The organism is Kribbella swartbergensis, assembly GCF_054784135.1.
Genome location: NZ_BAAGPM010000003.1, coordinates 1 through 112,120, shown reverse-complemented (window position 1 = coordinate 112,120; position 112,120 = coordinate 1). Strand labels below are relative to the sequence as shown.

87 protein-coding genes are annotated in these 112,120 nt (G+C 69.1%); 36 read left to right on the top strand and 51 right to left on the bottom strand.

Annotated elements, in window-relative coordinates; translation table 11 throughout:
- A partial coding sequence (locus ACYVOK_RS00525; protein ID WP_460660193.1) for an aminotransferase-like domain-containing protein occupies positions 1-1,421 on the top strand: 1,421 nt, incomplete at its 5' end.
- Here the strand turns inward: ACYVOK_RS00525 and ACYVOK_RS00520 are convergent.
- The gene (locus tag ACYVOK_RS00520) at positions 1,384-3,519 is read right to left on the bottom strand and encodes an MMPL family transporter (protein ID WP_460660192.1); all 2,136 of its coding nucleotides are present in this window, start codon (positions 3,517-3,519) and stop codon (positions 1,384-1,386) included. The two genes, ACYVOK_RS00525 and ACYVOK_RS00520, sit on opposite strands and share 38 nt — an antisense overlap.
- Positions 3,520-3,626: 107 nt before the next feature.
- On the opposite strand from ACYVOK_RS00520, the gene ACYVOK_RS00515 reads away from it, so the two are divergent.
- On the top strand, positions 3,627-4,241 hold the full coding sequence (locus tag ACYVOK_RS00515; protein WP_460660191.1) for a TetR/AcrR family transcriptional regulator: 615 nt from the start codon (positions 3,627-3,629) through the stop codon (positions 4,239-4,241).
- Here ACYVOK_RS00515 and ACYVOK_RS00510 read toward each other — a convergent pair.
- The 3 genes from ACYVOK_RS00510 to ACYVOK_RS00500 all read right to left on the bottom strand — a co-directional run bounded on the left by ACYVOK_RS00510 (position 4,229) and on the right by ACYVOK_RS00500 (position 6,968).
- Positions 4,229-5,191 carry a hypothetical protein gene (locus tag ACYVOK_RS00510; RefSeq protein WP_460660190.1) on the bottom strand — a complete coding sequence of 321 codons (963 nt, stop codon included), beginning with the start codon at positions 5,189-5,191 and terminating at the stop codon, positions 4,229-4,231. The two genes, ACYVOK_RS00515 and ACYVOK_RS00510, sit on opposite strands and share 13 nt — an antisense overlap.
- 54 nt (positions 5,192-5,245) lie before the next feature.
- Positions 5,246-6,541, bottom strand: coding sequence for an MFS transporter (locus tag ACYVOK_RS00505; protein ID WP_460660189.1), 1,296 nt, complete (start codon positions 6,539-6,541; stop codon positions 5,246-5,248).
- A 91-nt stretch (positions 6,542-6,632) separates the two neighbouring features.
- Positions 6,633-6,968, bottom strand: coding sequence for a sterol carrier family protein (locus ACYVOK_RS00500; RefSeq protein ID WP_460660188.1), 336 nt, complete (start codon positions 6,966-6,968; stop codon positions 6,633-6,635).
- Between the two features lie 83 nt (positions 6,969-7,051).
- Between ACYVOK_RS00500 and ACYVOK_RS00495 the strand changes: the two genes are divergently transcribed.
- A complete protein-coding gene (locus ACYVOK_RS00495) occupies positions 7,052-7,678 on the top strand; it encodes a hypothetical protein (protein WP_460660187.1) in 627 nt (208 codons plus the stop codon).
- Between the two features lie 75 nt (positions 7,679-7,753).
- On the opposite strand, the gene ACYVOK_RS00490 is transcribed toward ACYVOK_RS00495, so the two are convergent.
- From ACYVOK_RS00490 to ACYVOK_RS00460, 7 genes are all read right to left on the bottom strand, one after another.
- Positions 7,754-9,277 carry an alpha/beta hydrolase gene (locus ACYVOK_RS00490; RefSeq protein ID WP_460660186.1) on the bottom strand — a complete coding sequence of 508 codons (1,524 nt, stop codon included), beginning with the start codon at positions 9,275-9,277 and terminating at the stop codon, positions 7,754-7,756.
- 107 nt (positions 9,278-9,384) lie between these two features.
- Positions 9,385-10,518: a PSP1 domain-containing protein gene (locus ACYVOK_RS00485; protein ID WP_460660195.1), complete on the bottom strand. Its 1,134-nt coding sequence runs from the start codon at positions 10,516-10,518 to the stop codon at positions 9,385-9,387.
- A gap of 199 nt (positions 10,519-10,717) precedes the next feature.
- Positions 10,718-11,743, bottom strand: a complete 1,026-nt coding sequence (locus ACYVOK_RS00480) for a DUF4190 domain-containing protein (RefSeq protein WP_460660185.1) — start codon at positions 11,741-11,743, stop codon at positions 10,718-10,720.
- 27 nt (positions 11,744-11,770) lie between these two features.
- Complete coding sequence (locus ACYVOK_RS00475; protein WP_460660184.1) at positions 11,771-12,436, bottom strand: DUF4190 domain-containing protein; 666 nt, start codon at positions 12,434-12,436, stop codon at positions 11,771-11,773.
- 118 nt (positions 12,437-12,554) lie between these two features.
- Complete coding sequence (locus ACYVOK_RS00470; RefSeq protein WP_460660183.1) at positions 12,555-13,724, bottom strand: DNA polymerase III subunit delta'; 1,170 nt, start codon at positions 13,722-13,724, stop codon at positions 12,555-12,557.
- Positions 13,721-15,706: a dTMP kinase gene (gene tmk / locus ACYVOK_RS00465; RefSeq protein WP_460660182.1), complete on the bottom strand. Its 1,986-nt coding sequence runs from the start codon at positions 15,704-15,706 to the stop codon at positions 13,721-13,723. Before tmk ends, ACYVOK_RS00470 begins: the two co-directional genes overlap by 4 nt.
- Positions 15,707-15,715: 9 nt before the next feature.
- A complete protein-coding gene (locus ACYVOK_RS00460; RefSeq protein WP_460660181.1) occupies positions 15,716-16,828 on the bottom strand; it encodes a pyridoxal phosphate-dependent aminotransferase in 1,113 nt (370 codons plus the stop codon).
- Between the two features lie 63 nt (positions 16,829-16,891).
- On the opposite strand from ACYVOK_RS00460, the gene ACYVOK_RS00455 reads away from it, so the two are divergent.
- Complete coding sequence (locus ACYVOK_RS00455; RefSeq protein ID WP_460660180.1) at positions 16,892-18,316, top strand: aminotransferase-like domain-containing protein; 1,425 nt, start codon at positions 16,892-16,894, stop codon at positions 18,314-18,316.
- A gap of 3 nt (positions 18,317-18,319) precedes the next feature.
- On the opposite strand, the gene ACYVOK_RS00450 is transcribed toward ACYVOK_RS00455, so the two are convergent.
- The 4 genes from ACYVOK_RS00450 to ACYVOK_RS00435 form a co-directional block, all read right to left on the bottom strand.
- Positions 18,320-21,115 (bottom strand): glycoside hydrolase family 2 TIM barrel-domain containing protein, encoded by a 2,796-nt coding sequence (locus ACYVOK_RS00450; protein WP_460660179.1) that lies wholly within the window; start codon positions 21,113-21,115, stop codon positions 18,320-18,322.
- Positions 21,116-21,182: 67 nt separating this feature from the next.
- Positions 21,183-21,620: a Fur family transcriptional regulator gene (locus ACYVOK_RS00445; RefSeq protein ID WP_460660178.1), complete on the bottom strand. Its 438-nt coding sequence runs from the start codon at positions 21,618-21,620 to the stop codon at positions 21,183-21,185.
- A 48-nt stretch (positions 21,621-21,668) separates the two neighbouring features.
- Positions 21,669-24,425 carry a type I DNA topoisomerase gene (gene topA, locus ACYVOK_RS00440; RefSeq protein WP_460660177.1) on the bottom strand — a complete coding sequence of 919 codons (2,757 nt, stop codon included), beginning with the start codon at positions 24,423-24,425 and terminating at the stop codon, positions 21,669-21,671.
- Between the two features lie 319 nt (positions 24,426-24,744).
- A complete protein-coding gene (locus ACYVOK_RS00435; protein ID WP_460660176.1) occupies positions 24,745-26,052 on the bottom strand; it encodes an alpha/beta hydrolase in 1,308 nt (435 codons plus the stop codon).
- 176 nt (positions 26,053-26,228) lie between these two features.
- Between ACYVOK_RS00435 and ACYVOK_RS00430 the strand changes: the two genes are divergently transcribed.
- The gene (locus ACYVOK_RS00430; RefSeq protein WP_460660175.1) at positions 26,229-29,927 is read left to right on the top strand and encodes an NPCBM/NEW2 domain-containing protein; all 3,699 of its coding nucleotides are present in this window, start codon (positions 26,229-26,231) and stop codon (positions 29,925-29,927) included.
- A gap of 7 nt (positions 29,928-29,934) precedes the next feature.
- A complete protein-coding gene (locus ACYVOK_RS00425) occupies positions 29,935-31,377 on the top strand; it encodes a DUF7059 domain-containing protein (RefSeq protein ID WP_460660174.1) in 1,443 nt (480 codons plus the stop codon).
- Here the strand turns inward: ACYVOK_RS00425 and ACYVOK_RS00420 are convergent.
- The 3 genes from ACYVOK_RS00420 to ACYVOK_RS00410 all read right to left on the bottom strand — a co-directional run bounded on the left by ACYVOK_RS00420 (position 31,371) and on the right by ACYVOK_RS00410 (position 35,299).
- The gene (locus tag ACYVOK_RS00420; RefSeq protein WP_460660173.1) at positions 31,371-32,933 is read right to left on the bottom strand and encodes a GGDEF domain-containing protein; all 1,563 of its coding nucleotides are present in this window, start codon (positions 32,931-32,933) and stop codon (positions 31,371-31,373) included. The genes ACYVOK_RS00425 and ACYVOK_RS00420 overlap by 7 nt on opposite strands.
- A gap of 18 nt (positions 32,934-32,951) precedes the next feature.
- On the bottom strand, positions 32,952-34,508 hold the full coding sequence (locus ACYVOK_RS00415) for a GGDEF domain-containing protein (protein ID WP_460660172.1): 1,557 nt from the start codon (positions 34,506-34,508) through the stop codon (positions 32,952-32,954).
- 107 nt (positions 34,509-34,615) lie between these two features.
- Positions 34,616-35,299 carry a class I SAM-dependent DNA methyltransferase gene (locus tag ACYVOK_RS00410; RefSeq protein WP_460660171.1) on the bottom strand — a complete coding sequence of 228 codons (684 nt, stop codon included), beginning with the start codon at positions 35,297-35,299 and terminating at the stop codon, positions 34,616-34,618.
- A gap of 143 nt (positions 35,300-35,442) precedes the next feature.
- On the opposite strand from ACYVOK_RS00410, the gene ACYVOK_RS00405 reads away from it, so the two are divergent.
- Genes ACYVOK_RS00405 through ACYVOK_RS00390 form a run of 4 tightly spaced genes read left to right on the top strand, consistent with a single transcriptional unit; the run spans position 35,443 to position 40,548 of the window.
- Complete coding sequence (locus ACYVOK_RS00405; protein ID WP_460660170.1) at positions 35,443-36,738, top strand: CHAT domain-containing protein; 1,296 nt, start codon at positions 35,443-35,445, stop codon at positions 36,736-36,738.
- The gene (locus ACYVOK_RS00400) at positions 36,735-37,085 is read left to right on the top strand and encodes a hypothetical protein (RefSeq protein WP_460660169.1); all 351 of its coding nucleotides are present in this window, start codon (positions 36,735-36,737) and stop codon (positions 37,083-37,085) included. Before ACYVOK_RS00405 ends, ACYVOK_RS00400 begins: the two co-directional genes overlap by 4 nt.
- On the top strand, positions 37,082-37,705 hold the full coding sequence (locus ACYVOK_RS00395) for a hypothetical protein (RefSeq protein ID WP_460660168.1): 624 nt from the start codon (positions 37,082-37,084) through the stop codon (positions 37,703-37,705). The genes ACYVOK_RS00400 and ACYVOK_RS00395 overlap by 4 nt, the downstream gene beginning before the upstream one ends.
- On the top strand, positions 37,690-40,548 hold the full coding sequence (locus ACYVOK_RS00390) for a hypothetical protein (protein ID WP_460660167.1): 2,859 nt from the start codon (positions 37,690-37,692) through the stop codon (positions 40,546-40,548). Before ACYVOK_RS00395 ends, ACYVOK_RS00390 begins: the two co-directional genes overlap by 16 nt.
- Here the strand turns inward: ACYVOK_RS00390 and ACYVOK_RS00385 are convergent, their stop codons facing one another.
- From ACYVOK_RS00385 to ACYVOK_RS00355, 7 genes are all read right to left on the bottom strand, one after another.
- On the bottom strand, positions 40,549-41,850 hold the full coding sequence (locus tag ACYVOK_RS00385; protein ID WP_460660166.1) for a cytochrome P450: 1,302 nt from the start codon (positions 41,848-41,850) through the stop codon (positions 40,549-40,551).
- Positions 41,851-42,153: 303 nt separating this feature from the next.
- Positions 42,154-42,948 (bottom strand): DUF2785 domain-containing protein, encoded by a 795-nt coding sequence (locus tag ACYVOK_RS00380; protein WP_460660165.1) that lies wholly within the window; start codon positions 42,946-42,948, stop codon positions 42,154-42,156.
- A 216-nt stretch (positions 42,949-43,164) separates the two neighbouring features.
- Positions 43,165-43,923, bottom strand: a complete 759-nt coding sequence (locus ACYVOK_RS00375; protein ID WP_460660164.1) for an ABC transporter permease — start codon at positions 43,921-43,923, stop codon at positions 43,165-43,167.
- Position 43,924: 1 nt separating this feature from the next.
- Positions 43,925-44,923, bottom strand: coding sequence for an ABC transporter ATP-binding protein (locus ACYVOK_RS00370; protein WP_460660163.1), 999 nt, complete (start codon positions 44,921-44,923; stop codon positions 43,925-43,927).
- 292 nt (positions 44,924-45,215) lie between these two features.
- Positions 45,216-46,430: a DUF4142 domain-containing protein gene (locus tag ACYVOK_RS00365; protein ID WP_460660162.1), complete on the bottom strand. Its 1,215-nt coding sequence runs from the start codon at positions 46,428-46,430 to the stop codon at positions 45,216-45,218.
- Between the two features lie 172 nt (positions 46,431-46,602).
- Positions 46,603-48,906: a sodium-translocating pyrophosphatase gene (locus ACYVOK_RS00360; RefSeq protein ID WP_460660161.1), complete on the bottom strand. Its 2,304-nt coding sequence runs from the start codon at positions 48,904-48,906 to the stop codon at positions 46,603-46,605.
- 238 nt (positions 48,907-49,144) lie between these two features.
- The gene (locus ACYVOK_RS00355; RefSeq protein WP_460660160.1) at positions 49,145-49,504 is read right to left on the bottom strand and encodes an STAS domain-containing protein; all 360 of its coding nucleotides are present in this window, start codon (positions 49,502-49,504) and stop codon (positions 49,145-49,147) included.
- Between the two features lie 183 nt (positions 49,505-49,687).
- Between ACYVOK_RS00355 and ACYVOK_RS00350 the strand changes: the two genes are divergently transcribed.
- The 10 genes from ACYVOK_RS00350 to ACYVOK_RS00305 all read left to right on the top strand — a co-directional run bounded on the left by ACYVOK_RS00350 (position 49,688) and on the right by ACYVOK_RS00305 (position 61,692).
- On the top strand, positions 49,688-51,997 hold the full coding sequence (locus tag ACYVOK_RS00350; protein ID WP_460660159.1) for a DEAD/DEAH box helicase: 2,310 nt from the start codon (positions 49,688-49,690) through the stop codon (positions 51,995-51,997).
- Between the two features lie 35 nt (positions 51,998-52,032).
- A complete protein-coding gene (locus ACYVOK_RS00345; protein WP_460660158.1) occupies positions 52,033-52,413 on the top strand; it encodes a hypothetical protein in 381 nt (126 codons plus the stop codon).
- Between the two features lie 412 nt (positions 52,414-52,825).
- Positions 52,826-53,593 (top strand): RICIN domain-containing protein, encoded by a 768-nt coding sequence (locus ACYVOK_RS00340; RefSeq protein ID WP_460660157.1) that lies wholly within the window; start codon positions 52,826-52,828, stop codon positions 53,591-53,593.
- A gap of 697 nt (positions 53,594-54,290) precedes the next feature.
- On the top strand, positions 54,291-55,715 hold the full coding sequence (locus ACYVOK_RS00335) for an extracellular solute-binding protein (protein ID WP_460660156.1): 1,425 nt from the start codon (positions 54,291-54,293) through the stop codon (positions 55,713-55,715).
- On the top strand, positions 55,715-56,638 hold the full coding sequence (locus ACYVOK_RS00330) for a carbohydrate ABC transporter permease (RefSeq protein WP_460660155.1): 924 nt from the start codon (positions 55,715-55,717) through the stop codon (positions 56,636-56,638). The genes ACYVOK_RS00335 and ACYVOK_RS00330 overlap by 1 nt, the downstream gene beginning before the upstream one ends.
- A complete protein-coding gene (locus ACYVOK_RS00325; RefSeq protein ID WP_460660154.1) occupies positions 56,635-57,477 on the top strand; it encodes a carbohydrate ABC transporter permease in 843 nt (280 codons plus the stop codon). The genes ACYVOK_RS00330 and ACYVOK_RS00325 overlap by 4 nt, the downstream gene beginning before the upstream one ends.
- The gene (locus ACYVOK_RS00320) at positions 57,477-58,628 is read left to right on the top strand and encodes an ABC transporter ATP-binding protein (RefSeq protein WP_460660153.1); all 1,152 of its coding nucleotides are present in this window, start codon (positions 57,477-57,479) and stop codon (positions 58,626-58,628) included. Before ACYVOK_RS00325 ends, ACYVOK_RS00320 begins: the two co-directional genes overlap by 1 nt.
- On the top strand, positions 58,628-59,875 hold the full coding sequence (locus ACYVOK_RS00315) for a CehA/McbA family metallohydrolase (RefSeq protein ID WP_460660152.1): 1,248 nt from the start codon (positions 58,628-58,630) through the stop codon (positions 59,873-59,875). The genes ACYVOK_RS00320 and ACYVOK_RS00315 overlap by 1 nt, the downstream gene beginning before the upstream one ends.
- A 476-nt stretch (positions 59,876-60,351) precedes the next feature.
- A complete protein-coding gene (locus ACYVOK_RS00310; RefSeq protein WP_460660151.1) occupies positions 60,352-60,759 on the top strand; it encodes a hypothetical protein in 408 nt (135 codons plus the stop codon).
- Between the two features lie 132 nt (positions 60,760-60,891).
- A complete protein-coding gene (locus tag ACYVOK_RS00305) occupies positions 60,892-61,692 on the top strand; it encodes a hypothetical protein (RefSeq protein WP_460660150.1) in 801 nt (266 codons plus the stop codon).
- A 111-nt stretch (positions 61,693-61,803) separates the two neighbouring features.
- On the opposite strand, the gene ACYVOK_RS00300 is transcribed toward ACYVOK_RS00305, so the two are convergent.
- From ACYVOK_RS00300 to ssd, 8 genes are all read right to left on the bottom strand, one after another.
- Positions 61,804-62,424 carry a response regulator gene (locus ACYVOK_RS00300; protein WP_460660149.1) on the bottom strand — a complete coding sequence of 207 codons (621 nt, stop codon included), beginning with the start codon at positions 62,422-62,424 and terminating at the stop codon, positions 61,804-61,806.
- Positions 62,425-62,652: 228 nt separating this feature from the next.
- Positions 62,653-63,165 (bottom strand): Rv3654c family TadE-like protein, encoded by a 513-nt coding sequence (locus ACYVOK_RS00295; RefSeq protein WP_460660148.1) that lies wholly within the window; start codon positions 63,163-63,165, stop codon positions 62,653-62,655.
- Between the two features lie 736 nt (positions 63,166-63,901).
- Positions 63,902-64,309, bottom strand: coding sequence for a TadE family type IV pilus minor pilin (locus tag ACYVOK_RS00290; protein ID WP_460660147.1), 408 nt, complete (start codon positions 64,307-64,309; stop codon positions 63,902-63,904).
- A gap of 585 nt (positions 64,310-64,894) precedes the next feature.
- Positions 64,895-65,161, bottom strand: coding sequence for a DUF4244 domain-containing protein (locus ACYVOK_RS00285; protein ID WP_460660146.1), 267 nt, complete (start codon positions 65,159-65,161; stop codon positions 64,895-64,897).
- A 136-nt stretch (positions 65,162-65,297) separates the two neighbouring features.
- A complete protein-coding gene (locus ACYVOK_RS00280) occupies positions 65,298-66,008 on the bottom strand; it encodes a type II secretion system F family protein (RefSeq protein WP_460660145.1) in 711 nt (236 codons plus the stop codon).
- A gap of 22 nt (positions 66,009-66,030) precedes the next feature.
- A complete protein-coding gene (locus tag ACYVOK_RS00275) occupies positions 66,031-66,630 on the bottom strand; it encodes a type II secretion system F family protein (protein ID WP_460660144.1) in 600 nt (199 codons plus the stop codon).
- Positions 66,631-66,899: 269 nt separating this feature from the next.
- Positions 66,900-68,057, bottom strand: coding sequence for a TadA family conjugal transfer-associated ATPase (locus ACYVOK_RS00270; protein WP_460660143.1), 1,158 nt, complete (start codon positions 68,055-68,057; stop codon positions 66,900-66,902).
- Positions 68,058-68,106: 49 nt separating this feature from the next.
- On the bottom strand, positions 68,107-69,177 hold the full coding sequence (gene ssd, locus ACYVOK_RS00265) for a septum site-determining protein Ssd (protein WP_460660142.1): 1,071 nt from the start codon (positions 69,175-69,177) through the stop codon (positions 68,107-68,109).
- Between the two features lie 203 nt (positions 69,178-69,380).
- Between ssd and ACYVOK_RS00260 the strand changes: the two genes are divergently transcribed.
- Both ACYVOK_RS00260 and ACYVOK_RS00255 read left to right on the top strand, forming a co-directional pair.
- Positions 69,381-71,123 carry a glycosyl hydrolase family 18 protein gene (locus tag ACYVOK_RS00260; protein ID WP_460660141.1) on the top strand — a complete coding sequence of 581 codons (1,743 nt, stop codon included), beginning with the start codon at positions 69,381-69,383 and terminating at the stop codon, positions 71,121-71,123.
- Positions 71,124-71,151: 28 nt separating this feature from the next.
- On the top strand, positions 71,152-72,693 hold the full coding sequence (locus tag ACYVOK_RS00255; protein ID WP_460660140.1) for a cellulose binding domain-containing protein: 1,542 nt from the start codon (positions 71,152-71,154) through the stop codon (positions 72,691-72,693).
- Between the two features lie 56 nt (positions 72,694-72,749).
- Here the strand turns inward: ACYVOK_RS00255 and ACYVOK_RS00250 are convergent, their stop codons facing one another.
- Together ACYVOK_RS00250 and ACYVOK_RS00245 are read right to left on the bottom strand one after the other, a co-directional pair.
- Entirely contained in the window at positions 72,750-73,508 is a 759-nt protein-coding gene (locus ACYVOK_RS00250) for an SGNH/GDSL hydrolase family protein (protein WP_460660139.1), read from the bottom strand.
- 67 nt (positions 73,509-73,575) lie between these two features.
- Complete coding sequence (locus tag ACYVOK_RS00245; protein ID WP_460660138.1) at positions 73,576-74,463, bottom strand: LysR family transcriptional regulator; 888 nt, start codon at positions 74,461-74,463, stop codon at positions 73,576-73,578.
- A 71-nt stretch (positions 74,464-74,534) separates the two neighbouring features.
- Here ACYVOK_RS00245 and ACYVOK_RS00240 point away from each other — a divergent pair, with 71 nt between their 5' ends.
- Together ACYVOK_RS00240 and ACYVOK_RS00235 are read left to right on the top strand one after the other, a co-directional pair.
- Entirely contained in the window at positions 74,535-75,758 is a 1,224-nt protein-coding gene (locus tag ACYVOK_RS00240) for an MFS transporter (protein ID WP_460660137.1), read from the top strand.
- A 4-nt stretch (positions 75,759-75,762) separates the two neighbouring features.
- Positions 75,763-76,212, top strand: a complete 450-nt coding sequence (locus ACYVOK_RS00235) for an aminoacyl-tRNA deacylase (RefSeq protein WP_460660136.1) — start codon at positions 75,763-75,765, stop codon at positions 76,210-76,212.
- Here ACYVOK_RS00235 and ACYVOK_RS00230 read toward each other — a convergent pair.
- Both ACYVOK_RS00230 and ACYVOK_RS00225 read right to left on the bottom strand, forming a co-directional pair.
- Positions 76,209-77,129 (bottom strand): TrmB family transcriptional regulator, encoded by a 921-nt coding sequence (locus ACYVOK_RS00230; RefSeq protein WP_460660135.1) that lies wholly within the window; start codon positions 77,127-77,129, stop codon positions 76,209-76,211. The genes ACYVOK_RS00235 and ACYVOK_RS00230 overlap by 4 nt on opposite strands.
- A 13-nt stretch (positions 77,130-77,142) precedes the next feature.
- Positions 77,143-78,612 carry a chitinase gene (locus ACYVOK_RS00225; RefSeq protein ID WP_460660134.1) on the bottom strand — a complete coding sequence of 490 codons (1,470 nt, stop codon included), beginning with the start codon at positions 78,610-78,612 and terminating at the stop codon, positions 77,143-77,145.
- Positions 78,613-79,023: 411 nt separating this feature from the next.
- Between ACYVOK_RS00225 and ACYVOK_RS00220 the strand changes: the two genes are divergently transcribed.
- Complete coding sequence (locus ACYVOK_RS00220) at positions 79,024-79,848, top strand: HAD family hydrolase (protein ID WP_460660133.1); 825 nt, start codon at positions 79,024-79,026, stop codon at positions 79,846-79,848.
- Positions 79,849-80,130: 282 nt separating this feature from the next.
- On the opposite strand, the gene ACYVOK_RS00215 is transcribed toward ACYVOK_RS00220, so the two are convergent.
- Positions 80,131-80,910, bottom strand: a complete 780-nt coding sequence (locus tag ACYVOK_RS00215; RefSeq protein WP_460660132.1) for a Fic family protein — start codon at positions 80,908-80,910, stop codon at positions 80,131-80,133.
- A 24-nt stretch (positions 80,911-80,934) separates the two neighbouring features.
- Between ACYVOK_RS00215 and ACYVOK_RS00210 the strand changes: the two genes are divergently transcribed.
- The 4 genes from ACYVOK_RS00210 (at position 80,935) to ACYVOK_RS00195 (ending at position 87,029) form a co-directional block, all read left to right on the top strand.
- A complete protein-coding gene (locus tag ACYVOK_RS00210) occupies positions 80,935-83,157 on the top strand; it encodes a bifunctional glycosyltransferase/CDP-glycerol:glycerophosphate glycerophosphotransferase (RefSeq protein ID WP_460660131.1) in 2,223 nt (740 codons plus the stop codon).
- Between the two features lie 126 nt (positions 83,158-83,283).
- Positions 83,284-84,966, top strand: a complete 1,683-nt coding sequence (argS, locus tag ACYVOK_RS00205; protein WP_460660194.1) for an arginine--tRNA ligase — start codon at positions 83,284-83,286, stop codon at positions 84,964-84,966.
- Between the two features lie 18 nt (positions 84,967-84,984).
- Positions 84,985-86,019 carry an alpha/beta hydrolase gene (locus tag ACYVOK_RS00200; protein ID WP_460660130.1) on the top strand — a complete coding sequence of 345 codons (1,035 nt, stop codon included), beginning with the start codon at positions 84,985-84,987 and terminating at the stop codon, positions 86,017-86,019.
- A 41-nt stretch (positions 86,020-86,060) separates the two neighbouring features.
- Entirely contained in the window at positions 86,061-87,029 is a 969-nt protein-coding gene (locus ACYVOK_RS00195; RefSeq protein ID WP_460660129.1) for a GNAT family N-acetyltransferase, read from the top strand.
- Between the two features lie 46 nt (positions 87,030-87,075).
- Here ACYVOK_RS00195 and ACYVOK_RS00190 read toward each other — a convergent pair whose 3' ends face one another.
- Positions 87,076-88,560, bottom strand: a complete 1,485-nt coding sequence (locus ACYVOK_RS00190) for a DHA2 family efflux MFS transporter permease subunit (protein ID WP_460660128.1) — start codon at positions 88,558-88,560, stop codon at positions 87,076-87,078.
- A gap of 176 nt (positions 88,561-88,736) precedes the next feature.
- On the opposite strand from ACYVOK_RS00190, the gene ACYVOK_RS00185 reads away from it, so the two are divergent.
- A complete protein-coding gene (locus ACYVOK_RS00185; RefSeq protein ID WP_460660127.1) occupies positions 88,737-89,315 on the top strand; it encodes a TetR/AcrR family transcriptional regulator in 579 nt (192 codons plus the stop codon).
- Here ACYVOK_RS00185 and ACYVOK_RS00180 read toward each other — a convergent pair.
- Both ACYVOK_RS00180 and ACYVOK_RS00175 read right to left on the bottom strand, forming a co-directional pair.
- The gene (locus ACYVOK_RS00180) at positions 89,296-89,814 is read right to left on the bottom strand and encodes a dTDP-4-dehydrorhamnose 3,5-epimerase family protein (RefSeq protein WP_460660126.1); all 519 of its coding nucleotides are present in this window, start codon (positions 89,812-89,814) and stop codon (positions 89,296-89,298) included. The genes ACYVOK_RS00185 and ACYVOK_RS00180 overlap by 20 nt on opposite strands.
- The gene (locus ACYVOK_RS00175; RefSeq protein ID WP_460660125.1) at positions 89,811-91,025 is read right to left on the bottom strand and encodes a DUF2786 domain-containing protein; all 1,215 of its coding nucleotides are present in this window, start codon (positions 91,023-91,025) and stop codon (positions 89,811-89,813) included. Before ACYVOK_RS00175 ends, ACYVOK_RS00180 begins: the two co-directional genes overlap by 4 nt.
- A gap of 176 nt (positions 91,026-91,201) precedes the next feature.
- Between ACYVOK_RS00175 and ACYVOK_RS00170 the strand changes: the two genes are divergently transcribed.
- Complete coding sequence (locus ACYVOK_RS00170) at positions 91,202-92,593, top strand: FAD-binding oxidoreductase (RefSeq protein ID WP_460660124.1); 1,392 nt, start codon at positions 91,202-91,204, stop codon at positions 92,591-92,593.
- Between the two features lie 99 nt (positions 92,594-92,692).
- On the top strand, positions 92,693-94,087 hold the full coding sequence (locus ACYVOK_RS00165) for an FAD-binding oxidoreductase (protein WP_460660123.1): 1,395 nt from the start codon (positions 92,693-92,695) through the stop codon (positions 94,085-94,087).
- Between the two features lie 44 nt (positions 94,088-94,131).
- Here the strand turns inward: ACYVOK_RS00165 and ACYVOK_RS00160 are convergent, their stop codons facing one another.
- The 3 genes from ACYVOK_RS00160 to ACYVOK_RS00150 are packed head-to-tail and all read right to left on the bottom strand — an operon-like array spanning position 94,132 to position 96,372.
- The gene (locus ACYVOK_RS00160; protein ID WP_460660122.1) at positions 94,132-94,893 is read right to left on the bottom strand and encodes an SDR family NAD(P)-dependent oxidoreductase; all 762 of its coding nucleotides are present in this window, start codon (positions 94,891-94,893) and stop codon (positions 94,132-94,134) included.
- Positions 94,883-96,124 (bottom strand): AMP-binding protein, encoded by a 1,242-nt coding sequence (locus ACYVOK_RS00155; RefSeq protein ID WP_460660121.1) that lies wholly within the window; start codon positions 96,122-96,124, stop codon positions 94,883-94,885. The genes ACYVOK_RS00160 and ACYVOK_RS00155 overlap by 11 nt, the downstream gene beginning before the upstream one ends.
- On the bottom strand, positions 96,121-96,372 hold the full coding sequence (locus ACYVOK_RS00150; protein WP_460660120.1) for a phosphopantetheine-binding protein: 252 nt from the start codon (positions 96,370-96,372) through the stop codon (positions 96,121-96,123). The genes ACYVOK_RS00155 and ACYVOK_RS00150 overlap by 4 nt, the downstream gene beginning before the upstream one ends.
- Positions 96,373-96,550: 178 nt before the next feature.
- Between ACYVOK_RS00150 and ACYVOK_RS00145 the strand changes: the two genes are divergently transcribed.
- The gene (locus ACYVOK_RS00145; RefSeq protein ID WP_460660119.1) at positions 96,551-99,007 is read left to right on the top strand and encodes a hypothetical protein; all 2,457 of its coding nucleotides are present in this window, start codon (positions 96,551-96,553) and stop codon (positions 99,005-99,007) included.
- A 3-nt stretch (positions 99,008-99,010) separates the two neighbouring features.
- On the opposite strand, the gene ACYVOK_RS00140 is transcribed toward ACYVOK_RS00145, so the two are convergent.
- Complete coding sequence (locus tag ACYVOK_RS00140; RefSeq protein ID WP_460660118.1) at positions 99,011-100,579, bottom strand: glycoside hydrolase family 10 protein; 1,569 nt, start codon at positions 100,577-100,579, stop codon at positions 99,011-99,013.
- Positions 100,580-100,662: 83 nt separating this feature from the next.
- On the opposite strand from ACYVOK_RS00140, the gene ACYVOK_RS00135 reads away from it, so the two are divergent.
- The 3 genes from ACYVOK_RS00135 (at position 100,663) to ACYVOK_RS00125 (ending at position 103,711) form a co-directional block, all read left to right on the top strand.
- Entirely contained in the window at positions 100,663-101,166 is a 504-nt protein-coding gene (locus tag ACYVOK_RS00135) for a GNAT family N-acetyltransferase (RefSeq protein ID WP_460660117.1), read from the top strand.
- Positions 101,167-102,216, top strand: a complete 1,050-nt coding sequence (gene pseI / locus ACYVOK_RS00130; protein ID WP_460660116.1) for a pseudaminic acid synthase — start codon at positions 101,167-101,169, stop codon at positions 102,214-102,216.
- A 124-nt stretch (positions 102,217-102,340) separates the two neighbouring features.
- The gene (locus ACYVOK_RS00125; protein WP_460660115.1) at positions 102,341-103,711 is read left to right on the top strand and encodes a class I SAM-dependent methyltransferase; all 1,371 of its coding nucleotides are present in this window, start codon (positions 102,341-102,343) and stop codon (positions 103,709-103,711) included.
- Here ACYVOK_RS00125 and ACYVOK_RS00120 read toward each other — a convergent pair whose 3' ends face one another.
- From ACYVOK_RS00120 to ACYVOK_RS00095, 6 genes are all read right to left on the bottom strand, one after another.
- Complete coding sequence (locus tag ACYVOK_RS00120; RefSeq protein ID WP_460660114.1) at positions 103,712-105,952, bottom strand: glycosyltransferase family 2 protein; 2,241 nt, start codon at positions 105,950-105,952, stop codon at positions 103,712-103,714.
- Positions 105,952-107,619: a hypothetical protein gene (locus ACYVOK_RS00115; protein WP_460660113.1), complete on the bottom strand. Its 1,668-nt coding sequence runs from the start codon at positions 107,617-107,619 to the stop codon at positions 105,952-105,954. The genes ACYVOK_RS00120 and ACYVOK_RS00115 overlap by 1 nt, the downstream gene beginning before the upstream one ends.
- The gene (locus ACYVOK_RS00110) at positions 107,612-108,433 is read right to left on the bottom strand and encodes a hypothetical protein (RefSeq protein ID WP_460660112.1); all 822 of its coding nucleotides are present in this window, start codon (positions 108,431-108,433) and stop codon (positions 107,612-107,614) included. Before ACYVOK_RS00110 ends, ACYVOK_RS00115 begins: the two co-directional genes overlap by 8 nt.
- Positions 108,433-110,715 (bottom strand): glycosyltransferase family 2 protein, encoded by a 2,283-nt coding sequence (locus ACYVOK_RS00105; protein WP_460660111.1) that lies wholly within the window; start codon positions 110,713-110,715, stop codon positions 108,433-108,435. The genes ACYVOK_RS00110 and ACYVOK_RS00105 overlap by 1 nt, the downstream gene beginning before the upstream one ends.
- 62 nt (positions 110,716-110,777) lie before the next feature.
- On the bottom strand, positions 110,778-111,530 hold the full coding sequence (locus ACYVOK_RS00100) for an N-acetyltransferase (protein WP_460660110.1): 753 nt from the start codon (positions 111,528-111,530) through the stop codon (positions 110,778-110,780).
- Positions 111,531-111,542: 12 nt separating this feature from the next.
- Positions 111,543-112,106 (bottom strand): hypothetical protein, encoded by a 564-nt coding sequence (locus tag ACYVOK_RS00095; protein ID WP_460660109.1) that lies wholly within the window; start codon positions 112,104-112,106, stop codon positions 111,543-111,545.
- Positions 112,107-112,120 lie beyond the last annotated feature (14 nt).

The window sequence follows — 112,120 nt, the reverse complement described above, 5'->3', positions numbered from 1 at the left end:
CCGCTCAGCACCCCGGCACCCAGGACCCCGGCACGCAGCACTCCGGCATGCAGCACCCCTCCGCTCAGCACTCCGGCATGCATCACCCCTCCGCTCAGCACCCCGGCATGCAGCACCCCTCCGCGCAGCACTCCCGCACCCAGGACCCCGGCACGCAGTACCCCGCCGCGCAGCACCCGGTCTCGCGGGGGGCGAGGGCGACCGACGCCACCGCTGGGCGGTCAGGCGACGACGAGCGCACGGCGCGGGTCGGCCGCGGCCGGGGTGGCTCACCCCCGGTTGCTACCCCGGCGGAGCCGGTGGTCTCCGAGCCTGGGCTCGACATCTTCGACGCGTTGCGGGCGGCGCCGGCGCGGATCGACCTGACGCCTGGGGTGCCGGATCTCGCCGCGTTCCCGCGCGCCGCCTGGCTCAAGGCCGAGCGGGCGGTACTGAACGATCTGGAGTCCGCGGAGTTCGGGTACGGCGATCCGTCCGGAACGCCGGCCTTGCGCCGCGCCGTCGCCAACTGGCTGGCCCGCAACCGCGGCGTCACCGCCCACCCCGACGACCTCGTGATCGTGGCCGGTGTGTCCCAGGCGATCGGCCTGGTCGCCCAGGTCCTCAAGTCCCGCGGTGTCACCGAGCTGGCCGTCGAGGATCCCGGCTCACTCGGCGCCCGCCAGCACCTGCAGAACTGGGGTCTCCGCACGCCCCCGGTCCCGGTCGACGAAGGCGGTCTCCAGGTCGACCTCCTCCGCGAATCCGGTGCGCGGGTGGTGCTGGCGACCCCGGCTCACCACTTCCCGACAGGCGTCGTACTGGACGGTGAACGGCGGCGAGAACTGATCCAGTGGGCGGCCGAGGGCGGGCTGATCCTGGAGGACGACTACGACGCCGAGCACCGGTACGACCGTCCGCCGGTTCCGGCGCTGCGGGCGATGCTGGCCGATCAGGTGATCTACACAGGCAGCGTGTCGAAGCTGCTCGCGCCGTCGCTGCGGATCGGGTGGATGCTGCCGCCCCCGCAGTACAAGGACGACCTGATCAGCATGAAGCGCCTGGCCGACCTCGGCAACGCCGCGCTCCCGCAGTTGACCCTCGCCCACCTGATGGAGTCCGGCGAGCTCGAACGCCAACTTCGCTTCCTCCGCCGACGGCACCGCACCCGCCGCGACGCGATGGTCCGGGCCATCACCAACTACTTGCCCTCAGCAACCGTACACGGCGCCGCGGCCGGCCTCCATCTGACCATCACGTTCGAGGACGGCACCGTGAACGACGTCGACCTGGCCGCGGCAGCACTGCAGAAAGGCGTGAAGACCCACCCCCTGTCCTGGCACTGCCAACTCCCCCACGCCCCCGGGCTGGTCCTCGGCTACGCCGCCCGCACCCCCACCGAACTCACCGAGGCGATAGCGACCATCGCGGACGTCTGGTGAGGACCGTTCGGGTGGGCCGCCACCAGTTGGCGCGGCCGGCGAGTTTCATGAACGCGGGGAGCAGGACACCCCGGATCGCGGTCGCGTCCACGAGGACCGCCACCGCCATGCCGATCCCGATCATCTTCAGGTAGACCACACCACCCGTGGCGTAGACCGCGAACGACAGCGCGAGTACGGCGGCCGCGGTCGTCACCAACGGCGCTGACTGTTGCAACCCGGTCGCCACCGCGTTCACCGTGTCACCTGTCCGCAGATACTCCTCGCGGATCCGCGACACGATGAACACCTCGTAGTCCATCGACAGTCCGTACACGATGCAGAACATCAGCATCGGCATACTCGCCTCCAGTACGCCGGTCGCAGTGAACCCGAGTGGACCGGACAGATTGCCGCGCTGGAAGATCCACACCATCACACCGAACATCACCGCCAAGCTGAGCAAGTTCAGGACGGTCGCCTTCAGCGGCAACAGCACACTGCCGGTGGCGCGGTAGAGCACCGCGAAACTCAGCAGCAGAATCAGCCCCAGCACCAGTGGGATCCGCTCGGTCAGCGCCGATCGCCAGTCCATCATCTCGGCCGGAGTTCCCCCGACGATCGTTTCGTACGGCGCCTCGACCGCCCGCACCCGCTCGGCCCACCCGGCCACGTCACCGTCCAGCGTGGCCTGCGTCGGGGTCACCGTCAGGTACGCGCCGCCGTTCCGTGTGGAGGTCTCGACCTGCGCGACACCGTCGAGCTTCGCCAGAGTTTCGGCGTACGGCGGAAGCCCGGTGACGTCAGGTGTCGTCGGCATGACGACGTAGAGGGCGTCGGACTCTTCCTGTCCGAAGTTGGCCCGAACCTGGTCGGCCATGATCCGGCTGCTCGCGTCGGCCGGCAGGATGCGCGCATCCGGCAGGCCGAGCCGCAGGCCCAAGGCAGGGGCCGAGAGCAACAACACGACCGCCAGCATCGCGCCACCGGTCAACAACGGCCGCCGCATCACGAACCGGGCCAGCCGGAACCATCGACCATCTTCGTTGCGTTGAGCAACCGGTCCGGCCGCGCGACGGCCCAGCAGCGCGAGCGCGGCCGGGAGAATCACCAGGGCGCCGACGAGGGCCGAGGCCACGACCAGCACACCGGCGTACCCGAACGAGCGCAGGAAGGACAACGGGAACATGAGCAGAGCGAGCAAGGACATGGCGACGGTGAGGCCGCTGTAGAACACTGTCCGCCCCGCCGTGCGGACCGCGGCCACCACAGCGTCGCCGACGTCCGCGCCACCCGCCAGCTCCTCGCGAAAGCGCGCGATGACGAACAGGCAGTAGTCGACGCCAAGGGCGAGGCCCATGACGAGCGATAGGTTCGCGGCGAAGGTGGAGACTTCGGTGAACGCGGCGATCACCCGTAGACCGGCGAGTGCGCCGCCGACCGCGAACACGCCGACCGCCAAGGTGAGCAGAGCCAGCGAGACCCGCCTGTAGATGAGCATCAGCAGGACCAGGACCATCGGCAGCACGATCAGCTCCGCGCGCAGGAAGTCCTCGCGGGCCTGCGCACCGATCTCCCGGAACACCTCGTCCTGACCTCCGGACTGCACCGAGATCCCGTCGCGCTGACCGGCGAACTCCTTCGCGAGCTCGCCGACCCGGGCCCGGGCCTCGTTGACCTCTCCCGGCACGCGGACGAGCACCAGCGCCTGGCGGGAGTCCTCGCTGCGGAGGGCAGGGCTGTCACCACGCGACCAGTACGACGCCGCTTCGGCGACGCCGGCGCGGCCGGCGATCTCCTCGGTGAGTTTCAGGCCGGCCACCCGTACGGCGGGATCGTCGACGGTTCCCGCGTCGGCGGTCACCAGGAACGCGAGGTTCGGCGGGCCGGTCTCGAACTGACTCGCGAGGACCCGCCGGGCTCGATCCGACTCCGAGGCCGGATCCGCGATCCGGGACAACGACAACGCGTTCAGCGCGCCGGCCGCCACGGCCAGCACGAGCGCGGTGAGCACAGCCGAGAGGACGGCAACGAGCCGGCGGCGCCGCACCAGGAGGCGACCGAGCCGGTCGAGCAGAGGCGGCCGGGTCGGGGCGTGGGGTGTCAGGCGTTCGGGCACGGGCAGACCTCCGGAGCGGATGGCGGTAGGATCTCGAAACACGAGCAGTTGCTCACATACGAGAAAATACGAGCATTTACTCGTGTTTGTCAACGAAGGGGTCACCCATGCCCGAGGTTCCGCGGCGGCAGGCGCGCGGGCAGCGACGGATGGAGCAGTTGACGGACGCGGCCGCGGTGGTGTTCGCCGAGGTCGGGTACGCGAAGGCGACCACCAACGCGATCGCCCGGCAGGCCGGAGTCTCGCCCGGCACGCTGTACCAGTTCTTCGCCAACAAGGAGGCGCTCGCCGAGGCGCTGGCCGAGCGTTACCGGGCCGAACTCAAGGCCGCCCACGAGCAGGCGTTCGACCCGAGCATGGTGAAACTGCCGCTCCCGGAGATGGTCGACCGGATGATCCGCCCGATGGTCGAGGTCAACCTCGCCAACCCCGGCTTCAAGGCGCTGTTCAGCAGCGGCGACCTACCGGACCGCTTGACCGCGCCCACCCGGGCCCTCCAGCAGGCCGTCACCGGCCGGGTCGCCGAGATCATCGCGGCCCGCATACCCGGCCTGCCCGCCGAGCAACGCGACACCGCCGCGGCCGTCGCCACGCAGATCTTCGCCGCGCTGCTCGGCACGATCGTCTCCGTCCCGGGCGCCGACCGCGAACGCTGGATCGCCGAACTCAACCGAGCCCTGGTCGGCTACCTCGGTCCGTTGGAGGCAGGTCAGCGGGTGTAGAGCGGGGACATCGCGAGGGCGAAGGCGGTCATCGTGTCCGGGTCGATCGCGCGGGCCGGGAGGGGGACCAGGTCGACGAGTTTGCCGTCGCCGACCCGGATGGTGGTCCGGCCGGTCGCGGTGTCGACGTACGCCTCGTCGCCGAGCGGGATCGACTGCGCCGTGGCGGCCTTGCGGATCGGCGCCATCAACGCCTCCGCGTTCGGCGTACGCCGTACCGAGGTGTAGAGCACGCCGTTCGGGTTGACCCAACCGCAGACGAGATCGCCGAGCGCGGTCTGGCCGTCGCGGCGGACCATCGCGGGCGCGCCCATCACCTTCTCCGCCTCGGACGATCCGCGTTCGCAATCGGGCCGCGCGATCAGTGGCTGGGCCTCCGGCAGTCCGGGCACCTGCCGGACCACTTCCTGTCCGAGGACGACGTACTTCGCGAGCGTCGCGGGCGGACCGCTGACCTTGTACAGCCGCCCGTCCAGCAGGAACACCACGAACGTGCTGGTGCCGAACCCGCCTTCGCCGACCGCGGCGGGCTTGGCCGGCTCACCCTTCGACGCCGCATAGGCCTTCTGCGCGCCCGTCAGTGTCGCCTTTGTTGCCGGCAGCACCGAGACGCCGACCCGCAGCACCGGGCCGCTCGGGCTGGTGCTCAGTCCGAACTGGCACACGTCGTACGTCGGCAGGCCGAAGTCTGCAGGCGCCGGCTTCGTCTGCAGCGTCACCACCGGCGTCCCGAGCGTCGCCTGCACCAGCGGCTGATCCATCCGTACGCACAGGGTCTCCGCAACCTTTGCGGTGGGCGGCGTACTCGGGGACGGCGTCTCCGACGGCGTCTGGGTCGGCGTCGTACTCACGGAGACCAGCGGGGGCACATTGGGCGCGGTCTCGTTACCGGGACCACCGCAGCCGGCGACGGCAAGCAGAACGACCAGCACAGCAGGACGGATACGCATGGTGATCCAGACTGTATTGAATTCCTTCCCCGCCCCACCACCCCGGTCACAGAATCACACCGACTCGGCGGCCGCTCTGAGTTCCCGCTCCCGTACGGCGTGCTCGTCGGTACGGGCGTCGTACCGCCAGAAGTCACGCAACCAGGCAGCGGTCACGACCACACCGGCGACACAGAGAACGCCACCGCTGACGATGGACGTCCGGACGCTGGTCAGGTCCGCGACCAGGCCGGAGCGCGACTGGCCGCCGAGCGGGCCGAGTGAGTACGACAGCATCTCGATGCCGGCCAGCCGGCCGCGCATCTCGTCCGGGATGGTCTGGTTCCAGATCACCGCGCGGAACAACCCGGAGATCATGTCCGCGCCGCCGGCCAGAGCGAAGAACCCGATCGCGAACCAGATGTTCGGCGCCAGCCCGGCGACACCGACCGATGCGCCCCAGATGATCGTCGCCAGCACGACGGCCCGGCCGTGGTGGTGGACCCGGGCGGCCCAGCCGCTGGTCAGCGTCGCGACCATCGCCCCGATCGCCTCCGCGCTGTAGAGGAGACCGAGTAGTTTCGGCTCCTTCAGCACCTCGGTCGCGAACGCCGGGAACAGCACGATCGGCATCGCCAGGAACATCCCGACCATGTCGACGGCGTACGTCCCGAGCAGATCGCGGCGGCGGAACGCGTAGGTGATGCCCTCCCCGATCGCCCGCAGGCTGGGCGGCGTGCTGTGCTCTCTCGTCTTGTACGGCCTCAGCAGCAGGTAGAGCAGGGTCGCGGCGGTCAGTGCGGCGAGCTCGACCGTGAAGGCCCAGGCGACACCCGCGGTCGCCACCAGGACGCCACCCAGCGCGGGTCCGGCGAGTTGGCCGACCTGGAGGGTGAGCGCGTTCAGCGTCACCGCGGCCGGCATTTCCTCGTGCTTCACCACCCGTGGGAGAAGGGCGTCCCGGCTCGGCCGCTGCAATGACGAGGCGACCGCGTTCAGGCCGCCGCAGACATAGATCAGCCAGACCTGCGGATTGGTGAGCAGGGTGTTCGCGAGCAGCAGGGCACAAATGACCACCTGGGCGATACCGGTGCCGACCAGCAGTTTCCGCCGGTCGACGTGGTCCGCGAGCGCTCCGCCGTACAGGCCGAACACGACGAGTGGCGCGATCGTCACCAGTCCCATCGCGCCGACGGCGAAGTTCGAATGCGTCAACTGGTACAGCTGGTACGGCAGAGCGACGTACCCGACCATGCCGCCGAGAAAGAACACCGACCCCGAGATCACCAGAATCCGGAAGTCGCGGGAACCGCGCCAGGGGGTCAGATCGACGCGCAGCCGGGAAAGCCGTCGGCGGACACTTGATGCCACGGGCACATGGTGCCATCTGACCCCGGCCCGCGAAGAACCCTTTTCCGCCGTTGGTTGCCCACGGCGTCGACCTCCCGGCCGCCCCGACCGGTCAGACCAGCGGAAGCAGGGTGCTCAGGTCGGTGCGTTCGCCGCTGGCGCGGAGTTTCCCGGTGGCGCGGGCGTCCGTCCAGGTGACGCGGCCGAGGGCGACGTCGATCCACAGCTCGGGCGGCAGTTCGATCACGGCTCCCGGGGTGCCGCGGGTGTGCCGGGGCCCCTCGATGCACTGCACCGCGCCGTACGGCGGGACGCGGACCTCGACCGCGTGTCCGGGGGCCTTCGCGACCAGGAGTTTCAGCAGGTGTTTGGTGAGCAGCTTGAGGTCGGCGCGTTCCGCCGTACCGGTGTCGTACCGCCGCAGGGCCTGGTCGAAAGCGGGTTCCACGACGTGCCAGCGTACGCGGAAATTGTGGGGTCGCCCCCTTCGTGGTCGATAATCAGGCGGGAGAGACGGGAAGCGAGGTCGGGATGCTCACGCCCAGGCACCAGGCGCTGCTGATGACGCTGGCGGGAATGACCGTCGGCGTTGCCGTGTTCGGCGCCGTGCTGGCGTTCAACGGAAACCTGACGGCGAACGACGCGCCCACCGGGATCGTCAACAGCCAACCCGTGCCCAGTACACCGGCCTGCACCGACTGCCTGCAGGCGGACTCGCTGCAGTACACGCTGCGCACCTTCGGCACGAAGAACGACCCAGTGGCCGCCGAGGTCCCGGCAGGCTGGACCAGCGAGGATGACGGCACCCGGCCGCGGTTCATGGACCCGACCGGGGTCTGGCAGGTCCGCTTCGACACCCGGGGCAGCTCGCGGTCCCCGGACGAAATGGTGGACAGCCGCGCCCGCAGCATCGACGAGCGGGACCTCAAGGTGATCAGCCGCGACAACGGCACCCTGATCTACACGTACGTCGACGAGACCCGCGGACCGCGGATGGGCCTGTCCCGCTGGATTTCCATCGACGGCGGCGAGGACACCGCGGTCGAGATCACCGTCGGCGGCCGCCCGAAGGACGAGGCAGCGCTGCGCGCCGTCCTCGAGCACGCCACGGAGACCCTGCAGCTCCCGACGTCCGAGGGCGACACCCGCCCGAGCTAGTCATCGGCTGACGTTCGGCCGAGCTGGTTAGCACTTGACGTCGGCTGAGCTAACGCTCGATGTCGGTCGAGCCGGCTAGCAGTTGATATCGGCGGTGGGCGCCGTACCTTGCAGCAAGTAGCTCTCAACCGCGTTGTCGACACACGCGTTGCCGGCCTTGTAGCCGGTGTGGCCGTCGCCGTCGCGGGTGATCAGCACACCGCTCTCCAGTTGGCTCGCCAGCCCGACGGCCCACTCGTACGGCGTCGCCGGGTCACGGGTGGTGCCGACGACCACGATCGGCTTCGCGCCGGCCGCCTTGATCGGGTGCGGAGTGTTCTCGGGCTTCACCGGCCAGTTGGCGCACGCCAGCGAACCCCAGAGCAGGAACGCCCCGAACCGCGGTGAGGCGGCCTTGTACTCCGCCTCCTCCGCCTTCGCCTGCGCGATCGAGCTGATGTCCGGGCGGTCCAGGCAGTTCACCGCGTAGATCGCCTCGTTGCTGTTGTTCGCGTAGCCGCCCGGCTCACGGTCGGTGTACTCGTCGGCGAGCGCCAGCAGGCGCGCGCCGTTGCCGGCCAACCCGTCCAGCACGGCGTCCTCGAGCCGCGGCCAGAAGTCCTTCACGTACAGCGGGTAGATGACCCCCAGCACCACCAGGGCCTGCGTGACCTGGCGTTTTCCGTCACCCGGCAGCGGGGTCGCGTCGCTGTCGTTGATCAACTTGTCGACCTTCGCGAGCACCTCGTCCTTGGTGCTGCCGAGTCGGCAGGACCGCTGCGCGCAGTCCGCCGCGAACGCCTCGAGCGCGGTGTCGAAGCCCTTCGCCTGGGCGATGTTGTTCTCCTTCGAGGACTTCGCCGGGTCCACCGCGCCGTCCAGCACGAGCCGGCCGACGTTCTTCGGGAAGAGTTCGGCGTACGTCGCGCCGAGGTAGGTGCCGTACGACATGCCGAGGTAGTACAGCTCCGAGTCGCCGACGATTCCGCGCAGTACGTCGATGTCGCGGGCCGCGTCCTTGGTCGAGACGTGCGGCAGCAGTTCACCGGAGCGCTGCCGGCAGCCGTTCGCGAGGATCTTCGCCTCGTTGTCCAGCTCGGTGATCTCGGCCTCGTTGTCCGGGCTGCCGTCGGCCGCGATGAACTTGTCCATCGCCGCGGTGTCCAGGCAACGCACCGGGGTCGACTGCGCCACACCGCGCGGATCCCAGCCGATCACGTCGAACTTCCGCAGCAACTGCGCACCGAGCACGAACCCGGCCGAGGCGGCGAACTGCTCCCCGGAGGCGCCGGGGCCGCCCGGGTTGATGAACAGCGTGCCGATCTTGCCGGCCCGGTCGCGGGCCAGCACCTTGCGCGCCCGCAACTCGATCGTCTCGCCGTTCGGCTTGGAGTAGTCCAGCGGCACGGTGATGGTCGCGCACTGCTGGTTGGAGCCGCAGCGCTCCCAGTCAGGCTGCTGCTGGTAGAACTTCTCCAACCCTGCCGGAATCGGCCCGGCCGGACCCTTGGTCGGATTGCCACCACTGGCCCCACCCGTGCTGCCGTCCCCCGCATCCTGCGCCCGGCTGGCCACCCCACACCCGCTCGCCACCACTGCCAGCACCGCGAGTACCGCCACCGCGCCCTTCACTCCCCGGCCGGACCCTGGCGTCGTCTTGGGGCTGAGGGGTGAGGCGAGTCTGGGCTTCGGCGGCGGGGTGGGGAGAGCGGTCGTCCTGCGGTGATTCACTGCGAAGCGTCTCCCTCGTCGTCGTGGTGCAAGCGCCTGCGCCGCCGCGGCTTCCGTCGCCGTCGCTGCTCCGCGGTCTCGGCGCCCGTGGTCTCCCCGGCCGAGGACTCCACAGGCTCGGCAGCGTTCGCCACCTCGGGCGTCTCCACCGCCGCGTTCTCCGCAGCTGCCGTGGTCTCCTCGACCGCCGCAGCCTTCGCGGCCGCCTCGGGTCCCGCGGCTGCCTTGGGTTCCGCGGCTGCCGTGGGGTCTGCAGTTTTGGGTCGCGGCGGTTCGTCGACGGTCGGCGGGGCGTCCGGCGTCGTCGTACTGGAGGCCTCGTACTGCTGGCGCGGCGAGCAGACGTCCGCACGACTGCACGCACAGCGCCGGCCCGATGCCGCCAGCCGTACGACGACGGTGTCGCTCGGCACGTTGTGTCCGACCACCACTCCATCACCCGCGGGGGTCTCCACGCGGGTCCCGGTGGCCGGCGCCTTCGCGTTGAACTCCTGGTAGAGCGGGTGCTCGTACTTCAGGCAGCACATCAGCCGCCCGCACGCACCGGAGATCTTCAACGGGTTGAGCGGAAGATCCTGGTCCTTCGCCATCCGTACGCTGACCGGCTCGAAGTCCTTCAGGAACGTCGCACAGCACAGGTCCCGCCCGCACGGCCCGATCCCGCCCTGCAACCGGGCCTCGTCGCGGGCACCGACCTGGCGCAGCTCGATCCGCGCACGCAGCCCGCGGGCCAGGTCGCGGACCAGCTCACGGAAGTCGACCCGGTGCGGCGCGGAGAAGTACACGATGACCAGCTGATCCACGTCCGGCCGCCGGTCGACGAAGTCGATGCCGACCACCTTCATCGGCAGGCCGTGCTGGCGGATCAGCCGTTTCGCGATCACCCGGGCGTCGGCGCGGCGCTGCCGGTTCTGATCGTCCCGATCCAGGTCAGCGGCCGTCGCGATGCCCTCACACAGCGGCAGCCCGCCGATCTCCTCCGTGACGTACTGCGGCGCCCACACGCACTCCGCCACCTCCGGACCGTCGTCGGTCGGAACCAGCACCTTGTCCCCGACACGCGGACGATGCGGGCCGGGGTCCAGGTAGTAGAGCCGCCCGTACCGCTCGAACGACACCGCCATCACCATGCCCACGCCGCCAGCGTACTTGCCACCCCGCACACCACCCCACGCGTGCTCCGCCTGATCCCCGGCATGTCCTCTCCGGCTACTGGCGTCAACGCGGGCGATAGCCCCACGCACCGCGGCGGCGATAAGCCGCACAGGCGGGCGGAGCGGGCGTGACGGAGGTGTGGCTGCGTAGGGCGCGTGGGGGAGATCCAGGGACCTAGCGGCGGGTGCCCTTGACGGTTCCGGTGAGTTGGTCGTAGTCGGGGCCGTAGGCTGCGCAGACGACGAGGCGGTCGTTGGCGTTCCAGAGTTGCTTGGTGGGGGTCCAGTACTCCCACTCGAGTTCGGTGGACTTCACCGTCGAGCCGACGTACTCGCCGAACTCGGTGGCGCAGGTCTGCTCGCCGGCCTTGTCGATCTCCTTGTCGCCCGGGTACGGGCCGTCGGGGAGGGTGACACCGGCGATGATCTCGCCGTCGTGCGGTTCGCTGCAGGGCTGCCGGACGACCTCGTCCTCCTCTTCGCCGTCGTCGAAGCACTCACCGACCGAGAGGTCGTCGACGTAGGTGGCGGGCGCCGAGTACGACGAACTGGGCTCGGGAGCGCCGTAGTACTCGTCGTCGGCTTCGCTGAACCCGATCGCGAACATGACCGCGAGATAGATCCCCCAGCCGAGGGTGCACAGGCCGCCGAGCACCAGGCCGGCGATCGCCATCCCCTTGCCGTCGTCCTGCCGCTTCTTGATCTGGACCAACGCGCCGATGCCGAGGCCCACCGCCACCGGCGCGGCGAAGCCGATGCAGAGACTGCCGATGCCGGTCACCAGCGAGGCGATCGCCAGGCCGTTGGTGCCCTTGCTCCCGCCCGGATAGCCGTACCCATACGGCGTCGGCCAACTCCCTGCCGGCGGATACCCCGGCTGCCCGTACCCCGCGCCGTACTGCTGACCCGAGCCATACTGCTGCCCCGCGCCGTGCTGCTGACCCGCGCCGTACTGCGCCTGCCCGTGCTGCCCCTGCCCATAAGGCTGCCCGTACTGCGACTGCCCCTGCTGCGACTGCCCGTACTGGGACTGCCCGTACGACGTCTGCCCGTGCGGCTGCTGCTGGGGTTGTCCGGGCGCCGCCCACTGGGACGCACCGGACTGCTGGGCGTGCTGCTGATCAGGACGGCCGTAGGTCGGGAACGGCCTGGGCACGTCCTGCGGCCGTTCCGGCTCCGGTCCGTACGGTGGTTGGCTCACGTTGTCCCCCAGTTTCCCCCGCAGCTGCTACCGCTGCGACCCGCGCATGCTACCTGTCAGCCGGGTCCCCGGCATGCCGACCAGGCACAGTACGTTGCCGTCAGCAACAGGGCGATCCTCCAGTACGACGTAGTACATGTCCAGTTCCGACTGCTCGTACGGCTTGCCGACGAAGGCCCTGAAGGCGGTCGCGCACTGCTGGGTGGCGACGGTCCCCTTGTCCTCGGCCGACAGCCCGGCCAGGTCGGCCCGGACCTTCGCGTACGCCTCTCCGGTGTGCCCGGCCGCACAGTCGGCGATCCGCACCACCCGCAGCGTCTCCGCCTCCAGGTCGGCGTCGAAACACTGCTGTACGGCGACCTCCGAGATGGCGACCGTACGGCCGATGCCCGCCTTCCGTTCGCCGTACAGGCCGAGGGCGACCGCGACACCGATCGCGATCATCCAGCACAGGCTGATCACCAGCGCGCCGTACGTCAGCCGCTTGCCGCGGCTCCCGGTCCGCTTGATCCGGCGCAGCGCGATCCCGGCCAGTACGACGGCGACCGGCACCAGCCCGGGCAGGCTCGTCACCAGCGCCGCCACGGCGTAGCCGTCCTGCCGCCGTTGCGCGGGGGTCGGAACACCCGAGAGCCAGGACTCGGCCGGCGGCAGGGAAGGCCGGGCAGGCTGGATCGGGGGCGGCTGGGTCATTCAGGTCCGTTCGGGCAGGTACGGCCGAGCGTTCTGCCCGGACACCCAGTCATCGGACCGGCCGGTCTCGGTGTTACAGCCGCCGCCCGCTCACCGGACGCGGATGCCGAACGGTGATTCAGCCTTCGAAGAGCGCGATGGTCATCGCCTCGAGCGCGAGCAGGGGCGCGACGTTGGTTTCGATCGCCTCTCGGCAGGCGGCCAGGGCGTCGATCCTTCGAATCGTCTGTTCCGGAGTGCTCCGGCCCGCGAGTTGCTCGATGTTCGGCCGGAGCTCGGCGTTGATCAGCTCGGCCCCGGCCCTGGTCTGGACCATCAGGACGTCGCGGTAGAGCGCCATCAGGTCGACCAGTGACCGGTCGAGCACATCGCGTTCCCAACGCTTGGCCCGGGCCTTCTGCTGCTCCTCGAGCTCCTTCAGCGCGGCGTTCGCCTCCCGCGGCTTGGCGCCCTTGGTGCCGACGCCGAGCGCCTGCTCGAGCTCGGCGCGTTCCTTCTCGTCGACCTTCTCGGCGCTGGCCTTGGCCTCCTCCTTCGCCGCCTCGACCAGTTGCTGCGCGGCCTTCAGGCAGGCCCCGAGGTCGCGCAGCGAGAACGGGACTTCGAGCACCTTGGTCCGGCGGTCCCGCACCGCCTCGTCCCGGGCCAGCGCCCGGGCCCGGCCGATGTGCCCCTGGGCCGCCCGGGCCGCGAACCCGGCGAGCTCCGGATCCACGCCGAGTTTGCCGATCAGCATGTTCGCGACCGCGTCCACCGGCGGCGTCCGCAGCACCAGCAGCCGGCAGCGCGACCGGATCGTCGGTACGACGTCCTCGACGGTCGGCGCGCAGAGCACCCAGACCGTCCGCGGCGCCGGCTCCTCGATGCTCTTCAGCAACGCGTCGGCGGCCTGTTCGGTGAGCCGGTCCGCGTCCTCGACGACCATCACCTGCCAGCGGCCCTGGGTCGGGCTCATCGCGGCGCGGCGGACCAGTTCGCGGATCTCGCTGACCCGGATCGACAGCAACTCGGTGCGGATCAGCGACACGTCCGGGTGGGCGCCGCTGAGCGCCGTACGGCACTCGTTGCACTCGCCGCAGCCCTGGTTCGCGCACTGCAGGGCGGCCGCGAACGCCCGGCCCGCGTTCGACCGGCCGGACCCGGGCGGCCCGGTGATCAGCCAGGCATGCGTCATCCCGGCCACCGCGGCACCGCGCTCACCCCGCATCCCCGCTTCCGCACCGCTCACCGCCTTCCGCAGTACGGCGACCGCCGGCTCCTGCCCAACCAAGTCGTCCCACACGCTCATAGATCCACCTTCGGGAGCATCGGCTGGAGTCGGGCGCGGATCTGGGCGGCGATCTCTTCGCGGTCCTGGGTCGCGTCGATGACCAGGTAGTGCTGCGGTTCGGCGGCGGCCAACTCGAGGAACGCGTTCCGCACCCGCACGTGGAAGTCGTGCGACTGGGCCTCGATCCGGTCCCGTTCGGTGAACCGGTCGAGGCCGCTCTTCGGCGGCAGGTCGAGCAGGATGGTCAGGTTCGGCCGCAGGTCGTCCGTCGCCCAGCGGTTCACCCGCTCCACGTCGGCCAGGTCCAGGTCCCGCCCGGATCCCTGGTAGGCCAGCGCGGAGTCGACGTACCGGTCGGTGATGACCACCGCGCCCGCCTTCAGCGCGGGCTTGATCACCGAGTCCACGTGCTCGGCCTTGTCGGCGGCGTACAGCAGCGCCTCGGCGCGGTGCGAGATGTCACCGGTGGCCGGGTCGAGCACGATCTGCCGCAGCGTCTTGCCGAGGTCGGTCGCCCCCGGCTCGCGGGTCAGCACGACCTGCTGACCCTGCTCCTTCAGCCACTCGACCAGCAGGGCGGACTGCGTCGACTTGCCGGCGCCCTCACCGCCTTCCATCGCGATGAACAGCCCGGTGGTCGGGTAGACGCCGGGGGTCTTGCCGAAGCTACGCCGTACGTCGCGCCAGAACGGGACGCCCGGACGGTCGTCCATCTGCCGCCAGGCGATCAGGCCGATCACCCCGGCCAACACCGCGGCGATCAGCATGGTCATCGCGGCGCCGTTGTAGGTGACCGACCGGCCGCCGACGGTCCAGGTGTTGCGTCCGAGCGCACCGGCGGCGAACGGCGCGATCGCCAAGGTGACGGCGAGCACGGTCCGTACGGCGGACTGGACGAAGGCGAAGGTCCGGCCGCGGACCGCGTCCGGGACTTCGAGCCCGAGCAGCGTGTACCCGGAGACCCAGGACGCGCCGGCGCAGAACCCGAGCAGGACGGCGATCATGGTGGCGATCTCGATCTGCTGGATCAGCGCCAGCCCGGCCAGGCAGACCCCCGAGCCGACCAGCCCGGCCGCGAACAGCCGCCGCCGGGACAGGCCGGAGAACAGCCGCGGCGCGAACCCCATGCCGAGCGCGAGACCGCCGAAGACCGCACCGAACAGCACGCCGTACCCCGGGTCGCCGGCCTTCAGGTCCTCGACGTACGTCCGGCCGAGCCCGATAACCACCGCACCGGCCGCGAACGCGCCGGAGATGCCGACCACGAGACCGCGGACGACCGGCGTACCGGTGACGTAGGACCAGCCCTCGACCATGGTCCGCCACAGCGTCGGGTGCTGCTCGTGCTCGTGGACCGCCCGGCCGATCTCGGCGACCGACACGATCGCGATCGCGGACACCACGAAGGTGGCGGCGTTGACGTAGACGGCCAGGTCGATGGAGAGCTCGCCCAGGCCGCGGGTGATCAGGGCGATCGCGGTGAAGATGACGGCGGCGGGCAGGGCCGAGCCGTAGGTGGTGATCAGGCTGAGCTGGTTGGCCGCCTCGAGCCGGTGCCGGGGCACCAGGTTCGGCACGCTGGCGTCCTTGGCCGGGCCCCAGACCAGGCTGACGATCTCGATCAGCACGGTCGCGACCAGCAGCCAGGTGAGCGTGCCGACGATCGGGATGGTGACGAAGAACGCGGCCCGGATCAGGTCGCCGAGGATCATCGTCCAGCGCCGGTCCAGCCGGTCCGCGACCCAGCCGGCCACCGGCCCCATCACCAGCGCGGGCAGCACCCGGAGGAACAGCACGCCGCCGATGGCGAAGTTCGCGGCCTGGTAGTCGTCCCCGGCCAGCGACTTCGCCATCGCGGTCAGTGCCAGCAGGCCGATCCAGTCACCCAGGCTGGACAGCCCGAACGCGATCCAGAGCCGCCGGAACGCCCGGATCCGCAACACCGCGCGCAGGTCGTGCGCCGGTGCGGGATCAGTCAACGGGTCGTATACCTCCGGCACACGGCAAGACTAGTCGGCGGCATGGACAGCCTGACGGAGTGCCGCTGCCAGGGCGTCGAGGGCGGCTTTCAGCTCGACCGGCGGCGGGAAACCGAACCCGAGCCGGAACACCCGCGGCTCGTCCCCGAACCAGTCGCCGTCGGCCACCCGGACGCTCAGCTCGGCGGCCGCCCGCCGGAACCGCTCGACCGAGACCACCGGCTTCACGCGGACACAGCACAGGGCGCCGGCGTCGGGCCGGATCCACTCGACCAGGTCGTCGTGCGCCCGGACCCACTCCTCGGTCATCGCCAGCGAGTCGCCCAGCCAGCGCCGCCGTACGCCGAGGATCTCGTCCTCCTGCTCGAAGAGCCGGACGGCCAGCGCCTCGGTCAGCGGTGCCGCGGTCACGACCGTGTTGAACTTCGCGGTGACCATCCGGTCGACGAGGTCCGCGTCGGTGCTGACCAGCCAGCCGATCCGCAGTCCGGCAGCGCCGTGGCACTTCGACAGCGAGGCGACCGACACCACCTTCGGCCCCAGGTGTACGGCGGTCTCCGCGACCGGATCGTCGCCGTACGCCGCTGATCGGTAGGTCTCGTCGACCATCAGATACGCGTCGGGGCAGATCTCAGCCATCGCTTCGACGACTTCTCGCAAGGTTTCGGGTGGTACGGCGACGCCAGAAGGGTTCTGCGGTGTGGCGAGGCTGACCAGCTTGGTCTCAGGTGTGAGGTACGCACGGACGTCGTCGGCGCTCACCTGGTAGCCGCTGTCGAAGGACAAGGGGATCACCTGGACCTCCGCGCCCACGGACTCGTAGCAGTTGCGGGCCAGCGGGAACAGCGGTGCGGTCGTGACGACCTGGCCGCCGCGGTCCGCGACCAGATAGGCGAGCAGGAAGATCGCGTGCATCCCGCCCACAGTGATGACGACCTGGTCGGGCTGTACGCCGTGCCGCTCCGCGATCGCGGTCCGCAGCCGGAGGTCGCCGGACGCAGTGCCGTACCCGAGGTCGAGGTCGGCCAGTTCCGGGGTCAGCAGGTCTGCCAGCTTCAGGTCGGGCCCGTAGCTCTCGCCCAGCTCGTGCGTGGGCTGTACGTCGGTCAGGGACACGATGTCGTTGCGAGGAAAGGTGGCCATACCGGCAGTCTCCGAGCCGGGGCCTGGTGTCCCCAGAGCCAATCCGGCACAATTGGTTCGCGAATGAGACCAATCGAGCTGAGCGAGCGGTTGGGCCGCTGGTCATCGGGCCGCGGCCCCCTGTACGTGCTGCTCGCGGCCCGGATGCGCCGGCTGATCGACGACGGTGAACTGCCACCGGGCGCGCTGCTGCCGCCGGACCGCGCGCTGGCGGCCGCTCTCGCGGTAGGCCGGACCACTGTGGTCGCCGCGTACGAGTTGCTGCGGTCGGAGGGCCGGATCACTCGCCGTCAGGGCAGCGGGACGCGTGTGGCCGGTACGGCGTCGTCAGGCCCGGTGGAGGACGCGCCGGTCGACCCGATCTTCCTGGACTCACTGGAGTCGCGGGACGACGACGTACTGCTGGCGATCTGTGCCGCACCCGGCGATCCGCCGCCGCAACTGGCCGAGGCGTACGCGCGGATCCTGCCGTCGCTGCACACGATCAGCGGCGACATCGGCTACTACCCATACGGTCACCCCACGCTGCGACAGGCCATAGCCGAGAGGTACGACGGGCACGGCGTGCCGACGTCGCCTGACCAGATCCTGGTGACGAACGGCGGCCAGCAGGCCCTGTCACTACTGGCCCATGCGCTGCTGTCCCCAGGAGACCAGGTGCTGGTCGAGGCGCCGACGTACCCGGGCGCGTTGGAGGCGTTCCGGGAGAAGGCTGCGGTACTGCGCGGGCTGCCGATCGGACTGGAAGGGTTCGAGGCGGCGGTGCGTGAGCGGCGTCCAGGGCTGGCTTACGTGATCCCGACGTACCAGAACCCAACCGGCTCGGTGCTGCCGTCGTTGGTGCGGCAGCGGCTGGCACGGGCGGCCGCGGCGGCCGACGTACCGCTGATCGAGGACGAGGTGCCGGCGGATCTCGGGTTCCCGGGTACGGCGCGACCGGTGCCGATGGCGGCGTTCAGCGATGCGGTGATCTCGATCGGGTCGCTGAGCAAGAGCGTCTGGGGCGGCCTGCGGATCGGCTGGATCCGCGCGTCCGCACCCCTGATCAACCGCCTGGCCCGGCTACGCGCCGTCCACGACCTCGGCGGCAACGTCCCGGCCCAACTGGCCGCCGCTCACCTGGTGGCCGAGTTGGACGACCTGGACCTCGCTTCCGAGCTCCAGACCCGGCACGACCACCTACGAGCCCTCCTGGCCGAGCACCTACCGACCTGGGACGTGCCGGCCATCCAAGGCGGCCAAACCCTCTGGGTCCGCGTCCCCCACGGCGACGGCAACTCCTTCGCCCAAGCCGCCCTCCGCCACGGCATCGCCATCCTCCCAGGCGCAGGCCTCGACGTCACCGGCAACAGCGACTCGTACGTCCGCCTCCACTTCCGAGCCCGCCCGGACGACCTCACCGAAGCCGTCACCCGCCTGACCACCGCCTGGCACACCTACAACCCCCCGGCCGACCGAGTCCATCCCCGGCCGGCCATCGCCATCTGATCCTCAGACGGTGAACTTGAGGGTGAGGCTTGCTGGTGTGGTCTTGAGTTTGTCGCGGTCGGGGAGGGCGGGGCCGCAGGCGGCGGTGCCTACTCCGGTTTGAGCCAGGTCGAGGGTGACGTAGGTGGTGTCACCCGGGGTGAGTTCGGCGGTGTGCTTGGCGGTCTCCAGGTCGTGGCTGGTCCAGTCGCGGACCGTCAGACCGAAGAGAGTGCCGAGCGCCTCGACGCGAAGGGTCCCGGTGGAGGTGGTGAGCGCGGCCCAGCGGGTGTCGATGCGGTGGCCGTTCTCCTGCGGACGGACGTACGGCGTCTGTAGTTCGGCGACCGTGGCCGAGTACTTGCCGACCGCGGCGGCCTCGCGCGTGTCGACGTACGCCTCGTTCGGACCGGTGCCGAACCACTCCACCCGCTCGACCTTCGGCAGTTCGAAGGTGATGCCGAGCCGCGGGAGCACCTCGGGGAACAGCCCTTCCGGCACGACGTTCAGGTCCAGGACGACCCCGTCGTCGACGGCGGTCCAGCGCCAGGTGCCGACCAGACCCCACTGCAGCTGCGGCGGCGCGGTCCGGGTGACGACCTCCCAGGCACCGTCGCGCTCGCCCTGGGAGACGATCCGGTGCTGCACCCGGTGCAGACCCTGCTCGCGCCAGGTGTTCGCGACCCCGGGGATCGCGTCGTTGTCGATCGGCGCGCGCCACACATCCAGCCGGGCGTTCTGCACACCCGCGACGCTGATGCCGTCGACACCCGCGACTCCATCGGCCGGCCTGCCACCGGTGACAGGCTCCACCGCGGCAGGCTCGTCCAGCCGGATCTGGCCCCAGGCGACGCGGTGCCCCGCCTCGGCCCACGCCGTCGCCTCGGTCAGCGTTGCATTCACCGTGACCCAGGTCTCCGGCTTCGACGCGTCCACGGCCGGGAGCGGCACCGTCGCGGTCTCACCGGCCGCGATCGCCGGCACCGAAAGCTCGCCGGCGTCGACCTGCTCACCCTCGACCTCGACGACGTACGTGAAGGTCAGGTGGCTGGTGTCCAGCACCTCGTACCGGTTCGTGACCGACACCCCACCGTTGCCGTCGGCAACGATGCGCAGCGGCTCGATCACCTTGACGTACTCGAGCATGCCCGGTGACGGCGTACGGTCCGGGAACAGCAGTCCGTCGCAGACGAAGTTGCCGTCGTGGATCGTCTCGCCGAAGTCACCGCCGTACGCGTAGACCTCGCGGCCGTCGATCGTGGTGCGGATGCCGTGGTCGATCCACTCCCAGATGAAACCGCCCTGCAGCCGCGGGTACTTCTCGAACAGCTCGCGGTAGTCGAGCAGGCCACCCGGCCCGTTGCCCATCGCGTGGCCGTACTCGCAGAGGATGAACGGCAGGTTCTTGTACAGCGACGGGTCGGCGCCGATCTCCGCGACCCGCTCCGGCGCGGTGTACATCTGCGAGGCGATGTCGACGAACTCGACCTCGGTGTCGCGCTCGTAGTGCACCGGCCGGGACGGGTCGAGCTCCTTGGCCAGGTCGTACATGGCCTTCAGGTTCTCGCCCATCCCGCACTCGTTGCCGAGCGACCAGATGATGATGGAGGGGTGGTTCTTGTCCCGGTGGACGGTGCGCGCCATCCGCGACACCAGGTCGTCGCGGAACCGCGGGTCCATCACCGGGTTCGGCAGCTTCGGCGGCTCCGGCTCGTACCCGAAGCCGTGCGTCTCCAGGTCGCACTCGTCGATCACGTACAGGCCGTACTCGTCGCACAGCGACAGGAAGTACGGGTGCGGCGGGTAGTGGCTGGTCCGGACCGCGTTGATCCCGGCCCGCTTCATCAGCAGCACGTCGTCGAGCATGTCCTGCTCGGTCAGCGCGCGACCGCGGTCGGGGTGGAACTCGTGCCGGTTGACCCCGTTGAACAGCACGCGGTTCCCGTTCACGGTCAGTACGCCGTCGGCGATCGCGACCGTCCGGAACCCGATCCGCAGCCGCACCTCACCGCCGTCGGTCCGCAGCACACCGTCGTACAGGCGCGGCACCTCGGCGCTCCACGGCTCCACCCGGTCGATCCGGGTGTGCTCCCCGGTCGCCAGTTCGAGACCCAGCTCGGGCACGGTCACGGTGCCCGGTACGTCGGACTCCACGATCAGCGTGCCGGCGCCGTCGACGTGGTCGTACGCCGCCCGGACGAAGACGTCGGTGGGCGCACCCGGCTTCAGCGCCAGCAGGTTGACCTCGCGGAAGATCCCGGACAGCCACCACATGTCCTGGTCCTCGACGTAGCTGCCGGCCGACCACTGGTGCACCCGGACCGCGATCCGAGCCTCCTTGCCGGGGGCAACCACGTCGGTCAGGTCGAACTCGGACGGCAGCCGGGAGCCCGACGACCAGCCGACCAGTTCGCCGTTCACGTGCACCGCGAACCGGGAGTCGACACCCTCGAACCGCAGTACCACCCGGGAACCGGCCCAGTCCGCCGGGATCGTCACGGTCCGGACGTAGTCACCGGTCGGGTTGTCGGTCGGCACGAACGGCGGCTCGAGCGGGAACGGGTAGACGACGTTCGTGTACGCCGGGGCGCCGTACCCGCCGAGCTGCCAGTGACCCGGGACCGCGATGGTGTCCCACCCGGTGGTGTCCGGGTCCTTCAGGTCGTCGGGGGCGTCGGCCACGCTCGGGGACAGCCGGAAGCTCCACTCGCCGGTCAGCGGGAGCTTGGCCGAGTCGTCGTCCAGCCAGGCACGCGGGGGAAGCACGTTGGCGCCGGGAGCAAAGTCCTCGACATAGCTGTGGTCTTGGGTCACAGGCATCGAGCCTAAGCCCAAGTTGCTCACGAATCCACACTGATCAACAGATATGGACAGTACGGTGACCGGATCAGGTCAGGGCCTGGCAGTCCTTGCAGACGCCGATCAGGGCGACCTGTTCGGGAGCGAGCTGGAAGCCGAGGTCGCGCTGGACCTTCTTCCGGGCGGATTCGAGGATGTCGCCGGGGGCGTCGTACACGGTCCCGCACTCGGAGCAGCGCAGGTGCAGGTGGCGAGGGGCCAGGTCACCGGCCAGGTGGTACGTCGTCCCGGCGCGGCCGAGGTGGACGTGGGTGACCAGGCCGAACTCGCCGAGCGCGTCGAGGGCCCGGTAGACGGTGGCGCGGTGGATGCCGGGGCGCAGCTGCTCGGCCCGTTCGCCGATCTGCTCGGCGCTCAGGTGCTCCTCGGTGCCCGCGAGCACCTCGACCACCGCGAGGCGGGCCGGGGTCACCCGCTCACCTCGGTCCCGCAGCCGCTGCGCGGTGACCTCGACCGCACTGGTCACGCCCACCTCCCCAGAAACGTCCGGGCGGCACCGGTCACCCGTGCCCCCTCAGGACTTCTTCGCCGCCGTCTTCTTGGCCGTCGTCTTCTTCGCGGCGGCCTTCTTGGCCGTGGTCTTCTTGGCCGTCTTCTTCGCCGCCGTGGACTTCTTGGCCGTCGTCTTCTTCGCCGTCGTGGTCTTCTTGGCGGCGGCCTTCTTGGCCGACTTCTTGACCGGACCGCGGGCCCGCTTCTCCGCCAGCAGCTCGGCCGCCCGCAGCAGCGAGATGGTCTCGACCGAGTCGTCCTTGCGCAGCGTCGCGTTGGTCTCGCCGTCGGTCACGTACGGACCGAACCGGCCCTCCTTCACCACCACCGGCTTGCCGGACTCCGGGTCCTCGCCCAGCTCCTTCAGCGGCGGCGCCGCGGCCCGGCGGCCGCGCTGCTTCGGCTCGGCGTAGATCTTCAGCGCCTCCTCGAGGGTGATGTCGAACATCTGCTCCTCGGACGCCAGCGACCGCGAGTCGGACCCCTTCTTCAGGTACGGCCCGTAGCGGCCGTTCTGCGCGGTGATCTCCTCACCGGTCTGCGGATCCGTGCCGACCACCCGGGGCAGCGACAGCAGCTTCATCGCGTCCTCGAGGGTGACGCTGTCCAGTGTCATCGACTTGAGCAGCGACCCGGTCCGCGGCTTCGCGCCCTTCGGCGCGTCGTCGGGCAGCACCTCGGTCACGTACGGGCCGAAGCGGCCGGCCTTCGCGACCACCTTCAGGCCGGTGTCGGGCGCCGTACCGAGCTCGTGCTCGACGCCCGACGGCTGGCTGAGCAGTTCGTGGGCCTTCTCGACCGTCAGCTCGTCCGGCGGCAGGTCCTCGGGCACGTTCGCCCGGCGCTCGTCCTTGTCCTCGACGTACGGCCCGTAGCGGCCGACCCGGACCACGATGCCGGTGTCGTCGCCGCCGACCGGGAAGGTCGACATCTCCCGGGCGTCGATGTCGCCCAGGTCGTTGACCATCGAGTGCAGGCCCTCGAGGTCGGCGTCGCCGAAGTAGAACCGGGACAGCACGCCCTCGCGCTGCAGGTCGCCCGCGGCGACCTCGTCGAGCACGTCCTCCATCGTCGCGGTGAAGGCGTAGTCGACCAGGCGGGTGAAGTGCTCCTCGAGCAGCCGGACGACGGCGAACGCCAGCCAGGCCGGCACCAGCGCGGTGCCCTTCTTGTAGACGTACCCGCGGGCCTGGATGGTGCCGATGATCGAGGCGTACGTCGACGGACGGCCGATCTCGCGCTCTTCCAGCTCGCGGATCAGCGTCGCCTCGGTGTAGCGGGCCGGCGGCTTGGTCTCGTGACCGGACGCCAGCACCTCGATCGCGGGCAGCACGTCGCCCTCGACCACGTCGGGCAGCCGGGTCTCCTGGTCGTCGGTGCCGGCGGACGGGTCGTCCGCGCCCTCGACGTACGCCTTGAGGAAGCCGTGGAAGGTGATCACCCGGCCGGACGAGGTGAACTCGCACAGCTCACCGGTCGCGGCGGGCGCCTCGATCCTGATCGAGACGCTGCGGCCCTCGGCGTCCTTCATCTGGGAGGCGATGGTGCGCATCCAGATCAGCTCGTAGAGCCGGTACTCGGCGCCGGTCAGCCCGGTCTGGGCCGGGGTCTGGAAGACCTCGCCGGCCGGCCGGATCGCCTCGTGCGCCTCCTGCGCGTTCTTCACCTTGGAGGTGTAGACCCGCGGCTTGTCCGGCAGGTACGACGCGCCGTACAGCTCCCGGACCTGGGCCCGGGCCGCGGTGATCGCGGTGTCGGACAGCGTCACGCTGTCCGTACGCATATAGGTGATGTTGCCGTTCTCGTACAGCCGCTGGGCGATCTGCATGGTTTGCGAGGCGGACATGCCGAGCTTGCGGCCGGCCTCCTGCTGCAGCGTGGTGGTCCGGAACGGCGCGTACGGCTTGCGGGTGTACGGCTTGGACTCGATCGACCGGACGGTGAACCGCGAGTCCCGCAGCGCGGCGGCCAGCGCGGTCGCGGTCTCCTCGTTCAGGTGGACCGTGTTCTCGTTCTTCAGCTCACCGGTGGCGTTGAAGTCGCGGCCCTGGGCGACCCGCCGGCTGTCCACCGAGACCAGCCGGGCCGGGAACTGCCGCGGCGAGCGGCCCTCACCGGCGTCGAGGGTGGCGTCCAGGTCCCAGTACGACGCGCTGCGGAAGGCGATCCGCTCACGCTCGCGGTCGACCACCATCCGGATCGCGACCGACTGGACCCGGCCCGCCGACAGCTTCGGCATGACCTTCTTCCACAGCACCGGCGAGACCTCGTAGCCGTACAGCCGGTCCAGGATCCGGCGCGCCTCCTGGGCGTCGACCAGCGCCTCGTTGATGTCGCGGGCGCTGCCGACCGCGTCCTGGATCGCCTTCGGGGTGATCTCGTGGAAGACCATCCGCTTGACCGGGATCTTCGGCTTCAGCTCGTCCAGCAGGTGCCAGGCGATCGCCTCGCCCTCGCGGTCCTCGTCGGTGGCCAGGTAGAGCTCGTCGGCGGACTTGAGCAGGTCCTTCAGCTTGCGGATCTGGGCCTTCTTGTCGGCCGGGACGACGTACAGCGGGTCGAAGTGGTCGTCGATGTTGACGCCGAGCCGGGCCCAGGGCAGTCCCTTGTACTTCGCCGGGATCTCGTCCGCGCCCTTCGGCAGGTCGCGGATGTGGCCGAAGCTGGACTCCACCACGTACCCGGACCCCAGGAATCCGGCGATCATCCGCGCCTTCTTCGGCGACTCGACGATCACCAGCCTGCTTGCCGATGTCTTCGTCCCTGTTGCCCCTGCCACTGCGCTCCTTGCCTTAGCACTGTCTCGTCCTGCCGACAACGTCCGCGATCGGACGTCTGTTCCCCCGAGCACAGACTCCGCAACCGTCGCCCCGCCCGAGGACAGGGTACGGCCGACGGCAACGCATTTCTCAACGCACGGTAACCGGTCTCGCCGCGCGTACACCTCACAGGGTTTCAGAAAGTGCCCGGCGACCCCGGTCACCGCGCGTCGTACCGCGGCCACCCTACGCGCCGGAACCCCGTATCCCTCCCGCCTTCTCGCCCCGAGGGTACGCCGTCGGGCCAGCACCAGGGGTGGCAAGCATCACAACCCGGGGTCAGCGGACGAAGCGAACCTCCGGGAAGTTCGGGGAGTCGCCGCGCAGCAGCGACGCGGGCCGGCCGCGCAGGGCCTGGTCGAAGAAGGCAGCGAGGTAGCGGCGCTGGGCGAGCACGCTCCGGGCCGGGTCGACCGAGCCGACTAGGGCCGTCATCACCGAGGTGATGAGCTCGTCCTCGCCGTAGATGTCACGGAACAACTGGTCGAAGACGAACTGGAAATCGGTGAACGCCTTCTGCTTGGCGCCGGTCAGGCCGAGGTTCAGCTTCCAGCCGCGCTGGGCCTCCCAGAAGCCGGCCCACGACTTGTCGTAGTACTCCTTGTCCGGGTCGGTCCGCTGACTGTTGTCCGAGCCGAACAGCAGGAACGGCTGGTCGAGTCCGCGCCGGGCGACCTCGCCGAGCGGGCCCTTCACCGGGTCGTCCTGGAGCGTGCCGTCCAGGTCGAGCCCGGCTGCGAACCGGCGGTCCTCGAGCAGCGTGTTCGCGGTCGCGTAGCCGCCGAGGCCGAAGCCGAACATCCCGACCTTCCGCAGGTCGAGGCCGGCGGCGACCCCGGCCGGCAGCCGCTTGCCGTCCGCGTCCGGGTTCTCGCCGCGGGCGATCCGCTCGAGCTGGTCCAGCACGAACCGCGCGTCGGCCGTCCGGGTCTCGACCGCCTTCCGGGTGAACGCCGGGTCCGGCAGCTGATCGGCCGGTACGCCGGGCAGGAACCGCCCGCCCGGGAACTCGGTCGGCGTGTCGTGCGTGTGGTCCATCGTCACCACGACGTACCCGCGGCTGGCCAGGTCCTCGACCTGGGCGGTGTTCACGAACCGGCTGTACTGATAGCCGGGAGAGAACAGTACGACGGGGTGCGGGACCGGCTGCATCGGCGCATCCACACGCGAGTGCGTGTCGGTGTTGGCGAAGTCGAACGAACCGGTCGGCAGCGCGAGCCCGTATTCGCCGGTCCAGGCCTCGTCGACCTCGACCGCGGTGCGCCGCGGCATGTACTTCGCGAACGGGGCCGATCCGGCCACGGAGCCGGGGTACCAGAGGCTGATCATCAGCTCGCGGCGGCCGCCGGGCATCCTCGGGTCCGGACGGGACTGGTCGATCAGGTGCAGGGCGGTCGTGCCGAGCGCCTTCCGCCCGGTCGGCGGGGGCAGGCGGAACGTGACCGGGTGGAAGTTGGGGTCGCCCTGCGCGATCCAGCGACCGGGTTCGACGGGGACGGCCCGGGCGAAGGCAGGAGTGGTCAGCGCTACGCCGCAGGTAAGGCCGCCGGCCAGCAGCGCACGCCTGCTGACCGCGCGACTCGTCATCGGTCGACTGTTCGCCATGCGGAACATCGTCACGGTACGGGTTCACCCCGGGATGGCGGCGGCGTCTCAACTTGATGACGGCCGAGCTGATGACAAGCCGCCCTCCGCGCGCTTCAATGACGGCACTCTTGTTCATAGATGCGTGAAGTGAGGCACTCGTGAGCATCTTTGTCCGCATGAAACGTTCAGTCACCGCTCTGGCCCTGGTGGCAGGTGCGCTGGTGGCCGTCAGCGCTCAGGCTCAGGCCCAACCCACCGCCGACACCACGCTGGGTGACGTCACCGGGTTCTCCGCCGACAAGGCGACGTACACCCTCAGCGCCGGCCCGGCGAAGGTGCGGGTGGTGTTCCTGAAGGACGACGTGTTCCGGCTGTGGCTGGCGCCGGACGGCAACTTCACGGATCCCGCCAACACACCGCCGACCGATCCGAACGCGCCCGCGTCGAACATCGTCGTCAAGACCGACTACGGCACTCCGCAGACGTCGTGGCGGGATCGCGGCGGCTACTACTCGCTCACGACCGGGAAGATCGAGGTCCGGGCGCAGAAGCACCCGCTGAGGTTCAGCGTGTATCGGAGCAACGGTCAGCTCGTGTGGGCGGAGAGCGCGCCGCTGTCGTGGAACGACACCTCCACCACCCAGTCCCTGAGCCGCGGACCGAGTGAGCAGTTCTTCGGCGGCGGCATGCAGAACGGCCGGTTCTCACATCGCGACCAGACCATCAGGATCTCCCGCGACTTCAACTGGGAGGACGGCGGCAACCCGAACGCCTCTCCCTACTACATGAGCACCGCGGGGTACGGCGTACTGCGCAACACGTTCAGCCCGGGGAGCTACAGCTTCACCGAACCGGTCGTCACCAAGCACGACGAGAAGCGGTTCGACGCATACTACTTCGTCGGTGACCTCAAGACCTCGCTCGACCGCTACACCGAGCTCACCGGCCGCCCGTTCATGCCGCCCATCTACGGCCTCGAGTACGGCGACTCGGACTGCTACAACCGCGGTCATTACGCGAAGGACCCGGACCCCAGCAACGACTGGAAGGTCCACCCGGAGAAGGTGACCACGCTGGACGCGGTGAAGATCGCGCAGCGGTTCAAGGACGAGGACATGCCCGGCGGCTGGATGCTGGTCAACGACGACTACGGCTGCGGGTACTCCGACGACACCGAGTTCGAGCAGGTCGACGGCACCTGGTGGGGCAAGCGGGAGATCCCGCCGCTCAAGCAGACCGGTGACGAACTGCGGCAGCGGAACATCCAGATGGGTCTGTGGACGCAGTCCTCGCTGGACCGGCAGCCGGCCGAGGTCGGCGAGGCAGGAGTGCGGGTCCGCAAGCTGGACGTCGCCTGGGTCGGCCCGGGCTACCGGCACGCGCTCAGCGCCTGCGACACCGCACACGGCGGTATAGAGCAGTACAGCAACGCCCGCGGCTTCGCCTGGATGGTGGAGGGCTGGGCCGGTGCACAGCGGTGCGCGGTGCAGTGGACCGGTGACCACAGCGGCTCGCTGGATGCGATCAGGTGGCAGATCCCGGCCATCCACGGCTCCGGCAACTCCGGTATCGCCTACACCGCCGGTGACGTCGACGGCATCTTCGGCGGCTCGCCCACGAGCTACGTGCGGGACATGCAGTGGAAGGTGTTCAACCCGGCCTTCATGACCATGTCCGGCTGGGCCACCCCGGCGTTCAAGCAGCCGTGGGCGTACGGCGACCCGTACACCTCGATCAACCGCAAGTACCTCAAGCTGCGTGAGCGGCTGCTCCCGTACTTCTACACGTACGCCGCCGAGGCCCACCGGACCGGTGCGCCGCTGAACCGGTCGCTGGTGCTGGAGTACCCGGACGACCCGAAGACCTGGGACGACACCACGAAGTACGAGTTCCTGGCCGGCAAGGAGTTCCTGGTCGCGCCGATGTGGGGTGCCGACGAGGTGAAGAACGGCATCTACCTGCCGAAGGGCAAGTGGATCGACTACTGGACCGGCCGCGTCTACCAGGGTCCGACCACGGTGAACGGCTACCACGCACCGCTCGACACGCTGCCGCTGTTCGTGAAGGCCGGCGCCGTCGTACCGATGTGGAAGGCCGGGATCAACACCGCGGCCGAGCAGGGCTTCGGCGACCGGATCACCGTCGACATCTACCCGGAGGGCAAGTCGTCCTTCAGCCTGTACGAGGACGACCGGGTCACCCGTTCGCAGAACTCCGCGACACAGGTCTTCGCCGTCGACGCACCCACGCAGTCCCGCGGCGACGTGACCGTCACGATCGGCGCCAGCGTCGGCACGTACACCGGTAAGCCGGCGAGCCGTCCGTACGAGCTCACGGTCCACACCGGCACCGCTCCGCACGACGTCATCGTCGACGGCCGCAAGCTGCCCAAGCTGGACAACTACCAGGCGGGCTCGATCGGCTGGCACTACGACAACGGCATCATCCGGGTGAAGACCGCCCCGATCTCCACCTCGCGGACCGCTGTCGTCCAGCTCACCGCCACGTCCTCGGTCGGCGGTGGCAACGCGGTGACGAACACCTTCGGCACTCCGGAGCTCACCGCGCCCTCGTTGTGGAACGCTCCCGGTCAGGCGACCGAAGTGACCGCGACCTTCCGCAACGACAGTACGACGACGATGCGCGACGTACACCTGGATGTGAAGGTGCCGAGCGGGTGGACCGTCACCGGTCAGAACACCTTTGCCATCGTCGATCCGGGCAAGACCGTGTCCACCAAGTTGCAGGTGACGCCCGGCGCGGACGTCAAACCGGCTTCGTTCACGCTGGAGCTCGCGGCGACGTACGTCGCGCAGAGCAAGAGCTACACGAACAGCGCCTTCGCGACGGCGCAGTTGCCGTACGCATCGTTGTCCCAGGCGGCGACTGTGGTCGGCATCAGTGACGCCGCGACGTACAAGCAGGGCAACTTCGACGGATCCGGCAACAGCTACCACGGTGAGGCCCTTGCTGCGGCCGGATACACGCCGGGGGCGAAGGTGACCGTCCAGGGGGCGGAGTTCACCTGGCCGACCGGGGCGCCCGGCACGCCGAACCTGGTGAAGAACCAACCGGCACCGATCCTTGTCTCGGGCAACGGTACGCATCTCGCCCTGCTGGGTGCGGGCGCCAGCCTCAACGCCCGCGGATCGGTCACCATCATCTACACCGACGGTTCGCAGTCGCAGGGTACGTTCCAGCTGCCGAACTGGTGCTGCCAGGATCCGGCCACCGGCGGCGCGAAGCCGGCGGTGTCGGTGAAGGGCCGCTACACGCAGGCGGGTCTGAGCAACACCACGACCGATTACCGGGTGTTCTACACCGCCGTACCCCTGGAGCCGGGCAAGACGGTCAAGGCGATCAAGCTGCCCGGTGGCGGGCTGGGGTTCTTCGCCGCCACGATCGCAAACAAGCCGTTGCCTCCGGCACCAACCGGTGAGAAGTGGGTCAGCGACCTGGAGTTCCTGGACTCGACCAACGGCTGGGGTCCGGTCGAGCGCGACCGCAGCAACGGCGAGGACGGTGCCGCCGACGGTGCTCCGATCACCCTCGACGGCGTGCAGTACGCGAAGGGTCTGGGGACGCACGCGCCGTCGTCTGTCAGTGTCCGGATCGGTGGCAACTGCAAGACCTTCACCGCGAAGGTCGGCGTGGACGACGAGGTGGAGGACCGCGGCAAGGTCAGCTTCAAGGTCCTGGTCGACGGGGTGGCGAAGTACACCTCGGACCTGCTCACCGGTACGTCGCCGACGGCGAACGTCTCGGTGGACGTGACCGGAGGCCAGACCCTGACCCTGCAGGTCACCGACGGCGGCGACGGCATCACCAGCGACCACGCGGACTGGGCCGAGGCCAAGGTGAGCTGCAACCCATAATGGCTCCATGGGTGAGCTGACGGGGACCGAGGTGGACGCGCTGCGGCGGGCGTTCACGACAGCCGGGTACACGGCTGAAGGTGTGGCCGACCGGCTGGGTGCCCAGGCCAACGGTGCGCTGGCCCGCAACGAGACGACTCTTGCGGGCCGGCGTACCGGCTCGGGTGACGCCCTCGACACGATGATCCGGCTGTTCCTGCTCCAACGCGCCGTACCGGAATCCCTTGTCACCCAGGCCTTTCCAGGTCTGGATCTGGTTGCCCTCGGCATCGTCGAGGTGTCCGGGGGCGCGGCTCGGGCGGTGCTCGACATCCGGCCGTTCGCCGAGGACGACCGGGAGTGGTGGGTGGTCGCGGACCTGACTCCCGGACTGGACGGGCGACGCGAGCCGATGCGGTCCGACTACGTGCTGGGGATCGCACCGGCCAGCCTGAGCCTCATCCACCTGACCGTGCCGATCACGGCCGAGCGGGCCCTCGACATCGGTACCGGCTGCGGGATCCAGTCGCTGCACCTGGCCGACCGGGTCAACCAGGTCGTCGCCACCGACGTGAACCCGCGGGCACTCCAGCTGGCGCGGTGGACGGCCGCGCTGAACCGGGTCGACCTCGACGTCCGCGAGGGCAGCCTGTACGAGCCGGTCCGCGGCGAGCGGTTCGACCTGATCGTGAGCAATCCGCCGTACGTGATCTCGCCGGGCGACGGCCGGTTGACGTACCGCGAGACCGGGTTCGCCGGTGACTCCGTCGTCGAGCAACTCGTGCGGCAAGCGCCGTACCACCTGACCGACGGTGGCTGGTGCCAACTGCTGGCCAACTGGACGTGTGTGCGCGGTGAGGACTGGCGCGACCGGATCGCCGGGTGGACGGGTGACCGGTCCGCGTGGGCAGTGCAGCGCGAGCAGCTCGACCCGTCCGAGTACGTCGAGCTGTGGCTGCGTGACGCGGGCCTGCACGGGTCGCCGGAGTACGTGAGTCGGTACGACGCCTGGCTGCGCTGGCTGGACGCGCAGAGTGTCGAGGCGATCGGCATGGGCTGGATCACCGTGCACAACGTGGCAGGGACGCTGGAGGCCGAGGAGTGGCCGTACGAGATCGAGCGTCCGATCGGTCCGCACGTACTGGGCCGGTTCGAACGGTCGGAGGGGTTGCCGGACGACCTGACCGGGTTGCATCTCGTGACGGCCGACGACGTGATCCAGGAGACCAGCGGGCAGCCGGGCGCCGAGGATCCGGCGACGATCGTGCTGCGACGGCAGCGTGGGATGCGACGGGCCGAGCAGGCGGACACCGTGCTGGCCGGCTTCGTCGGTGCGTGTGACGGCGACTTGAGTGTCGGGCAGATCCTGGCAGCGCTCGCGGACCTGCTGGACCGGCCGCTGGACGACGTACTGCGGGAGTACCTCCCACAGGTCAGACGCCTTGTCGTAGAAGGCTTCCTGAACTACTGAGCCCTGCGCCGTCGCTTGTCGGCGTACATGCGCCGGTCCGCCTCGGTGAGCAGCTCGCTGACCGGCGTACCGTCGGTGCTGCTGGCGTGCCCGATGCTGAGCCGCAGCATCGCGAACCACGGCTCGCCCGCCGTCGCCGCGACCCGGTCCGCCGCGAGCTTGATCCGCTCGACCAGTTCGCGCGCTCCACGCTCGTCCGGCTTGTCCAGTACGACGACGAACTCGTCACCACCGACGCGCGCCACCACGTCCTCGGCGCGGCACTGCTCGGTCAACAGCTGCCCGACCCGTCGCAGTACCTCATCACCGCAGATGTGCCCGTAGCTGTCGTTGATCACCTTGAGGTTGTCCACGTCGATGGCGATCACTCCCACCGACCGGCCGGCGTCATGCGCGACGGACATCCGCTCGTCCAGCGCGCGGCGGTTGCCGACCCCGGTGAGCGGGTCCTCACGTGCGGCTCGCCACTCGGCGTCGTGGCGGATGGAGAGCTCGTGATTCGCCAGTGCGCTGCGTACGGCGTACAGACCGCGCAGCCGCTCGGCCCACCACCCTCTGGTGATCGCCCGCGCGTACTGCAGCCCTGTCTCGGCTCCTGCGTCGCCTGACTCCGCTGCGATCTGCACAGCGGTATGGCGGACGAGCGCCTCAACTGGTGGATCGGAGGTCGGTGGCAGGTCGCTGCCGGCCCGCTGCGCGGCTTCGGCGGCGTCATCCAGCCGGCCCAGAGCGGCGTACGACCTGGCCAGGTACGTCCCCGCGATCGCGGCCAGCTCCAGGTCGCCCAGCTTGGCCAGCTGATCGCGGCAGTCCTTGAGGATCACGGCGGCCTCGGCGGGATCGGCCTCGTCGTTGCTGGCGGCCAGCCACATCCGCCCGGCGATCGGCCAGTACCCGAGCAGGTCGTCCCGCACGATCACGTCGACCGCCTCGCCCGCCCAGCGGTGCGCGTCCCGCCGTCGCTCACGGATCTCCTCGTCGTACGACGTGTCACCGAGCCGCTCGAGCTCGTGCGCCCAGCGCAGGTTCGACTCGGCCAGGTTGAGCCGGTTGATCGCCGGCGCCTCGGGGAGCCCGAGCGGATCGTGGTCGCCCTCGGCCGCGAGCTCGAAGTGCGGGATGCACAACTCGTACAGCCGGAGCAGGTCGTAGGCGTACCCGAGGCCGGTGTGCGCCCAGCCGGCCAGGCCGAGGTCGCGGGTGCGGGACAGCGCGTTCTCGGCGGCGACCAGGTCGGCGACCGAGTCACCGCCCTCGCCGGTACGGATCAGGGTGACGATCCGGATCGCGAGCGCGTTCGCCTCCCAGCCCGGCTCGTCGATCGCCCGGGCGACCCGGATACAGGCGTCGACCGCGTCCAGCGCCTCGACCGCGTCGGTGGCGTGATGGGCCGCGACGGCCCGCACGTACTCGGCGGCGGCACGTTCGGCACTCGGTTCCGGGCCGAGCTCGGTCAGCACCCGGTGCAGCTCGGTCGCTGCCTCGGCCGGACTGCCCGACTGGGCCTGCGTCATCGCCGCCGCAATGCGCGCGGTCACCCCCGACGTGTCGCGCACCTCGAACCCCCTGTCGCCTCACCGCCTGCGGCGCTTGTCGTCGTACAAGCGACGGTCCGCCGTGGCGATCAGCTGATCCACTCCGACACCTTCGGCCGTCGCGGCGTACCCGATGCTCAGGCCGAGCCGCCGCAGCCACGGCTTCCCGGTCGCCGCCGCGATCGCCGCGGCCGCGGTCCGGACCCGCAGCGCCAGTTGCGCACCGCCCTTGGCGTCCGGCTGGTCGAGCACCACGATGAACTCGTCGCCACCCGATCGAATCACGGCATCGGTCGCTCGCGCCTGTTCTACCAGCAGATTTGCCACAACCTGCAGCAATTCGTCACCGCAGGCGTGGCCGTACGTGTCGTTGACCACCTTCAGGTCGTCGACGTCGAGGGCCAGCACGGTCACCGCGCGGCCGGAGTCGCGGGCCGCGGTCAGCCGCTCGTCCAGCGCCCGCCGGTTGCCGACCCCGGTCAGCGGATCCTGCCGGGCCGCGTGCCACTCGGCGTCGTGCCGGGCCGAGAGGTCGTGCGTGGCGAGCGCGTGCCGTACGGCGTTCAGCGCCCGCTGCCGTTCCTTCCACCAGCCCCGCGCGACCGAACGCGCGTACTCCAGTCCGGCCAGGGCTCCCGGCCCGCCGGCGGCCGCGGCGATCTCCGATCGGGTCTGCAGCACCAGCACGTGCGTGGCCGGATCCGCCAACGGAATCAGGTCGTCGGCCGCCCGATCGGCCACGGCCTTCGCCTCATCGGGCTTCCCCTGCGCCTGGAGAGCCCTGGCCAGGTAGGCGCCCGCGATCGAGAGCCGCTCGGTCTCGCCCAGCTTGGAGATCTCGTCCCGGCACTCGGCCAGCTCCGCGACGGCCGCGGCCGGATCGTCGCTCGTCGCCGCGGCAGCAACCCACAACCGGGCGCTCAACCGCCAGAACTCCTGGCTCTCGTCGTCGACGATCACCCGCTCCGCCTCACGCGCCCAGTACGCCGCCGACGCGAGCCGCTCCCGGATCTCCTGCTGGTACGACGACTCGCCGAGCCGCTCGAGTTCGTGAGCCCAGCGCAGGTAGGTCTCCGCCAGGTTCAGCCGGTCGATGGCCGGCGACTCGGCCAGCTCGAACACGTCCGCGTCCAGCCGGGTGGCGAGCTCGTAGTGCGGAATGCAGAGTTCGTACAGGCGCAGGACGTCGTATGTGTAGCCGAGGCCGGTGTGCGCCCACGCGGTCAGGCCCGGGTCCTTGGTCCGGCTCAGCGCCGCCTCGGCGGCGACCAGGTCCTTCACCGTGTCCCCGCCACGTCCGCTGCGAGCCAGGTTGATGATCCTGATCGGCAGCGCGTTCGCTTCCCAGCCCGGTTCGTCGATCGCCTTCGCGACCGCGACGCACGCGTCCACGGCCTTCAAGGCCTCGTCCGCGTCGCTCGCATGGTGGGCCGTGACACCGCGCACGTACTCGGCCGCGGCCAACTGGTAACTCGGCACACCACCGAGCTCGGCGCGGATCGCCTGGATCTCCGCCGCCGCGGCCGCGTGCCCACCTGACTGGGCCGATGTCATCGCGGCGGCGAGCCGGGCAGTCAGCGCGTCACCCGTCGCCATCTCGCCACTCCCCATAACCCCGCCGGCGGCCTTCCCTGATCCTCACCCGCATCCCGGGCCGGACCGCCCATTGTGACCACCCACGCCCACCCCTGTCACGGCACCATTCAGCCACGACCACCTGGTGCCATCGGAACGGTGGGCCGCTGGGCGACAAGCACGAGTGAGGGAACCCCGGCCACACTCTCGGGAAGCCGCAGTTCAGCCACCGGACCGAGGCCCGCCGCGGCCAGCATGGCCCAGAGATCGTGGGGCTGCCACAGATAGGTGGTCCACCTCACCGGCACTCCGCCGTACGCCTCGGTTCGTTCGATCTCGCCGTCACCCCGGTGGGTTCCGATGATGACATGCCCGCCCGGAACCAGCGCTCGGGCGAAGGACCGGACGACCCCGGGAAGAATGTGCCGGGGCAGGTTGAACAGTGACCACCAACCGAGAATCCCGCCGAGCGACGAGTCCGCCAGCTCCAGGTCGGTTGCCGAAGCAACGGCGAACCGCTGGTCGGGGTGCAGCCGCCGGGCGTGGTCGATCATCCGGGGCGAGAGGTCGACCCCGGAGACGTCGAGGCCCCGCTCGGCCAGGTAGGCGGTCACGGCTCCTGGACCGCAGCCGACGTCCAGAACCGGGCCAAGCCCGTGCACCGCGGCTGCGAAGCCGTCGATCGCGGTCCGCAACCAGGGATACGTCGTGATGTCGCCGAGGTTCAGCTCCACGTAGTTGTCGGCGACGCGGTCGTACGAGCTCCGTACCACGTCGAGATCGGCAGGTTGCTCGATAAGGGAGGCGTTCATAGCCGCGGATGCTAGTTGCCACGTGGAGCAACCGGCCGGCGGTGTGGGCGATCGGGAGCTTGGCTCGCCGGGGGTGTGGTGTGGGGATGGTCGGCGTCCTAGAGTGAGCGTTCGATTGCCGAGGGTTTCTGGGGGCTGCTGGGATGAGGCATGACGGGCCGGCCGCGGAGTCTCGGCGTGCTGGTGAGCGGATGGCGCTCGACCAGGAGTGGAACGAGTTGCTCGGCGAGATCCGCTCACTGGACGGGTTCGCGGACTTCCTGCGACCGCCGCGGCTGGATGCGCTTCGGCACGCCGCAATAGGCGGGCCGGTCGTCCTGGTGAACGTCAGCCAGTGGCGTTCGGACGCGCTGATCGTCACTGCCGACGGCGTACGGCCTCCGGTCGAACTGCCGGACGCTACGCAACAACGCACGACCGAGTGGGCCAGCCGTTACCTGGAGGCAGTACACCGCTTCCAAGCAGTCCAGCAGGAGGCGTACGAGGCGCAGCGTCCGTTCCGCGAAGGAGACCAGTCTCCGGCGGCGTTCCAGCAGTACCACGCGGCAGCGCAGCGACTCCACGCCGAGCGGCTCCTGATGGAGAACGTCGTCACCGAGGTTCTCGAATGGTTGTGGGCAGCAATCGCCGACCCGGTACTGACCCGGCTCGGCTTCACCGAAACACCGCCCGACGACGCGTGGCCCAGGCTGTGGTGGTGCCCGACCGGCCTGCTCACCGTCCTTCCACTGCACGCCGCCGGACGACACGTCGAGGGCGTATCCGTGCTGGACCGCGTCGTCCCGTCGTACACGCCAACCCTCCGCGCGTTGCTGGAGGCAACTAATCGGCGCGAGCCGGCACAAGAGCCGGAGATCCTCGTGGTTGCCGTGCCCGACGCGCCCGGCCAGACCCCGCTTCCGAACGTCGAACGCGAGGTGGACCTGCTCGCCCAGCTGTTTCCGGGCGGCCGGAGCACGGTCCTGTACGGCGCGGAGGCCACCACGACCCGAGTCCGCGAGGAGCTCGGCCGGCATCGGTGGGCTCACTTCAGCTGCCACGGACACCAGGACCTGACCGATCCGTCGAACGGCGGTTTGCTGCTGCACGACGGCACGCTGACCGTGCAGAGCATCAGCACCCGCACGTACCGCGGCGAGTTCGCGTTCCTGTCCGCCTGCAAGACGGCGACCGGAGGGCTCGACCTCGCCGACGAGGTGATCACCCTGGCCGCGGCACTCCACTACGCCGGCTACCGCCAGGTCGTCGCGACCCTGTGGTCGGTGTACGACCCGACCGCGGCCGACGTGACCGAGAGCGTCTACAGGGAACTCGTCACCGGCGGACGAGTCGACAGCGACGGCGCGGCGGCGGCCCTGCATCGCGTCGTACGGCGACTGCGCGATCAACATCCGGCGAGTCCGAGCGTGTGGACTCCGTTCGTCCACCTCGGACCGTGACGACCAAGGAGATCATGACGATGAACGACGTCCGCCCCGACGGACTGGTGCCGTATCGCGAGGTGAGCGAACCCGGCTACGCGGAGAAGGCGGCCGAGACGTTCGTGATCGAGGAGTTCGACGTCGGCGTGTCCCTGCTCGGTGGCCTGTGCCCGCGGTGTCAGGCCCCGATCGAGGTGCCGCTGATCGACGGTGTCTTCCGTGCCGCACCGGCCCAGGAGCGAACCGAGCGCAGCACTCACTCGGTGCCGATCATCTGCACCTGCACGGAGGCGCATCCCGGACGGCCGGACGATCGCGTCGGCTGCGGGGCGTACTGGATCTTCGATCTACCGGCCGGCTCATGAGCGGCCGACCGGCGCCGGGCCGACCGGCCACCCCTGCGGACCTGCGCCGAGCCCAGCAGGTCGACCTGATGCGTCGTACCGAACTCCCAAGAGTTCGTGCGGCCGCGGTCCAGTGGCGCAACGGCCTGGCAGGCCTCCTGGTCGCGCTTGTCGGGTTCAGCTTGATCAAAGGGCGCTCGGACATCAGTGAGTTGGCGTCGGCCGCCGCCACGGTTGTCGGCGTACTCCTGCTGCTTGCGCTGTTCGCCGGCGCGGCCGGGGCGCTGTACCTGCTCCGCGCCTCGAACGGGCGCCCGGCAGTCGTCCCGATCGCCGAACTCGCTCCAGGCCCAATCGCTGAGCACCGCGAGGCACAGGCCTCGGCCCGGGCACTACGCCGCGGGATCGCGTTGAGCCTGGCCTGTGCGGCGCTGCTGGTGGCTGCGGTGGCGACCACGTGGTACGGCCCCGGACGAAGCCGGCCGAAGGTGGAAATCACGACCGACAGCCGGATCGTGTGCGGCTCGGTGCTCCGCATCGGCGACGGCCGCATGACGATCCAGTCGGATGCCGGTGAGATCGTCGTCGAGCTGAGCCGTCTCACCTCACTGCGGGCGGTGGACTCATGTCCCGCGAACTGATCGAGGCGCTGTACGACCGGGTCGAGCACTGGAAGCGGGATCCGGGAAGTGATGTGGTGTTCGGCCCGGCGGCCGATGCGGAAGTGGCTCGCCTGTTCGAGACGCCTGGATTCGCAGAGGACCTGGAGGGCCGGCACGCGGCCGGGATGCTGTTCTGGTGCCGGTTCCTCGCCTCCGGGTCGGCGGACCAGGACACCTTCCGGACCGCCGTCGGTCTGCTCGAGCCCATCGTGTTCGCTCAGCCCGACGCCGTACCTGAGCAGGTCAGAGAGGTTGTCGAGGCCAGGGAGAGTTCCAACGCGGCGTCCGACCAGGCCATCGAGTCGTTCCGGCAGTACCAGCAGACCGGTGATCTCGCGCAGCTGGACGAGGCCATCGACCTGATGGCGAGCGCTGTGCTCCGGCTCCCCGAACGAGCGCCGGCCGCGGCCACGTTCCGCTTCAACCTCGGCAGCTTCTGCTGGACCCGCTACCGCCATCTGGGTGACCCGGACGACCTCGAAACCGCCGTCGAGCAATTCACCGAGGCCACCGAGATCGACGGCGGAGGAGGCTACCTCGCCGACGCGGCACCGACGCTCTACGAGTACGCCGCTCAGCTCGTGAACACCTATGAGGCCAGCGGCGCGCTCGACTTCTTGTCCCTCGCCATCCAGGTGCAGCGTTGCGCGACCCAGCTGACCGCTGCGCATCAGGCGTCGTACGGTTCGTTCCTCGCCGACCTCGTCCAGCTCGCGTACGAACGGACGGCTCAACCGGAGCTGCTCGACGACGCGGTCGCGACAGCCGAGTGGGCGTTGTCGCTGGAGCCGGACAACGGCTCCGCGCTGCGCAGCCTCGCATACTCCCTCGTCCATCGCGCGACGACCAGCCGCGACCCTGACATCGCAGGCCAGGCCGTCGATCTGGCCCGGCGTGCGGCGGCGGCCGCGACCGGCGACGGTCGAACCCTTCAGGTGCTTGGTACGGCGCTCCGCACCCACCACGTGTTGAGCGGCGAAAGTGGCGCGTTGACCGAGGCGGTCGACGTACTGCGCCAGGCGGCCGCCGCGACCGACCCCGCCGATCCGGACCACGTCCGCCGGCTGATGGCTCTCGCGGACGTACTGCGTGCTGCCGCCGACACCCCGCAGCTGGCGGCGGAAGCGGTGACGACCGCTCGCCAGGTCGTCGCAGCGACGTCACCGGCGGATCCGGAGTACCCCATCCGCCGCTCGATCGTCGTCCTGGCGCTGCTGAAGCTGCACGAGCTCGCCGACGATCCCGCGGCACTCGACGAGGCGATCAGCGAAGGCCGCGCGGCCCGGCGCGCCGTCGATCCGTCTGCGGCCGCCTATCCCGCCGTGGTCCGGGCGCTCGCCGTCGCGTTGAGCCGAGGTCCGGCAAGCGATGACGCGATCGCCAGGACCGGCGAGGCGATCGAACTCGTCCAGGACTGCCTCTCGCGGCTCCCGGAGTCCCATCCGGAGGCGGTCAACCTTCGCACCGATCTCGCCGAGCTCCACGCCTTCGACGGCCGTTGCCGGCTGACTCGCTTCCTCCGTACGACGGAGGACTCCGAGCTCGACCGGATCATCGAGTCGTGCGAGGCGGGTTCGGCGGTCGAACCGACTGCCCTGACCGACCTCTGCTCGGCGCTGCGGCTCAGGTTCGAGGCCGCGGGCGACCGGGCCGATCTGGACAGGTCGGTCGAGGTGGGCCTGCAGGCCGTCGATGCCCTCGCCAACCAGTCGGACGAGCTCGCGAGGGCCCAGAACGCGGTCGGCTTCTCGCTGCGGCTCCGCTACGAGCAGACCGAGCACCTGGCCAGTCTCGACGACGCGATCGACCTCTTGCAGTCCGCGGTCGAGCGGGTGGAGGCGCCGGGCCTGCGCGCCGCGCTGTTCAACCAGCTGGGCAACGCGCGATGGGCACGTCATCTGCGCACCGGCGACCCGGACGAGCTGGAGTCCGCCGTCGACGAGCTCCGGCAGTCGGTGCGTGTCGGCGCCGAACACGCCGGCGTGGATCCCGGTCACCTCAGCAACCTCGGTCTGGCACTCGGTACGCAGTACGAGTGGACCGGTGAGCCCGCCGTACTCGACGAGATGGTGGAGGTCCTCCAGCGGGCGGTTCGGGAGTCGCGGCCGGACAACAACCGGCTCCCGGTGTTCCAGTCGAATCTGGGTGGGGCGCTGCGCCTGCGCTACGAACGCGACGGCGTACTGGCCGATCTCGATGCCGCGATCGGCGCGCACCAACAGGCCATGGCGTCGCCGACGGCCGGGCCGCTGTTCAGAGCGGCCGCCGGGACGAACCTCGGTGCCTGCTGGGTGATGCGGTTCCGGCGGACCGACGATCCGGCCGATCTCGCGAGAGCCCTGGCGGAGTACCGTTCGACGGCCCGGGACTCGGCCGCGACGCCGTTCCTGCGATCCTCGGCCGCGGCGCAGTGGGGCCGGCTCGCGGTCGGCGCGCAGGACTGGCCCGAGGCACTCGAGGGGTACGCCGCTGCCCTCGATCAACTCCCGTTCGTCGTCCCGCGCTTCCTCGACCGCTCCGACCAGGAACACGGCCTACGCCGGCTGCGCCACCTGGGCTCCGACGCAGCCGCCACCGCCCTCCAGGCCGCCGATGCCGCGGACGCCGGTCAAGAGACGGGCGCTGGTCAAGAGACGGGCGTCGCCGTACTCCACGCCCGCGCCGTGGAACTCCTGGACCAGGGCCGGGCCATCCTCCTGACCCAGCTCTTCGAGTCCCACGGCGACGTCTCCCGCCTCCGGGCCCATTCCCCCACCCTCGCGAGCAGGTTCGAGCACCTCAGAAACCGCCGCAACCAGCCCGAACCTCAGCGAACTCAGTGATCAGCCGGCGGCCTGTTCGGCGGTGGTGGCGTCGAGTTGGACCGGGAGCGACTCGACGCCGTACACGATGGAGAAGTCGCGGAAGCGCAGTTGCTCCTCCGGGACGGCCAGCGCGAGGTCCGGGAAGCGGTGCGCGAGGGCCGTGAACGCGGCCCGCAGCTCCATCCGGGCGAGTTCGGCGCCGACGCACCGGTGCATGCCGTGGCCGAAGGCGAGGTGGGCGGCAGGCGCCCGCTTCGGGTAGAAGTCCTCGGCGTCGAGGCCGAACACCTGCTTGTCCCGGTCCGCCCCGCTCAGCGACACCGCGACCAGATCGCCCTTCTTCACCTGCTGGCCGAACAATTCCAGGTCGTGCCGCGCGAACCGCGGGAACGCCACCTGGACGACGGTCAGGTACCGCAGCAGCTCCTCGACGATCGCGTCGACCGCACCCGGCTCGTTGCGGATCCGTTCGAAGTTCTGCGGGTCGCGCAGCAACACCAGCGTGCCGAGTGCGAGCATGCTCGCCGACGTCTCGTACCCGCCGAGGAACACCCCGTCGGCCAGCCCGCCGAGCTCGATGTCGTCGATGGTGTCGCCGTGCTCGCGGATGATCGACCCGATCAGCCCGTCACCGGGCTCCTTGCGCTGTTTGCGGACGATCTCGAACAGGAAGTCCCGCGACTCGCTCGCCGATCCGAACACCCCGATCCCGCCGCCGGACAGGTCGAACCGGGCCGGGCCGAGCGCCCGGAACCTGTCGCGGTCGGACTCCTCGACACCGAGCAGGTCGGCGATCAGCAGGAACGGGACGTTGAAGGCGAAGTCCGAGACGATGTCGACGACCGGGCCCTTGGCCTCCATCAGGTCCAGCTGGTCGTTGACGATCTTCTCGATCGCCGGCTCCAGCCGGGCCAGCCGCCGCTTGGTGAACTCCGGGGTGAGCAGCTTGCGCAGCCGGGTGTGGTCCGGCGGATCGGTGAAGCCCAGACCGCCGATGCCCTCGGACGGCTTGTCCGGGTCCGAGCCGACCAGTGGCCGGATGTCGTTGCTGAAGTTGGTGGTGTCGGTGAGCACCGCCTTCGCCTCGGCGTGCCCGCTGACGACCCACACGTTCAGCCCGAACAGGTGAGCCAGTTTGTGCACCGGCTCGGTCTCGCGCACCCGGCCCAGCTCCGGAACCGGGTCCACCCCGTTGCGCCGTAGCGGCATCGAGACCTGACGGGGAAACATCCGCATCTTGGACAAATCAAGACCACCCTTGCGGGTGGTCCTGTTCAAGATCCGGCTGCCGACCCATTTCTTCAGGTATGTCGCAACCATGACTCCACGCGCCCTCTCTGAACTGCTGCCCCCGACGGCTTTCGTCAGCAAGAAAGCTAACGTCGCAAGGGACCAGATCCGATGGTGTTGGCACTACTGCGGTAGTGGCGTTGGCACCACCATGGGAGGGGGCCATGGCATTGCCAGCACAGACGATCCCACGGACATGAGCTCGTCTTCCACCGGAATCCACCTGTACCGTTCCCTGGACCGCGGCACGCCGTACCTCGGGGACACTTCAGGGAAACCCCAGCCGAAAGTAGGATGCGGCGCCCACCCGCCGGCTGATTCGCCGGCGGACGTTCAGAGGTAGTACGGCGTGACCACCCGGACTACGTCGGCGAGCCTCGACTTCACCTGGTCGCGGTGCGGGACCAGCGTGAGCGTCGTCGACCCGGGCAGCCGTACGCCATGATCGACGAGCAGGTACAGGGCGCGGAGGGTGCGGATGGTGTTCGTCACCTCGGGCCGGATGCCTTCCACGGCAGGGTTCGACAGTGCACGGAGGGCGGGGTCGAGCCACTCGATCGCGTCGGCCTCGGTCAGATCCGCGCGCGTCAGCGTGGCAGCCAGGGCGTAGCCCAGGCGGTCGTCCTCCAGGTCACGCAGGACGTACGGCGTTGGCGTCAGGAGCCGGCCGATGCCGAGGCGGAGCATCTGTACCGGCTCGACCGCCGGGTGCAGGCCGAGGGTGCCGAGCAGATCGGCGCCGTGGGCAACGGCATGCAGCCGGCCGAGTTTGGCGTCGTACCCGCGGAGATCCTCCTCGGCGACGTACCAGCGCTCGAACGGCGGCACCCAGCTCGGCTCGAACACACCGGCCGAGACGATCGCGTCGAGGATCAACGGCGCGAACGTGCGGGCCTGGACCTCGGGGTCGGCGAACCGGGTGATCATCTCGTTGCCCAGCTCACGGAGTTGGTCGGTGGACAGCACGCCACGGCCGATCCAGGTGGCGAGTACGGCGTACGCCTGGGTGTCGCGCAGCACCGGGTCGGGTGAGCGCAGCAGCCCGGCCAGCTCGGCGACGAGATCGGTGAGCGGACGATCGGTCGGGACGGCGAAGCCGTCGGCGCGCACCCGCGCCCAGTCGGTCATGCGCGGCAGGCTAAACGCTTTCCCACCCGACCCGCCAGCCCGCCCAACCGGCCTGGACGGCAACCGCCGTACGACGACCGGCCGTGGAGACGGGGAACGGCCCGTGGTGCACCCGGACTCCGGGTGTTCCACGGGCCGAAGGCGGCCAGGACCCCTCAGCCCGGCCGGGCCCCACGCCCCGGCCGGGGCCCCTCAACCACGGCCGGGGGGATCGTGTCAGGCGTCGCGCTTGCTGGCGGTCACCAGGGCGATGATCAGCAGGCCGACACCCCAGGCGGCGAAGTAGGCCATCGCCCACCACGGCGACAGCGAAGTGGAGGGACCTGCGGCTTCGGCGCCGGCCGAACCCATGTCCTGACCGCCGTTGATGAACTGGTTCGCGTTCGTGAACGGAGTCCACTTCTGCAGGTCGTCGCCGGCCTTCGGGATCAGCGGCAGCAGGCTCTCGACCAGCAGCGGCCAGACCAGCAGGATGGCGATCGCGCCCGCGCTCTGCCGGATCAGGATGCCGAGCGCGACCGCGAAGATCGCAGCTACCCCGTAGACCAGGCCCTGACCGAAGATCAGCCGCCACTCGCCCGACGTGTCGATCGCCATGTCGGCGCTGCTTCCGGCCAGGAGGTACCCGATTCCCCAGGAACCGACGGAGGCGACCAGACCGACGATGGCTGCCAGCGTGGCGACCACGATGGTCTTGTTCAGCAGCAGGGCCGTGCGCTGTGGGACGGCCTGGAAGCTGGTCCGGATGGTGCCGAACCGGTACTCGGTGGTGACGGCCAGCGCGGCCATCACCATGATGACCATCTGCCCGAGGTAGACGCCGAACTGCGACATCGCCGGAGTCACCTGCGACTTGTCGCCCAGGCCGGTGAAGAGTGCGGCCAGACCGAGCGACAGCACGGCCGCGATGATCATGCACCACCAGGGTGACCGGGTGGAGAAGAGTTTGATCCGCTCGACGGTGATCAGCGACATGTCAGTTGTCCTCCTTCGGCCCCGAGGCCACCTCGACGCCGGACGGCGGAGCCAGCTGTACGTCGGTCACGTGGGCGAGCTCGTCGTGCGCGTGGTACTGGACCGAGTCGCCGGTCATCTGCATGAACGCCTGCTCCAGCGAGCCGCGCTGCAAGGTCAGCTCGTGCAGCACGATGCCGTGCGCGGCGGCCGCCTCGCCGACCTGGTCGGTGGTCAGGTCGCCCTCGACGAACAGCACCTTGCCCTGGTCCTCGACCTCCTCGATCCGGGTGACCAGCTGCTGTTGCTGCAGGACGCCGGCCAGCTGGTCCAGCTGCGGCGTCCGTACCTTGACGGTGGTCCCGCTCGCCCGGTCGACGAACTCGCGGGTGGAGCTCTGCGCGATCAACCTGCCGCGGCCGATGACGATCAGTTCCTCGGCGGTCACTGCCATCTCGGACAGCAGGTGGCTGGACACCAGGACGGTCCGGCCCTCGGCGGCCAGCTTCTGCATGAAGGTCCGGATCCAGACGATGCCTTCGGGGTCGAGACCGTTGACGGGCTCGTCGAAGAGCAGCACCTCCGGGTCACCGAGCAGCGCACCGGCGATGCCGAGCCGCTGCGACATGCCCAGCGAGTAGGCGCCGGCCCGCTTGTTCGCGACCGAGGTCAGGCCGACCATCTCGAGTGCCCTGTCCACACTCGACTTCGGCAGCTTGTTCGACGCTGCCATCCAGGCCAGGTGAGCCCGGGCGGAACGGTTCGGGTGCACCCACTTCGCGTCCAGCAGCGCACCGACCTTGGTCAGCGGCTGGTGCAGGTCGCGGTAGCGCCGGCCGTCGATCCGGACGTCGCCGGACGTCGGGGTGTCCAGGCCGAGGATCATCCGCATGGTGGTGGACTTGCCGGCCCCGTTCGGGCCGAGGAAGCCGGTCACCTTACCGGGTTTCACCTCGAAGGACAGGTTGTCAACGGCAACGGTTGCGCCGTATCGCTTGGTGAGGCCGATTGCCTCGATCATCGCCGTACTCCTCGGTCGGTGGCGCGTCGGTCGTGCAGTGCCGGGCGGTGTTACCGCATTCAGTATCGAGGTCTCACCGGGTCAGAGCATCGGACCCGGGACGGATCCGGTGTGTCCACCCCTGGGTTGATTCTGCCGCCCGGCCGGATCGCCGGGCCATCGGTTAAAGCCCTGACCACGACCCCGACGATCCCCCATCCACCCCACAGCCACATCATCCGAAAGTCGACGTACGCCGGTACTTCGGAATACCAACGGGCAAACCGGGAAGTCACGCCCGGGAAATTCGGCGTCAGTCCAGGGGAACGCCGTAGAGCACCAGGTTATGGGTGTAGCGGCGGGCGGAGTGGTCGTACGAGCCGATGCAGGTGACCAGCGCCAACCGCGGCTTCGCGGCGCCGCGGAACAGGTCCGGGGGGAGGTCTTCCTGCCGGTAGGTCCGGCGAGCCACGATCCGGTACCAGTGCTTGTCTCCGTCCCCGGCAGTCACCGCGACCCGGGCACCGACCTGGACCTGCGACAACGCGGCGAACACCCCTCGTCCGTTGCGGGCGGTGTCCACATGACCGGCGATCAGCACAGTGCCACCGGCCGAGCCCGGCGCCGCACCCGCCGCCCACCAGCCCACGTCGGTCGGTGACTTCGGCACCTGAAGGTGGCCGTCGCTACCGGTGGCGACCGGCGTCACCGGCGCATCGACGACGCCGGGCAGCGCCAGCCGGACCGGCGGAACGGCGGCTTCCCGTTCCTCGGCCGACGCGCCGGCTTCCGGAACCTTCCCGGTGTCCCCGGGCTGCCCTCCGAACACCATGACGAGGCCCGCTCCCACCGCAGCGACACCGACGAGCCGTCGCCGCAGTCGGGCCGGCTTCCAGACCAGGAGCAGTACGCCGAGACCGAGCAGCACCACTGCTGTCCGCGAGCGGGCCCGTTGAGCGTCGGCGACCTGGCCGCCGTCGCCGGTGGACACGATCGGGGTGCCGTTTTCGACGCGACAGGTCCCTGCCACCATGCGCAGGTGCATCTGGATCACCGGCCTGGCGCCGTTGGCCACTGACTCGACGGCAGGCGAGGCGGCTTTCGGCAGGTCGCCTCCGATCAGCGCCAGGTACTGCCGGTGCGTCTGCCGCTGCAACGCCAACCACGCGGCGTCGTACCCGGAGGTTCCGGCTTTGGCTGCGAGGGCGTCGAGCTGCTGACGCTGGGCCAGCGAAGGTATGGTGACCAGCCCGATGCCGAAGCGACCGGCAACCTCCACCTGCTGCGCGGCCAGCCTGCGATGATCGCGTTCCATCAGCGCGCCGACGCGCCGTACGCACGAACTCCTGCCCTGGGTCTTGGCGGCCGCGGCGGCCTGGATGATCGTCAGATCGAGCTGGTGGGCAGCGTTGAGGTAGTCGACGTCCGGTTGCGGCGGGGCCGCGTTCGCCGGCTGCGCCGTACCGAGCACTCCCGCCACGGCAAGCAGCAGAACCGCTGACAGACGGGCGATCGTCAGCCGAGGCATGCGTACCTCCCTGCGGTCGGACGTCGACGTAGCGCGATTCGCCGTACGACGACAGTAAGGGTGTGGACTGTCCGGGTCCACCCGTGCTGGCGCGCTGAGGCATGATGCGAAACGGCCCGCCGGGGAATCCGACGGGCCGCTTCTGGGGTACTGCGGGTGGAGCTAACTGCGGTCAGGCGGCGGCGTTCACCTCGGCCGGGGTGTCGGCGATGACCGACTCCCGGCGCTTGGAGACGATCACGGCCGCGACCAGGATCACCACGGCCACCAGGGCGATGCCGATCCGCAGCGGGGTGTTGGTGTCCTCGCCGATCGCGGACATGCCCACGACGGCCGGGGCGATCAGCACCGAGACCAGGTTCATCACCTTGATCAGCGGGTTGATGGCCGGGCCGGCGGTGTCCTTGAACGGGTCACCGACGGTGTCACCGATGACGGTGGCCTCGTGCGCCGGGGAACCCTTGCCGCCGTGGTTGCCGTCCTCGACCAGCTTCTTGGCGTTGTCCCAGGCACCACCGGAGTTGGCCAGGAACACCGCCATCAGGGTGCCGGACGCGATCGCACCGGCCAGGTAGCCGGCCAGCGCCGCGGCGCCGAGGCCGAAGCCGACGGCGATCGGCGCGGTGATCGCGAGCAGACCCGGGGTGGCCAGCTCACGCAGCGAGTCACGGGTGCAGATGTCGACGACCTTGCCGTACTCCGGACGCGCGGTGCCCTCCATGATCCCGGGGATGTCCCGGAACTGACGGCGTACCTCGTAGACGACCGCACCGGCGGCGCGGCCGACGGCGTTGATCGCCAGGCCGGAGAACATGAACACCACGGCGGCGCCGATGATGATGCCGACCAGGGTGGACGGGTCGAAGACCAGCGCGTCCGCGTTGAACGCCGCGTCGCCCGCCTCGTTCAGCACCGCGTAGATCGAGTCCGTGTAGGAACCGAACAGTGCGGTCGCGGCCAGTACGGCGGTCGCGATCGCGATGCCCTTGGTGATCGCCTTGGTGGTGTTGCCGACGGCGTCCAGCTCGGTCAGGATCTGGGCCGCCTCGCCGTCCACGTCACCGGACATCTCGGCGATGCCCTGGGCGTTGTCGGAGACCGGTCCGAAGGTGTCCATCGCGACGATGACGCCGACGGTGGTGAGCAGACCACAACCGGCCAGCGCGATCGCGAACAGCGCGACGACACCCGAGCCGCCGACCAGGAACGCGCCGTACACGGCGGCGGCGATCACCAGCGCGGTGTACACGGCGGACTCGAAGCCGACCGAGATGCCGGACAGGATGACGGTCGCGGCGCCGGTCAGCGAGGTCTTGCCGACGTCCTTGACCGGCTTGTCCTCGGTGCCGGTGAAGTAGCCGGTCAGCGCCAGGATGACCGCGGCCAGCACGATGCCGATGAGCACCGACACGGTCGCGATCAGCCGCGGGTCGCCGTCGTGCGCGGCGATCGCCTCGGTGGCGCCGGTCAGGTTCCGGAAACTGCCGGGCAGGTAGACGAAGGCGGCCACCGTGCACAGGATCGCGGAGATGACCGCGGACAGGTAGAAGGCCCGGTTGATCGTGCGCAGGCCGTTCTCGCCGGTGCGCGGGCGGGTCAGGAAGACGCCGATCACCGCGGTGATCGCGCCGATGGCCGGCACGATCAGCGGGAAGATCAGGCCCTGCTCGCCGAAGGCGGCCTTACCCAGGATCAGCGATGCCACCAGCATCACGGCGTACGACTCGAACAGGTCGGCCGCCATACCGGCGCAGTCACCCACGTTGTCACCGACGTTGTCGGCGATGGTGGCGGCGTTGCGCGGGTCGTCCTCGGGGATGTTCTGCTCGACCTTGCCGACCAGGTCGGCGCCGACGTCGGCGGCCTTGGTGAAGATACCGCCGCCGACACGCATGAACATGGCGAGCATGGCGGCACCGAAACCGAAGCCCTCGAGCACGGTCGGAGCGTCACCCTTGAACAGCAGTACGACGACCGCCGCACCGAGCAGACCGAGACCCACGGTGGCCATACCGACCGTGCCGCCGGTCCGGAACGCGACCCGCATCGCCGGGTCACGGCCCTCGTCCCGCGCCGCCGCGGCGACCCGGACGTTGGCGCGCGTCGCGAGCCACATGCCCAGGTAGCCGATCGCTGCGGAGAACCCCGCACCGACCAGGAAGAAGATCGACCGGAAGATCTTCAGGGTCGTCTCGTTGCCGCCGTCACTGTGCGCGGGCAGCAGGAACAGCAGCAGGAACGCGACCACGGCGAAGATCGACAGTGTCCGGAACTGCCGGTTCAGATAGGCCGAAGCACCTTCCTGGACCGCGGCGGCGATCGTCTTCATGTTCTCGGTGCCATCGTTCGCGGCAAGCACCTGGCCCCGGAAGACCATCGCAATGGCGACCGCGAGGATCGCGATCACCCCGACGACGATCACCAGTGTGGTGTTGCTCGACGAAAGATCCACCGCTTGTGCAAGCAGCGCGGACATCCGTCCTCCTTGTAGGCAACCCATCCGGGCTTGACGGCCCCCGTCTGCCGCAACCGAAGGGTTGGGGAAATACGACACAGCGCCAGAGGACTGGCGCGGTGGGCAACTCTAACGGGTCACCGACCAGACCTGACGACAGGGTGGTCTACGCCATACCCCGGGGATGAGGCAAGCACCACCCTTCGATCGCCTCGTCCGGTCACACTTCGTAGTGCCGGGGATACCTTTTCGCTTCCGCTCAGATCGCCGACGCGACGTCCGGATGGATGTCGAACACCTTGGTCAGACCGGTGATCCGGAAGATCTTCAGCAGCCGTTCCTGGGTGCAGACCAGGGACAGGGATCCGTCGTGGGTACGCACCCGTTTCAGTCCGCCGACGAGAACGCCGAGACCGGTGGAGTCCAGGAACTCCACGCGTTCCAGGTCGATCACCAGGTGATGGACACCTTCGTCGACGAGCGCGGCGATCTTCTCGCGGAGCTTCGGTGCGGTGTAGACGTCGATCTCCCCCGCCACCTCGATGACGGTTCGCCCGCCCTCGGCGCGCGTGTTGAGCGACAGATCCACTTCGGCCTCCGATCCCGTGAACTGCTGCATTCAACCATGTACGGACCGTGAGTAGGGCCGTCTCCGAAAACTCTTTCATCTCGTTACACCGGAAGTCGATGTCCACCCCGAAAAAGCCGCGTGCATCCGCCGCGTGCAGCCGCGCCGTGCACAGCTTCTGCCCGGATCTGCACCGGCGCTGCTGCTGTCCGTGGCCGGCACTAGGCTCGCGGTATGCGTGCAGGTGGTGAGGCGGCGGCTGTCCTGAAGCGCCTTGCCGTAGGTCGTGACGACCGACTGACCCATGTCGAGTCCGTCCCGGCCCGGCCGGGCCGGACCTGCGCCTGGCCCCGCTGGGTGCCGGCCGAGGTGCTCGCTCAACTCGCGGACGCCGGGATCACAGCCCCGTGGACCCATCAGGTCGCCACGGCGGAGGCGGCGTACGCCGGGAAGCACGTGGTGGTCGCGACCGGGACGGCCTCGGGTAAGTCGCTCGGTTACCTCCTGCCCGCGTTCGCCACGCTCAGCATCGCGCAGGCCGCCTCGCCGAATCGCCGGACCGCGTCTGTTCTGTACCTGTCTCCCACCAAAGCCCTGGCGCACGACCAACTGCGGGCGGTCTCGTCGTACACCGTGCCCGGTCTGAGGGCGACCACCCTGGACGGCGACTCGGAGCGCACCGAACGCGACTGGGCGCGCGACTACGCGACGTACGTCCTCAGCAACCCGGACATGCTGCACCGCTCCGTCCTGCCGAACCATCAGCGTTGGGCACGCTTCCTCGGCTGCCTGCAGTACGTCGTGGTCGACGAGTGTCACCACTACCGCGGTGTCTTCGGTGCGCACGTGGCCGGCGTACTGCGCCGGCTTCGCCGGATCTGTGCGCAGTACGGCGCTCACCCCATCTTCATCTGCGCGTCGGCGACCGTGGCCGAGCCCGCGGTGTCCGGTGAACGGCTGACCGGCCTGCCGATGGTGGAGGTGGTCGACGACGGCTCTCCGCGAGGTGGAGTCGCCTTCGGCCTGTGGGAGCCGCCGATGACCTCGCTGCGCGGCGAGAACGGGGCTCCGGTACGCCGCTCTGCCACGGCCGAGGTGGCCGACCTGCTGACCGATCTGGTCGTGAGCGGGGTCAGGACGGTGGCGTTCGTCCGGTCGAGGCGCGGAGCCGAGACGGTCGCGATGACCGCGCGGGCGAACCTCCTCGAGGTCGACCCGGGGCTGGCTGACCAGGTGTCGGCGTACCGGGCGGGCTATCTGCCGGAGGAACGCCGGCGGCTCGAGGGCATGCTGCAGAGCGGTGAGCTGACCGGAGTCGCCGCGACGAACGCTCTGGAGCTCGGCATCGACATTGTCGGCCTGGACGCCGTGCTGCTGTCCGGCTGGCCAGGGACTCGCGCATCGCTGTGGCAGCAGGCCGGACGTGCTGGACGCGCCGGCGACGACGCACTGGCGTTGCTGGTCGCTCGTGACGACCCGCTCGACACCTACCTCGTCCGCCACCCGGCCGCTATCTTCGGCCGACCGGTCGAGGCCACGGTGTTCAACCCGGAGAACCCGTATGTGCTCGGCCCTCAGCTCTGTGCCGCCGCCCAGGAGCTACCGCTGACCACTGCGGACCACGATATCTTCGGCAGTACGACGCCGACGGTGATCGCCCAGTTGGTTCGGCAGGGCCTGCTGCGGGAGCGACCGCACGGCTGGTTCTGGACCCGGCGTGAGCGGGCCGTGGACGCCATCGACATCCGCTCGGCCGGTGGCAAGACAGTGCAGATCGTCGAGGACAAGACCGGCCGGCTGCTCGGCACGGTCGACGGCGGCTCGGCCCACTCGTCCGTGCACGAGGGCGCCGTCTACGTACACGCCGGCGAGTCGTACCTGGTCAAGACCCTCGACCTCGAGGGATACGCCGCCGTGGTCGAGCCGGCCGCGCCCGACTACACCACCTTCGCCCGGGACGTCACGGAGATCAGCATCCTCGCGACCGAGGAGACCTGCTCCTGGGGTACGTCGGAGTTGTCGCGCGGGTGGGTCCAGGTGACGAGCCAGGTGGTCTCGTTCCAGCGCAAGCTGATCGCGACCGGCGACGTCCTGGACGAGCAGCCGCTCGACCTGCCCGAGCGGACCCTGCGGACCAAGGCCGTCTGGTGGACCTTGCCGGACGCCGCCGTGGCCGCTCTCGGTCTGGACGACGTACCGGGTGCCGCGCACGCGGCCGAGCACGCGTCGATCGGCCTGCTGCCGCTGTTCGCCACCTGCGACCGCTGGGACATCGGTGGCGTCTCCACCGCCCGGCACGCCGACACGGGCTGCCTCACCGTCTTCGTGTACGACGGCCACCCCGGCGGTGCCGGTTTCGCGGAGCACGGTTACGCCGCGGCGCGCGAGTGGTTGACCGCGACCCGTGAGGCGATTGCACACTGTGAATGCGCGGACGGGTGCCCGTCCTGCGTACAGTCGCCCAAATGTGGGAACCAGAACAACCCACTCGACAAGAGCGGCGCGATCGCGCTGCTCACCGCACTACTCGACAGTGAGGCCTGAACAGCCAGCCGCGGCTGGCAGAGAGGCAGCGCGCCATGGCCGTCCTCGGAATCGTCCTGATCGTCCTCGCCGTCCTGTTCGGCCTCGGGGTCTCGGTGACATCGACCACCTCCACCACCATGGAGGTCTTCGGCGTCGACTTCGGGATGTCGGTGGCGACGGTGTTCTTCCTCGGCGCACTCGCCGGGGCCGCCCTGATGTTCGGCCTGTGGCTGACCAAGAAGGGCCTCGGCCGCGGCTACCGCCGCCGCAAGGAGATGCGTGAGCTCCGCGCCCAGGCCACGACCGGCGAGGTCACTCAGGGTGACGTCACACCGGATGCCGCCACCGACCGCGACGAAGTACCCGCCGAGGACCGGCCGGCGACCGAACCGCAGGCCACTCGCGACGGCACCGACACCAGGCAGCCGCACTGACGACTCTGTTGCCAACGGCATCGAATAACCCGGCGACCGACCGGAACATCACCGGATCGCTGTCAGATCTCGATCGGCACACAGCCTCCGCTCGGGCGGCACACGGCAGATCTGCGGCCGGGTTTCGATGCCTTGCGCAACGACCTTGGACTGGCAGTTAGTTGCCAATGGCATCAAGTTCCGCGGTCTCGACGTAACCACGCGGCTACCTCCTGTGCCTTACTGGTTGTGGCGTCAACGTCGCGTTGAGTCACCGTCTCCTCTCGGGTCACGTCGCCTCCTCACGGGGGATCGACCGCAGCACGCCCTACGCGCAAGGGGTGTCCTCGCGGTCCCGGGGGCCGGGTCGGCTCGCGCGGTCGGGGTCCCGACGACCTGACGCCGCGAGATGGCACGACCTGTGGAGGTTGTCTTGATCATCCGTAAGTTGTTGAGCCGTACCGGCGTGGCGGTGCTGGCCGTCAGCGTCGCTCTGGCCACCGCCGTACCGGCGCGGGCCGCGAACCCGGAACCTGCCCGATCGGCACCTCCGGGCGTGGAGATTGGGGTGGCGCAGCAGATCGCCACCCGCTCCGACACGCGGTACTGCCTCACCTTCGTCGCGGCCGCCCAGGTCCCGATGGCGGTGATGATGGCCTGCGCGCCGGGCAAGGAAGGCAAGACGCAGGAGTGGATCTACACCGAGTCGGGCCGGCTGCAGGTCGCGATGAGCAAGAGCGTCGGTGGCGCCCTTGCCGAGACCGGCGCCTGCCTGGACAGCGGTGCGGACCTGGCCAAGGTCCCGGCCAACGCTCCGCTGCTGGTACTGCCCTGCCGTGACGGCGACGGGCAGAAGTGGAGTTACGACGAGAGCGCGGGCACGTTCGTGAACGCCGCCAGCGGGCTCGCCCTCACCTCTCTGCTCGGCAAGGGGAAGGCCAAGCAGGCACAGCCGACCGGCAGCCTGTCCGCCTCCGGCTCACCGGTCCAGGGCTGGAGCGGCCTGCCGCTGCCGGGCCTCGACATCCTGGGTGCGGTGCTGGCACTCGTGAACGCACTGCTCGCGTCCCTGGGCCTGGCCCTGCCGGTGCCGATCGCGAACGCCGCATCCAGCCTGCTCGAACTGGTCCGGCCGAAGACGCCGATCCCGGCTCAGCTGACCGAGCTGCCGAAGCAGATGATGCAGCTGGCGCAGCGCTGATCGAGGAGGATCCCAGCCACACAGAGGACAGCCGGCCCCGACGATGTCGGGGCCGGCTGCTGTTGTCACTCCTTCGATGTGATCGACACTCCTTCAGTTGTGGGTCTGGTGACCTGCTTCGATCCGGAACCGGTGTCGGGGTTTCGACGATGGGATCCCCGCTGCTTGCGCGTCAGCGGGAGCCTCGTGTCGCTGTCACCGTCCGCCCGCCTCGTCCGCGGCCGTCACCAGTCGGCCGGGCCTGTCACCACCAGCAGTGATGGTGGCAGTGCCAGAACAGGTCGTCGAGAAGGCAAGCCAGTCCGTGCAACAGCATGTCTTTCACCTCCGATCCACTGAACCGATCGGCTAGGACGCTACCGTCTGTTGTCACGTTATGTATCTAGTCAGTTACCAGTTGCCACACAACCTTGAGCACTCTTTAACCCGTTCGCAACGCGTCCCGCCTGACCCCGATTTGACTCCGACCCTGCTTTACCGATAACCACGCGCAGGCTCGAAATCCCCCGGCGTACCTGGGCTTTCGGACCGGCGACGCCGTACGACGTTGCCCGCGGCCACGAAGCGGTTGCCGGTGGCATCCGGGACCGGGTTGACAACGTTTCTCCTGGGGTCGGGTAAAAGTCTTCACATAGTCGCCAAGGAGTGCCAATCTTTGACCGGCACTCGCTGCACCGACCTGGCAAGGAGACCCCTGATGCGATCACTGAGGCTGTACTCGTCCGCAGTACTCGGGGCCGCGGCCCTCGCGCTGCTCACCGGCTGCCTGGGCTCGTCCGACGCCGGCGGCGGCGACCAGGACGCGAACCGCAACGCCGACGCCAAGACGGTGGAGCTGACGATCGGCTCGAACGCCGTCAAGGGCGGCAAGAGCAGCGCCGGCGCCACCTTCATCGAGGACGTGCTGATCCCGAAGTTCGTCGCCGAGCAGAAGGGCAAGGGCGTCGACGTCACGGTCAAGTTCCAGGGCGACGGCTCCGACGACGAGGTCTACAAGCAGAAGCTGTCACTGGACCTGTCGAACAAGTCCGGCCCGGACCTGATCCAGATCGACGGCATCTGGGTCGGCGAGTTCGCCCAGGCCGGCTACATCAAGCCGCTCACCGACACCGTCGGCGACACCAGCAAGGTGGACGACTGGGACGGCTGGAAGCAGATCCCGGAGGCGGTGCAGCAACTCGGCAGCTTCGAGGGCAAGCGGTACGGCGTACCGGGCGGGACCGACGGCCGGGTGCTGTACTTCAACAAGAAGCTGTTCCAGCAGGCCGGACTGCCGGCCGACTGGCAGCCGACCTCGTGGGACGACATCATCTCCGCCGGCCAGGCGCTGAAGAAGCTGCCCGGGGTCACCCCGATCCAGATCAACGCCGGTACGGCGATGGGCGAGGCGACCACGATGCAGGGCGTGCTGCCGCTCCTGGTGGGCACCGGCGCGACCGTGAACGCCGACGGCAAGTGGCTGGGTGACACCCCGCAACTGCGCCAGGTGCTCGACTTCTACAAGCAGATCTACAGCACCGGTCTTGGTGACCCGGTGCTGCAGCGCGAGGCCAAGGGCCGGGACAAGTCGTTCGCCCAGTTCGCCGCGAACAAGATCGGCATCCTGCTGGAGGGCGACTACTTCTGGCGCAGCGTGGTGGAGCCGAAGGAGGGCGTGGCCAAGATGGCCGACCGCGACACCGCCGTCGGCTACGCGCTGATCCCGGCGACCAAGCCGGGCGCCGGAGTCAAGGGCCAGGACTTCGTCTCGATGTCCGGCGGCGGCGCGACCGTGATCAACCCGAACACGAAGTTCCCGCAGCAGGCCTGGGAACTGCTGCAGTTCATGAACTCCGCCGAGATGGTGAAGGCGTCCCTGGACGGCGCGGCCAAGATCACTCAGCGCTCCGACGTCAACAGCGAGGTGCTGGCCAGTGACCCGATGCTGAACTTCGTCGCCTCCAAGGTGCTGCCGATCACGCAGTACCGGCCGGGCCTGGCGGAGTACCCGAAGATCTCGGCCGCTCTGCAGCAGGCGACCGCGGACGTGGTCGGCGGCAAGTCCACCGAGGCCGCGGCGACGGCGTACCAGAAGGCCGTCGAGACGGCGGCCGGCGGCAAGGACAAGGTCACCAGCAACTGATGACTTCCGCTTCCGCACCCGTGTCGGGCAAACCGGTCCGGGACCGTGGGCCGGCACGCGATGTCGCGGGGCTCGGTGTCGGCCGGGCCTTCGGCTTCGTCGCGCCGGCCCTGCTGCTCATCGGCGCGTTCCTGGTCTTCCCGGCGCTCTGGACCATCTACATCGGAATCACCAACTACCGGCTGACCGGTGTCGAGGCGGTGTCGCCGTCGGTCGTCGGACTGTCCAACTACACCAAGGCGCTGAACGACGCGCTCTTCCACAACGCCCTGTGGCTGACGCTGCTGTTCGTCCTGGGTTCGGCGATCATCGGCCAGAACATCCTCGGCTTCACCCTCGCCTGGGTGATGCGGCGTACGCGTCCCGCCGTACGCCGTACCGTCGAAGGACTCGTCCTGCTCGCCTGGATCCTGCCATCGACGGTCGTCGCGTACCTGTGGGTCGCGTTCTTCGACCGCGACGGCGGCACGCTCAACGGCATCCTCGGTACGCCGGGCACCGCGTGGCTGATCGACTACCCGATGGCGTGCCTGGTGGTGTTCAACACCTGGCGCGGTACGGCGTTCTCGATGATGCTCTATTCCTCCGCCCTGCAGGCCGTCCCACCGTCACAACTCGAGTCGGCGCGGATGGTCGGGGCGTCGGGGTGGCAGACGCTGCGGGACGTGGTGTTCCCGCACATCCGGGGTCACGTGCTCACCAACACGTTGCTGATCTCGCTGTGGACGGCGAACGACTTCTCGCCGTTCCTGCTCACCAAGGGCGGGCCGAACCACGAGTCCGAGACCGTGCCGGTCTACATCTACAACGTCGCCCTGCAGGGCGGTGAGCTCGGCTACTCCTCGGCCATCTCGTTCCTGCTGCTGATCGCGAACCTGCTGGTCTCGCTGATCTACCTCCGGCTGCTGAGGAGGCGCTCGTGAGTCGCAGTTCGTTGCCGGCGACCCCGGCCTTCGTCGTACGGCGGATCGGCTTCTACGTCCTGATCTGCGCGATCACGCTGTTCTTCGCGGTTCCCATGCTCTGGGTCGCGTCGGCTCCGTTCGACGCCACGCCCGGCCTCGGCGTGCAGTGGCCGGACTGGACGCTCGCCAACGTCCGCAAGACGCTCGACCACCCGTACGCGATGCAGTCGATGGTGAACTCGCTCGTCATCTGCGTGACCACCGCGGTGGCGGTGACCGCGTTCGCCGCGCTGGCCAGCTACGCGCTGTCGCGGGTCCGGCTCCCCGGGCGCGACGCGCTGCTGTACGGGCTGTTGCTGCTGTCGTCGGTCGTCACCGGGACCGCGGCGATGGTGCCCATCTTCGTGATGATGTTCCAGCTCGGGCTGATCGACTCCCGGTTCGGGGTCGCGCTGGTGATGACCGGCGGCTTGTTGCCAGCGGCAATCTTCATCCTGAAGGACTTCGTCGACGCGGTGCCGAAGTCGTACGAGGAGTCGGCCCGCGTGTTCGGCGCGTCCACGGGCCAGATCCTGCGCGACGTCGTACTGCCGGTGGCCCGGCCCGGCCTGGCCACCATCATGGTCTGGGCGTTCGTGAACTCCTGGGGCAACTTCCTGGTGCCCTTCCTGCTCATCCGGTCGATCGAGCTGCAACCCGGCGCGGTGCTGCTGCAGACCTTCACCGACGAGGGCGGCAGCGCCAACCTCTCGGTGATCCCGGTCTTCTCGCTGCTGTTCTCGATCCCGGTCGTCGTGCTGTACCTGCTGGTGAACTCGCGGTACGGGTTCCGCTTCCACGGAGGGATCAAGAGCTGATGGCGGGCATCGACATCGAAGGTCTCGCGACCGTCTACCCGAACGGCGTCCGCGCCGTCGACGGGCTGGACCTGCACGTCGAGGACGGCGAGTTCTTCGCCCTGCTCGGCCCGTCCGGGTGCGGCAAGACCACGCTGCTGCGGACGATCGCGGGCCTGGAACAGGCGAGCGAGGGCACCATCCGGATCGACGCCGCGGACGTGACCCGGACCGAACCGGGCAAGCGCGGAGTGGCGATGGTCTTCCAGGACTACGCCTTGTTCCCGCACATGAACGTGTCCGAGAACATCACCTATCCGCTGAAGGTCCGGCGGGTTCCGGTGTCGACCCGTACGGCGACAGCGGAACGGACCGCCGGTGAGCTGTCGTTGCAAGGTTTGCTGGAGCGCAAGCCCGGCCAACTGTCGGGTGGTCAGCAGCAACGGGTCGCCCTTGCCCGGGCAATCGCGTCGGAGGGCAAGGTGCTGCTGCTCGACGAGCCACTGTCCAACCTGGACGCGCGGTTGCGCCTCGAGGCGCGTACGTTCCTGAAGAAGCTCCAGCGGGACCTGGGCATCACCACGGTCTTCGTCACCCACGACCAGGCCGAGGCGCTCGCCCTCGCGGACCGCATCGCCGTCATGGAGTCCGGCAAACTCCGCCAACTCGGCTCGCCCCGCGAGGTCTTCGCCCGCCCCGCCAACACGTTCGTAGCCAACTTCATCGGCTCCACGCCGATGAACCTCCTCCCAGGCACCGTCACCTCCACGGCGAGCGACGACTCTGGACCAGGGGGACCGAACGGCTCGCGTCCTGACGCAGGTCCTGCCGGGACTGTCTCCGTCGCAGGAGGCTCGTTGCCCGCAGCAACCGGCTCGGCGCCCGTCGGTGCAGAAGTGACTGTGGGGATCCGGCCTGAGTACCTGACCCTCGCCACCGGCGATGTCACCGGACCGTGCCTGCGCGGCGAGGTTGTCGTGGCGGAGAACCTCGGAACGCAGTCGCTCGTGAGTGTGGATTGTGACGGGACGCTGATCGGGGTGACCGTGCCCGAGGAGTACGAGCCGAAGCCCGGCACGACGGCTGTCCTCACGGCGCCGGCGTCGCGGGTCCTCCTGTACGACCGGGAGTCGGGCGACCTGCTCTCTCGGCAACCGGCTGCAGTCGGCTGATGGCCGTCACGTCGTACCGACGCCGCTGGACCCTCGACGACCGCGCCGAATCGGTCTGGCACTCGCTCCCGGTCGACATCCCGGTCAACTGTCCCGGCCTGCTCGTCATACTCACCGTCCCACCTGTCGACGGTGCCGTGATCGACATCGGCTGCGAGGGTGCTGCCGGCTGGCGCGGGTGGTCTGGTGGTGCACGTCGTACGTTTGCCATCACCCCGACCGCCGCGACTCCCGGATACCTGGCGGGTGACCTCGAGCCGGGCACCTGGTCGGTGGTGATCGGCCTGCATCGCCTGCCGGTGGAGGGTGTCGAGCTTGTCGTCGAGGCTGTCACCGGTCCGGTGGACGCGGTGCCGGGTCTGGCGGAGTACGCCGACGCGGGCGCTGCGATCGCCGTACCTCCTCGGCCTCCGCGGCGCACGCTGCCGGCTGCTCCTGGGCTGAAGTGGGTGGCTGGCGACTTCCACGCGCACTCACTGCACTCCGACGGCTCCACACCGGTCGCCAACCTCGCAGCGCTCGGTGTCGTGGCCGGACTGGATGTGCTGGCTGTCACCGACCACAACACGGTCGCGCATCACGTCGAGTTGCCTTCGGTCGGGAAGAGGTTCGGCATCGGGCTGATCCCCGGGCAGGAGGTGACGACCGACTCAGGGCACGCGAACGCGTTCGGCGACATCGGAGCGATCGACTTCCGCCGTCCCGCCGCCACCTGGGTCTCTGAAGTCGCGCAGCGCGGCGGACTCTTGTCGATCAACCACCCGCTCGGCGGCGACTGCGCCTGGCGTCAACCTCTGCCGGAACACCCCCCGCTCGCCGAGATCTGGCACTCCAGCTGGCTCGACCACACCTGGGGCGGCCCCATCGCCTGGTGGCAAGCCTGGGGCCTGACCAGCACGACACCCATCGGCGGCAGCGACTGGCACACCCCCTCGTCCCTCACCCCACCCGGTACGCCGACCACCTGGGTAGCCGTCGACGCCTCCGCCGAAGGCCCCGACGAACTCGCCACCGCAGTCCTGGACGGCCTGGCCGCCGGCCGCACCGCCATCTCCACCTCCTACACCGCACCCGTCCTCGTCCGCACCGGCGACGAGCTGATCGCCCTGGACGCCCCCAACACCCTCGTCATCTCCCCCGACGGCACCCGCCACCCAGTCCCCACCACCCACCACTCCCTCCCCACCACCCCAGGCCCTCACGTCTTACTAACCCACACCGGCCAATTCCTCTCCCTCTGCAACTAACCCCCGTACCGCACCGCCCCGCGTACCTCCCGCCCTGCCGGGCCTAGTCGTCGACGCCGCCCCGTCGGGATGCTCGCGGACACCCCCGTGACGATGGTCGCCCACCGCTGCCCCGCGGCGAGGACGGTCATCGTCAACACCCCGCCGGAGACAGCCGAGGACGACACCCCCGCGACGGGGGTCAGGCACGAAGCCTGCGGTGACAATGGTCGTGCTCGACATCCGGCGGGGATATGCGCGGACATACCCCCGACGGGGACAGCCGCGGACAACACCCCGTAGCGATGGTCAAGCACGAAGCCTGCGGCGAGGACGACCGTCGTTGACACTCCGACGGGGACAGCCGCGGACAACACCCCGTGGCGATGGTCAAGCACGAAGCCTGCGGCGAGGACGGCCGTCGTTGACACCCCGGCGGGGATAGGCGCGGGCGATGCCTCCGGTGGGAATGGTTGGGGACGGGGCAGACTGGGCTGATGACGGGCGGACGAGCTCAGGTGATCGTGGTGGATGCGGCGAACGTGATCGGGTCGCGGCCGGATGGATGGTGGCGTGATCGAGCCGGGGCCGCTCGCCGCCTGCTGCTGCGACTCGCTGCACTCCAGGAACGACTGGCGGAGACGACCGACATCATCGTCGTCCTCGAAGGCGCCGCCCGCGGAGCCGTCTCCGGCCCTGAGGCGCCGGACGTCGGCTCCCTCCAGGTGGTCCTCGCCGACGGCTCCGGCGACGACACCATCGCCGCGATCACCGCCCAGTCGGCCGCCCGCGATTCCAACCCCGAAGTCACCGTAGTCACCGCCGACCGAGGCCTGCGCGCCCGCACAGAACCCACCGGCGCCACCTCCACAGGCCCCAGCTGGCTCCTCGACCAACTCGACTAGCACCTTGCTGAGCGGCGTGAGCCTGCCTTGCTCCAGCAGGCGCTGAGCCTCTCCAGTCGCGGAAGGCAGCCCGCTCGCGATCGGGATCCGGAGGTCAGCGGATGGCCTCGGCGAGACCTTCACAATGTCCCCATGTCGCGTCTCCGTTCGGTCCTGCAGTGGGCCTTTCTGCGAGGACCTGCCGGGTTCTACGAGCTGGCGGATTCCAGTCCCGGGCTGGTGTCGGTGCTGGTTCTGGTCGCACTGGCCGCCGCCGGTGCCGTGGGTGCCGGCATCGGTGCGTTGATCGCCTTCGCGACAGCGCAGCCGCTGTCGCCGGCAGTTGACACCGGGATCGTGATTGCGGTTGTCGCGCTGATGGGCTGGTTCGCGATGTCACTTGTAGTGCTCGGCGTGCTGTGGGTGCGCGGCGTCACGCCAGCTGAGGCGTACGGCGGGCAACCATCCGGACGGCACGCCGCTGGATCGGTCGCCGGTTGGCGGCGTCGGGGCGAGGCGCTTGTTCCTGGGTCCCTGGTCGGCTTCTTCGCCGTCGTGACGGTGATTTTCGGCGCGATCTCTGTGGATGCCTGGCAGATGTCTCGGCCGTGGTCCGAACCAACGGCACTCATCGATGGGGTGGTCGTCACTTTCCATGAGCCTGGGCTCCTCGAGAAGGGTTCGGGCACCGTCATCGTGCGATACACAGTCGACGGCTCGTCCAACCAGCTAGAGATCGACGCGGACACCGGCGACCGCATGATCAAAGTGGGCGACACCATTCCTGTGGAATACGCAGTGAACCGACCAGCGCGCGCCCGGGCCGTCTGGACCGTCGAAGCCGGACGCACCGATGCGCCGTTCTGGGCTGGCCTGTCCGCCCTCTGCGCAGTCCTCGGCGCAGCCAGTGGCATCGGCTACCTCATTGGCCGCAGGCGCCGTCGCACCCGATGACGACTCCGCACGACACCGCCGAAGATCCTGACCGCCCGGCCTCCCGCTGAGCGATGGACTAGGGGGTTCGGTTTCTTGATCGGGAGCTGGATCCGACGTGGGGTTGGTGGGTCAGTCGAGGAGCCAGCCGTTGCGTTCGGCTATTTGGATGGCGTCGGAGCGGGTGCGGGCGCCGGTCTTGCCGATCGCGGACCAGAGACGGGTGCGAACGACGCGTTCGGAGACCTCGAGCTTGCGCGCCATCAGGGCGACCGACCCGCCGTCGCGGGCCGCGCGCAGAGTGTCGGTCTCGTCCTCGTCGAGCGGCGTCTCGGAGTACTTGAGGTTCTCGGCCGCCAGGTTGGCGTCGACCACCCGCAGTCCGAGGTGCACTCGTCGTACGGCGTCTGCCAACTGCGGAGCGGGGCTGCCCTTGAGCGCGATGCCTTTGGCGCCGGCCTCGAGACCGCGTCGTACCTGCACCGGACGACCGTACGTCGTGAGCATGACGACGCGGCACTCCGGCATGGACGTCCGCAGCTTCGTGGTGACTCTGATGCTGTCGTTCCCCGGCCCGGCGGCGTCGAGCAGGGCGACGTTCGCACGGTGACGTTTCGCGGCACCCACCACATCGTCCGAACGGTTGAGCTCGGCAACGATCTCCAGGTCGCGTTCGCGTTCCAGACCGCTTCTGAGGACGCCACGACTGAGGATCTGGTCGTCGACCAGCAACAGCCGGATGCGGTCGGGCAAACGGGCCTCCGAGATAACCGTCCGGGCGCCGGGGAAGTGCGTCCGGGTGGATGGGCAGGACTTCGGTTCCAGATCATGGAGTCCTCTCCCGCGCCTCGTCCAGATCAACGCGGCATCTCTACCAGATTGCGACCAGATCGCGACCGCTCCAGAACCCCTCCACCACTCGTCAGTGGATCCACGTCGTCATCCGTGTGCGTGCTGTCGGAGGCGGGGCGGTGCGGGTGGCTAAGCGGGGCCGGCTCGGGAGGTTGTGGTGAGGGTCGGGTGGGCGAGGTTGGCGAGGTGGAGTTGGGTGCTGAGTTGGACGGTTACTGCGTCAGAGGTCACCTTGCAGGTGGTGAGAGTGGCGTCGTGGAGGGCGGCTATTCGTGCTGCGGTGGCACAGGCGGTGGTGGGGTCGGAGTTGAGGGAGTGAGCCGCGCTGAGCGCTGCTAGGTCGGCGGCGGCGGTGAGCTTGTGGCGGGCAACGGAGACAGCTGACCAGAGAGTCGCGGCGGCCAGAGCAGTTGCCAGCACCAGGCCGACAAAGAGGGTCAGAAGGGTCCCGCTGCCCCGTTCGGAACGCACACCTCGGGGTGACGGATGAGGGCGGCTTCGTGCCGCAGCACAGGTACGCCGACGGGCAGGGCAAAGAACTGAGCGGCCAGCCGGTGGGCTGTCGAGCGGCTTGTGATTCTGGAGCACCTTGGGCGTCGGGACGGCGTGTCGAGACCGGGGTCGGGGTAGCGAATGCGTCATGGGGTCCGTCCTGAGTGGGGTGCGTGCGTCATGGGGGCGCCGTGCTGAGTGGATGCGTGTGCGTCACGGGTTGCGCCGGGCCGGGGGTGCGTTTGTGTCATGGGTGCCGCCGGGCTGCATGGGTAGGTGCGTCCTGCGTGGTGGGGTGGGTAATGGGGAGGACCCGCGGCGGGGTGCGTGGGTGCTTGCTGGGTGGTGGGTGGGTCTTGGATAGGCCCCGAGAAACCGGTGATGAGTGGGTAAATGGGGCTGCGTCCGGGCAGGACCCGCACGGGCGGTGAGGGGGGCCGGGGTACCCCCTGGGTGACGCCGAGACCGATGTGGTGAGTGTGCCGTGAGGGTTCCGTCCAGGGTCGGGCGACGGCGCGGATGATGAGTCGACCGGGGTGGCGCCGGCCTGTGTGGCGAGTGGGCCATGGGGGCGCCAAGGGCAGGGCCCACGGCCAAGGCATGAGTGGTGACTAGGGCATGGGTGGGTCCGCCGTCGGGCCGCAGCACGGATGGTCAATGGGACGGGGGTGCGCCTGGTGACGGCGGAGTCAGTGTGGTGAGTGGGCTATGGGTGTGCGTCCACGGGTCGGGCCACGGCATGGATGGTGGGTGGGCCGGGAGCGCCTGGGTGGCGCCGGAGTCGCGGCGGTGAGCGGGCCGTGGGGTGCGACCACGATCGAGCCACGGTGCGGGTGGCGAGTGGGCGGTGGTGCGACTGGGGGGCGCAGGGGTTGGGGTGGGTGGGTTATGAGGGTGGGGCCTGGGTGGTGGGTTCGGGTTGGAGGGTGGCTTTGGCGGTGATGGGGGTCGTGGGGAGGAGGGAAAGGAGGGGTGCGTTGTGGTTTGGGGTGGCGGTGACTGTGACCTCGATGTCGGTGGGGGTGCGAGTGATGGTGATGGTTGCGTTGGCGGGGGCTGTGCGGCGGCCTAGGTCTTGGGCTGTTTCGGGGGATTCGCCGCGGGCTACTGCGCGGGCTACGTCTCTGGCGGCGTCGATGCAGCGGATGTTGGTGGTGACGACGCCGATCAGCCAGATGCCTAGGAAGAGCAGGGTTAGCAGAACCGGCAGAGCCATTGCTACCTCGGCAGTGATCGCCCCGCGCTCCGTCTTCCCGCCGCCGTCCGTCTTCGTCCTGCAACGATCGGCGGTCATCGCGCAGAACTCCACCGTCGTCCCGCCGCACTCCAACCTCGTCCCGCGCCGTACTCCGTCCTCATTGCGACGTGTTCCGTCCTCATCACGTAGCGATCGTCCTCCGTCGCACGTTCTCCGTTGTCCCGCCGTACTCCGTCCTCTTCGCGCCACACTCCGTACTCGTCGCGCAGCGATCCGCCTCCGTCGCACGTTCTCCGTTGTCCCGCCGTACTCCGTCCTCGTGGCGCAGCGATGCGTTTCGTCGTGCGGCGATGCGTCTTTGTTGCGCGATGGTCGGTTGTCGTCCCGCCGTACTTCGTTGTCGTCCCGCCGTACCTCGTTGTCGTCCCGCCGTACTCCGTTGTCGTCGCGCGGTACTCCGTCTTTGTGGCGCAGCGATCCGATCGTCGGGCTGCGGTGCGTCTTTGTTGCGCGGTGGTGGGTTGTCGTGGCGGCGTGCTGCGCGTGGTGGGTGGCGGCGTTCGGCTGCGTGGGGTCTTGGAGTGGGTCTTGAGGTCGCGGGTTGGAAGTTGGGTGGGCATTGAGGCTCCTTGGGGGTGGGTGGGTCGGTCGCGGGTTGAGGGGCCCGCGACCGACCTGGGGTTACAGCTGGACGCCTTCTACGCCGGCTAGTTGGAGGGCGTAGTTGATGAGGGCCTTGAGGGCGTTCATCATGGCGTCGGACTTCAGCAGGGCGACGAGGATGCCGCCGAGGCCGCAGACTGCGACGACACTCACTGCGTACTCCGCGGTCGCCGCGCCGCGCTCAGAGCGGTTGCGGAGAGCTCGAAGGATGGAGTGAGTACGAAGGGTTCCGCGGGTGGAGCGGGTGCGGAGACGGTGGTTGACTGCCACCAGCGCCTTGGACATCTGATACCTCCCGATCTGCGGCCCGGCTCGTCCGGACCACTCACTGACAAGGTGCCGTCGCCGGAGCCCTTTTCTTGAAGGAGTTTCGAACCTGGGGACAACTTCGCGTGATCAGGTTTGTTGCCCATAGCATCCATTAGCGAGAGAGGTACGGGATCAAGGCGTCGGCGATGGTGGGAACGATGGACAGGAGGACGAACGCCGGGAGGAAGCAGAGACCGAGCGGGAGCGCCGTACGGGATTCGATCGCGCGGGCTTCCTGATCCGCGGCGTGGTGGTGCGCCTGGCGGGTGTCGTCGGCCAGATGCTCGAGTGTTTTCGAGAGCGGTGCACCGGAGCGGATCGAGCGGTCGATGGCTCTGGCGAAGGGTGCACAGGTCGGTTCGGAGCGGAGACGTGACCACGCGTCCACAGGATCCGTGCCCAGTGCCAGGTGGTGGGCGACCTCGGTGAAGAGGTCGGCGAGAGGACCTCGGACGGCTGTGGCGACGGTGATGAGCGAATGTTGTGGCGGACGTCCGGCTCGGAGGCAGGCGGCGAGCAGGTCCACGGCCAGGGGAAGATCGCGGGTGATCTGTGCTGCTCGTCGTCTGGCGGCGGCTGGTTCGAGGCGGGCCAGGGCTCGTGGGATGACGTAGATGGCCGCGGCGGCGAGTGGAACGCCCCATGGGAAGCCGATGAGGAATAGGAGACCGAGGGCGGCGGCGATTGCTGCTAGGCGGTGAAGACGCGGTGTGCGTGGGCGTTGGCGGCGGGGACTTGGCGAGAGGCGGCGCAGGTCCGGATGAGCTGGGATGACCAAGTACGACGAGATCGCTACAGCAACCGCGGCTAATGCGACGGTCATAGGTAGACCTCCACAGCAACAGTCATGGGTGGGTCTCCGCTAGGCGGCTCGTCCAGTGGAGGCCGAGTGTGGTCAGGGACAGACCGGCTGTCAGGCAGAGCCAGCCGGTGGGGGTAGCGGTGAGGAAGGTCAGGGGGTCGGCTCCGAGGGAGTAGCCGAGCGCGACGCCGAACACCGGTAGTAGGGCCAGGATGCGGGCTGTCGAGCGGGCGCCGGCGAGACTGGCTGCCGTTTGGCGGTGGATGGCTTCATCGGCGCGGAGGGAGTCGGCCAGGCGTTCGGTGAGGGCGGCGAATGCGGCTCCGGACTCTTCGGCTACGCGCCAAGCGGCTGCGAGTGCTCGGAGGCCTTGGGCGCCAGGGGATTCTGCTGATATCTCAAGGGCACCTGGAACGTCGCCGCCGAGCTTGGCAGCGGCGTGGGCGACCTGGAAGTCGGGGTAGATGCCTGCGGCACCCTCCAATGCGTCGATGGGTGGACGGCCCGCGGTGAGGTCGGCGGCGAGGATGTCGAGTGCTTCGATGACCTGCGTGCGCGTGGCTCTGGCGGCGGCATGGCGGCGGTGTTGGGCTCGTTGGGTGAGCACCAGCGCTGTTATGACGGCCAGAGCAAGGGCGGACATCAAGACCTGCATCCCGAAGATCACTGCGGTGAGCAAGGCGAGAGGGGCGAGCAGCCAGCGGTGAGCTAGGCGGGCCGAGCCGTGAGCTAGGCGAGACGAGCGGTTAGGTCGGCGAGACCAGCGGTTAGGTAGGCGAGGAGAGCGATCGGAGAATCCAGAGCGGGCAGGAGGTGCCGCTTGGGCAGCCAGGCGGTGGAAACCTCGGCCGCGGGCGGGTAGAAGCAGGAGCACGGTGGTCAACGCGAGGACGCACGCGATCAGGTCCGGTGTCATGCGGCACCTGCCAAGAGGTTGGTGAAGCGGTGGGATGGGGGGAGGAGGTTGATGTGCCCATTCGGCTGGAACTCGACGGCTGGCTGGGTTGTCAAGGAGCCGGTAGGGAGGCGGTCCAGGGTGTGGATCTCGGAGATGCGGCGTGTGCCGTCAGGGGTTCGGCTGAGGTGTACGACGGCGTGGAGCGCTGACGCCGCTTGGCTGTGAACGGCGTCGCGTGAGAGGCCGGCGAGAGCGCCGAGGGCCTCGAGGCGGGCCGGTACGTCGGCTGCCGAGTTGGCGTGGATCGTGCCGCAACCGCCTTCATGACCGGTGTTCAAGGCACTCAGCAGGTCGACGACCTCGGCTCCTCGCACCTCACCGACGACCAGGCGGTCGGGGCGCATTCGCAGAGCCTGACGGACGAGGTCGCGCAAGCTGATCTCGCCGGTGCCCTCGACGTTCGGTGGTCGCGCCTCCAGTCGGACGACGTGCGGATGATCCGGGCGGAGTTCGCTGGCGTCCTCGACCAGGACTAGCCGCTCCGAGGGACTCACCAGCGACAGCAATGAGTTGAGCAGGGTTGTCTTGCCGGTTCCTGTGCCGCCGCTGATCAGGAACGCCACTCGCGCATTGACCAGGTCGCGCAGGATCGCCGTACCTGCTGGTGGCAGTGCGCCGGCGGCGACGAGGTCGTCGAGGGTGAAGACTTTGCGAGAAGGGACTCTTAGCGAAAGGCATGTGCCCGGAGCGGCGACGGGGGCGAGTACCGCGTGGAAGCGGGTGCCGTCGGGGAGGCGGACGTCGACGTACGGCGTGGCGTCGTCGAGGCGGCGGCCGGCGGCTGCTGCCAGCCGGGTGGCGAGTCGTCGGATGGCGGCCTCGTCGCCGGTGCGGATCAGGACGCGTTCGAGGCCGGAACCGCGGTCGACGTAGACCTCGTCGGGGCCGTTGACCAGGATGTCGGTGATGCCCGGCTCGGACAGCAGGCCGTCGAGTGGGCCTGCTCCCAAGGCTTCGCGTCTGAGCGCTGCGACCACGGCGAGCACGATGGAGTCGCCGTACACGCCACCATCTGCGCGCAGGGCGGCGGCGACGCGGGCGGGGGTCGGCTCGGCTCCGGTGACCGCGAGGGTGCCGCGGACCCGGTCGATGAGGGCGCTCGAGACGTTCATGCCATTCCTGATCGATGAGAGCCGGTGTGGGGTGGGTCGGGATCGGGGGTCATGCGGCGGCCGAGGTGTAGAGGCCGAAGAGGTCGAGGAGGTCGGAGGCGGCGCGGCCGAGGGGGCCGCGGGGGCGCGGGTCGAAGTGGCCCTGGTCCATTGCGGCGGCGAGATCGCGCTCGTGGCCGAGCTTCGTTGCTAATGGCAATGACAGGTGGGAGGCGACGTCGGCGGCGGAGAGGCCGTTGGTCCGGGGTTCGCGCGCCACCACGCGGAGGTCGCCGGCGACATCACGCAGCGGACCGACGAGCCGATTGGCCGCGGCGACCGATCTGACGTCACACGGTACGACGAGCAGCGTCGCGCCGGCCCGGACGAAACCCTCCTCCACCGCCGGATCGGCCCGCCGCGGCAGATCGACGACCACCAGATCGCTACTGCGCTGCGCGGCACTCAGCACCGAACTCATCGTCTCCGGCGGCAGGACCGTCACATCCGACCGGTCCCACGACAGCACCGACAACCCGTTCACCGACGGCAGGGCCGACCGCAGCGCGGCCGCGCTCACCCGACCGGAGGCGTTGAGCAGCTTCGGCCAGCGATCACCCACGTCGTGTTCGATGCCCAGCGCGAGCTCGATACCGCCGCCGAGCGGGTCGCCGTCGATCAGCATCGTCCGGAAGCCGCGCCGGTTCCCGAACACCGCGACAGCCGCCGCCAGGGTGGTCGCACCTGCTCCCCCGCAGCCGCCGACGAACGCCAGCGTCAGAGCCGTCCTGACCCCGCCGTCCAACGCATCGGCCAGCTTGTCGCCCAACGCCGATTCATCCGTGGGTAACCGGAACACCGACTCCGCGCCGATGTCGAACGCGCAGCGATACAGGTCGTCGCCGTCCCGGAAACCGGCCACGACGACGCCCGACCGCCGGATCGGCTGGGTGCGGGCGAGCGACTCGGCCAGGTCGTGGCCGACGACGACCAGCGAACCCGCATGCCAGTTACGGCGGAGGCCGAGTAGGTCGTGCTCGACCAGCGGTGTGATCGACGCCGCCGCGGCAAGCCGGAGCAGGTCGTCGAGCAGCACCTCGTCAGTAGTTGCCAACAGCACCGAATGCGATGAGATGTCCATGCCTAGAAGATGCCGTCGCCGGCCCGTCCGCGGACCGGACGCCGGATCCCTGTGGACAAAGCCGTTGTCGGATTTCCGCCAGCAGCGGGAATCCGCCAGCCCGAGGCCGCGACCAACCCGCCGGGAAGGGTTACGGTTCCTTTCGAAGCGTCTTTAACTAAATTTCACCGGACCGCTTCCGTCCCAGCTCCGGAGGACCACCCATGAGTCGACTACGCATGCTCGCCGCGACCGCCACCGTCACCGCCGCCGCTCTCGTCACCGCCGCCGGTGTCTCACTGGCCGCCCCTGAGGCGCCACCGTCGGCGGCTGATACCCCCACCGCCGCGGCCACCACGAGCGGTGGTGTGAAGACGGCGTACTTCACCCAGTGGGGCATCTACGCCAACGCGTTCTACCCGAAGAACCTGGCCACCACCGGCATCGCCGGCAAGCTCGACTTCCTCAACTACGCGTTCGCCAACATCCACCCGACCGACCACACCTGCTTCATGGCGAACAAGGCCGCCTCGCAGGACGAGAACAACCCGAACGCGGGTGACGGCGCCGGCGACGCCTTCGCCGACTACGGCAAGTCGTACGGCGCGGACATCAGCGTCGACGGGGTCGGCGACGTCTGGAACCAGCCGATCCAGGGCAACTTCAACCAGTTGAAGAAGCTCAAGGCCCGCTACCCGAACCTGAAGATCCTGATCTCCATCGGCGGCTGGACGTACTCGAAGTACTTCTCCGACGCCGCTTCCACCGACGCCAAGCGCAAGAGGTTCGTCAGTTCCTGCGTGAACATGTTCCTCAAGGGCGACCTGCCGGTCATCGACGGCTTCGGCGGTCCCGGTACGGCGGCCGGCATCTTCGACGGCATCGACATCGACTGGGAGTACCCGGGCTCGCCGAACGGCCACGTCGGCAACCACTGGAGCCCGGCCGACAAGCAGAACTTCACCCTGCTCCTCGCCGAGTTCCGCGCCCAGCTCGATGCCTACGGCAACCAGATTGGCAAGCGCTACTACCTAACCGCCGCTACGCCGGCCGGGCAGGACAAGATCGCCACGATCGAGACCGACAAGATCGGCCGGTACCTCGACTACAACAACGTGATGACGTACGACATGCACGGCGGCTGGGAGGCCACCGGGCCGACGAACTTCCAGGACCCGCTCTACCAGGCGCCGAACGACCCGAGTACGCCGATCCCGCCCGGCTCGGCCAAGTACTCGATCGACGGAGCCGTCAAGGCATGGACCACCGGCGACCCGGCGTACGGCATCCCCGGCGGCTTCCCGGCGAACAAACTGACCATCGGATATCCCTTCTACTACAGGGGTTGGAAGGGCGTTCCGAGTACGTCGAACGGCAAGTACCAGCCGGCTACCGGGCCTGCCGACGGCCATGCGATGAGCGGGAACGTGCCAGGAGTCTCCTTCTACAAGGAACTCGTCGGCTTCGTGGACGACCCGTCGGCGACGTACTTCGACGACACCACCAAGGCGACGTGGTTCTACCGCAACGGGACCTTCTGGACCGGTGACAACGCCCAGTCGATCAAGGCCAAGGCGGACTACCAGCACTGCAACGGTCTGGCCGGCGCGATGATGTACTCCCTCGAGGCACTCGACCCGAACGTCACCCTTTTCAACCACGTGGTGAACGCGGTCGACGCCCAGACACCAGGCTGCAGCGGCCCGACTCCGACGCCAAGCCCGACACCAAACCCGACCCCAACACCCACGCCTACTCCGACACCCACCCCCACGCCTACTCCCACCCCGACGCCGACAACGACGCCGACGACGCCCCCGACGGCCACTCCGTGGGCGCCGAACACGGCGTACGCGACCGGTGCGCTGGTGAGCTACAACGGCCTCACCTACAAGTGCATCCAGGGTCACACCTCCCTGACCGGCTGGGAGCCGCCGAACGTCCCCGCACTCTGGGGCCGGGTCTGATCACGTACCGCCCACTGATCGGAGCATCATGAAACGCATCACGATGGCATTAGCAGCTGTCACCGCAGTAGTCCTCACCCTGCTGACAGCCCCAGCAGCCAACGCGGCAGGAGTGACCGCAACCTTCACCAAGGTGTCCGACTGGGGCAGCGGGTTCGAGGGCAAGGTCACCGTCACCAACGGCACCACGAGCTCAGTGAGCACGTGGTCGGTCGCACTCGACTTCCCGTCCGGCTACACGATCAGCAGTTCGTGGGACGCGACCAGGAGCAGCAGCGGCCAGACGCACACCTTCACCCCGCCCGGCTGGGCTGGACCTCTCGCACCCGGTGCCACTTTCACATTCGGTTTCAACGGCTCCCCGGGCAACTTCCCCGGTCTCGCAGCTTGCCGGCTGAACGGAGGCTCCTGCTCCGGCGGCGGTGGCGGCACACCACCCGGCGCCCCAACCGGTCTGTCCGGTACGGCGACTTCGTCGTCGGTGAGCCTCACCTGGTCCGCGCCAAGCGGTGCAACGAGCTACAACGTCTACCGCAACGGCACGAAGGTCGGCTCCCCGACTGGTACGTCGTACACGGACTCCGGTCTTGCCGCGAACACGACGTACAACTACCAGGTCAGTGCGTCCAACAGCGCGGGTGAAGGACCGAAGAGCAGCACCTTCTCGGTGACGACGTCCAACGGTGGCAGCAACCCCGGCACCCGGCGGGCGGCGCCGTACCTCTACATGGGCTGGGGCAACCCGCCCAGTCCGGCGACCGTCATGAATGCGACTGGCATCAAGTGGTTCACCATGGCCTTCATCCTGTCGTCCGGCAGCTGCAACCCGGCCTGGGACGGCAGCAGGCCGCTGCAGGGCAGTGCGGACGCCAATGCGATCGCACAGATCCGTGCGGCCGGCGGCGACATCGTGCCGTCGATCGGCGGCTGGAGCGGGAACAAGCTCGGCCCGAACTGCAGTACCCCGGAGGCGCTGGCCGGGGCGTACCAGCAGGTGATCAACGCCTACAACCTGAAGGCGATCGACGTCGACATCGAGAACAGCGACGAGTTCGAGAACGAGGTGGTCCAGGACCGGATCCTCAACGCGCTGAAGATCGTCAAGCAGAACAACCCCGGCATCCAGACGATCCTCACCTTCGGTACGACGACCAGCGGCCCGAACTACTGGGGCAACCGGCTGATCGAACGGTCCGCGGCCCTCGGCGCGAACATCGATGTCTTCACGCTGATGCCGTTCGACTTCGGCAGCTCGAACATCTACCAGGACACGGTCAACGCGTCCGTGGGCCTGAACAACAAGCTGAAGGCGACGTTCGGCTGGACGACCGCGCAGGCCTACGCCCACCAGGGCATCTCGGGCATGAACGGTCTGTCGGACCAGCAGGAGCTGACCACGACGGCCACCTGGCAGAACATCACCAACTGGGCCAAGTCCAACGGCCTGAGCCGGCTGGCGTTCTGGTCGGTGAACCGTGACCGCGGCTGCGCCGGCGGCGGGGTGGTCTCCCACTGCTCCGGCATCGCCCAGCCCGACTGGGAGTTCACCCGGATAACAGCCGGCTTCTAGAACGATCCGGTACGGCGACGTGCGGGCAACCGCCCGTACGTCGCCCTCCCGAAGGCTCAGCCCGACTTCAGGGCCTGGACGATGAGAGCGTTCCGGGCGTTCTGACCGAGCGGGACCGACGGGTGCAGGCCGTCGCGCAGATACCGGGACAGGCGGTTCGGCTGGGCGGCGAGGTGCTCGGCCCAGTGGATGATGCGCAGGTTCTCGTGCCGGCGTTGCGCCTCGGCCAGCTGCAGGTTGATCCAGGCGCTGTTGCGCTGGTCGGAGACCTGGACGGCGGGTCCGTGCGCGGTCCGGGCCGCCTGGATGTTCACCCAGAAGACCGTGCGCTCCGGGCCGACGATCTGCATCGTCCGCTCGACCTGGGCGGCGACCGCCGGCGGTGTGAAGATGTCGTTGGAACCGACCGACATCAGGATCCGGTGCGGCAGGCCGTAGTCCTGCGCCCAGGTGTCCAGCGCGTCGACGGCCGGGGTGACCGGACGGCCGGCCCAGTTGTGCACGGCCATGGTGATGCCGTGGGCGGCCAGTTGCTTGGCCAGTGCCGGGCCGTCCTGGACGCCGATGCTGTCGCCGAACATGTAGACGCCGTCGTTCTCCCGCGCCTTGCGGATCTGCGCCTCGCTCGAGATCGCGCGGGCCTGACGCTCCCACGCACCCAACGTGCCGGAGCCGTACGCACCGGTCGACGCCAGTTCGCCCACGGATCCGGCGGAGGCCGTTGCGGCCGACGCGACGGTCGACGCCGCGGCGGCCGTCCCCGCTGTGAACAGCAGGCGCCGGCTCGGGCGGATCGAACTGAGACGCTTCCTCACGGAGGAAACTGTGCGGTGGAAAGCCCTCTCACTGCAAGTCGACACCATCAGAACCGAACCAACCCGGCTAGGTGGACCTGACCGGTTGCGACCGGACGAAAGTCCGGAACCGCTCGGCGGCCGGTGTGAGCTGCGCCCGCAACCGCCACGCCATACCGATCTCCCGGCGCGCTCGCACCCCGGCGAGTGGGATCGACACCGCTCCGCTGGGGTTCCCGCGCACCGCACCGGAAGGCAGTACGGCGACGCCGAGACCGGCACCGACCAGGCTGTCGATGGTGGCGAGGTCGGTCGCCTCGAACGCCAGTTGCGGCGTGAACCCGGCCGCTCGACACAACTCCTCACTGATCCGCCGGAAGTCGAACCCGGGGCGCAGCCCGATGAACGGCTCGTCCGCGGCCGCCGCCAGTTCCACCCGGCGCCGTGATGCCAGCGGATGCCCGGGCGGGACGTGCAGGCACAACCGCTGTTGCTCGAGCAGATGCCAGCCGAACACCTCGGGGTCCGGTCGAGGAGCGGTGATGCCGATCTCGGCCTCGCCACGCTCCAAGTCCTCGACGATGTCGTGCGCCGGCTCCTGCCGCAGCGCGAACCGTATCGACGGCGCCTCCCCGCGGAACGCCTTCAGCAGGTCCGGCACCAGACTGGTCGCGACCGAGTGCAGGAAGCCGAGCCGGACCGTCCCAGAGTCGGGGTCGAGCAGCGCGTCGATGCGCTGCCGGGCGGAGTCGACCGCCGCCGTACCTGCCCGGGCCGCCTCCAGCACGACCCGGCCGTACGGGTTCAACCGGAGCCCTCGGTGCTCACGCTCGAAGAGCCGGACGCCGAACGCGGTCTCGACCCGCCGCAACGAGCGGGACAGATTCGGCTGGCTGGTGCCCAGCGCCGCGGCCGCCTCGGTGAGGTGCTCGGTCTCCGCGAGTACGGCGAACCACCGCAGATCCTCGAAGTGCATACCAGAATCGTATCGATTGCCGACGAGATTGACATTTTACGTATCGCCTTACCCGTGGCACGGTCGAAGACATGCACACTTCCGTCGCCGCTCAACCCGGCTACCGGCCAGGCGACCCCGGCTACCGCCGCCTGTCGGTCGCACTTTTCGCGGCGGGCCTGGCGACGTTCGCACTGCTCTACAGCACCCAGCCGCTGCTTCCCGAACTCGTCGACGCGTTCCACGTGTCCCCCAGCCAGAGTGCGTTCACAGTCTCGATGGCCACCTTCGGCCTCGGCGTTGCCCTGTTGATCGCAGGACCGGCATCGGAGGTGATCGGACGCACCACGCTGATGCGCTGGTCGGTGGCCGCGACGTCCGGCATCGGTCTGCTCTGTGCAGTGGCCCCGACCTGGCACACGCTGCTCGCACTCCGCGGTCTCCAAGGCATCGCGATGGCAGGCCTGCCTGCGGTCGCCATGGCCTATCTGCGGGAGGAGGTTCACCAGGACAGTCACGCCCGGGCGAGCGGGCTCTACATCGCCGGTACGGCGGTCGGCGGTATGGCGGGCCGCCTCATCGCAGGCGGGCTCGCGGATCTCGGCGGCTGGAGGGTCGCGTCCGGAGGTATCGCACTCGTCGGTGTGCTGTGCGCGGCGGTTGTCTGGCTGCTGCTCCCGGCGTCGCAGAACTTTCATCCGACTCCAGCGAGCCCTCGACGACTCCTGACCCAGACAGGGCGAGTACTCCGAGACCCGGCGTTGCTGGCGCTCTACGGGATAGCTGCCACCGCGGTGGGCGCGTTCGTCGCCGTCTACAACGGAGCCGTGTTCCGGCTGTCCGGGGCGCCGTACGACCTGAGTGCCGGGGCAGCCGGCCTGGTCTTCACTGTCTACCTGCTCGGGTCGGCCGGTTCGGCCACGGCTGGGTGGCTCGCTGACCGGTATGGCCGCCGTACCGTCGTGCCGGTCGGCTGTCTGGTCACACTTGCCGGGGTTGCGATCACTCTGGCCGCTCCGCTGCCACTCATCGTCGTCGGGCTTGCAGTGATGACAGCGGGCTTCTTCGCTGTGCACGGTGTCGCCAGCGGCTGGGTCGCGGTCAGGGCGCACGCGGGCGGTGGTGGGACCGGGCAGGCGGCCAGCCTCTATCTGTTCTCCTACTACCTCGGTTCGTCCGTCTTCGGCGGTCTGGCCGGAGCAGCGTGGTCGCACGGTGGATGGAGTGGTGTGGCGCTCGAGGCGGGTGTGCTGTTCATGGTCACACTCGTGCTCGCGGTACTTCTCAAGAACGTTCCCAGCAAGGTGCGAAACTAGCCGGGTGACCAGAGCGATCGAGGCAGCCGACCAGCTGGGCCTGAGCTACGAGGTGACCAGGCACGGACGCGTCAACTCGTTGGAGGAGGCCGCAGCCGCCCGGGGCATCGAACCGGCCAGTCTGATCAAGACGATCGTGGTCCGGTTGTCCGACGACGACTACCGCTTCGTCCTGGTCCCCGGCGACCGGGAGATCGCCTGGCCGAAGCTGCGCACGCTGCTCGGCGTGAACCGGATCTCGATGCCGGACAAGGACACCGCGTTCGCGGTGACCGGGTACGTGCGCGGCACGATCACACCGCTCGGCAGCACACACGCCTGGCCGGTGATCGCGGACGAACGCATCACCGGCACCATCTCCATCGGCGGCGGCGACCACGGCGTCGGCATCACCGTGAACGCCGACGACCTGTTCAAAGCCCTCAACGCAACGGTGGCTGATGTCACGGACTAGGCGAGTAGGCCGCGTTGACCGGCGCGGAGGCCGGCTTGGAAGCGGGTGGTCGCGTCCAATGCCTTCAGGATCCGCTGCATCCGCCGCTCGACTGTCCGCTGCGCCACTCCGAGCCGCCGAGCGATCGCCTGGTCCGTGAGCCCTGCCGCCGCCAGTGCGAGCAACTGCTGGTCCTCACCGCTCAGCGGCCCCTCCGACGACGTCGGCGACAGTGGGCTCGCCTGCCGCCAGAGCAGCTCGAACAACCGCAGCAGCGCGTCCAGCAGATTCGACGGCCCGAGCTCCACGACCACATCCGGACTGGTCGGCAGCAACGCCGTACGACGATCGACTACGACCAGCTTGAGTGGTACGTCGCGGAGGATCCGGCAACCCGCAGACCGGGCAGCCACCAGGTCACTCGGCTCGGACAGCGACGTCAGGTCGTAGATCGTCCGGTAGGACACCCCGTGAGCACGCCGCGGCTCGATCGGCAGCACGACGTACGGCGGCCGGTCGAGGACCAGGACCTCCTCCCGGGCACTCTGCTGCGCTTGGCAGAACCGCTGGGCCACCGCCTCGGCGCCGCGGACGACAGTGAACAGTCCGGCATCACGCCGGCGGAACTCGGTCGTCAGGACCGAAGCACCGAGCCGGGCCTCCACGATCGCCGCCTGCTTCCGCAACGCCAGCAGCTCTATGGCAGCCTCCGGCACCGCCGGCACGTACCGGGCCGGACGATCCGGTGTTCGGGAGATGAGCCCCAACGACAGCAATGACTTGAGGTGCCTGCCGACACGGGCGGCAGGCCAACCGGTGTCACGTGACAGGTCGGTCGCAGTGGACTCCGGTCGGGCCAGAAGCACCCGGTAGAGCTGCTCGTCCTCCGAGCAGACACCGAGCGCTTCCAGCACCGGAGCCGGTCGGTAGCTGTGCATCTTCAAGGCATGTTCAGGGCAGGGAGTGGACGTGGGTGCCGACCTGGTTGGAGAACGCGTTGCCGTTCAGTGCGTCCCAGTTGGTCGACCACGTCATCGCGCCACGCAGTGACGGCCATGGGGTGCTCGGCTTGTAGTTGCCGCAGTTCGTGCCCCTGGTCAGGCAGTCCAGGGCGTTGTTGACGATCTGCGGCGAGACATAGCCGCTGCCGGCCGCTCGGGACGACGCCGGCAGGCCGAGCCCGACCTGGTCGGGACGGAGGCCGTTCTGCAGCATGATGCAGGCCTGTGCGGTGATGAAGTCGACCGAGCCCTGCGAGTACACCTGGCCGTCGCAGCCGTTCATCGAGCCGGAGTTGTAGTACTGCACGTTGACGATGGTCAGGATGTCCTTGATCGCCAGCGCGAGCTTGAAGTACTCGAACGACGTACTCTGCATGTCGATCGTCTGCGGCGCCATCGTGATGATCAGGCCACTGCCGAACTGGCTGCGCAGGCTGCGCAGCGCCTGACCCATGTACTGCGCGTTGACGCCGTTCTCCAGGTCGATGTCGATCCCGTCGAAGCCGTACTCGCGCAGCACCGTCAGCGCGCTGTTGGCGAAGTTGGTCGCGGCCTGGGCGCTGCCGACGGAGATCGTGCCGTTCTGGCCGCCGACGGACAGGATGACCTTCTTGCCGGCCGCCTGCTTGCCCGCGATGTCCGCCTTGAACTCGGCGACCGTGTACCCGCCGAGCCCGGCGGAGTCCAGGGTGAAGGTGATGCCACCCGGTCGCGCCGGGTCTGCGTCGGCGAAGGCGACCGCGATCAGGTCGTACGCCGCCTGCACGTCCCGGATCCGCTGGACCGTGGCGCCGTTGTCGAAGTTCTGCCAGTAGCCGGTGAGCACATGCTTGGGAAGAGTGCCGTTGGTCGGAGGCGGTGTGGTGGGCGGGGTGGTCGGCGGGGTGGTCGGCGGGGTGGTCGGCGGCGGCGTGGTCGGGTCCGGCGTACCACCGGGACCGTCCAGTACGACGTCATCGGCCTGGTACGGCGGCAGGCCGTACCAACCGTGCAGATAGATCGTGACCCGGTTCTGCGACGCACTGGTCGTGAAGGTGGTCGTCAACTGGTTCCACGTCGTGCTGGTGCTCCAGGTCGACGTACCGCCTTCGAAGCCCAGGTAGACGTTGGAGCCTTTGACCCACGCGGACAAGGTGTACGTCGTACTGGACTTGACCGGAACCGATTGGGTGCAGCGGGCGTGGTCGGACGAGGTCGGGGTGCCCTGGAGCGCGTAGCTCCCGGTCCGGGCCGATGTCGTGGCGGAGCCGGCTGGACATGTCCAGCCGGACAGGTTGCCGGTCTCGAACGTGCCGTTCGTGACCAGATTGGTGGCGGCGGATCCGGTCGAGGGGACCAGCAGCAGGCCCGTGAGGGCGACGAGAAGCGTGGTCAGGGCGGAGATGATCGCGGCCTGGGGGCGGAGTGCACGCGGTTTCATGATCTACAAACTGTGACCGCGCAACTACATTGTCAAGAGCCTACATAAAGTGAAAGCGCTCCCACACGCACAAAACTGAAAGTTTTTACATTTGGCTGGCGGGGAACCGGAAGAGGAAAGGCGACGGCCCCCGGCGGGGGGGTGACCGGGGGCCGTCTTCGGCCACGGGCTCGGGGGGAGGAGCCGGGGGCCGATCAGGAGGCGACAGTCTGCCACTGTCAGGGAGTTATGTACCCCCCGAGACCAGGCTTCACACATCTCGGTTCGATTGCAACCGAGACCGTGTCGCCCAGGCGCCGGAAGCACCCGTCCAGGCGTTTCCAGCCAGTGTCACTGTCACACTGCCCACCAGTCTAACGGGATACCGGCCGACACAAAAGCCCGGGCCCCCGGCGTTTCGTCCCGATGCCTATGCTCGACCCCATGGCGCACCCCGGGACGGCCCGAACGGCCGCCTTTTTCGATCTGGACAAGACCATAATCGCCCGCTCCAGCACGCTGGCCTTCTCCCGGCCGTTCTACGCCGGCGGGCTGATCAACCGCCGGACCGTCCTGCGCAGTGCCTACGCCCAGTTCGTCTACCTGCTCGGCGGCGCGGATCACGACCAGATGGAGCGGATGCGGGAGTACCTGTCCGCGATGTGCACCGGCTGGGACGTCGACACGGTGAAGGCGATCGTCGCCGACACCCTGCACCACATCGTCACCCCGATGATCCACGAGGAGGCGGTGGAGCTGATCGAGGAGCACCACGCGGCCGGCCGGGACGTGGTGATCGTGTCGTCGTCCGGGGCCGAGGTGGTCGAGCCGATCGGGGCGATGCTCGGCGCCGACAAGGTGATCGCCACCCGGATGGTGGTTGCCGATGGCAAGTACACGGGCGAGATCGGTGAGTACGCCTACGGCCCGTACAAGGCGACCGCGATCCGGGCGCTGGCCGAGGCCGAGGGCTACGACCTGGAGAACTCCTACGCCTACTCGGATTCCATCACCGACGAGCCGATGCTGGCCGCGGTCGGGCACCCCTTCGCGGTCAACCCGGACAAGGCGTTGCGCCGGCTGGCGGCCGCTCGGGGCTGGCCGGTGCTCACCTTCAACGAGCCGGTCGGCCTGGCCGAACGCGGCCGTTTCCGCGAGGTACGGCGACCCGCTGTAGCGACCGCAGCCGTCGCCGGCCTGGCCGCCTGGGCACTGTTCCTGGCCGCTCGCCGCCGCACCCGGCCGGCCGAGGAATGACCCGCGGGGACCCCTCGAAGCTGCAGAGAGCTTCATTCTTCTCAACTGTATGAACGCCGCGTGCGCCCTTCACAGGAAGGGATTTCAGGAGTACAAAGGAAGCACAAAGGACCTTCGGGTCCGGTAGAGATTGCACGGCATTCAGGTACCCACGCGGCGACCAGCCCATCCCAACCGGGCAGCACGACCCAGGCAAGTCCTGTGGCGGCAGACAGGTGCACGCATGGTAACCGGGATGACGTGCCAGCGACGGCGTTCTCGCCAGAGAACGCCGTTCGCATGTCAGCGGGTCTGGGCCAGCGGCGATCGTTCGGCACCCAGTGACACGACCTCGCAGGTCCGCAGCAGCCAGTCACGAACCCCGGTCAACCCTTGCGCTGCGTAGTCGCCGAGCCCGGACGGATAGGTCGCCGCCAACTCGTAGTGACCGGCCTCCGGAACCGTGACGGCCACCGGATCGATGCCTCGGGCAACCAACACGGCGCGTTCGGCGGCCCGGGCAACGAGTCCGTTCGCGGTCGGGAAGGGGCGAAGAACGGCGAGCTCGGCGTGCACGATCGCCGCGACCACGAGACCGGGTGCCTTGGTCGGGCGGGTGAGATTCTGGGCGAGTGCGCTCAGCCGTTCCCACATCTCGTCGGCCGGAGGCGCCGGCGGCAGGCCCGGGATGTCATCTGGGGCCGGCTCCCGACTGGTCCGCAGATGACCCAACTGGTCTTCCGGACCCAGGTCAACCGCGGCCAACTGGTGCAGTCTGGTCCAGACCTGTACCGGAGCGGTGTCCAACTGGGGAGCGAGCCGCATCAACTCGCCGGTGATCCGGACCGCCCCCGCGGCGAGTGGGTCGGCCGTACCGCGTCGTACCTCGTCGAGGGTCGCCGGGCTGCCGGCCAGGGCGGCGGAGGCGTGGGCGCCGCGCAGCAGGGCCTCGGCTGTCACGTCCGAGCCGACCTTGCGCAGGCCGCGGTCCCGGAGCAGTACGTCGACCGCGTCCCGGGCCGCCCGGGCCGCCGACCCGACCCCTTCCAGACCGCCCAGTGGCTCGAACACATCTACACTCATGACTGCACCCTAGGATGACGTGGCATGGCGCTCGGCACCGTCCCCAGGTTCAGCATCGTGGTCCCCTGTCACGCTTCCCGGGCGTGGCTGCGGCCGTGTCTGGACTCGGTGCTCGGGCAGTCGTTCACCGACTTCGAGATCATCGGGGTGGATGATGCCGACCGCGACGGTTCGGGGCGGATCCTGGACGAGTACGCGGCCGCCGATCCGCGGCTGCGGGTGCTGCATCTGGACGAGAACGTCGGTCTCGGGTTGGCCCGGAACGCCGGGCTGAAGGAGTGCCGGGGCGACTATGTGCTGTTCCTGGACGCCGACGACCTCTATCTGCCCGGCTCGCTGGAGGCGATCGCGGACCGGATCGAGGCCACCGGCCGACCGGACATCCTGATGTTCGACTACGAGCGGATCTTCTGGGACGGCCGGGTGGTCGGCAACCAGCGGCACGACGCCTTTGCCGGGCATGGCGCCGGCGTCTTCACGGCGGCCGAGCGGCCGATCTTCCTCACCTTTCTCGAGGTGGTGTGGAACAAGGCCTACCGCCGCGAGTTCCTCACCCGGCACGGGTTCGCGTTCACCGCAGGTTTCTACGAGGACGCGCCCTGGACGTACTCGACCATGCTCACCGCCGAGCGGATCGCCACCCTGGACCGGGTGGTGGTGCACTACCGGCAGCACCGGACCGGCGGCAACATCCACGCGACCAGCGGCCGCAGGCAGTGGGACATCTTCGACCAGTACGACCGGGTGCACGCGTTCATCCAGTCCGACCCGGAGCTGGCCGGCTGGCGGCGGTTCGCGTTCGACCGGTCGCTGGACCACATCCTCGCCGTCCTCGCGAAGCCGGAGCGGATCGATCCGGAGGACCGCGCCGAGTTCTTCCACGCGGCGCACGCGTTCGCCAGACGCTGGAAACCGGAGGGGTACCGCGCGGAGCGGACCAGGCGCGGGTTCAAGCGGTGGCTGCTGATCCACGACGACTACGCGACCTATTCGACCCTCAAGCTGAGCGCCAAGGTGCTGCAGGTCCCGAGTCCCCGCAAGACCGTCGGCAAACTGCTCCACCGCGCCAAACTCGACCCGAACCTGGCCGTGTACGGCTCGTACTGGTTCAAGCAGTACGCATGCAACCCGCGGGCGATCTACGAGAAGGCGGCCGACCTGGCGCCGCACGTGCGCGGCGTCTGGGTCGTGGACAGCGACCACCTCAAGGCCGTCCCGGAGGGTGTCGAGTACGTCGTCGCGGGCTCACCGGCGTACCAGAAGCTGCTGGACACGGCGACGTACTTCATCAGCAACATGAACTGGCCGAAGGAGCTGGAGAAGCGGGCGGGGCAGATCCACCTGCAGACTCATCACGGTACGCCGCTCAAGACGATGGGGACCGACCTGCGGCACTTCCCGCTGGCCGCGAAGGACCTGGACCTCGAGGAGCTGATGCGCCAGGTCGACCGGTGGGACTTCAGCCTCTCGTCGAACCGGTACTCCTCCGAGATCTGGGAACGCACGTTTCCGTCGTACTTTGAGGAGCTGGAGTACGGCTATCCGCGGAACGACCGGCTGGTCAACGCCACGATCGAGGACGTCCGGGCGATCCGGGCCCGGTTCGGATTCGACGACTCGAACCTGGTGGTGCTGTACGCGCCGACGTTCCGCGACGGGGTGGACTCGGTCCGGCTGCCCACCGGGCTGGTCGACCTCGGCGGCACCGGGATCCACCTCGACCTGGACCGGTTGGGGTCCGCCGTCGGCGAGCACGGCCGGGTCCTGGTCCGGACGCACTACTCGTTGTCCGCGGCACCGGAAATCCACTCCGGCAAGGTGATCGACGTGTCGGACCACCCGTCGGTCGAGGAGCTGATGCTGGCGGCCGACGTGCTGATCTCGGACTACTCGTCGATCACCTTCGACTACGCGAACCTCGACCGGCCGATCGTGCTGCTGGTCGAGGACCAGGGCTTCTACGAGGGCCGCCGCGGCACGTACTTCGACATCACCGAGTTCCCGCCCGGGCTGGTCGCGCGGTCGCCGGAGGAGTTGCTGACCCTGTTGCAGACCGGCGCTTTCGCGTCCGCGGAGGCGGCCAAGCACCGGCAACTGTACCGGGAGAAGTTCTGCGAGTTCGACGACGGACGCGCGGCCGAGCGGGTCGTCCGCCGGGTGTTCCTGGGCGAGACCGACGTACCGCCGATCGTGCCGCTGGCCGACCGCAGCCCGGCGCCGTCGGCGTACTTCATGCATAATGGCTGACATGTCGATCAGCCCGGAGTCCGTGAGCGCGCTGCGCCTGCGGTCCGGCCTGCGACGACGACGCACTGTCTGAACACCTCGTCGTTCCAGTGCGTCTACCCCGAGGGACCTGTCATGTCCGCAGTTCTGCCTGTCCTGGCCACCAGATTGTCCACCGCCGCCGCGGCCGCTTTCGGCTCGTCGTACGGCGACCTCGATCCTGAACTCAGATCGGCGACCAGGCCCGAGTTCGGCCACTACCAGAGCAATCTCGCCCTCCGGCTCGGCAACGCCCTCGGCCGGCCGCCGCGGGAGGTCGCCGCCCGCCTGGTCGAGACGCTCGACGTCGCCGATCTCTGCGGGCCGGTGCAGGTCGCCGGCCCGGGCTTCGTCAACCTGACCCTGCTGCCGTCGGTCCTCGCGGCCGCGGTCAACGACCCACCGACCTTCGCCAAGCGGGACCAGCGGGTCGTCGTGGACTACTCCCAGCCGAACGTCGCCAAGCAGATGCACGTCGGCCATCTCCGGTCGACCGTCATCGGGGACGCGCTCTGCAACGTGCTGGCGTACGTCGGGTACGACGTGATCCGGCAGAATCACGTCGGTGACTGGGGCACGCAGTACGGCATGATGATCGAGCAACTGCTCGAGGAAGAGCTCGACGCGGAATCCCTTGACCTGCAGGGACTGCAGCTGCTGTACGAGCGGAGCCGGCGGCATTTCGATGCCGACAGCACCTTCGCGGACAAGTCCCGGGCCCGGGTCGTCCTGCTGCAGTCCGGCGATCCGGCGACGCGGGCGATCTGGCGGCGGATGGTCGACGTCTCGCTGGACGACTTCGAGCGGGTCTACGCCCTCCTCGATTCCAACCTGACGCGCGACGACGTCGTCGGCGAGAGCGCCTACAACGACGACCTGCCGCGGATCGTCGACGAGTTGCTGCGCGACGGGTTGATCACCGAGTCGGATAGCGCGCTGTGCGCGTTCCTGCCGGGTTTCACAGGGAGGGACGGACAGCCGCTGCCGGTGATCGTGCGGAAGTCCGACGGCGGCTTCGGTTACAGCGCCACCGACCTCGCCGCCGTACGGCATCGGGTCAACACCCTGCAGGCCGACCGGATCGTGTACGTCGTCGACCATCGGCAGGCCCTGCACTTCGAGCAGATCTTCACCCTCGCCCGCGCCGCCGGCTGGTTGCCCGCGACAACCACCGCCGAACACGTCGGCTTCGGCACAGTACTCGGACCGAACGGTAAGCCGTTCAAGACCAGAGCCGGTGACACGGTGAAGCTCGCGACGCTGCTCGAAGAGGCGGTCGCGCGGGCCGACGCACTGCTCGAGGGCCGGGAGGGCATCGACCGGCAGGCCACGGCGAAGGCGGTCGGGATCGGGGCCGTCAAGTACGCCGACCTGTCCAGCGACCGCGGTAACGACTACGTCTTCGACCTGGACCGGATGGTCGCGATGACCGGGAACACCGGGCCGTACCTGCAGTACGCGCACGCCCGGTTGACCCGGCTGCTCTCGAAGGCCGGTGGGGAGTACGACCAGATCAGCGAACTCAAGGACCCGGCGGAAGAACGGCTCGCCCTGCTGCTGACCGGCTTCGCCGACGTCGTCGTCCAGGTGGCCGAGACCCTGCAGCCCCATCGGCTGTGCACTTACCTGTACGACGTCGCCACCGCATTGTCCGCGTTCTACGAGCGGTGTCCGGTGCTGACGAGCGAAGGTGACACGAGAGCCAGCCGGATCGCGCTCTGCACGGCGACCCGCAAGGTGTTGCACGATGGACTGGGCCTGCTCGGTATCGCGGCCCCCGACGCCATGTGACTCGCCAGGAGGTTGCCCATGTTGCCGTGGTCCGCGGAACTCGCCGGCCGATTCGAGCAGACGACGTACGTGAGCGAATTGCTCCGTGGGAACCCGCTGGGTGACCCCCACGAGCGGCCGGTGCTCGTCTACCTACCACCGGGGTACGACGACTCGGACCAGCGCTATCCCTCGATCTACGTGACGATGGGGTACACCGGTCACATCGGGATGTGGTTCAACCGCACGCCGTTCCGGCAGCCGTATCCGGAGCTGCTCGACGCGCTCTTCGCGACCGGCGACGTACCGCCGGCGATCGTCGTGTTCGTCGACTCGTGGACGAAGTACGGCGGCAGCCAGTGCCTCGACTCCCCCGGCACCGGGCAGTACCACTCCTATCTGTGCGAGGAGATCGTGCCCTGGGTCGACGCGACGTACCGGACCATCGCCGACCGCGACCACCGAGCGATCACCGGCAAGTCCAGCGGCGGCTACACCGCGATGGTGACACCGCTGCTGCGGCCCGACGTGTTCGGCGCACTCGCGACGCACGCCGGCGACGCTGCCTTCGAACTGTGCTACCGGCCCGAGTTCCCGGAGCGGGCACGGACGCTGCGGGACAAGTACGACGGAAGCTACGACAAGTTCTTCGAGTCGGTGGCGACCCGGACCGGCCGGACCACGAACGAGGACCTGCACCTGCTCGAGATCTACGGCTACTCATCCGCGTACTCGGCCGAGCCGGACGGCACGGTGCTGCTGCCGTTCGACGACCTCGGCGCGGTCATCCCGGAGATCTGGGCCCGCTGGCTGTCCCGCGACCCGGTCGAGATGGTCCGCGAACCGCAGTACGCCGACGCGCTGCGGTCGATGCGGGCGGTGTGGATCGACGCGGGCAAGCAGGACGAGTACTACCTCGACCTCGGCGCCACCGCGTTCCACCGGGCGGCACAGAAGGTGGGCGTGCCGGACGAGCGGCTGCACTTCGAGCTGTTCGAAGGCACTCACGGCGGGATCGAGTACCGCTACCCGCTCGCGGTGCGCTGGCTGGTCGAGCAACTCACCCCGCAGTAATTCGGGTGCCCCCGCGTGGCACCACGCCGTACCTTCGGTCCATGAGCTGGCCGGAGGGGATCGACGCGCGCCCGATCGACAAGGGTGACGCGGACGCATGGGCGGAGTTGCTGGCCGCCAAGGAGAAGGTGGACCAGGAGGGCGAGAACTACGACGCCCAGGACCTGATCGACGAGTTGGAGGACCCGCACCTGGATCCGGCGCTGGACACCGTCGGCCTGTGGGCCGACGGCCGGATGATCGCGTACGGCAAGGTGCAGGGCGCGGACGCGGTGGTCGACATCGACCGGGTCCGCACCGAGGGGACGGTCCATCCGCAGTGGCGACGCCGCGGGATCGGTACGGCGCTGATGCCGTGGCTGATCAACCGGGCCGGCGAGGTGCACCTGGCCAAGCATCCGGATGCGCCCGGCGAGGTCACCACCAGCAGGATCAGTACGAACGTCGGCGCGGAGCGGCTGTTCGAGAAGTTCGGCTTCGCGGAACGCCGGTACTTCTTCGACATGAAGCGGCCGCTGGACCAGCCGGTGCCGGAGGTCGCCCTCCCCGACGGGCTGCGGCTGGTGCCGTTCGACCCGTCGATGGACGAGGCGTTGCGACTGGCCCACAACGAGGTGTTCCTGGACCACTGGGGCTCGACGCCGAAGGACCCGGACAGCTGGAAGACCTGGTTCACCGGCGCGCGGGCCTTCCGCGGCGGTTCGTCGTACGTCGTCCTGGACGGGGACACGATCGCCGCCTACGTGCTCGGGTACGAGTACGAGGCGGACACCGAGGTGACCGGGATCCGCGAGCTGTACGTCGGCCAGGTCGGAACGGTGAAGTCCTACCGCGGCCGTGGGCTGGCCCGGGTGACGCTGGCGAAGGTACTCACCGAGGCGGCCGAGGCGGGCTACCAGCGCTGCTCGCTCGGGGTGGACGCGGACAACCCGACCGGCGCACTCGGCCTGTACGAGAGCCTCGGGTTCTCGGTCTCGTCCAAGTGGATCAGCTACGGGCTGCCGCTCTGACGGATCAGCGGTACGCCGGTGGCCGGCGTACCGCTGAATCGTTGCGTCAGACGTGGGTGTCGACGGCCACGGGCTCGACGACCGGCTCGACCGGCGTCGGCCGGTCACGGCGGAACCAGGTCCACGGGCGGACGCTGAGGACGATCATCGTCAGGCTCAGGGCGGCGTAGATCAGCGATCCGACGAAGGCCGCGTGCACCCCGTCGGTGAGGATCTCGCGCGGTGCGGTCGAGGTGGAGTTGCGGCTCGCCGTACCGAAGATCGTCACCAGGATGCCGAGACCGAGCGCGCCACCGACCTGCTGGACGACGTTCAGCATGCCCGAGGCGGCACCCGAGTCCTCCGGCGCCACACCGGAGATGGCCCGGCCGACCAGCGGGATGAAGATCATCCCGGCGCCCAGACCGAACAGCAGCATCGGCCCGACCACGTCGGCCAGGTAGGTGCTGCGCGTGTCCAGCCGGGTCAGCCACACCGTGCCCGCGGTGACCAGGACGGACCCGGTGAGCATCAGCTTGCCGCCGTCGATCCGGGCGACCAGCTTCGGGACGATCCGCGACGCGGCGAAAAGCAGACCGGTGAGCGGCAGGAAGGCCAGACCGGCCGCCAGCGGGCTGAGCTCGAGCACACCCTGCAGGTACTGCGTGAGGAAGAAGAACATCCCGAACATCGTCCCGACCACCAGCAGCATGGTCACGTACGACGCCGAGCGGTCGGCCGACCGGAACAGCCGCAGCGGCACGATCGGGTGGCTGACCCGGCGCTCGATCAGGACGAACGCGACCAGCAGGACCACGCCGGCGACGAACGCGGCCAGTACCTCGGCCGACGACCAGCCGACTTCGGCGACCCGGATGAAACCGTAGACGAGTGACGTGATGCCGAGCGTCGAGGTGAGCGCACCGGCCACGTCGAACCGGCCGGTCTCCGGCTCGGTCTCGGTGAGCACCTGCCGGGCCGCGATGACGAGTCCGATACCGATCGGCACGTTGATGAACAGGCCCCAGCGCCAGGACGCCCAGTCGGTCAGCATGCCGCCGAGCACCAGGCCGACGCTGCCGCCGCCGGACGACACCAGGCTGTAGTAGCCGAGTGCCTTCATCCGCTCCGGGCCTTCGCGGTAGGTGAGCATGAGCAAGGTCAGAGCCGCCGGCGCCGCGATCGCACCGCCGACACCCTGGAGGACGCGGGCAGCGAGCAGCAACTCCGCGTTCGGGGCGAGGCCGCCGAGCAGTGACGCCAGCGTGAAGACGACGACGCCGGTGACGAACACACGGCGGCGACCGAGCAGATCGCCGGCGCGGGCGCCGAGCAGGAGCAGACCGCCGAACGCGAGCGCGTAGGCGTTCTGCACCCAGGACAGGCTGGACGGGCTGAAGTCGAGGGATTGCTGGATCTTCGGCATCGCGATGTTCACCACGGTGGCATCGAGGATGACCATGAGTTGGGTGATCAGGATGACTGCGAGGACGACCCCCGGCCGCCGCGTGGGCGAGCCGGTCGCGGCCGGTCCTGAGGTTGTTGCCGACATACTGCTCCTTGAGCAAACGCTCCCCGCGCACCGGTTGGGCGTGGGGCGCTAGAGTGTGAACGAAGGAAAGCGGAGCGCTCCTCCGGATACGATACGGAGGCACCCTCCGCTTTATCAAGCGATTTACCGTGCGAACTTTGCGCGGCTTTCGCGCTACGGACAGTGAGGAGGCCGGGATGGGCTCGACACCGCTGCCGTCCACGCGGCCGACCCGCGCGGACGCGGCCCGGAACTACGACCTGCTGGTGACCGCGGCCCGCGAGGCGTTCGCCGAGCACGGCACCGACACCTCGCTGGAGGAGATCGCCCGGCGGGCAGGCGTGGGCATCGGCACGCTGTACCGGCGCTTCCCGAGCCGGATCGCCCTGCTCGAGGCCGTGTACGTCGACGAGATCCAGTCGGTCTGCGACCGGGCGTACGGGTTCGCCGAAACTCTGGAGCCCTTCGACGCACTGGCCGCCTGGCTGCGCAGCTTCGTCGGCTACGGCATCTCGAAGAAGACCCTGGCCGGCGAGCTGACCGCGGCTCTGGGCAAGGACTCCCCGTTCTTCCAGTCCTGCAAGGTGAACGTGCGCGAAGCCGGCGAACTCCTGCTGGACCGGGCGAAGGCGTCCGGCGACGTCCGGCCGGACATCGACCTGATGGATGTGATGCGCCTGGTGGGCGGCATCACCATGGGCCGCGACATCGAGCCGGACGAAGCCAACCGGTTGCTCGACATCGTCCTGTGCGGCCTCAGGCCACCGACCTCCTGACACTCTCCAGGGACGGGTTGGCCGCGTCCCGCTCGGTGTAGCGGAGTTCCTCCCGCGGGAACGGCCACTCGATCGCGAGCTCCGGGTCGAAGAGGTCGACAGTGACGCGCTCCGGTGACCAGAACTCGTTTACCAGGAAGTTGTAGACGGTGTGCGGCTCCAACGTGCAGAACGAGTTGCCGCAACCGCGAGGCACGTAGAGTGCCTGCCCGGCGCCGATCACAAAGGTCTCCACCCGGCCGAAGGTCTCACCGTCGCGCAGATCGACGATCGCCGCGAACACCCGGCCGGCCGAGGGCGACAGGTACTTGTCCCACGGCTCGGCGTGAATCCCCCGCGTGATGCCCGGTTCGGCGAGATACAGCACGTTGTGCTGCCGGACTTCGAAGCGAGGCATCCCGGCGGCCTCCAGCTTGGCGGCATGGAAGTTCTCCTTGAACCAGCCGTCGTCGTTGGGCTGCACGTCCAGCTCGATCCGCAGCACACCGGGGATGCTCATCGGCGGACCTGCCGGCGCGCGTCGAGCTGGGCCTCGTCCGCGGCGGTGAGGCCGGCCTCCCAGCCCGCGCCGTTGGTGATCCTGGTCCGCCTGGTCGTCGTGTTCGGGAACAGCCTGGTGAACAACGCGTCCACCTGCTCCTCGCGCTTCGCCAGCACCGGCAAGAGCCGGTCCGCATCCGCTTCCGGTACGGCGGCCTGTGTGGCGGCGGCGGTCGCCTGCAGCCGCTCCCCGATCCGTTGCGCGTACGCCATCAGGAACGACTGCCGGAACGACCGGGTCCGCGACTCACCCCGCCGGCCGATCTGTTTGCCTGCGGCAAGCATCGCCCGATTCGCCTGCACCAGCAGCGATGTGCTGAGGATCTCGGTCAGCTGCAGGTCGAGCTCGGCACCGACGACGGTGACCACGGCCAGCTCGTCGATCACGACCGTCCGGCAGCGATTCGCCGACGCGACCGCACCGACCAACTGCGCCTTCGCCGAGACGTACGGCGTATCGACCCAGAGCCGGCGGGCGCTGGAGTCGTCCGGGATGTCCACCGCCGGGTCCGCCTCGACGAGAGCGCGGTCGAGCGAGAACTTCGCCATCAGCTCCTGCGCCTTGCCGGACAGGGCTTCCGCCTCGTCGGGGAACTCGGTCGCCTCCGCCTTGGCCAGCAGTCCCCGGATTCGCGCCAGCATCTTCCCGTTCACCGGTCCGGCCGGTGCGTGGCGCCGTACCGGCGACGCGCCCGGCAAGGGATAGATGCGCGCGAGGATCGGCAGTCCATGCAGGAAGCCGGCGAGCGACAGGGCGTGGTGAAGAGTGAGGTAGCGGCCCACGCGCTCCGATGCCGCCCACCCGGTCAGGCTCAGGTCGGTGAAGGGCGGCGAGATCCCCAGGTCGGTGAGCTGGTCCAGCCAGCGCGGGTCGATGGTCGCGGACCGGTACGTCGTGTGCTCGGAGGAGATCGCGGCGAGCAGCAACGGCTCGGCACCGGGATCCAGCTGACGCCGGCCGTGCTGGACGACATCAGCGGGCGTCCAGCCGCGCTCCCAGGCAGTGCGGACCAGACCGGTCAGGAATCCTTGGACGCAGCGATCCACCTGGGCCTGGTCGCGCTCGTCGTACGCGCCCAGCCGGGCCAGTTGCGCGTCGGCCCGGTCGTCGTTCAGGGCAACGACGGTGGCCGCGATCGGCAACATCCGCAGGATCTCTTCGTCACTCACCCGGTCGAGTCTGACACCCGCCGAAGTTCCCGCCCAAACGGGAACGGGATCCCTTGTGGGAGAACTCGGCGGATCTGAAGGCTGGCTGAAGACAGCGCGCGACGATCGAGTCAAAGGACGCTGTCGGTGGGGGCGCAGGCATCTGGCCTGACAGCAACAATCGGGGAGGGAACGCAATGACTCAACTGGCGGAAGCCGGCTTCGACGAACTGCGCGCGGCGCTGGACGGCACCGTGCTCGGCCCGGGCGAGGACGGCTACGACGACGCGCGGCGGCTGTGGAACGCCGCACACGACCGGCGACCCGCCGTGATCGCGCGGGTCAGGACCGCGAAGGACGTGCAGGCCGCCGTCCGGTTCGGGGTGGCGCACGGACTCGAGATCGCCGTCCGCGGCGGCTCGCACAGCATGTCCGGGTCGTCGTCGGTCGACGACGGCCTGATGATCGACCTCAGCCTGCTGAACCAGGTGACGGTCGATCCGGAGGCACGCCGGGCCCGGGTGGGCGGCGGCGCGAAGCTCGGTGACCTGGATGCGGCGACGCAGGCCCACGGCCTGGCGGTACCGGCCGGGGTGGTCAGCCACACCGGTGTCGGCGGGCTCACGCTCGGCGGCGGGATGGGCTGGCTGACCCGCCTGCACGGCCTCAGCATCGACAACCTGGAGTCGGTCAGGATCGTCACCGCCGACGGCAGCCTGCTGCGCGCCGCCGAGGACGAGAACCCGGACCTGTTCTGGGCCGTCCGCGGTGGCGGCGGCAACTTCGGCGTGGTGACGGAGTTCGAGTTCCGGCTGCACGAGGTCGGCCCGATGGTGCAGTACGCCATGCTCTTCTGGGGTCCCGACCAGGGCACCGAGATGCTGCGGATGGCACGTGAGGTGATCCCGAGCCTGCCGCGAGAGATTAACGTGGTGGTCGCCTGCGTGAACGCGCCGCCGGCACCGTTCGTGCCGGAGCAGCACCACCTCCGGCCGACGTACGCCTTGATGGTCGTCGGGTTCGGCTCGTTCGAGCAGCACGCGGCGGCGCTCGACACGCTGCGGAGCACGGTGCCGCCGCTGTTCGAATTCGTCACGCCGATGCCGTACGTCGCACTGCAGCAGATGCTGGACGAGGCGAACGACTGGGGCCTGTACAACTACGAGAAGGGCTGCTACCTCGAGGATCTGAACGACGGCGCGATCGAGGCGGTCACCCGGCTCCTGCCGCAGAAGACCTCGCCGATGTCGGTCGTGCTGTTCTACCACCTGGACGGCGCGTACTGCGACGCCGCCGAGGACGCCACCGCGTTCAGTGGCGGCCGGACCAAGCGCTACGCCATGTTCGCCATCGCGGTGTCCCCGACGGCCGAGGGGCTGGAGCCGGAGCGGGCCTGGGTCCGCTCGTTGTACGACGCGTTGCTGCCGCATGCGCTCGGCATCGGCGTCTACGTGAACGGCCTGACCGACAAGGACGAGGCGCGGCTACGGGCGTCGTACGGCGCCAAGTACGACCGGCTGGTCGAGCTCAAGCGGAAGTACGACCCGGACAACGTGTTCCACCGGAACCAGAACATCAAGCCTGCTTGAAGGTTGCCTTGAGCCCGGCCGAGGATGATGCTGCCTGGAGGGGATGCTGTCACCGCGGATCGTCCTGGTCCGCGGTGAAATCCGAGGGGAGGCGGCAGCATGACTCAACTTGCCGACAGTGGCATCGGAGACCTGCGAAGAGTGATCGGAGGGACCGTTCTCGCTCCTGATGATCCCGGCTACGACGACGCACGACGGCTGTGGAACGCGGCCATCGACAAGCGCCCGGCAGTGATCGCCCGGTGCCGGAGCGCAGCGGATGTCAGCGCGGCGATCTCGTTCGCGCGCACACATGGCCTCGAGATCGCGGTCCGCGGCGGCGCGCACAATCCGGGCGGCTCGAGCGCCGTCGACAACGGGCTGATGATCGACCTCAGCCTGATGAACCAGGTGACGGTCGACCCGGTGGCGAAGCGGGCCTGGGCCGGCGGCGGCGCTCTCCTCGGACAACTCGACGCGGCCGCACAGGCCCATGGCCTGGCGACACCCGCGGGCATGGTCAGTCACACCGGCGTCGGCGGGCTCACCCTCGGCGGCGGGATGGGCTGGTTGTCCCGGAAGCACGGGCTCAGCATCGACAACATCGTTTCGGTCGAAATCGTCACCGCGGACGGGCAGATCCGGCGCGCTGCCGAGGACGAGAGTCCCGACCTCTTCTGGGCCGTCCGTGGGGGCGGCGGCAACTTCGGCGTGGTGACGAAGTTCGAGTTCCGGCTGCACGAGGTCGGGCCGATCATCCAGTTCGGCCTCGCGTTCTGGGATCTCGACCAGGGCGCGGAGATGCTCCGGATGGCGCGTGAGGTGATCGCGAAGCTCCCGGACGAGGTGAACGTGGTGACCGGAGCGGTGAGCGCTCCGCCCGCACCGTTCGTACCCGCGGAGTACCACTTCCGGCCCGGGTACGCACTGATTGTCATCGGCTTCGGGTCGGCCGAGGAGCACGCACAGGTGATGGACGAGATTCGCGTGGCTCTGCCACCGCTGTTCGAGTTCGCCGGCCCGATGCCCTACACGGCACTGCAGCAGATGCTGGACGAGGCGAACGCCTGGGGGTTCCACGCCTACGACAAGGGTGTCTACCTCGACGACTTCACCGACGAGGCGATCCAGACGATCACTGAGCACGTGCCGCTCAAGCAGTCGCCCGGGTCGGTGGTGTTGTTCTATCGCCTGGACCAGGCGTACTCGAAGGTTCCGGACGACGCCACCGCCTTCAGCGGCAGCCGGGCTCCCGGATACGCGGGGTTCATCATCGCGCTCTGCCCGACACCGGAGCTGCTCGAGCAGGACCGGGCCTGGGTCCGGTCGTTCTGGGACGCGCTGGTGCCGTACAGCCGTGGGATCGGCAGCTACGTGAACGCGATCAGTGACCCGGTCGCCGACGAGCGGGTCCGGGCCTCCTACGGCGCGAAGTACGACCGGCTGGCCGCGATCAAGGCGCAGTACGACCCGGACAACGTGTTCCACCTCAACGCGAACATCAAGCCGGCCTGAGGTACGTCTCCGGTACGCCGAGGTGCTCGGCGTACCGGAGTTCCTCAGATCGAGGCGGCGCCGTCGACGACCAGGACCTGGCCGTTGATGTTGGTGTTCTCGAGCAGGAGCATCCGGACCACCGGTACGACGTCGTCGGGCTCGGTCAGGTGGCCGGTCGGCGTACGGCGGACGATCTGGTCGAGCTGGGTCTGGCCGAGGACCGCGGACATCTCCGAGGCGAAGAACCCGGGCGCGACCGCGTTGGCCAGCACCCGGCCGCCGAGCTCGCGGGCGAGTGAGCGGGTCGCCGCGTCCATGCCGCCCTTGGTGGCCGAGTACGCGACCAGGCCCGGGTAGCCGCGCTGCGCGCAGATCGAGGTGACGTTGACGATCCGGCCCTTCAGGCCCTTCGCGAGCATCCGGCGCAGCACGAACCGAGTCAGGATCAACGGCGACGTCAGGTTGGTCTGGATGATCTCGGCGAGGTGCTCGGGTTTCGTGTGGACGTGCAGCGAGTCCTGACCGATGGCGGCGTTGTTGACCAGCCCGTCGATCGGGCCGAGCGTGGTTTCCACCGCGCGGACGAAGGCCTGGCCGGCCTCGGCGTCGTTGACGTCGACGGAACCGTGGTGCAGGTGGTCCGGGTACTTCTCGCCGAGCGCGATCAGCTCGGGCGTCACGGTCCGGGCGAAGGCGCCGACCTTCACCCCGGCGGCGAGCAGGTCGCCGACGATCGCCAGCCCGAGGCCGCGGGAGCCACCGGACACCAGGACGACGGACGAGGGCGGGACCGGCGTGGACTCAAGGGTGGGATCAGACGTCACTCTTCAGCGTCTCTTTCTGCGGGATCTCGTCGAGGAAGCGGATCCGTCGCGGTACGCCGTAGTCCGGCAGCCGGCTCGAGCACCACTGGACCAGGTCGGCGTCGGTGATCGGCCCGAGCGCCGGGTTCGGGACGACCTCGGCGGCCACCATCCGGCCGACCAGCGGCGCCTTGCGGGCGAAGACCCGGGCCCAGGACACCCCCGGATGCCCCATCAGCACGTTGCGGACGATGCCGGCCGACACCTTCGACCCGCCGACGTTGATCTCGTCGGAGTCCATCCGGCCGGTGATCAGCACCCGGTCGCCGGCGAACTCGACCCGGTCGCCGGTGTGGACCGCGCCGACCAGCCCGGCACCGTGGTGCGGCGAGCGGATCACCAGTTCGTCGCCGTCAACGGACAGGACCGGGCGATCCGGATCGGGGGCGCGGTCCAGCCACGCGCGCGGGAACCCGGCCAGCCCGTCGTGCACCACGATCGACGCACCGACCTCGGACGACGCGTAGATCCAGGAGATCCGGGCCCTCGGGAAGATCTCCCGCAACTGGTCGAGGATCGCCTGGTCCACCGGTTCTCCGCCCAGCGTGAGCTGCTCCAGCGGTACGGCGGCCAGCGCGTCGGCGTCCCGGTAGATCGCCTGACGCCAGAACGTCGGCGTACCCGAGGCGGCGGTGACACCGTGCTCGGCGGCGATCGACGGCCAGTCCTCGAGCTCGTCCGGCTCGATCACGACCAGGCCCTGGTCGGCGTGGGTCAGTGAGAGTGTGACGACCTGCCACCAGGCATAGGTGCCCGGGGAGTACGGGAGCAGCCAGGTGCGCGGCGGCTGGTCGCCGGTGACGGTGGTGAGGGACTCGAGCGTGTGGCCGATCCGCTTGGGACGGCCGGTCGAACCGGAGGTGAGCAACCAGACGCGGCCGGATTCCTCGACCCGCTTGAGCTTGGCCGGCCTGACCTCACCGTCGGGCAGCACCACGGTGAAACCGGACTCGCCCAGTTCCTCGCGCATCAGCTCGTCGACGCGAGTGCTGGTCGCGACCAGGAGCTCGGTGCCGTGGACGGCATGGTGGCGGAGGGCCGCCAGCGCGTCGGCACCGCTGTCGACCAGGACGGCGGCGGGTGAGGGCAGTTGCGGAAGCTTGTGCAGCGTCCGCCAGGTCAGGCGCTTCCCGGTGACGACCACGGTGTTGTCGTCACCGATGAGAGCGGTGGTCCGGCGCCGCGTGCTCACGCCGACTGGAGCTGCTCGATGAAGTCCAGCACGTCGCCGACAGTGGCGATCCGGCGCAGCCCGGGGGCATCGAAGTTCAGCTCGTCACCCAGCTCGTCCTCCACCCGGAGGGCCAGCTCGGAGAAGTCCAGCGACCGGAACCCGATCTCGCGGAGATCGGCGGTGTCGTCGCCCGGCAATGTCTTTCCCTGCGCCGTCATCACCTCACCCATCAACTCCCTGATCCTGCCGCGTGCTACCGAACCCATGAGGCCAAAGCCTAGCTGGTGCGATCACCGGCTCACGGGGGCTCCGGTGGCCGACTGACCGGCCGGCGCCCGGGCGAACCGTCTGACGTGGGAGGTTACCGAGTGTAAAAGGGATCTTCCGCCCGGTAAACGTCTCACCGCCTGCGGGCGCGACTCCCCCGGCTCATAGACTTCTGCGGTGATCACACCAGGCCGGCGACGCAAACGCATGCCCGCCGGCCGGGGAAGGCGACTGGCCCCTGGCCGTGGCGCCCGGGTCGCCGCGATGGTCAGTCTGCCGGTGCTGCCGCTGGCCTGGTTCGTCGCGTTGCAGGAGCACCCGCCGTGGATGCCCGGCGCGTATCTCGGCTACCTCCTGGTGGTCATCGTCGTACCGGGCACGATGTTCTGGCGGCGGCTCACCGGAGGCACCGGCTGGTTCACCACCGACGTCGTCCTGGGTACGGCGTTCGGACTGGCGGTCGAGGCGCTGTTCTACCCGATCGGAATGGTCTTCAGCATGCCGTTGGCGGCGCTGCTGATGCCGACGCTCGCGTTCGGCATGTATCGCGCGTTGCCGCGGCGGAAGCTGCCTGAGCGGCCGACACCGTGGTGGGCGACAGCCGGCGTGATGGTGGTGGTCGGTGTCGCGGCGGCGTGGTTTGTGCGGGTCGGGTCGCGATTGATCCCGCTGAACGGACCGACCGCGTTGCGGCCGAATTCGGACGCGCCGCACAACCTCGCACTGGCCGCCGAACTGACGCACCATTTCCCGCCGAAAGTCCCGTACGCCGATGGCAAGTGGGTCACCAGCCACTGGGCCGCGTACGACCACATCGCCTCGTCACACTGGATCACCAGCATTCCGCTCGACGTACTGACGCACCGGATGGTGCCGTTCGCTCTGATCTTGCTGACTGTGCTGGGAGCCGCCGCGGTCGGCATGCAGCTCACCGGCCGGGCCGTCGCCGCACCGATCGCGGCCGGCCTCACTGTGGCCGCAGGCGATCTTGCTGCGTGGCCGTGGACGGTGTCGGACCGGCTGTTCACGGACAGTCCGTTCTCGCTTGGTCAGCTGACCAATCCGCCGCAGGCTTTCTCCACTGTGCTGTTGCTGCCGCTGATAGCGGTCACTGCGTTGCTGCTACGGCGCAAGCCCGGTCAGACGCGTGCACAACTGTTCGGACTGTTCGTTGCTGCCGGAGTGCTCATCGCAGCGCTTGCACTGACGAAGGCGACCACACTGCCCGTATACGCCGCCGGGCTGGCTGCGGCGTGGGTCTACCTGACTGTCCGGGCCGGTCGGCTCAACCTGCGCGCGCTGGTCCTTGGTGTGGGCGTTGCCGGTGCCTATTCTCTGGTGTTCTTCCTTGTACTGCGTGGTTCTCAGTCGAGCGTGTTGTTCGACCCCGGTGCGACGTTCGAGCGGATGGCAGAACGCATGGGCGGTGGCCGCTCGGCAGCCGCGGTGATCGCTGCGGTTGTAGTGGTCGGTTGGCTGATGCCTGCTGTTGGCGCCCTGCTGATCCGGCGACGGCTCCCACGCGATCCCATGCCGGTGTTCCTCGTCGTCGGCTTCCTGGCTGCGCTGACGGCCGCTTCCTTGTTGTACGACGACGGCCAGGCGCAACTCTTCTTCGTCCGCACTGGATTCATCTACGGCGTGTTGCTGGCTACCTGGGGGCTCGGGTCGCTGGAGCGTCGTCAGTTCTACGTGGCCGCGATCGCACTACTCATCGGAGCTGCGGCGATCTACTGGGGTCGCTACCGGTCGCCCGAGTCATGCACCGGTCCTGAGTGTTTCGCACAGCCGTTGGCGGTGGCTCTGGTCATTGCGGTACTCGGCATCGGCGTCTTCGGGCTCCTTCTGCGTGGATCACGTCGTACCTGGGCTGTCATCGCGGTGGCGGTCCTCCTGGGTACGACGGTGTCCCCGACGGTGGTGTCGTTGCGTGAGTTCGCCCAGCCGCCGTTGACGGAGTACGAGTCGATCGCGCCCGGTGGCATGGAGGCGGCGCGGTTCATCCGGCGGAACTCCGGGTCGAACGACCTGATCGCCACCAACCTGCACTGCCATCGCCCTCGCGCGTCTCACTGCCTGACTGGTTCGTACTGGATCGCCGGATACGCCGAACGGCGGGTGCTCGTGCAGGGGTGGGCGTACAAGACCCGAGTCGACGACACCTATCCGGACGGCGTGCAGAGCAGCTACTGGGACCAGGAGAAGCTCCGGCTCAACGACCAAGCGTTCACTCAGCCGACGCGCGACGTACTCGAAACCCTGCGGACTCGGTACGGCGTCCAGTGGTTGCTGCTCGACGAACGCGTCAGCGCGCCGCCGAAGAACCTGGACCGACTCACCGATCTGCGCTTCCACTACGGGACCGTGCGGGTCTACCAGCTGTACCCGCCACCGCCGGCGAACCCGTTCCCGCCGACCACCACTCCGACCGGCTCGCCCACCGGCTTCCCCACTCCGACGCCGTCGTCACCGGGTCCGACCTTCCCGAGCCAGACCTTCCCCACCCAGACGTTCCCAACGCCGACGGGCAGCCTCCCGACACAGAGCTTCACGCCGAGTCTGGCGCCCGCGACGTTCCCCACCGGCACCCTCCCGGCGCAGCTCACCACTACGCCGGGATTCCCGAGCCCCTGAGCGTCAGCGCAGGGACACCGCCGGGATGGGCACGCTCTGGTTCGAGAGCCGGTCCAGCGCGGTGACGGTGTACAGGTACGCCTTGCCCGGCGTCGCCGTGGTGTCCAGGTACGACTCGGTCGAGCGGATGGTGGCGATCAGGTTGCGGGCGTCGTTGTCCGGGCAGTGGTCGCCACCGGCGAGTTCACGACGATAGACGGCGTATGACGTGGTGTCGGACGATGTACGGCGCCACGTGAGCTGCACGCCCTCGTTGGTGCGCGTGGCCCGGACGGCGTGGACCGGCAGGGGTGCACGCGAGTCCAGCGACGGCATGGCGGGGATGAGCGCCGGCCGCGTGTACCAGGTGTTGTTGAGCAGTGTGGTCGCGCCGAGGCGGTCGGCCCGCACGTCCTTGGCGGAGAAGTAGACGTTGCCCTTCACCTCGGGGATCGTGCTGTCGAACGCCAGGTGGTCGCTCAGCTCCTTCGGGTCCGACCAGTCCGGCGACTGGGTCGACGTACCGACCTTGTACGTCGCCTCACCGATGTAGAGGTGTACGTCGGTGCCACGCACCTGGTCGGCCCACCACGGGACGAGCTTGTTGTAGTCGGCCGGGGCGAACCCGCCCGCCCAGTAGACCTGCGGGACGATGTAGTCGATCCACTCCTCGCGGACCCAGCGCCGGGTGTCCGCGTACAGGTCGTCGTACGTCTGCGCACCGGCGGTGGTGTCGGAGCCCTCCGGGTCGGTGGCCTTGTTGCGCCAGACCGCGAACGGCGAGATGCCGAACTTCACCCACGGCTTCGCGGCCTTGATCCGCTGCTGCAGCTCCTGGATCAGCAGGTTGATGTTGTTCCGCCGCCAGTCGGCCAGCGTTGCGAAGCCGGCGCCGTACTGCGCGTACGTCGCCGCGTCGTCGAAGACCTGGCCGGCCACCGGGTACGGGTAGAAGTAGTCGTCGAAGTGGACGCCGTCGATGTCGTAGCGCGTCACCGCGTCCATGATCGCGTCCTCGACCAGCTTGCGGGCCGCCGGGATCCCGGGGTTGTAGTAGAGCTTCCCGCCGTACGTGACGACCCAGTCCGGGTGCTGCCGCGCCGGGTGCTCGGGGACGAGGGCGCTGAGGTTCGTGCCCATCGAGAGCCGGTACGGGTTGAACCAGGCGTGCAGTTCGAGGTTGCGCTTGTGCGCCTCGGCGACGGCGAAGGCGAGCGGGTCGTAGCCCGGGTTGCCGCCCTGCTTGCCGGTCAGGTACTGCGACCAGGGCTCGATCGTGGACGGCCAGAACGCGTCCGCCGTCGGGCGGACCTGGAGGATCACCGCGTTGTGGCGCTGGCGGACCGCGTCGTCGAGCCAGCCGATCAGCTCGGCCTGCTGCTGCGCCGCGGACAGTCCGGTCCTGGACGGCCAGTCGATGTTCACCACCGACGCCACCCAGCTCGCCCGGAACTGCCGCAGCGGTGTGGCCGGGTTGGGCGCACAGCGTGCGTCGTCCGCGGGTGCGGGCGTGGCGGACGCCGTACCGGACAGACCAGTCAGCAGCAGACCTGCCGTCACTCCGAGAACGCCCATGGCTCGCCAGACTTTCATGTCACTCTCCAACTATGTGCAGTGGTGATCTCGAAAGATGTTTACACATCAGGACCCGGGAGAGAAGACGCTAGGTTAGGTCCATGCTGCGCGCCGCCACCGAACACGACGTCGACACGATCCGGCGGTTGCGGAACCAGCAGGCCAATCGTGACGTGAGCATCACGTCACACGAGATCAGCGCGGACGAGCACGCCGCCTGGTGGGCCAAGGCCTCCGTCGATCCCACCCGCCGGGTGCTTATCTACGAACGCGCCGGTACGACGGCCGGCGTCGTGAACTTCTTCGACATCGAAGGATCCACCGCCGCCTGGGGGTTCTTTCTCGACGCCGACGGACTCGCCGAGCGGGGTGAGACGTTGCCGGCCTGGATCGAGGTGATGCGTGAGGCGACGTCGTACGCGTTCGACGAACTCGGCGTCGAGGTACTCACCGGCGAGGTGCTGGAGCACAACACCGTGGTCCGGCAGATGAACCGGCGGTTCCGCTTCACCGAAGGCACCCCGCAGATCCGGTACGCCGACGGGCGCGAGGTCACCGTGATTCCGATCAGCCTGCGCAAGCAGGACCGCAGACAGGGGAAGTGAATGAGCACCATCCAGATCGGCGGAGTGCCGGTCGGGCCGGACCACCAGCCGTTCGTCATCGCGGAGATGTCGGGGAACCACAACGGCGATCTCGAGCGGGCGAAGGACATCGTCCGCGCGGTGGCCGAGACGGGTGCGCAGGCGCTGAAGCTGCAGACGTACACCGCGGACACGATGACGCTCGACGTCGACCTGCCGGCGTTCCGGCTGCCGGTCGAACACGAGCTGTGGAGCGAGGCCCGGCTGTACGACCTCTACGCCGAGGCGCACACGCCGTGGGAGTGGCACGAGCCGCTGTTCGAGCTCGCCTCCTCGCTCGGGTTGGTGGCGTTCTCCTCGGCGTTCGACCAGACGGCGATCGACTTCCTGGAGAAGCTCGACGTCCCGGCGTACAAGGTCGCCTCGAACGAGATCGGCGACCTGCCGCTGGTCCGCGGGATGGCGGAGACCGGCAAGCCGATCATCATCTCCACCGGGTCGGCCACGCTGACCGACATCGACGCCGCGGTCCGCGCGGCCCGGTCGACCGGCAACGAGCAGATCATCGTGCTGTCCTGTACGGCGAGCTACCCGGCGCCGCCGGAACAGTCCAACCTGCGCGCGATCCCGGTCCTCCGCGACGCCCTCGGCGTCCAGGTCGGGCTGTCGGACCACACGATGGGTATCGGCGCCGCGGTCGCGGCCGTCGCCCTCGGCGCGACCGTGATCGAGAAGCACGTGACGCTGAACCGCGTCGACGGCGGCGTCGACGCCGCCTTCTCGCTCGAACCGCAGGAGCTGGAGTCCCTGGTCGAGAACACCCGCATCGCCCAGCTCGCCCTCGGCCAACCGATCATCGGCCCCAAGCAGGCCGAGCAGAACGTCCTGCGCTTCCGCCGCTCCCTCTACGTCACCCAGGACGTCAAGGCCGGTGACCTGATCACGCCCGAGAACGTCCGCTCCATCCGCCCCGCCGGCGGCCTGCCCCCCGACCTCTACCCCCAGGTCGAAGGCCGCCCCTTCCGCACCGCCGCCAAAGCCGGCACTCCCCTGACCTGGGACCTGCTCTGAGATGACCCGGTACCTGTTGTTTCCGGGGCGGCATCATGTGGTGACTCGGTTTCAAGCCGGCTTTCTGCGGGAGCACGCCGGGGACAGGACGGTCGTGTGGGCGGTGACGTCGGCCAATCACCACATGACCAAGCGGAATCCGGTCGGGTTCGATCGGCGGGAGGCGGCGATCGAGCGGTTCAGTGTGCTGGAGGGGATCCGGTCGATCGTCGTCGGGGTGGTGGACACCCGCCCGACGGACGAGTTCGCCGAGGTGACCGTCAAGGCGATCGAGGCCGGGACGGATGATCTCGTCCGGCTGACGCCGTCCAACACTCTGGTGGCGTGTTCGACACCTGAGGTGAGCAAGCTGTACGAGCAGCTCGGGTACGACGTGATCGGCGTCGAACCGCCCGGTGTGGCGCGACCGTGGGACGTGCTGCTGATGATTGCCGCAGGCAATGCCCAGTGGCGTGAGCTGGCGCATCCGGCGACCGCGGACGTGTTCGAGCGGTACGGCCTGGACGCCCAGATCGTCCGCTGTGTGAACGATCCGGTGGTCGGCGACGACGGCGGACTCACCACCACGCGGGACTACAAGACGTACGCCGACGCGTTCGAGACCGCGGCCGACCGGAAATGGCAGCAGATCAAGGACTTCGTGCAGCCGGGCCGCATCCTCGACATCGGCTGTGCGACCGGCGCGACGCTCCAGCTGATCGACGCGGACCCGCGGTTCCACGAGTCGGACCTGATCGGCGTCGAGGTCGCCCGCCACCTGTACGCCGAATGCGTCCACAAGAAGGAACAGGGCCTCTTCGACAACCCGAACGTCTACTTCTACCAGCGCAACATGCTCGGCTCGGCCGTGTTCCCGCCGCGCTCGATCCACACCACGCTGACCCTCGCGCTCACCCACGAGATCTGGTCGTACGCCGACGGATCCCGACCGGACACGGTCCAGCGTTTCGCCGACGCGCTCTTCGCGCACACCGCACCCGGTGGCGTCTGGATCAACTCCGACGTCTGCGGCCCGGCCGAGCCGGATCGGCCCGTCGTCCTGCGACTGGACGACAGCGACGGCACCAACCCGGCCGGCGTCACCGACCTCGAGTCGCTCGACGACCCCGCCTCGTACGTGAGCCGGCTCTCCAACCGGGCCCGGTTCTTCCAGTTCGCCCACGACTTCCGGCGCAACGCGAGAGTGCCTTTCGAGTACGACGTACGCGGCGACGGGCTGGTCCTGCGGCTGGCCGACGCGATGGACTTCCTCACCCGGAAGGACTACGTGGACAACTGGCTGAGCGAGACGCACGAGCAGTTCTGCGGCCTGAACTTCGCCGGCTGGTCCGCGGTCGCCGAGCGGGCCGGGTTCAGCATCGACCCGGCGTCGAAGGCCTGGCGCAACGACTGGGTCGTCGACCACCGCATCGCGCCGGTCGCATCGCTCAGCTCCCTGGACGGTGACCCGATCGACTGGCCGGACACGCACCAGCTGCTGGTCGCGCGGCGCTGATCACCGCACCTCGACGTGCAGCGTCCCCGCATGCGGCTGCACGACCAGGACCTCGCCACCCCGCGTGATCGTCAACGGCAACCGGCTGGAAAGGAACGGGTCGCACTGGACGGCGTGCGCGGCGCCATGAGGTGCCGTAGCGAACAGGATCCAGTCCATCGGACCTGCCTCGGTCAACGCGCCGGCGTCCACCACCGCCGCCCAGCCGTCGTCGGAGACGGTCCGGCGGCACGGTACGTCGACGTGTTCGTCGGAGCCGGCCAGGTACCGCCGCCAGCTGAACTCGACGTCACCCCAGTCCGGCCCACGGACGACCAACATGTTGCCAGCAGCAACAGCAGAAGTGGCGGTCGTCCGGATCGGCGACTCGTGCAGGTTCACGTACCCGCCGGTCGACCGGGTCAGCATCACCACCCGGCCGCCCTCGGCATGGGAGACGAGCCGGTCGCCGGCCGTCCACAGCAGCACCTGCTCCCGGCCTTCGGGACCGCGGATCCGGAACGCCCGTGTGGTCCGCTGGGTGAACGGATCGTCGGGGTTCGTCTCCTCGAGGATCGGCCGGATCGGTAGCCGCGCGGTGAAGTCGCGGCCGTCGACCTCGAGCGGAACCTCCTCCTCACCACCCGCCAAGGGCCGCGTGACGAACAGGGACGGATCGTCGAACGACGACCGGCCGTGCAACACGAGCGCATCCGGCGTCTGCTCGACCGACGTGAGCCGGCAAGGATCCGCCAGCCCTCGCACGGCGAAACGACCGTCCGGGCCAGGACCCGGCTGAATCCAGGTGGTCTCGTCGATCCACGCACCCGGCGGCCACCCAGGGCTTCCCGCGCGTTGCCCGCGCAGCACGTCACGGCGCCGAACCCGCCCGGACGTCATCCGTACCTCGAAGTGCGCCGGAGCCGTCGTACACCGGGCCAGCAGGTCGCGCCGCAGCCGCACCTCGAACCCGACCAGACTCTCCTCGCCACGCAGGTCTGTCGCGGCCGAGCGCCGTACCTGCAACGGATACGCCCGGCCGGCGATGACGAGCGCGATCCGGAGACTCGACGAGCGATCGGTCGGCAGATGGCTGATCTCTGCGGTGCCCTTGACCGACAACTCGCCGTCGATCCATGCGACCTCGCGGACACTCGTCGCCAGCGTCAGGTCGTCGTCGGTCGCCCGATACAGCTCCTGCGGTACGGCGGGCTCGCCAAGGCCTGGGTAGTCGAGCAGCCACCGCCGACCTGGGCGAGGGACCGCGCGGACGCCGTCCAGTCCGCCCTCGTCGCGGAACACAGCCAACCGCCGGAGCAACTCGACGTCGCCCGCCCGTAGCGCGGCGTACTGCAAGCGGTCGAACCGAGAGGCGCCGTCGAGCACCGTCTCGTCGAGCCGATCGATCAGCCGGCGGGCCAGCTCGACGAGCTCCTGCTCCTCCTCGTCCGGCACCGTGGCAAAGGCGGTCAGGACGGCGAGCAGGTCGATCTGAGTGAAGTGGGCGTGCACCCGCCGGCGAACCTCGGGCAGCGCATCCTCGACCTGGTCCATCACCAGGCCGGCCGAGACCACCCGGTCGCGCAGGTTGCCGAGCTGGAACTTCTGCTGGGTGATCGAGTCGCCCGACTCGCGCTCACGCCAGTAGTACACGGGGGCGGCGAGCATGTCGACGGTGACCGCGTCGAGGTGCGCCTTGAGGGTGACCGGATAGTCCTCGTAGCGGATCGCCGGGAAGCGGTAGCCGTACTCGTCCCAGAACGAGCGGCGGTACACCTTGTTCCAGATCATCCGGTCCAGCACGAGATCGGGCGTCTCGGAGATGTGCGTGGCGAACCGGTCGGCGGTGAACGTCTGGGCGTGCAGCCACGACGGCCGGACGCCGTAGCTGTTGTTGAAGCGCCGCGCGTTGCCTCCCGCGAAGTCCGAGCCGGTCCGGTCCAGCGCCCGGATCAGCAGGCCGAAGCCGTGCCGGGTGACCAGGTCGTCGCTGTCGACGAAGGCGACATACTCCCCGGCGGCGTGTTCGACGCCGGTGTTGCGAGCGGGTCCGAGACCGGCGTTGTCCTGTTGCACGAGCCGGAACCGGTCGTCGCGGGCGCAGAACTCCTTCGCGACCACCGCACTGTCGTCGAGGGATCCGTCGTCGACCAGGATCGCCTCGAAATCGGTCCAGGTCTGCCGCTGGATCGAGTCCAGACAGTCCCCGAGGTACTCGCCCACGTTGTAGAACGGCACCACCACGCTCAATCGCGGAGTCATCATCGCCTGCGCAGGCGCCGGGACACCTTGCGGGCGACCACCCGCGGCTTGCGGAGCTGGGCGGCGTGGAAGATCACCCGGGAGAGGGCGTACGTGCGCGACCCGCGGATGCGCTCGTGGTCCGCGGTCAGCTTCTGCAACTGGGCGCGAAGCTCGCGGATGCGGTTCTCCCGTGTCTTCATCGCCTTGTTGCGGAACCCGAGGGTGCGCTCGAGGCCGTAGACGTGCCCCTTCAGCTCGAAGAGCTCCTGCCGCGCCCGCTCGGCATCGGCCAGCGCGGTCCGTACGTCGGGGGCCTCGTGTTCATGAGTCCGGAGTACGGCGGCCAGCGCGGCGGCCAGCTCTTTGCCACGAGCAACATGGTGGGTGGACGCCGGTGGCGTGTCCGGAGAGGTCGCCTGGACCGGCTCCGGCGCTTCCACGCCGGACATGCTCATCCAGGCGGACACGAGGTCGTCACCCACCATCCAGGGCGGCCACGGGTGGCGCCGGTGCTGCCCGATCAGGCGATCGTGGAACCGGGACCAGGCCGCCGCGAGCAGATCGGTCGTGGCCGTCGGCTCCGCGGTCACCCACGGCGAAACCCCCTGGGAGAAGGTGTCTCCGTGCATGACGACGTCGTCCCACCGCAGTACGACCCGGGAATCGGTGACCCATTCTCCGAGGCGGGCGGCCAGTTCGCGGAAGGCAGGGACGTCTTCGGCGGCGGCCAACCGGACCAGGACGGACTCGACAGTCACACCACCGGGGACCTCAGCAGGTACGACGCTCGGATCGAAATGCAGGAGTCCGCCATCGGTCGCGGGCTCACCCGTGACGGCGGTGTGCCAGCCGGCCTGTGTCGGGTCGGCGGTGAGGACAGCCGCGCCGGTCTCGGCGTACAGGGCGTGTGGGCTCGTGGTGTTGCAAACGGCAAGCCAGCCGGTAGAGGTGGCTGCGAGGAGACCTGCGCGAGCCGCTGACTCGGCACCCTCGGAAGGGTGGGCCAGGAGTGGGACGTCCGCCGACTCCAGCGCCTCCAGGGCCAGATGGGTCGGGAGTTCGCCCGGGCGGGAGGTCGCGGCGACGTCCGCCGAGATCAGCGCTCGGGAGAAATCGGCGTACACCTGAGACGGCCACGGCAACGCCGCCTTGAACTGGTCCACAGACACCGGACGGGTGGGGTCGTCGTGCAGCGGTCGCCACTCGTCGTCGCCGTGGCGCTCGTGGGCCGGACGACTGTCCAGCAGATTCAGCAGGGAGAACTCGTTCTCGAGACCGAGTACGACGACCGCCTCGGGGGCGGCCAACGCGGCCAGAGCGTTCAGCCGCTCGGTCCAGCTGAGGTCGGCGCTGTCGTAACCGAGGACGCGATCGAGGCCGTCGGCCGCGACGATCACCTCGAACGGTCGCGACGCCAGACCGTCCAGCGCACCGGCGACGACCTGAAGTCGGTCGCCGAACTCCCCGGCCAGCTCCTCGGCGTCCGATACCGAGCGAACGAGCACGGTCGCGTCGGAGGTCCGGTCGGCGACGGCCGAGATCAGCTCGCGGGAGTGCGGGCCGACGATCAGGGTACGGCGGTCACCGGGGACCGTGTCGGCCAGCAGGGCCGCCAGGGCCGGACGGTGGACGGCGCGGTCGGTCCACGGCTGCATCTCGCCGAGGACCACCTGCAGGTCAGACACGCTCTCTCCAATCGAACAGCATTCGCAGTTCCGCGGGCGGCATCATCCACGGCCGGCCGAGTTCCAGGTCGGTGGTCGCCCGGGCCGCTTCCAGGTCGATCTCCTTGCCGAGCATCTCCGGCCAGAGCCGCTCGATCCGGCGCTGCCCACCGAACAAGGGGTTCTCGCCCTCCATCTCCATCGGGTCGCCGTACACCGCCGGTTCGCAGCCGGCCGCGACGCCGTAGAAGATCGCCGTCGACAACCGGTTCGCGGCGACCCGCTTGTGCCGGCGCAGTTCGTCCAGTTGCTTGAACAGGAACCGCCGGTCAGTCCCCTCGTAGGAGAACCCGCGCCGGCCGAACGACACCACGCGGAAGCCCGCGTCCTCGTAGTACCGGCGGACCTCGGGACGCTCGTACTCGGTGTAGTAGAGGCTGAACGTGACCGGCCCGGGCTCGGTCTCGCGGATCTCGTCGATCAGCCGCTGATGGTCGCCGTGGATCTTGCCGCCTTCCCACCCGTGGAAGAGGAACCACAGCGTGCCCGCACGCTCGACCGGCTCGGCCTCCTGCTCCAACTCCAGCAGGTAGAGGAAGGGTGCGCCGATGCTGTGGTAGTTCCGCCGGCCCAGCGCGTGCCCGCGCCGCCGCGGCGCGTCGCTCCAGGTGAACCGCCAGGCGCCGTCGTAGAACTCGTGCACCGGGTTCCAGCCACAGCCGATGTTCCAGCCGTGCTGGAGATATCCGCGCAGCCGCGGCGGGTGGTCGAAGTCGAAGCCCGCGTAACGGGACAGGATGTGCGCCTGGCCGTAGTAGTGATTGTGGTGATGCATCAGCGGACCTCCACGTGCAACGTGCCGGCATGCGGCCGTACGGCGAGTGAGTGCGCACCGCGCGCGATCGTCAACGGCAACCGGCTGCAGAGGAACGGCTCGCACTGCACGGCACGCGACGTGCCGTCGGCCGACGTCGCGAACAAGATCCAGTCCGCCAACGACGCCAACGGATCCACCGAGACCTGCACCGATTCGGGCGGGATCAACGCGTCAACCTCGACAGCCGCCGACCAGCCGTCGCCGGACGCGGTACGGCGGCACTCCACGTCCAGATGGTCGTCGGAGTCGGCCAGATACCGCCGCCAACCGAACGTGACGTCGCCCTGGTGCAGGCCCCGTACCACCAACAGATTGCCTTCAGCAACAGCGGCGGTCGCCGTCGTGCGGAGCGGGGACTCGTGCAGGTTCACGTACCCACCGGTCGACCGGGTCAGCGTCACCACCCGGCCGTCCACGGCGTGTGAGACGGCGGAGTCTCCGGCCGTCCACAGCAACACCCGGTGTTGCCCTTCAGGACCGCGGAGCCGGAGCACGCGCGTCGTCCGCTGACCGAAGGGGTCGTCCGGATTCGCCTGGGCCAGGATGTCCCGGATCGGCAGCCTCGCGGTGAAGTCGCGGCCGTCGACCTCCAGCGGAATCTCCTCCTCGCCGCCCACCACCGGCCGGGTGACGAACAGCGACGGATCGTCGAACGACGACCGGCCGTGCAACACGAGCGCGTCCGGTGTCTGCTCGACCGAGGTCAGCCGGCAAGGATCCGTCAGCCGCCGGACGCTGAACCACCCGTTCCTGCCCGGCCCGGGCTGGATCCAGCCGGTTTGATCGATCCACGCGCCTGGCGGCCAGCCGGGGCTCCCCGGCCCCTGCCCTCCGAGTTTCCCGCGCCGGCGTCGTCGTCCCGACCGCATCTGTACGTCGAAGTGCGCCGGCTCGGCCGTGCACCGGGCGAGCAACTCGCGGTCCAAGATGACCTCGAAGCCGACCGCCGTGGTGTCGCCGTGCAGGTCCAGTGCGTCGTACCGGCGTACCTGAAGCGGGTGTGCGGCGCCTTCGACGACCAGCGAGATCCGCAGGCTCGAGGACCGATCGGTCTCCAAATGCCTGATCTCGGCCGTGCCCTTGATCGACAACGACCCGTCGACCCAGGCCACCTCGCGCACACTCGTGGCCAGGGTCAGGTCGGTCTCCGCGACCCGGTACAGGCTCTGCGGTACGACGGCCTCGCGCAGACCCGGATAGTTGTAGTCGAGCTGCCTCCGCCGCCGCGGTCGGGGCACCGCACGAGCGCCACCGCGCAACCCGCCGGCATTCCGGAACACCGCGAGCCGCCGGAGCAGTTCGACGTCATCGGCCCGGAGAGCGGCGTGCTGGATCCGGTCGTACCGGTGGGTGGCGGCCAGGACCTCGTCGTTGAGCCGGTCGAGCAACAGGTGGGACAGCTCGACGAGGTGCTGCTCCTCCTCGATCGGCACCGAACCGAACGCGGACATCAGGGTGAGCAGGTCGATCTGGGCCAGGTGCGCGTGCACCCGCCGGCGAACCACCGGCAGGGCGTCCTCGACCAGGTCCATCACCATCCCGGCCGACACCACCCGGTCGCGGATGTTGCCGAGCTGGAACTTCTGCTGGGTGATCGACTCCCCCGACTCCCGCTCGCGCCAGTAGTAGACCGCCTGCGGCATCGTGTCGACGGTCACCGCGTCCAGGTGGGCCTTCAGTGCGACCGGGTAGTCCTCGTAGCGGATGGCCGGGAAGCGGTACCCGTACTCGGTCCAGAACGACCGGCGGTAGACCTTGTTCCAGAGCATCCGGTCCAGCACGAGGTCGGGGAACTCCGACACGTGCGTGGCATGCCGGACGCGGGCGTACGGCTGCCGGTGCAGCCACGACGGACGGACACCGAAGCTGTTGTTGAACCGCCGCGCGCCGCCGCCGGCGAAGTCCGAGCCGGTCCGGTCCAGGGTCCGGATCAGCGCCGCGAAACCGTGTCGGGAGACCAGGTCGTCCCCGTCGACGAACGCCAGGTACTCGCCGGACGCCTCCCGGATACCGGTGTCACGGGCCGGTCCGGGGCCCGCGTTCTCCTGCTGGATCAGACGGAAGCGGGGGTCGCGGGCGCAGAACTCCTTCGCCACCACCGCACTGCTGTCGGGCGAGCCGTCGTCGACCAGGATCGCCTCGAAATCGGTCCAGGTCTGCCGCTGGATCGAGTCCAGACAGTCACCGAGATATTCACCGACGTTGTAGAAGGGCACCACCACGCTCAGCCGCGGCGTCACTCCGGCAAAACTCCCCTCACTGCTGGCTAGCTGTGCCCGTCAAGGGCCCCCCAAAGCACTCACTACGTAGCGGCAACGAGGTGGACAGTCAGAAGGTTATGCACAGGTTCGAATCCGTAGCGGGCCCAGACACGCTGAATGCCGGTTTGGTGTGACGGAGTCGACACGACCAGCCGCCTCGTTGTGCAGGCGTCCTCGATCGCGGCGAGCAGGTGACCGTACCGGCCGCGGCCCTGTTCGGCAGGTACGACGCCGGCCAACTGGATCTCGGTCCATGAGCGCTGCTGGTCGACCGAGCCCAGCGCGAGCACCCGCCGGTCCGGGCCGCGCAGTACGACGGCACCGACCTCGGCGATCCGGCGCCGGGCCCACTCCTGACGACCCGCCAGCGCCTGGCCGCGGTCGAACATCGGGTTGGCGCAGTAGTGGTTCCCCGCGTCGCCGAACACGTCGGCGACCAGGTCGTCCACCAGTTCGTCGTCGGCCGACGGCTCCACCTGCGCGGTGAACCCGGCCAGCGGCGCCGGCCGGCGTCCCTTGCCGACCGGGAGGGACCAGTAGGTCACGGTGTCGGCCAGCAGCGCCTTCCGCGGCCCGTCGGCCAGCGCGGCGAACCAGGTGGTTTCGCGGGCCGGGTAGCGCAACACGATCACATCGGCCGTCGACTTCTCGACGGCGGACAACACCTCGGCGAGCGGAGTACCGGCGGAGGCGGACACGGACATCCGGTCGATCGAGACCCCGAAACGCTTCGCCGCGTCCACCGACGGTCGCACGGTCAGCTCACCGGCTTCGAGTGCGTCGTACCAACTCATAGGCCAGGGAGCTTAGTCGGTGTCCTTTGAGAAAGTGTGGTGTCCCGTGTCGTCGAGGCTGTCGTAGCCGACGAGGAACTGCGGACGGCGCTGACTCGACTGGAACAACCGGGCGACGTACTCACCGAGCAACCCCAGACACAACAACTGGATCGCGCCGATGATGCTCACCGCCAGCACCGTCGACGTCCACCCCGGGACGCTGCGCCCGGTCAGCTTGATGACCAACGCGCCCACCACGAACAGCCCCGACATCGCCCCGCCGAGGAGCCCCAGCCAGGTCGCCAACCTCAGCGGCGCGGCCGAAAACGCGGTCACACTGTCGAACGCCAGCCGCAGCATCTTCGACAAGTTGTACTTCGTCGTCCCCGCCGCCCGCTCCGCCCGCACATACCTCACCTCCGCACTGGGAAACCCCAGCCACGGAATCACCAGCCGAAACACCCGGCCATCCTCCGGCAGCGCATTCACCGCATCCACCACCCGCCGCGACACCAACCGGAAATCGGCCGCATCGAACGGAATCTCCTTACCCACCAACCGGCACATCAACCGGTAATACAGCCTGGCCGTCACCCGCTTCGCCCACG

Bases quoted from the DNA above. Each gene is read 5' to 3' on its own strand.
- ACYVOK_RS00380 (WP_460660165.1), bottom strand. From the start codon at position 42,948: ATGACCGACTGGGCGCGGGTGCGCGCCGACGGCTTCGCCGTCCCGACC.
- ACYVOK_RS00280 (WP_460660145.1), bottom strand. From the start codon at position 66,008: ATGACCGTCGCATTAGCCGCGGTTGCTGTAGCGATCTCGTCGTACTTG.
- ACYVOK_RS00210 (WP_460660131.1), top strand. From the start codon at position 80,935: ATGGCGCTCGGCACCGTCCCCAGGTTCAGCATCGTGGTCCCCTGTCAC.
- ACYVOK_RS00370 (WP_460660163.1), bottom strand. From the start codon at position 44,923: ATGATCGAGGCAATCGGCCTCACCAAGCGATACGGCGCAACCGTTGCC.
- ACYVOK_RS00330 (WP_460660155.1), top strand. From the start codon at position 55,715: ATGACTTCCGCTTCCGCACCCGTGTCGGGCAAACCGGTCCGGGACCGT.
- ACYVOK_RS00230 (WP_460660135.1), bottom strand. From the start codon at position 77,129: ATGCACAGCTACCGACCGGCTCCGGTGCTGGAAGCGCTCGGTGTCTGC.
- ACYVOK_RS00305 (WP_460660150.1), top strand. From the start codon at position 60,892: ATGTCGCGTCTCCGTTCGGTCCTGCAGTGGGCCTTTCTGCGAGGACCT.
- ACYVOK_RS00170 (WP_460660124.1), top strand. From the start codon at position 91,202: ATGACTCAACTGGCGGAAGCCGGCTTCGACGAACTGCGCGCGGCGCTG.
- ACYVOK_RS00470 (WP_460660183.1), bottom strand. From the start codon at position 13,724: ATGAGCGTGTGGGACGACTTGGTTGGGCAGGAGCCGGCGGTCGCCGTA.
- ACYVOK_RS00485 (WP_460660195.1), bottom strand. From the start codon at position 10,518: ATGGTGATGGCGGTGTCGTTCGAGCGGTACGGGCGGCTCTACTACCTG.
- ACYVOK_RS00270 (WP_460660143.1), bottom strand. From the start codon at position 68,057: ATGAACGTCTCGAGCGCCCTCATCGACCGGGTCCGCGGCACCCTCGCG.
- ACYVOK_RS00455 (WP_460660180.1), top strand. From the start codon at position 16,892: ATGAGACCAATCGAGCTGAGCGAGCGGTTGGGCCGCTGGTCATCGGGC.
- ACYVOK_RS00290 (WP_460660147.1), bottom strand. From the start codon at position 64,309: ATGACCGCCGATCGTTGCAGGACGAAGACGGACGGCGGCGGGAAGACG.
- ACYVOK_RS00195 (WP_460660129.1), top strand. From the start codon at position 86,061: ATGAGCTGGCCGGAGGGGATCGACGCGCGCCCGATCGACAAGGGTGAC.
- ACYVOK_RS00125 (WP_460660115.1), top strand. From the start codon at position 102,341: ATGACCAAGCGGAATCCGGTCGGGTTCGATCGGCGGGAGGCGGCGATC.
- ACYVOK_RS00310 (WP_460660151.1), top strand. From the start codon at position 60,352: ATGACGGGCGGACGAGCTCAGGTGATCGTGGTGGATGCGGCGAACGTG.
- ACYVOK_RS00140 (WP_460660118.1), bottom strand. From the start codon at position 100,579: ATGAAAGTCTGGCGAGCCATGGGCGTTCTCGGAGTGACGGCAGGTCTG.
- ACYVOK_RS00515 (WP_460660191.1), top strand. From the start codon at position 3,627: ATGCCCGAGGTTCCGCGGCGGCAGGCGCGCGGGCAGCGACGGATGGAG.
- ACYVOK_RS00365 (WP_460660162.1), bottom strand. From the start codon at position 46,430: ATGCCTCGGCTGACGATCGCCCGTCTGTCAGCGGTTCTGCTGCTTGCC.
- pseI (WP_460660116.1), top strand. From the start codon at position 101,167: ATGAGCACCATCCAGATCGGCGGAGTGCCGGTCGGGCCGGACCACCAG.
- ACYVOK_RS00150 (WP_460660120.1), bottom strand. From the start codon at position 96,372: ATGGGTTCGGTAGCACGCGGCAGGATCAGGGAGTTGATGGGTGAGGTG.
- ACYVOK_RS00100 (WP_460660110.1), bottom strand. From the start codon at position 111,530: ATGAGTTGGTACGACGCACTCGAAGCCGGTGAGCTGACCGTGCGACCG.
- ACYVOK_RS00415 (WP_460660172.1), bottom strand. From the start codon at position 34,508: ATGGCGACGGGTGACGCGCTGACTGCCCGGCTCGCCGCCGCGATGACA.
- ACYVOK_RS00240 (WP_460660137.1), top strand. From the start codon at position 74,535: ATGCACACTTCCGTCGCCGCTCAACCCGGCTACCGGCCAGGCGACCCC.
- ACYVOK_RS00215 (WP_460660132.1), bottom strand. From the start codon at position 80,910: ATGAGTGTAGATGTGTTCGAGCCACTGGGCGGTCTGGAAGGGGTCGGG.
- ACYVOK_RS00180 (WP_460660126.1), bottom strand. From the start codon at position 89,814: ATGAGCATCCCCGGTGTGCTGCGGATCGAGCTGGACGTGCAGCCCAAC.
- ACYVOK_RS00495 (WP_460660187.1), top strand. From the start codon at position 7,052: ATGCTCACGCCCAGGCACCAGGCGCTGCTGATGACGCTGGCGGGAATG.
- ACYVOK_RS00200 (WP_460660130.1), top strand. From the start codon at position 84,985: ATGTTGCCGTGGTCCGCGGAACTCGCCGGCCGATTCGAGCAGACGACG.
- ACYVOK_RS00390 (WP_460660167.1), top strand. From the start codon at position 37,690: ATGTCCCGCGAACTGATCGAGGCGCTGTACGACCGGGTCGAGCACTGG.
- ACYVOK_RS00345 (WP_460660158.1), top strand. From the start codon at position 52,033: ATGGCCGTCCTCGGAATCGTCCTGATCGTCCTCGCCGTCCTGTTCGGC.
- ACYVOK_RS00190 (WP_460660128.1), bottom strand. From the start codon at position 88,560: ATGTCGGCAACAACCTCAGGACCGGCCGCGACCGGCTCGCCCACGCGG.
- ACYVOK_RS00135 (WP_460660117.1), top strand. From the start codon at position 100,663: ATGCTGCGCGCCGCCACCGAACACGACGTCGACACGATCCGGCGGTTG.
- ACYVOK_RS00185 (WP_460660127.1), top strand. From the start codon at position 88,737: ATGGGCTCGACACCGCTGCCGTCCACGCGGCCGACCCGCGCGGACGCG.
- ACYVOK_RS00260 (WP_460660141.1), top strand. From the start codon at position 69,381: ATGAGTCGACTACGCATGCTCGCCGCGACCGCCACCGTCACCGCCGCC.
- ACYVOK_RS00385 (WP_460660166.1), bottom strand. From the start codon at position 41,850: ATGGTTGCGACATACCTGAAGAAATGGGTCGGCAGCCGGATCTTGAAC.
- ACYVOK_RS00510 (WP_460660190.1), bottom strand. From the start codon at position 5,191: ATGCGTATCCGTCCTGCTGTGCTGGTCGTTCTGCTTGCCGTCGCCGGC.
- ACYVOK_RS00165 (WP_460660123.1), top strand. From the start codon at position 92,693: ATGACTCAACTTGCCGACAGTGGCATCGGAGACCTGCGAAGAGTGATC.
- ACYVOK_RS00395 (WP_460660168.1), top strand. From the start codon at position 37,082: ATGAGCGGCCGACCGGCGCCGGGCCGACCGGCCACCCCTGCGGACCTG.
- ACYVOK_RS00460 (WP_460660181.1), bottom strand. From the start codon at position 16,828: ATGGCCACCTTTCCTCGCAACGACATCGTGTCCCTGACCGACGTACAG.
- ACYVOK_RS00315 (WP_460660152.1), top strand. From the start codon at position 58,628: ATGGCCGTCACGTCGTACCGACGCCGCTGGACCCTCGACGACCGCGCC.
- ACYVOK_RS00255 (WP_460660140.1), top strand. From the start codon at position 71,152: ATGAAACGCATCACGATGGCATTAGCAGCTGTCACCGCAGTAGTCCTC.
- ACYVOK_RS00295 (WP_460660148.1), bottom strand. From the start codon at position 63,165: ATGACGCATTCGCTACCCCGACCCCGGTCTCGACACGCCGTCCCGACG.
- ACYVOK_RS00335 (WP_460660156.1), top strand. From the start codon at position 54,291: ATGCGATCACTGAGGCTGTACTCGTCCGCAGTACTCGGGGCCGCGGCC.
- ACYVOK_RS00110 (WP_460660112.1), bottom strand. From the start codon at position 108,433: ATGCATCACCACAATCACTACTACGGCCAGGCGCACATCCTGTCCCGT.
- ACYVOK_RS00450 (WP_460660179.1), bottom strand. From the start codon at position 21,115: ATGCCTGTGACCCAAGACCACAGCTATGTCGAGGACTTTGCTCCCGGC.
- ACYVOK_RS00220 (WP_460660133.1), top strand. From the start codon at position 79,024: ATGCTCGACCCCATGGCGCACCCCGGGACGGCCCGAACGGCCGCCTTT.
- ACYVOK_RS00360 (WP_460660161.1), bottom strand. From the start codon at position 48,906: ATGTCCGCGCTGCTTGCACAAGCGGTGGATCTTTCGTCGAGCAACACC.
- ACYVOK_RS00285 (WP_460660146.1), bottom strand. From the start codon at position 65,161: ATGTCCAAGGCGCTGGTGGCAGTCAACCACCGTCTCCGCACCCGCTCC.
- ACYVOK_RS00355 (WP_460660160.1), bottom strand. From the start codon at position 49,504: ATGCAGCAGTTCACGGGATCGGAGGCCGAAGTGGATCTGTCGCTCAAC.
- ACYVOK_RS00245 (WP_460660138.1), bottom strand. From the start codon at position 74,463: ATGCACTTCGAGGATCTGCGGTGGTTCGCCGTACTCGCGGAGACCGAG.
- ACYVOK_RS00275 (WP_460660144.1), bottom strand. From the start codon at position 66,630: ATGTCCGCCCTTGCTCTGGCCGTCATAACAGCGCTGGTGCTCACCCAA.
- ACYVOK_RS00350 (WP_460660159.1), top strand. From the start codon at position 49,688: ATGCGTGCAGGTGGTGAGGCGGCGGCTGTCCTGAAGCGCCTTGCCGTA.
- ACYVOK_RS00425 (WP_460660174.1), top strand. From the start codon at position 29,935: ATGGGTGAGCTGACGGGGACCGAGGTGGACGCGCTGCGGCGGGCGTTC.
- ACYVOK_RS00320 (WP_460660153.1), top strand. From the start codon at position 57,477: ATGGCGGGCATCGACATCGAAGGTCTCGCGACCGTCTACCCGAACGGC.
- ACYVOK_RS00405 (WP_460660170.1), top strand. From the start codon at position 35,443: ATGAGGCATGACGGGCCGGCCGCGGAGTCTCGGCGTGCTGGTGAGCGG.
- ACYVOK_RS00225 (WP_460660134.1), bottom strand. From the start codon at position 78,612: ATGAAACCGCGTGCACTCCGCCCCCAGGCCGCGATCATCTCCGCCCTG.
- ACYVOK_RS00410 (WP_460660171.1), bottom strand. From the start codon at position 35,299: ATGAACGCCTCCCTTATCGAGCAACCTGCCGATCTCGACGTGGTACGG.
- ACYVOK_RS00435 (WP_460660176.1), bottom strand. From the start codon at position 26,052: ATGACGAGTCGCGCGGTCAGCAGGCGTGCGCTGCTGGCCGGCGGCCTT.
- ACYVOK_RS00375 (WP_460660164.1), bottom strand. From the start codon at position 43,923: ATGTCGCTGATCACCGTCGAGCGGATCAAACTCTTCTCCACCCGGTCA.
- ACYVOK_RS00475 (WP_460660184.1), bottom strand. From the start codon at position 12,436: ATGACCCAGCCGCCCCCGATCCAGCCTGCCCGGCCTTCCCTGCCGCCG.
- ACYVOK_RS00430 (WP_460660175.1), top strand. From the start codon at position 26,229: ATGAAACGTTCAGTCACCGCTCTGGCCCTGGTGGCAGGTGCGCTGGTG.
- ssd (WP_460660142.1), bottom strand. From the start codon at position 69,177: ATGGACATCTCATCGCATTCGGTGCTGTTGGCAACTACTGACGAGGTG.
- ACYVOK_RS00120 (WP_460660114.1), bottom strand. From the start codon at position 105,952: ATGACTCCGCGATTGAGCGTGGTGGTGCCGTTCTACAACGTGGGCGAG.